This window comes from Alkalitalea saponilacus (assembly GCF_900168165.1).
In the GTDB taxonomy this organism is placed as follows: domain Bacteria; phylum Bacteroidota; class Bacteroidia; order Bacteroidales; family Marinilabiliaceae; genus Natronoflexus; species Natronoflexus saponilacus.
The window spans coordinates 1-115,343 of the sequence record NZ_FUYV01000003.1 but is presented as its reverse complement, the minus strand read 5'-3'; the positions used below and the strand labels follow the sequence as shown (position 1 = coordinate 115,343).

Genomic DNA, 115,343 nt, shown 5'->3' with positions numbered 1-115,343 from the left:
ACCAATCCCAAAAAAGGAGCCTGAACTTCAACGTTTGAAGTTTTAAGTCCTTCACTGGTTTCTACCGGACGTTGAAGAGTGAAACTTAGTAAATTTGGCTTCGAAAAATCTCCCTCCTGAAAACCTATCTCAGTCATATATTTGTACGCAGTTTGAGCCAGTTGAGACTGAGCTTCGCACGCTGCCACCAATGGTGCAGAAATAAGATCATCCATGGATAATCCCTCAAGCTTTTTTGTAATGCTGTTTCCCATAATATATTTGTTTTAAGATTAAAGATATTTTTGAATGTGAATCAGTTAGTAACATTAGCTATCCGTAAGAATTTCATCGCTTTCAGGCTCATCTGGCAAGTCTTCAACCGGTAAAATAGTCTTATCAAATTCATCCACTATTCTCGATACGCCTTCAGGTTTTTGGCAGGATTTAAACTTGATTTTAACAGACACGGCGTTATCACTTCGATCACTAGGGGTGAAATCAATGGCAAAACTTGCACGATCCAGGTCTTCTTTCCCTTCCTTTAAGTTTTTTAAAGCCACTCCATTAATCTGTGCCTTAAAATCAATTTCGAGTTCATCTACGTAAAGCGAATGTTGGTTCATTAATGAGATAACAGGAACATCAATACTTCTGTTATCTGGCAAATAAACCGTGCGTGTAACAGGCTTGCCTTCATCATCAAAAAACTTCTCCATTAAATTGACGTAGTGTTTTGCCAATATCTCCTGTGCAGTATTAACAGAATGCTGCATCCCCCTCATTATATCTGATAATGTGTGTTTATTTGTGGGCTTACTTTTCCAAAATACCATTACTATTAATTTATTTGATTATCATATTTTTTTTATCTTTCACTTTAACCATAATATTAAAAACCATTTTTATCACAAATTTCAACCAAAACAATATTTATACACAAGTCATATCATAAACATACATAAAAATAATAAAATTACAATATCATACAGTACAATTGATAATCTTTAATATAGTAATCAATTATCCCCAAAAAAGCAGACACCTATAATTCAACAAGATAGAAATCCAGTTACCGTAAGTAAAAAATAACGATAATTACACTCCCTCATTTTAGATCCCAAAAAAAAAGTAAAGTATCCAAATTAGAACAATCATCCATTACCAAAAGGTCATGGATAAGAATGCCCATGTTTGTGAATGGAGTATTTGTAAGGGCATTTTTGTGTAGGAAAAAACAAATGAAACCAGATATGAGAATCGCCAGATCGACGAAGTCAAATAACTCTCATACACGCGAATAGCCATAATGGTGAGTACAACGCGGCAATTTGAATACAAATCTTAAACACAATGGAATGAAATCATGTGTTAAATTCCCAGTTGCTCTCTGAGTTTTTTGTATCCCGATCGGCTGATTCGCAGTTTGTGATCGGGATTAACCACGGCAACATATGAATCCTTATCATATGGCTCAATTCTGGATATCTTGCTGATGTTGACGATATATGACCGATGAATTCGAACAAAAGATGATTCATTCAGATGAGATTCATAGTAACTCATTGTTTGGTTTTTCATAAAGCGGCCTTTTGCTGTATAAATCATCACATAATCTTCCTGTGCTTCAAGGAAAATTATCTCATTTACTGGAATGACTTCCATGCCACTTCCTTTTTTCACTACAATTCGAGATAAAAGTCCGGGAGTGTTTTCTCTGATCTTTTCAACCGGGACCTGTATGGTTTCAGAATTATTCCCTACCCTCTCCATAGCTTTCTTTACAGCAGAATCGAACCTCTCTTTGGAAAATGGCTTTAAAAGGTAGTCTACAGCATTTAATTCAAAAGCTTTGATAGCAAACTCATCGTATGCAGTTGTGAAAATTACCTGTGGTCTTTTTTCAAGCACCTCAAGCAATTCAAGCCCGTTAACTTTCGGCATCTGAATATCCAGAAATATTAAATCAGGGCTAATATCCTTAATCATTTTCATGGCATCAAAACCGTTGGTGCATTCTCCCGCAATCTCAATTTCGTTGAAATCTTTAAGATATAGCCTTACCAATTGACGTGCAGGTTGTTCATCATCAATGATTAAAACTTTAAAACCATCTATTGCCATAACTTAACTGTTTTGTGGGATAATCAAGTGAACCCTAAATTCGTCCCCGACATTTTCTGTTCTCAATAAACCTTCCCGGTTGTACATATTACGAAGAATATTGGCTGTACTTCGAAGTCCCATACCTTCGCCTTTAGGTGAAGGTAAAGTGGCATCGCAATTATTTGAAATTGAAATTTCCAGATTCGGATATTGAAAGTCACATTTAATCTTTACCGTAACAGGATCAAGACTTTCGTATAATCCGTGCTTTATGGAGTTTTCCAGCAATGGTTGTAAAATCATTGCCGGCAACCTGCACTGATTACATTTTTCTGACACTTCCTCCTCATAAATTAATAAGTCGCCAAACCGAACCTTTTCAATATCCATATATCGACGTATATTTTGGAGTTCATCACATACAGGAATTAATTCGGTATGTTTATTACGTAACGAGTAGCGAAGCAGATCCGAAAGTTGGGTTATCATGCGTCGAGCCTTTTCCGGCTCTGTAATGGTAAGCGAACTCACCGAATTAAGGCTGTTGAACAGAAAATGTGGATTCAACTGGGATTTTAACGATTTTAGTTCAGACTCCTTTACCTGTTTTTTTAAAACCTCCTCCTGAAGACGTTTCTCCTCAAGGTCGCGGTAAAACACAAAAAAGTGGTACATCACCATAATCATCATAAAATGTTCGATTCCCCATAAGGCGCGGATTGGTAATATTTGTTTAGCCAACGACACATAATATGAATTGTGGCCAAGAAGCATGTGACTTACAATTCCTGAAACCAACATCCAGGCAATTACACTTAAAACCCCAACCAAAATATTGGTTACCAATCTCCCTGAAATCGAGTTATCTCCGCCGCCATAGCCAATCGGATACCATAAGCTGAACCCCACCACCACCATGACAGCACTATAAACCAGTCCATCAATAAATGCATCCTGCCAGTTAAGGTTGCCGTAATAATACAGAAGAGCTGCGGGTACCAGCGCATGTATTACCAAAAAAGGCAACAGACTGAATACTGAATATTTATGTGATAAAACCGGGTGCAGCATAATACTGATTATTTGGACTCTTTAAGCATGCGAAAAACATCCTTCCATGTTGGTTCGTTTCCATTTATCAAAATGGAAACATGAAATATCCGGGCAGCAAGTTTTCTTATAAAATAAAAAGCTAACGCTAAAAAAATAAACGATCCCATAAGTTCCCACCATGCAACATCAGTTACCACAAAACGCATTGGCATTGCAGAAGCTGAAAAAAGTGGAAACCATGACAGAAAAACAGCTACGTGATTATCGGGATTTAAAAGAAGCAAAAATGAGGCTCCTACAAACAATGAAGGCAAAATCATTAAAGATGATTTGACTGAGTTATTGGGATCAGTTATAATTGAAGCTATTGCGGCTAAAACCGAATTCCAAAGTAATACCCCAACCACAGTAAATGATAAAAAAAGCAGGATGGAAGGCAAATGCAAATATGCCAGTACGCTAGATAACGGAGAGCCGGTTATCTGAAAATAAATAATTCCACCTAAAATACTGATGATTGTATAAATTAGGATAGAAGAGAATCCAGTCAATGTAATGCCCAAAATTTTCCCATCCATCCAGACCTGTGGCCGAATAGCTGAAACAATCTGCTCTGTAATTCGCAGTTGTTTTTCGCCTGTAATAGCTGTGAACTGATATGCGAAACTAATAAAAACAGCCATCACCATCATTCCCGAAAAAAAGATTGCCATGATCCTTCGTTCCCTGCTTCCGGCTGTGAAATAATAAACCTCTTTAACAGTTGCAGGCTTTAAAACATATTGCAAACTCTCTTTTGGCAAATCTATTTCTCGCATGGCAAGTCCGCTGCGGTATTCATCCAGATAACTTTGCAACTCTTTTATCCTTCCGGAATTTCTCCAACTGTGAACTTCAAATGTTGCTCCCTCCTGAGTTAAAAGCGATCCTGATTTTCTTTCAGGCAACTCTGCAATAAAAGTCTCCTGCTCCCGATCATCTAAAATTGTCACATCAAAGTTTTCGCTTAACAATTCAATCAGCTCTCCATCAACGCCTTCCGCAACATGTATTGGAGATTTATCCTGAGATGCCTTAAACGCATAACTGCTTCCAAAAAAACCTATCACGAAAAACACAAGCATTATAACAATACCAATCAATTCATTCTTTATCTTAAAGAAACGATGGTACTCCCACAACATAACTGTCTTTAATTGTAACCAATAATTCATGAACGATGATTTTTAACCAGATTAAGAAAAATATCATGTAATGTATATTTTTGAGTCCTGAATTCTGTAATTCCCGCAAAACCGGATAATTTATTTAAGATGGGCTCCATCTTGGTTCCGGGCATAAAAGTTACTTTTATCTGCTTTTCATCTACAGACTCAATATCCTCAACTTCTTCAATTTCGGAGACTTTGTTTAATGGTGCATGATCTTCAAAAGCCAGATCTATAACCATCCTGTCGCCAAATTTATTATAGATATCGGACAATGAGCCATTATATATTTCACATCCGTCGTTTATCAAAAATACTTTGTTGGCGACTTTCTCAACCAATGGCATTTGATGAGCACTTAACAGAACTGTTGTGCCGTTGTAGTTAATCTCTTTGATGAACTCTATGAATTTCTCCTGATTAATAGGATCAAATCCCGAAAAAGGCTCATCCAGAATTACAAATTCCGGTTCATGCAATATTGAGGCAATAAACTGAATTTTCTGTTGATTTCCTTTGGAAAGCGCCTGTAGCTTTTCATTTGCTCGATCAGCCAACTCTAACTTTTCGAGCCAATGCATGGCAGCAATCTTTGCTTTAGATTTCTGCATCCCTCTGATGCCGGCCAGATAAATCAGAGAATTAATTACCGGTAAATCCAGATAAAGTCCCCGCTCTTCTGGAAGGTAACCCAGCAGGGATGCTATAGAAAAACCATTTCCCTGCCCTTTTAGGTTCCAGCTAATGGCGCCCTCATCGGCATGAATGATATCCATTAAAATTCTTATGGTTGTTGTTTTACCTGCACCATTGGGTCCTAAAAATGCAAACACATCTCCTTCTGCAACAGAAAAGGAAATCTTATTGACCGCGTCTATATCTTTAAAGCGCTTTCGTAATCCCTCTACTTTTAAAATTTCTTGTTTAGCCACCTTTTTGATCCTTTTAATTTACAGTATATCTTAATTCCTTAGCTGCTTCAGAAAAATCATTAAAACTACCAGATCAACATGTTTTGGGATTGAATGACCATCTCAATTGAACAAGTTTCCGATGAGCCATTCAATAAACAAGCTAGTCAGGCCATCTGCTATGGCCAGAACAAATTCAGGAACAATGTCCAGAACTTAATATATTTAAACCATTATTTATTGGAATACACAACAAGATTTATAAGGTCATATCCTTGCATCAATAACTCACCAACTCTCCTCCGCCGAATATTGTTTCTCCTTTAATAACCAATATTTTACTGGTATCAACACCTTCACCTCCGGGTACGCGCTTATCGGTAAAACCTCCCAGAATACTTGTGACCTCAATCTTTATATTCCATTGGCGGGGAACGATCAGTTTCACTCCTCCAAAGATGGCCGTCATCTCAATGGTTGCGCCATCGTCTGATAGTTCTGCATCAATAAGATTAATCTCGCTTCCTCCAAATATTGAAGTTATCTCCCCTCCCTTAAGGTTTTTAGAGTCAATTCGGGTAACATTTCCTCCAAAAATTGTAATCTCTTCAATATAATCGTCGTTGTTGGAGTGATAGTGTAAAGGAGCGTTTTTTTTTCGCTTGCCTCTTAAAATTGCGACACCAATTATAATCAACAAAACAGGCCAATATTTCCATATTTCCCTCATGGAAAAATCATCGACAAGATGCGGCATCATAAAATAGGAACCGATGGTCAGTAAAATTAGGCCGGCAAGCCAATCTCGATTAATAAAGCTGATCAATGATATGGCCACCAGTATCATTGGCCAGCGCATTATTACATTATAAACATGTTCGGGAATCAATCCAAGATTACCTCCCAACAATACCAAACCAGCCAGTAATACTACCAGGCCAAAACCATATTTTCCGGATGCTTTACAACTACCCATAATAATTAATTAAAGAATTATGGTTTAAAAATAGGCTATACAACTGATTAAGCCAACCCAAATTCGACAAATGGAAGAAATAAACAGATGAATACCGAAAATACGATTGCACAAAATCATTTTCAAATGCTAAAAAACAATAAAAGCCGAAACATTCCCCCCTATTTATTAGTTTTGTATATTGAGAATCAAAAAAAGTGATGAAGCGATCTAAATGGTTAACATATGTGGCACCTGTTCCGGCATTGGTAATGCTTTTTACCATGCTGTTTCAGTCGTTCCATAAAATGGAACACTTTGCAGAGTGCCATGAAAGTCATGCCTGTTGTCATATTCCACATCACAATTCAATTTCTGCTGTAGTAAATTATGATGGTGATTTATGGCTGATCGAAGCCGAAGATGTTTCAACATGTTTAGTGTGTCAGTATGAATTTACCTTTTGCTCAGAATTAAAGAGAAGTATTGCTCAAGCAATAGTCAACTTACCACATTCCCCTATTCCGGGATTAAATATTGCCCTACATCATTCTTTTACCGGACTCCACAAGCAACTCAGAGCACCACCCCCTTCTAAAGTATAAATTTCTTATCTCATTAGTTTTAATCAACCATGTTTTGGTTAATTGCCTTCAGCAATTAACATATATCTTGGTTAAATATGAAATTATCCAAAGGTGTCTTACTCTTTACGCCCGAAATGAGTAGGATCTCTCTGAAAGATAAAGTCGGTGAGATTGATTCAGTTCTGAAGTTTAGAAAAAATCTACTTTTTAGGCATATTCACTAATCTGTGTGGTTTTGAACAACCCAAATAATCTCATGGATTAATCCTTTTAATATTTAAACGCATATGCGTATAATCGTAATCATTCTTTTTGCATTACAAACTGTTCACATATTCTCGCAAGACAGGTATCATATTGCAGGCCTTGTTCTTGATGAAAACAACATGCCGGTTCCCGGAAGCTATGTTCAAACAGACAAAGAACAGAGTGTAACAGATGACAACGGACGCTTTGTCTTTAATCAAATTACTGCCGGTCAAATTCAATTGTCTGTATCCTTTATGGGTTATGAAACTTTCGACACGCTGCTGATGGTTAATGAACACAAGCATCTGCGCATCAGGCTGACACCCGACAACATTCATCTCCACGAGGTTAAAGTAAGGGGAAATAACATGCAAACAGCTCCGGGACTTAACAGGGATATTATTTATGCAGACCAATTAGAGCGGCAGTTTAATGGAACATTGGTGCGCAGTCTTGAACGCCAAAGCGGGTTTAACGCGATGGATATCGGTGCTGCTGCTTCAAAACCTGTAATAAGGGGAATGGGATTCAACCGGGTTGTGGTGGTTAATAATGGTCTGAAGCAGGAAGGTCAGCAGTGGGGAGCCGATCATGGTCTTGAAATTGATCCGTTTCTTTCGGAGCAGGTGGAAATAATAAAAGGAGCTGCGTCACTAGAGCATGGAAGTGACGCCATTGGAGGAATTCTTGAAATATCCAACCGTCGACCACCAACAGAAGGAATCAGCGGTTCTTTTCATCTTCTGGGGAAAACTGTAAATGAAACTGTGGGTGGTTCACTCCTATTGCAGGGACGACAAAACCGGCTTTTCTTTAAAAGCAGGATCACTCTCATTGAATATGGCGACTATCGCGTTCCAACGGATTCCATTGTATATCTCACCAGAAATATCCCAATTCACAACCGGAAACTAAAAAACAGTGCCGGACATGATTATAATCTCTTTTTTCAAACCGGGTATCTGGGTGAATTTTGGAGAACCAGTATGACAGCTACACGAGTATGGCAAAAATCAGGTTTTTTCCCCGGAGCACATGGAATCCCGGATTTAAGGAGGGTTGAGGACGATGGCAACTCAAGAAACATAGATATGCCATATCAGAATGTGGAACATTTATCCATTACATCTAACACAACCATTCACACTCCCCACTCCAGTCTAATGCTGGATCTGGGTGTTCAAAACAACCACAGGCAAGAAAGGGCCGAATTTCATACCCATTTTGGAAACCAGCCTCCACCGCAAACCAATCCCGATCTGGAACTGGATTTTAATCTGACCACATATAGTGCAAACGGGAGATGGAATTATAGATTCACACCAATACACGCGATTACCTCCGGTATTCAAACCCAATGGCAAAAAAATAAAACTAATGGATATGCTTTTTTGCTACCGGACTATGAGAGAACATCAGCCGGAGGGTTCATAAAATATGAATACGAGCCGGGCAGAAGGTGGAAATTTAATGGCGGCATCAGATATGATTTAATCTCGTTAAAAACGGAAGGATATTTTGATCCCATATTGCAACAATACATGATTAACCAGGGAAGAGATGCTGAAACAGCGGACTTTTATGCCAGGCGGTCCTTCGAGACCGACAGACAATTCAATAACTACAGTTGGTTGATTGGAGCTACATGGAATGCAACCCAGAGTCTTAATCTGTCCATGAATCTGGGAGAAAGTTTCAGAGCACCAACGGCCATAGAATTAGGAGCCAATGGAGTTCATCACGGATCCTTTCGCCACGAACTGGGCGATCCGCTACTTACGCCGGAAAGAGGATTTTTTACAGACATCACCCTAAATTATAAAACCGATACACGCCAAATCAGTGTATCACCCTATTTTTATCATTTTTCAAACTACATATTCCTGCGGCCCTCAGGTGAGTGGAGCCATCTTCCTCACACAGGACAAATTTTCAGGTTTTCAGAATCTGAAGCAATTATGTCGGGAGTGGAATTCAGTTATTTTGAAGAGTTCCATTCAGAATGGCAAATTGAAATAAACGCCGAATGGCTCTACAATCAACAAATTGCACAAGAGAACAATGCTGCCTACCCCCTGCCTTTTTCGCCGCCAGCCAATGGATTTATAGAGCTAACCAGATTGGTGAGAAGTGCGACCAATGACCTGCCATTGCGAATATCTCTCAACTCTCGTGTGGCATCTTCGCAAAACCGCATCGCGAGAAACGAGAAAACCACACCCGGTTACATCCTGCTTGGTTCAGCAATATCTGTCCCATTTAAAATAAGCGGATTAAATTCAGAACTCAATATTACCGGACATAACCTTTTAAACAAAAGATACTATAACCACATCAGTTTTTATAGAAATCTAGAGATCCCTGAACCGGGCAGAAACATTCAGCTATTATTAAAGATAGAATTTTAAAATGATACAAAAACTGCAAATACCGGCCTTAGTTTTGGCTGCTTCTTTCCTGCTTACTGAAGCAGGAAAGGGTTTGCATTTTGTTGTATATCATCTAGCTCCCGCTCACAATGAACATTGTCATCACCAATGCGATGCATCAAGTACTAATAGCGAAGAAGACATCTGCGTATTTAGTCAGATTCAATTCTTCCCGGCGTCGGTTTCCGAACCGTCTTTGTGTTGCAAACCATTTATACGTGCAAAAAAAATAAGTTCCTTTATTGAAATAAAGATTTATTGCCAAACCATAACCTTCTATCATCAGAGAGGCCCTCCACCTCTTTTTACTTTTTAAAAAACCTAAATTAAAAAGAGCTTATCTCTATCCGGATCAAAAACTAACCCTTAATAATATGGAGCACCAAGCGACATATTATTTATTTTATTTGTGATTGAGGTATAAAGGCTGATTTCGAGAGAGATCAAGCTTTAATTCGAAACATGGATAAATGGCACATTGAACCGTCATATATCTGAGAAGTGCTCATTTAGTCAATCAAACTATTTAAATACATACAAAAATGAAAAAGCTAAAATATATATTACCGGTATTATTTGCATTTACTATTTTTATTGCCTGCAGCGACGATGACGACGTGGATACCACACCTCCGGTCATAGAAATAGTTTCACCTGATGATCATGCACATTTTCATCCGGGTGAGACCATCCATCTGCACGCCATCATAACAGATGACACGGAGCTGGCTACTTGGAAAATTGACATTCATTACAACAGCGACGGTCATACCCATAGCCAGATAATCACCCTGAAACATGGAGATCATGACCATCACCATGGTGAAAAAGAGTGGCATCTTCATAAAGATGGCTTAATTGAAGGGAATGTCAAGGTTTATGAACTTGAATTAGACCTGATTGTTCCCGAAGATGCAAAACATGGTGAATACCACTTAGGAGTATTTGCTGTGGATAAAGCAGGCAACCAGAGTCAGGTTTTCATTGAGATTGAAGTTGAAGATGATGACCATGACCATCATGAGCATGAGCATGAGCATGAGCATTAACATTTGATTTGATTTTGTCCATTGACTTTTTGAGTCAATGGACAATTCAGAAGGATTCAATTGTTTTGATTCTTTTCTTTTTTTAAGATGAATTTTAAAGAGAGCCTGATGAACGGCTCTCTTTTTTTTATGAACAGTATGTAATCTTTGATTAAACAGGAATCCATTCCTGATGAATTGCGTAAACGGAATCATGGTTCAATTGCTCACGGCCAAAAACCAAAACAAAAAACATTTAAATTATATTAAGCTCAATCTACAAATCTTAACATCTAAAAACTTATGAAAAAAGCACTTTTGTTGTTATTCATTCTGGTCTTAATTTGCCCGGCATCGATATCGGCTGGTCAAATTGCAAAATTTAAGGCACTCTTTCTTTTCAATTTTGCACAAAACATTGGATGGCCCAACGATGCAACCTCCGGGGATTTTATTATAACCATAGTGGGCGACAATGAGATAGTCAGAGAACTTACAGAGCTTTCTCAATCCCGAACCATTGGAGGGAACAAATTGGTGGTTCGAAGCGCCGAATCGATCGGCAGTATTGACCGGACTCATATCATTTACTTAGCACCGGATAAGTGCGGGTTGCTTCCAAATTTACTTTCCTTAAAAGAAAATGAACCCATATTAATTGTTGGTGGCGAACAAGGTTTATGTGAGCGGGGTGCAGGAATTTCATTCCTAATGCGTGATGGCAGATTACGCTTCCAAATCAGCCCTCAAAACATTGAACGGCATGGACTAAACACTTCCAGTCGACTAATTGCCCTTGGTGACGAGGTTCGATAATCAAAATGACTAAATTAAACCTAATCGTTCAATACTAACAAATACTTACGATGAAGAAATATATATATCTACTGTTCATACTTTTTATCTCTTTAAACACATACGCTCAGCAACCTGACCGTGCTCCACTCACCAGAGAAGCCGTATTGGAAATGTCTATTGATGATTTGGCCGATTTGGATTTGGAAGAACTAATGGCTGCCATGGACTTGATGGGTGTGTCCAGTTTAGAAGAGTTAATCGATTTACTCATTAATAGAAATGTTTATTCGGCTTCAGGTCGAGATGAGAGCACGATGGTGTCGCCTTTATCCTCCAGTGTACTTACCCGGGAAGAGATTCGTGACTATGGAGCCACAACCATTGAAGAAGCTTTAAGGTTAATACCGGGAATTATTGTCCGCCAAAAAACCAATGGGAACTTTGATGTTCACTTGAGAGGGTTGGATAATCTGCCGGCACACAATATGATGCTTTACTCGGAAAACACCAATACCCTTCTGATGATTGACGGTCGTCCTATGTTCAACTATGCGCATGGTGCCATTGTGTGGGAAACCTTGCCCATTGGTTTTGAAGACATTGAACGAATCGAAGTCGTTCGTGGACCTGCCAGTGCCCTCTATGGCTCAAATGCCGTGAATGGGGTGATCAACATTCTTACCTCAAAAACCACCAGTCAGTCGCCATTGGCCTCTGGTTCAGTGCAAGCAGGAAATATGAATACTTACACCGGTGATTTATCTCTGAGAAAATCTTTTAATGACAGATTCTCAGCGGCAATTACCACTAACTTCCAAATGCGCAACAGAGAAACCGATAAGGTAAATTTCTTTGATCTGGGAGAGATGTATCTGCAAACAGGCGAAAACGAATATGAACCATTTAATGGTGGTTATTTGCCCATAAATCAATATCAAAGCCTTCGTCAACTATTTCAGGGGCATTATTTTACACTTTTAACCGACGATGTTGACAAACTGTTTCCGGATCCGGGATTAGGACGTGAAAATATTGGAGTAAATGCATATATGCATTACGACATCACACAAAATTCCAGCGTTGATGTGAGTGGGGGATATCAAAATTCATATGTTAATTCTTCGCCGGTAGGTGATTTGCCTCGAGCCCTTGCTGGCAGAAAATCATCCACCGGGTATTTTAACCTCAATGCCACCCTCGGAGATTTAAAAGTACAAACAAATTACATGGGAGGAGTTCAAAACTTTTCAACCGGAGAAACCGGTTTTAAAATCGACATGGGTCAGTTCAATGCCAATGCAGAATATGATTTCCACATCAATTCCTTTAACATCCGTCCGGGAGTAAGCTACCAAACCCTTTATTACGATGATACCCCATATCTTGAAACAGGTGAAGCCGGTTATCTGAACGCGAAAAGAGAACTAAATACTCTTGGGTTAAGTCTAAGAATGGATTATATGCTTTTTAACAGGATTAGGCTCATCTCGGCCTTGCGAACTGAGAAGTACAACAATCCCGACAAATGGTACACCTCCTGGCAATTTGCCGGAACACTTCCCATTAACGAAAATCAGACCGTACGTGCAGTTTACTCAAGAGCCAACAGGTCTTCCTTTATTGTTAATGCGCACTCAAATTATACCTGGGACAGAACTGGACGCACACCTCCAAATTTTGTGCATTTTAATGGAAATCCCGAAGCAGACCTACTAACTACAGATATGATAGAATTTGGTTACAGGGTGAGACCTAACAATCGAATCTTGTTGGATTTGGAGATGTTTGCTTCAAAAACCAAAAACTTCGGCGCTCTGATGACTGATTATTCAGGCATATTTAATGTCATGGAACTGGTAACTGGTCAGGCACAAACTCCAGAAACGCATGTTTACATCACATATAACAACATGGATCTGGAAGCCACCCAAATAGGTGCCAGTTTTAACCTCGATTATATCATTTCAGAAAAGATTATCACACGGTTTCATGGTACAGTACAACAGACAAAACTTGACAACTACTCGAGCATAAATAGAAATGAAATAACAGGACAGCAATTAAACACTGCTGGTGAAGAACTAACCAATCTGATTGGAGGAATAATGGCTGGCCAAATCCAGCCAACACCTGAAAACCTGCAACCTGTAACGTCAGACTGGCAACCAACAAATTTTGAAGATGGCGTAAAACACAAAAACACACCTTCATTTTGGGGAATGGCAGGGATTATTTACAGGCCAACTGATAAGTTAACCATTGCTTCAGATGCATATTTTTACAGCAGTCAAACCTATCAAACCATTAATGGTGATGTAGATATTGACAGTAAATTCATATTAAACTCAAAGGTTTCATATAAGGCGACAAAGAATCTGAGTGTTTTTGTGAATGCACGAAACCTAATAAACAATGATACCCCTGAATTTGGCTACATGGATAATATTGGAGCTTTATATCTGGGAGGAATTCAATTTACATTTTAATTGCAAAGAAAGAACAAGGAATTAAGCTGCCCTTCACAGGGCGAATATGAAATACATCGTTTCAGCCCAAGGCATTGCCTTGGGCTGAATTAATTTAGGCTTTCAGCCTGTTGGAAGACACAATCTCAATACGCAGTATTGTTTTAGGTAGGATTAAATAAGGCTTTCAGCATTGGAAATGCTTTTGGCATTGATGTAGCGTACAGATAAAGTATCTTGCTTATAGCAACGCCACGGAGTGGCAGATTATTTCAAACCAACGGCAACGCCGTAGGAGTAAGCGCAATGAGAATTTACGTCCTGAAAGGACAGGTTAATTTATAAAAATAATATTTAGTTCTGAAAAGTGGAAAGAGGAACTCAAAAATATGACCAAAATCAATTGAGCTTATGGAGATAACATTGCAAATTTAACTAGAGCCCAAATTAAATTTAACCACAAAGAACACAGAGGAATGCTCAAAGACTCACAAAGGTAAATATCCAAACATACAATCCTTTGTGAACTTTGCCCAACACTCAGTGACCTTTGTGGTTACTTTTTTATCATTTTTGAGAATCTCTTCGTGTCTAAATTCAACACAAACTACCTCAAATTGGTTATCTTTGTAAATTGTACAAAGATAAAATGGAAACCAACATCATCTCAGAATTAAATAAACATCTGCAAAAGGAATCCTGCATCATTTACCGGCTTCCCCGCGATGGTAAATTAATGTTTTGCTCAATAAAAAGGAGCATTGAAGTTACGCACAAGGACTTCGATCATTATCTTGACCTCCAGGGGTTTTTCCTATTTCCGTTTGACACCACAAGTGAAAAAGCCTGGTGGTTTGAAACAAACGTAAATCAATTTGAACCGGAAAATAAGAGCTTTCCAAAACTGACTGCTGTCCAGAACGAAACCGTAATATGCGGAAACACATTTGAAACCTACACACAGCAGTTCAAAAAAATGGCTAAGGCTCTTGAAGAAGAAACTGTTCAAAAAGTAATTTTATCTCGCAGAATACAAGTTGAACAGAATCTTATACCACACTTGGCTAAAATATATCTTAATTTATGCCGTACAGCCTCCAACGCTTTTGTTTATCTGCTGAATACACCTCAAACAGGCATTTGGATTGGAGCCTCACCCGAAATTTTACTGGACAAAACAGATGATACCGTTACGACGGTATCACTTGCCGGCACACGTCGGGTTTATGATTCCGAAATGGACAAATGGGGAGGAAAAGAACAGGAAGAACAACAGATGGTCAGTAACTACATTGATGAATTATTAACCAGAAGTAAAATCAACAATTATAAGAAGATTGGCCCTTCAGTAGTAAAAGCAGGTAATGTGACCCATCTTAAAACCTTATATTCTTTTCCATATTCCAATATAGAAAACAAAACCGGAGAATTCATAGAGCAACTTCACCCTACACCAGCTCTGTGCGGAGAGCCAAAAGAAAAAGCCATGCAACTGATTCGGGATACCGAATCTCATAAAAGAGAATATTATGGCGGGTTTTTAGGTCCTGTAAATAGAGACGGACTGCATCTTTTCGTAAACATCCGTTGCATGAAAACAAACCAAAAACATAGTACTATATTTGCAGGAGGCGGACTTACGCGACGTTCTGTATTACAGGAAGAGTGGGATGAAACGATTCTCAAAAGCCACATGATGCTTTCAGCAATTGAGCAAAGTCTTCAACAGTCTCAGGCTTGATTTCTTCAAGCATTTATCTATTTTCGTAAATAACCAAAACAATATAATGAGTAAACCAATTTCTGACAAACCAATTGTAAAAGCACTAGTAGAATTATGTCACCTTCATGGTGTTGAGCAAGTGATAATCTCTCCGGGTTCACGAAATGCTCCCTTAATAATCTCTTTTAACGGATGTGAAAGATTTGAATGCCTGAGCATTGTTGACGAACGCAGCGCAGCTTACTTTGCACTGGGTTTGGCCCGTGAAAAAAAGAAGCCGGTGGCTTTGGTCTGCACCAGCGGTACAGCTGCGCTCAACTACGCACCTGCAGTAGCCGAAGCTTACTACCAAAAAATTCCATTGGTGGTAATCACTGCCGACCGTCCCAAAGAATGGATAAACCAGGCTGACGGCCAAGCCATTGACCAACCGGGAATCTACAACAACTTTATTCGCCATCAATGCACTCTACCACTTTCAGGAGGCCACAGCGATGATGAGTGGTACATGAACCGTATGCTTAATGAAGCTTTTCAGAAATGTAACGGAACAGTACCCGGCCCTATTCACATCAACGTTCCCATGCGCGAACCGCTTTATGGAAAAACGGTCTACCCGGAAAAAACAGCCAGAAAAATAGAATTGCTCACCGGCGACAGCCAATTATCGGAAGAAGCCATCGCGCTTCTAACGTCAGAAATAGAACGGTACGAGCGAGTCATGGTTATTACCGGAGCCATGTATCATCAACCCGAACTTAAAAATGCACTGGAATTACTAGCAAAAAAAGGAGTGGTAGTTCTCACCGAAACTTTGTCAAATCTGGAGAGTGATAATTTCACTGGTAATATGGACAGAATTGTATCCACCATTACCGAAGACGAGCATCTTTTTTTCAGCCCCGATATGCTGATTACACTTGATGTTCCGGTACTTTCTAAAATGATAAAGAAGATATTGCGAAAAACTCAGCCAAAGATTCATTGGCATTTTTCAAATCATCATAATATAACAGATACCTATCAGGCTCTTTCGAGAATTATAAAAGGGAATGCAGCCCAAATTCTTCAGCAGGTTGCCAGTAAAATGGATGAAAGGGAAAAACGGTTCAGAGACACATGGAATAAACGAGCAACTTTGTCTGCCGAAAGACATACCCAGTACTTCGACAAACTTGCATGGTGCGACCTGAAACTGTATAATATACTTAGCGAAACCAATCTTCCATCCAGACAAATTCATCTTGGAAACAGCACTCCTGTGCGTTATGCACAACTCTTTAACTGGAACGAAGAACATACATGGTATGCAAATCGGGGAACCAGTGGCATCGATGGTTGTGTAAGCACAGCTGCCGGAGCAGCTTTTGGTTCAGATAAACCGGTGCTGCTTATTACCGGAGACCTGTCGTTTTTATACGACAGCAACGGTCTTTGGCATAAATATCTGCCGGAATCATTCCGAATTATTATCGTAAACAATGGCGGTGGGGGAATTTTCAGGTTCATTCACGGTCCAACAGACACCGAAGAGCTGGAGGAGTTCTTTGAGACAAAACACTCGCACAACTGCGAAGGTATTGCACGAACTTTTGGCCTTGATTACCATTCATGTAAAAACGCCGATGAAGTTACTGAGCAATTAAAAACATTTTTTAATCCTTCAAACAAACCAGCCGTTATGGAAGTATTTACTCCGAACGTAGAAAGTGGTAAATTGCTGAAACAATATTTTAAGTTTTTGAAAAACGAGATTTAATTTGTTTAACACATAAGGCACATAAGAAAATTTTAAGGAAGTCTGTAATAATTATTAGAAACCCTAAGTTTCTTTTGTTGTAAAAATGTAAAGACATGGAACGTAATTGGAAATCTGAAAAAGAATACCAGGATATCAGGCTTGAGACCTGGGAAGGAATTGCAAAAATAACCATTAACCGGCCACGCGTTTACAACGCGTTTCGTCCACAAACCGTGAAAGAACTGATTGAGGCCTTTGATATTTGCAGGGAACGGCAGGATGTTGGCGTGGTTGTGCTTACTGGCGAGGGAGATAAGGCATTTTGTTCGGGTGGCGACCAAAATGTTAAGGGACATGGTGGCTATATTGACGAAGATGGGGTGCCCCGACTCAACGTGCTTGATTTACACAAACGCATTCGTTCACTACCAAAGCCGGTAGTGGCCATGGTAAACGGATACGCCATTGGTGGAGGTCATGTTTTACATGTGGTATGCGACCTCACCATCGCCAGTGAAAACGCAATATTTGGCCAAAGTGGACCCAAAGTGGGTAGCTTCGATGCCGGTTTTGGTTCTTCATACCTGGCGCGACACGTTGGACAAAAGAAAGCCCGTGAAATATGGTTTCTATGCAAGCAATATTCTGCAAATGAAGCCGAAAAAATGGGTCTTGTAAATAAAGTTGTTCCACTTGACATTCTCGAAGAAGAGACCATTGATTGGTGCAAAATCATGCTTCAACGCAGCCCTATGGCGCTGAGAATGATAAAACGCGGACTTAACGCCGAGTTGGACGGACAGGCAGGAATCATGGAGCTGGCCGGAGATGCCACATTAATGTTTTATCTGATGGAAGAAGCGCAGGAAGGTAGAAATGCATTTCTGGAAAAAAGAGAGCCGGATTTCAAAAAGTTCCCGAAATTTCCATAATGGCGTTAAAATACAAACACAATACCCGTTGAAAGTTTAAGAATCGTATCGGAATAATCACGACCATAGTTAAAATTGGCGTCAAGACTCCATGAAACGGTTCCCATATTGATTAAAAAGCCGGCGGTGGTGGACAGGTAATTGAAACTGTTATCACCGCCGCTTGTGGTATAATATTGTTTTCCCAACCCTGTGCTTAATCGCAAAATATTGGCGAGTAACAGCCCTCCCTCAATCTGATAAAATGAGTTAAAACGGCTTTCTATTACATTGTTCATATCAAGACCGGAAAATCCTGCCATTTCATTTAGTGTAAAACGATTTGTATATCCGGCAGCACCAAATGCACCAAATGCATGGCTTGAACCATCCTCTCCGGTATAAAATCCGAAAAAGATATTCATTTGCCAATTCAGCCTGTCTGCATCAAATGAATCAAACTCATCTGAATGCTCTCCGTGAAAATAGGTAACCGAAGGACCAAAAAAAAGTGCAAGTCCCCCGCTGCTTTTCCCTTCAGACGACTGTCCCTCCAGCATAGCCGGAAAGGAGGTCATCATAAAAGAAACCAATATGATTAATATCTTTTTCATCACCTTCCAATTTTAAATACGCCCCCGATTTGCAGCAATGTCAAACCATTTCCAATATCCACATACGCTCCGGCCTTTTCACTTAAACGAACATCAAACCCCGCTCTAATAGGAATACCAAAACTTCCGCTACGCGCGCCTCCTTGCACCAGAACAGAACGTTCATCATCAGTAAATCTTATTCGACCATCGGTTCTGACACTGGAATTTGTATATGATATACCGCTTAATAAATAAGGCCTGAATAAATCCATATCAATGTAATATCTCCCCACTACAGCAAATGTGAAAAGAGTTTCAGTAATGTCTCTTTCCGTCAATAACTGGTCGTATTCACTCAATGTTCTGTCGGAATACTTAAAACTGGCCCAGCTTATAGAACTTCCTAACTCCATGTTTTCACTGAATGGAAACAGGTAGGTTAAAGCCATGGCAGGAAATCCTGTTCTGTCGCGATATTCATCAATCTCTGAAATTTTGGAATATTGCCTGAGTAAACCAAAACCAATCCGCAACTCGCCATTCCTGATTTCAGAAAACCACAAAGTCTCTCCGGTTGTTTCAGTTTTCTCAATTTCACCAATCCCACGAAAACGATGTCCATCGGAACCAACACCGGTATCAGGCTTCCCTTCCACAAAGTATTCAGTTAATTGGTTTCTGTAGCTGATGGCATATATTTCGTTCCAGAATAGTTCATAAACAGGGCCATCAGGAATATCGGTTCGTTTATAACGAACCAATTCCTGTGTTCTGCTAACCTCAATAACTTTACCATAAACTATCTCACCATTGGTTTTAACAATCACATCAAAACCTGCCGGTTGTACATCGGTTGTTTGGGAGCTTAAATGAAAAAAGCCAACTACAAAAGCAATAAAAAATATGGAGTATAATTTCTGCATACAATAATTGTTAGTATTCAATATCTTTAAACTCAGCATCGTAAATAGAAAACAGTGAATCAGTATCATGAATAAAACAGAGTTCAGCCCGGAAACCTCCTGCAATAATCTGTTCATCTGCTTTTTGTCTGTCAATTTCGAAAAAAGCATCTTCTCTGGCGCTTTCGCACAAACCGGCCATATAGTATCGGTTAGGATTTCCCTTTTCAATGACGATGAGCGAAACATCGTGCAGGCCTCCCCGATTTGGATGATAACTACTTGTGTAACGATGCCTCAGGTCGTCTGTATCTTTTACATCTAAAGATATGGACAACTCAAATTCCATCCCATCGGGTGATTTGCCTTCAAAGACAAGATAGTACCGGCGAAAAAGAACCGATGGCAAAGTTTCATCATCGAATTCCACAACAACTGACTGACCAGGATAGAACATCATATCCCGGCTTCTCCAAGTCTCACTTTGCCCTTCAACCCTGAAACTAAGAACACCTTCCCGTTCAATTGAAATGGTCTCAATGTCAGTCCCGCAACCAGTAACGACAATAAATATTAAAATGAAAAACTTCAGTAATTTCATACTTTCCTATTACCTTGATTCATAATTAAAGACAACAAAACCTCAACTCCATTAAATATATGAAAAAAATCAACCCAAAAAAAGTTAATCGCTTCAGGAAATTACAAACAGTTAATATATATATATAAGATTCTGAATGGTATATAAATTAAACAATCCATTGCTAAAGAAGTTTATTTTATATACTTTTCCAATAACATTTACGGGCTAGAAGACCCGTAAACCATTTTTTTTTATAAAAAGCAAAAACTGAATTTATGACCGACATTAAAAACGTTGAACTACGCAATCTTAACATTGATGATTACGAGGAACTGAAAGCTGCCATGCTAAAGGCCTATTCGAACTGGCAAGAGTCGTACTGGCGTGAGCATGAAATCAGAACTCTTCTGAACATTTTCCCGATGGGACAGCTTGCGGTTTTGGTTGATGGCGTCATTGTGGGTTGTGCTCTTTCAATATGCGTTAAATACGAGCTTTTTGGCGATGAACATTCTTACAAAGAGATAACGGGGAACTACACCTTTACCACGCACAACCCTCGTGGCGATGTTCTTTATGGTATTGACATGTTTATTCATCCCGAATTCAGGGGATTAAGATTGGGACGTCGGTTATACGACGCCCGCAAGGAGTTATGTGAACAATTGAATCTGAAAGCGGTTGTTTTTGGCGGACGTATTCCCGAATACCACATTCATGCGTCAAAGATGACTCCACGCGAGTATATACAAAAAGTGAAAGACAAAGAGTTGTTTGACCCAACGCTGACATTTCAACTGTCAAACGATTTTCACGTTAAAAAGGTGCTGACCGATTATCTGCCGGGGGATAAAGAATCGAAAGAGTATGCTGTTTTGATGCAGTGGGACAATATTTACTATACAAAAAAAACGAAAGAACTTAAACAGCAAAAATCTGTCATCAGACTCGGATTGGTACAGTGGCAAATGCGCCATTACGCTACTTCCGAGGATATGTACGAACAGATAGAGTATTTCGTAGACGCTGTTTCAGCCTATAAAAGTGATTTTATTTTGTTTCCTGAGTTTTTCAACGCGCCACTTATGGCAAAGTACAATCACCTTTCGGAGCCCGATGCCATCAGAAAAATGGCTGAATACACCGAAGATATACGAGACCGCTTTATACAGCTGGCCATCAGCTATAACGTCAACATTATAACCGGCAGTATGCCGCTTATTCGGGATGATAAACTTTTCAATGTAGGATACCTCTGTAGGCGAAACGGAACTTTCGACTCCTATGAAAAAATTCATGTTACTCCCGATGAAATCAAGGCATGGGGACTATCTGGAAGCAATAAACTACAGGTATATGAAACCGACTGCGGTAAAATAGGCATCCTGATTTGTTACGATGTGGAATTTCCGGAATTACCAAGAATCTTAGCCGACCAGGGAATGAAGATTCTTTTTGTCCCATTCCTTACTGATACGCAAAACGGATACAGTCGTGTTCGTTACTGTGCGAGAGCGAGAGCCATTGAAAACGAATGCTTTGTAGCCATAGCCGGTTCGGTTGGAAACCTTCCGAAAGTTCACAATATGAACATCCAGTATGCACAGTCGGCAGTGTTTACACCTTGCGATTTCCCCTTTCCCACCAACGGGGTAAAAACCGAAGCCACACCTAATACCGAAATGATTCTGGTTTCGGATGTGGATTTGGACTTGCTATCGGAACTGCACACCTACGGAAGCGTGCGTAATCTCAAAGACAGGCGTACTGATGTGTTTGACCTGAAACTGAAGAATGGATAAATAGAATTATTTTATTATCCATTTAACCACTTCGTGGTTATGAGAAAACACCACCATACAAATAGCACCGCATAAATATGCGGTGCTATTTGTATTTATCCCTTCGGGATATTACCTGTATTTATCCCAAAACATACTGGTAAACAATATTATAACGGTGGTTAGTTCCAGACGGCCAATTATCATTAAAAATGAGAGTACAATTTTCCCTGCATCGTGAATGTGATGATAATTGGCTGCGGGACCAACTGTTCCTATCCCCGGCCCCACTCCACCTAAATTGGCCGCAACCGCACCTACAGCTGTAAAGGTATCCAATCCCAAAAACACCATAATAATTGAACCGGAAATAAATGTAAACAGATAAAGAACCAAAAAAGTAATCAGGCTGCTGACCTTTTCATCATCAATCACTTCTCCGTTTATCTTTAGAAGACTTACACTATTGGGGTGCAACATGCGTTTAAAGTGTAACACAACACTCCGGAACGAAACCACATGCCGGATAACTTTTATCCCACCACCGGTACTTCCAACGCAAGCACCCACAAACATCAACAGAAAAAGCAATGTCCATGCAGGTGTTGGCCACAGTAAATAATCATAAGTAGCAAAACCCGAAGTTGTTAAAATAGAAGTAACCTGAAAAAATGACTTTCGGATTACATATTCAAGATTGTAAGTTCCTTCTAAATAAACAGCAATTGTTATGGCGATTGTCACAATACCAACAATTGACAAATAAGTTTTTAACTCTATATTACTAAATACTCTTTTAAAACGACCTTTTATAAAATGGTAGTGTAGGTAAAAATTCATTCCGGCCAAAAGCATGAAAAGAATGACCACATATTGAACAAATGGAGAGAAAGCACCGATGCTTGCATCTTTGGTAGAAAAACCGCCGGCAGCCATTACAGTAAATGCGTGGTTCAATGAATCAAAGAAAGACATTCCTCCAATTAAAAGAAGAGGTATAAGAATAATGGTTAATGCAACATATATACCCCATAATCTTTTCGCAGTACTTGCTGTTTTCGGTGTTAGTTTTTCGTATGATATCCCCGAAGCTTCACTTTTAAAAAGGTTATACCCTCCAATTCTTAAAAGCGGCAGAATGGCCACAACCAGAACAATAATACCCATGCCTCCTATCCATTGAGACAAACTCCTCCAGAACAAAATGCTTTTGGGTAGTGATTCTATATCAGTCAAAATTGTGGAGCCGGTGGTGGTAAACCCGGATACCGTTTCAAAATAGACATTGGGTAACCCTTCTATTGAACCTGTAAAAATATATGGCAACATGCCGAAAAGAGATATTACCACCCATGTAAATGTTACGGTAAAATAGCTGTCGCGAAGCCCCAACTCTTTCCTGAGATTAATAAGAGACCCAAAGTACATAAAAGTTCCGGCTGCCAGAGTTATCAACGAAGAGGCAAGAATGCCCCCAACAGTATCTTCACCATACACAAACGCCCATATAATGGGTGTTAACATAAACAACCCCAGCAAAATCAGGACTCGCCCAAAAATATTGATAATAAAACGTATGTTCATTTATCCCGAATAAGAATAATAAAGCTACAAAACCCTTTTAAGCGGCGCAAATGTATGAATTAAAAGTGTAACCAACCGTTTAGATTATCATATTTTCGGATACGAAGTTTGAAACAGAATCAGACCCAACTCTTATTCCGGCAAAGCCATGCGAATTCTAAGAGATGTGGGGTACAAGTTATTCATGCGGGTGCCAATATTCTTTGCAAAACCAAGAGGTGAGCCATGATACGAAATCAGAACATAACCCTTCTCCATTTCGGAAGGAGGCTGCAATATTTCTCCTTTTAGATATTTCAGAGCTTCTCCATGCGATAGATTACAAATATTAAATGCTTCAGGGTTTATATCTACACTCAGTGCCAGCTCATGAGCTGGCTGAAACCTACCTTTTATAATCTGGCCTACCTCAACCCCATAGCGAACTACAGATAAGTTCCTCAGGTAAAAAAGGAGGTCATTTACAAATTGATTTGGAAAAGCTCTCCAACCGTTTGAGTCTTCCGCAAAATAAAAGTTCTTAGAATCCTTTATGCAGTTGGCCACAACCGCTGGTGTTTTGGATTTTTCTTTGCTTTTTGTTTTTTTGAGATTGACTTCTTTTGCTGATTCTTCTCCTCTTTTTCTTAATAAGGCCACAAACAGTCCCTCTCCTTTGGATTTATGAGGATAAAATGCCAGTGCGTTGCCGTTACCTATCCCTAAAGAAGAAATGCACCAATTGTTTGGTGCATTTAAGGGGATTATTTCAGCTTTGTTACCTTCCAAAAGCCACTGAATATTCTCCTCATTCTCGGCAGGATTGAAAGTACATGTGCTATATATTAAGTAACCACCGGGTTTGAGAGTCGCCCATGCATCAGTGAGAATCCTCCTTTGTCGCGATGCACACATCGCGGCATTGCTTTCACTCCACTCTTCAATGGCGCGTTCATCTTTTCTGAACATGCCTTCGCCGGAACATGGCGCATCCACCACCATCACATCAAAATGTGATGGTAAACGGCCAAAATCAGAAGGGTCGTTTCGGGTTACCACACAATTGGAGTATCCCCATTTCATCAGATTCTCAGCCAGAATGTTTGCTCTGCTTTTAATGACCTCGTTGGCCACCAAAACTCCTTTTCCCGCAAGGAAATTTGCTATAAGCGTGCTTTTACCACCCGGCGCACCGCATAAATCAAGAATAATTGGATTCTCAGGCAATTCGGTATGGCTCCTCAATATCCAATCGAGAATCATGCTTGAGGCCTCCTGGGGATAGTAACATCCTGCATGGAACAAGGGGTCGAGTGTGAAAATTGGTTTTTGGGAGAGATAAACACCATCCTTACACCATGAAACAGGCTCTGCTGCGACATCAGAAAGGGACTGCAATTTGGAAGGGTTGTAACGTACCGACGTTACAACATCATTTGAGAGAGCTTTCAGAAAATCTGTAGAAGCATCTCCAAATTGTTGCTGAATTCTTTGTATAAAATCTGTCGGAAATCGGGAATTCATCACAACTCCTGTTCAAAAAAGAGTTTGTAATAATTCATTCCCTTTTGAGAGTCGAATCCCTTTTCAATGTAGTCGCGCTTTCCATGTACGTAAACATGGAAATTCTTATCTAGTTTAAGTACCGATTTAAAGTGCTTCTTTTCACTCTTTACGGCACTTCTGGAGATATCAAAACTGTCGTTAAGCGGAATTCCTCTGTCTTGCTCAAATTGTTGGCGATAATCAGCAAATGCTTCCGAAACCTCAGGAAAACGAACCACTTCGCGTTCAAAATCTTCCTGATTAAAATTAGGTTTTTTATCGAAAAAGTCCAGCGAACGATTTAGAAAGTCAAACTGTTCGGGACGAGGAACCTGGTTTTCGTTATTGTAAACATCCTTAACAAACCCTTTACAGGCATCCATATAGTTTTGTGTAAAGTAGTAGCTGTCCTCGCGAGGTTGCAACCCCAGAAAATCTTCTTTCCAAAAACGAGCTTCGTTTCCTTTATTGATGTTATCAACCATTACGCATTTGAATCCCTGTTCGCGTTCGGTGTTGAAAATAATACACCCTTTATCCAGTTTGCGAATATTGATGCCATCCTGTGTCCCCAACTCAAAATTCTGTTCTTTGAGATATACTTTTAGAAAAGTTTCCTTGTTCTCCGATTTAAACAGTCCTAAACCATCTACAACTTCTCCATCCACCACGCAATTCCGAAAAAGAGCCAGGTAAAACTCGCCTCCTTTTATTTTAGGATGATTGCTTTGTTCGTGCAAAAACTCAGCCATTTGAAGTGACGCGTTATAAAACAAAGAGGCATCATCAAAAATCTCACAGGCCAACTGATAAACCTTTCCCGCAGCATCTTCCTCCGCTCCTATAAAATTAAAATAAGCTTCGGTTTTAAACGCGTTAAAGAAATAACTTTTTAGCACATTACCAACCAACTCCTCATCCTGAAGTTTGAGAGTATTTTTTGAATATCGAACCGGCTGACCTTCTGCTTTAGCTCCGATGTGGTGAACAACCACATCTTCAATTACTACTTGGGAACTTTCTACCATATCCTGATTTTATTATATATCAAATAATAATACAATATCAGTTCAAAAGGATTTTATAAAATCCTTTTGAACTGACACCATACAAAAATATAAAATATCAGGAACTTACTGAGCAAAAAACAGATTAATCAAACACATACTACTTTGCAATTTCGTGCATACCAGCTAACCGGATGGTCGGCTCCATTGATTAATTCGGTGAGGATTTTTTTATCGTCCCAGTTGTTTTCAAAACTGCAAGTTTGGTCTAAGGCTTTTGATAAAAGAAGGTACTCCTCCACAATTTTCATGGTCAATTGTCCTTCAAACTCTTTAAGCGTAGAAAGAAATTTCTCACAAATCAGTTGAACCTTTGGTTCCTCCCTCCTCAGTGTTTCCCTGGTGGTAAAAATATAGTCGTCAACCCTCACAAATTCCTGCTCATCCAGGGCAATGTTAAAAGTGAAATTAATTTTCCCCATTTTTTGTGTGTTTAGAAGTTTAGTAAATGATAACTTCTATAATATACAAACAAAATGGGTGAATGTAAATAGTTTCTAGTCAGAATCGAAATGTAAAAATTAATCCAATACATGTCCTTTTAATTCGTAAATCGAGGCAGTATAAGGCTCCAAACGGCCTCCTAACCCTCCATTTGAAGCAACAGCGGCAGGGAATTGAAGTGGGCGGTTAAATCCAAGCAAGTCAATGCCATTATAGAACAGTTCATTCTTCATACCACAAGTGTCCATGGCATCCAAAGGAATTTTCAGTTTAAAGGATTGCTGTTTATCTGAGAAATTGGCCAATATGAGGAAACAATGGCCTCCTTCATATCGCATAAAAGCATAAATTTTGTCGTGGCAGAAGAATTCGTGCCTGTTTACCCACATCAAATCATAAAAACGACCTTTGTAAAAAGCAGGTTTCTGATGGATAATGGTAAGCAGCTTTTGATAAAAGCTGCGTAAGTCAGCGGCCGCTTTTGGCAATTCCGTACCAGTCCAATCGCCATTTGAACGCCATTTTTGAATCAAATCTATGCTCCAATAATCGAAAATGGTGGTGCGTCCATCACGGCCACTGAAACCTTCTTCATCCATTCCTCTTTCGCCAAGCTCCTGACCAAAATAGATGAGCAACGGGTTGTTAAACATGGTGGCGGCCACTACCATTCCGGGAATGGCCTTGTGGCCATTGGCCATAAAAAAATCGCTGGACAACCGTTGTTCGTCATGGTTTTCCAAAAAATAGAGCAGGAAATGATGCAGACCATCGGTTTTTTGCCAGCAATCTGTTAATTCGGATGCCGGAGCCTTTCCCTCCATGACGTTGCGCAATGTATCATAAAGCACCACTTTATCGTACAGAAAATCAAAACCGGCTTTAAAAATGTAGTCTTCATATCTTTCGGCCTCATAAATCTCAGCAATGAAGAGCTTCTCCGGAAATTTAGCGCGAACCTCCCCAATCATCCAGCGCCAAAACTCAACCGGAACCATCCCGGCCATGTCACACCTGAACCCATCTACCCCTTTTTGAGACCAATAAAGCACGATGTCGAGCATTTTTCTCCAGGTATCCGGTTCGGGCTCAAAATCAGCATGAGTACCTCCCTGATAATCCATTCCGTAATTCAGTTTCACCGTCTCGTACCAGTCGTTTACCGACGGAGCCGGCGAAAAGCAATCATTTCCGGTAGCTCTGGCAGGAGACTCTTTCCATGGTTTTATGTTGGTAATTTGCAAAGGAGATTTGAACGTAGTGCCGGGCAAATAGTAGTAGTTGTTGTCTTTTGCAAAGGAGACCTTTTTATTATCCTTTTTTCCAAAAGGCTCAATGCCTTTTGGGGCTGCATCGGAGGTGTAATTTCTTGCCACATGATTAGGCACAAAATCAATAATCACCTTTAAATCTGCAGCATGTGTTCTTGCGATGAGATTTTCAAACTCAGCCATTCTGTTGTTAACTTCAACAGCCAAATCGGGAGCTACATCGTAATAATCCTTTATGGCATAAGGCGACCCGGCCTGTCCTTTGACCACGTCCGGAGAATCGGATGCAATTCCATACTTTGAAAAATCGCTACACGTGGCATGCTCAATCACTCCGGTGTACCAAACATGCGTGGCACCCAATCCGGCAATAGAAGTCAACGCTTCTTTGCTGACATCACTAAATTTTCCGCACCCATTTTGGTCAATATTTCCATTGGAAACATTGATATTATTTGAGTTACCAAACAACCGTGGCAACAACTGGTATATTACAAACCTGTGTTTATCCATCCTGAATTTCTTCCCTTCAAAACCACTTAAAAAATATCGAGGTAAAAGTATGATATTTTTGAGATTAATTTTCCATTGTTCAACAAAACAGATGGAATCAAACTAACATTTATATCTTAAACAATCGGCAAAACCCGATTGTTTTCAATATAGAGAAAAAGAGAATTTTATATAAGATGATTAACATCCAACTTCATCTACACTCAAAATATAATCATCTATTGTTATATTTGACACAATATAAACTGAATAAGAAACCACTCCAATGAGATATACTGCCTTTTTTGTCCTTCTGTTATTGAGTTTTTCGGCATCGTCGCAGTATTACTCATCAGGTTCAGACCCCGCAAGACTCAGATGGAACCAGGTAAAAACACCGGCGGTTCGCATTGTTTTTGAGGAGAGTCTCGAAAAAGAAGCCTTACGACTGGCTGCTTTCATCGACAGCATGGCTCCGCATATATCAGGAACTTTGAAACATCAACCCCACAGGGTTGATTTACTCATTCATAACCATACCGTATATTCAAATGGTTTTGTTTCGTGGGCTCCCCGGCGAACAGAGTTCTTTTCAACTCCACATCAGAACATTGGTTCCACCGATTGGCTTGAACATTTGGCCATTCACGAATACAGGCATGTTGTGCAGATTGACAAACTCAATCAGGGTTTTACTCGGATTTTAAACTATTTTACCGGGCAACAGGCGGTGGGCGGAGTGTTGGGAATGTATTTACCCATGTGGTTTTTGGAGGGAGATGCCATCATTGCTGAAACAGCTCTTACAAACAGCGGACGTGGCCGCTCATTTGAATTTAATCGTGAACTAAAAGCTCAATTGGTTGAAAAGGGAAAATTCAGCTACGATAAGGCATATATGGGTTCATTCAGAGACTATGTGCCTGATTATTACAAAATGGGCTATCCACTCACCGCCATGGCAAGGAAAGTTTATGGTCCCGAACTTTGGGAAAAAACCATTAGAAACAGTGGAAGAAACAGCTGGATGTTGACCCCGTTTAATCGTTCCATACGCCGACACACCGGTTTGAATCAGAAACGACTTTACAACAGCATGTTTGAGCAATTAACCCGCGAATGGGAAAATGAAATGGCCGGACAAAATTTTACACGGTATGACTCTGTATCTGCCTCGCATGCCGATTACCTTCGATACACACATCCACAATTCATTTCAGATTCACTGGTGGTTGCGGAGCTGCGTGGACCTGCGTTGCGTTCGCAAATAGTTTCAGTGAATCTGCATACCGGACAAACTGAAACGCTTGTTTACACCGGGATACGTGAAGCTGAACCCATATCGGCCAACAGCAACCTTGTGGCATGGAGTGAACTGGTGTACCATCCGCGATGGGAAAATGAATCGTGGTCGGTCATCAGAACCCATCACCTTAAAACCGGTAAAACCTATACCATTACTCAAAAGTCCAACTTTTTTGCACCTGCCTTGCATCCCCGGGAAAATATGATTGCCGCAGTTGAAACAACACCCGATTACAGGTTTTTCATCACCATCATAGATGGTAAAACAGGTGAGAAATTAAAAGAAATTTCAACTCCGGAAAACCATTTCCCGCTCACGCCATCATGGAATCTGAATGGAGAAAACATTGTTTGCGTATTGCTTTCACCGGAGGGGAAAGCAATTTATACTCTAAATCCTGAATCAGAAACATGGCAACAGATTACCTCGCCAGGATTTGATGAAATCAGGCATCCGGCACAAAGCGGAGATACCATCTGGTACAATGCCAAAGGTGCTATTAGTGATGAAATATTCTCCATCAACACCAAAACAGGGCAAAAAAAGCAATTGACTTCATCCAGATTTGGAGCGATGTTCCCTGCCGTTTCAAAAAACAATCAAATAGTTTACAGCAATTATAACAGTCGCGGGTTTTCTTTGGCGCGTTACAATGACAACCCATCGGAAAAAACGACAACAAAGAGCAACTCACTCCTCGACGCCCTCATTGACAGCATCATAGTTCAGAAAGAGACCGCTCCCCCCCCTATCCCAAAAACCGAATATGAAGTAAAGAGATACAGCAAATGGAATCTGTTTAACGTCCACAGCTGGGCTCCGGTTTATGCAGATTTCGACCGAAGTGAGATTTACACCGGCGTTTCTGTGATGTCACAAAATCTGTTAGGCACAGCAATCTTTTCGGCAGGCTATAATGCCGACCCATCTAAATCGCACGAAAAATACCACCTTCATATGATTTACCGCGGATGGTTTCCGGTGCTGAAACTGGGAATCAGAGCAGGTGATTCCCAATTTGAGCGCAGTGGATTTTATCAATCAGGTGATGAAATATATTTTATTGATACTGACCAACAAATAAACCATACCAGACTTGAGTTTGGAATGCAGGTGCCGCTGAACCTGAGCAGAGGAAATTTTAACAGGTTTTTATCACCTGAGGTTACCCTCTCCTGGCAGAAACAGACCGGCATCAGTTTCCCTATGACACAATATATTTTGCAAGCCAATCAGCTTATTCCGACAGGAGTTACCAGAGAAGAGACACTTCGCGGTTATGATTTTTACAGCATGGAGTACAGTCTTTACTTTCAAAATCTCAGACGTGGTGCATCCCGGGATGTTGCACCTCGTATGGGACAGGTCTTTCAGGGTGTGTACCGACATTCAATCCATGGTGACCTGGACAGGGGAAATATTTTTGGTCTATTCTCCAGGCTTTATTTTCCGGGAATTATGCAACACCATACCATAGCCATCGATAATAATTATCAGATAAAAAACAACGGCGAAGTAGCCGGAAATGGTGATGATTACATCCGGTTTTTCAGGTACAACGATTTACTGGGGTATCCGCGCGGCTACTCATCCATATATAACGATGAAATGTATGTAATGCGCAACACCTATATGCTGCCACTCTGGAATCCTGATACTTCAATCGGGGCATTTGCCTACATTAAACGGTTGAGGTTAAACCTGTTTTACGATGCAGCAATTGCAAATTATTCATTGACCGATGCGACATCCGGTGATGTCAATAAATATCAACGTAATTTTTATTCCTATGGAACCGAAATACATGCCGACACTCATTTTTTCAGGTTCGTGCTTCCATTCAGTTTAGGATACCGGTTTGGAATAAGAAGTTTCGACAATCAGCCTTTTCATGAATTCATTATGAGAACAGGCTTTAATAGTTTTTTGGTGAACTGATTAGAATTAATTAGCAGATACTATTTCTGCCTGTGGCAGAAATAGTATATCCATTAAATCAGCTTCATTAAAAAACTCTATAACAAACTGATGTATATCCTCCAAAGTCATGTTACGGGCAATCTCTTCAAAGTTTTCTTCATCTGCATGATTTACCCCTTCTCTATAGAAGTTATATAGCGAATTAAGCCAAAACGAATTGTGCCGGCGCGCCTGCTCTCTGTCCTTCAAAATGTTTTCAATGGTTTTTTGGAAGTCATCCTGCGTGGGACCCTCTGCAATGATTTTCTCAATCTCTCTGTAAAGAATTGGTTTCAGATGGTCAACTCTTTCGGGGTCTGTTTCGAACCTCATCTGTATCCCTCCCGTTTGAACCGGTTTACGGTTCATCGTCCAGCCAACAGAAACCCCGTAAGTACCTCCCTCGTCTTCGCGAATGGTTTCAATATACCTCAGATTCAGAATCCCTCTCAACACACGCATAAACATTAAATTCTCAGGGGCATAGTCCATTTCCCGTGAATAGAACACATTTACGTTGGCTTTGGGTATTTCCAAAGGTATTTCAATTTGCTTTTTTTGTTGGCCTTGAGGAAACCTTACACCATGGTCAACCCATGTCTCTTCACGTCCGGTGCCGGTTAAAGAACCCAGATATTGTTTAGACATTAACCTGACAACTTCTTCATCCATGTTACCTACAATAAAGAAAACAAAATCAGAAGCATCATGAATCCTATCCTGATAAATTGCTCTAATCTGCTCAAAACAGACTTCATTAATCAACGACACATCCAAGTTTCTGACTCTGGGATGAAAATCGGATAATAACAATGTGATAGAATCACTCATTATCTTACGAGGTTCATTCTGCATATTGGCCACAAAAGAGACATAGCGTGACATTAATGCATTGTGTGCCTCCTCATCGAATCTTGGCTGCTCAAAATAGAGATAAACCAGTTGCATCATGGTTTCAAAATCCCGTGGCGCGGCATTACCACTTATGGTTTCCGAAAAATCATAAACCATAGGGCGCACCGAAACCCGTTTCCCGGACAGCATCTGTTGCAATGAAACGGCATCAAAATCTCCCACGCCATAGCTGGTTATCAACTCGTTAAAAAGCGTGATTGAAGGCACAAAATCATTTCCCTTAACAGAAGAACCTCCCGGGCTATAGGCGGATAACAACACGTTGTCTTTTTCATAATCTGCATGTCTGAACACAACGCGCACACCATTTGAAAGCGTCCATTCCACAGCATCAAAATCTTCAAGAATTACAGTTTGCTCAATTGAGGAACCGGGTAACTCCTTTTCAATAAGGCTTTCAGCAAGCAAACGATCCTCATATGGTGAAATTTCGGCAAGTTTAACACCATCCATGATAGAAAAGGCACTTGTCTCTGCAATGTGTTCTATATTATCAGGACCGGTCACAACAATGGTTCGGTTATCTTCGCGTATCCACTCCCGCGCTATTGCAGAAACTTCTTCGACTGTGATTCCGGGAATTACCTGATTGGCAAATTCATACTCAAACTCAATGCCTGGAACAACAGCATTTATCAGGTAATGATTCTGCAATTGTCGTGCAAATACATCATTTCGGATTTTTCCTCTGTCATTATACCTACTCTCCAGGTTTGTGAGAATATTGGATTTGGCTCTTGCCAATTCATTTTCTGTAAATCCATACCTTAAAACCCTCTCTGTCTCAACCATTATGGCTTCAACAGCCTTTTCTGCTTCACCGGGATTCGCAGTAACCCCAATAACATAAGAATCGTAACCTCTCATAAATCCACCGGCCTGTGTGTAACCATTAATAAAAGGTGGTGTTCCCTGTTGCAATAGCTCCTGAATTCGAGCACTTGTCATGGAATTATACAGAGAGCGTATGTATCCGGATCTCAAATCTTCAAGAGTTTTCTTTTGCATATCCCGGTTTCTTCGAGGGATATATATGGTGATGCTCGTTTGGGTGGCTTCCCTGTCGGTAGCCACAACAAACGCGGTACCTTCCCGCTTTGGAATTTCAAAAAATGGACGCTCCAGAGCATTTTCTACTGCTGGGATTTCTGAAAAAAGTTCTATCACTTTTTCCTCCATTTCATCCACATCAAATTGGCCAACCATAATAATGGCCTGTAAATCTGTTCGGTACCAATCGTGATAAAACTGCCTGAGTACTTCAGGGTCATGATATTTAATAACAGTCGTGTCACCAATTATATCACGAACTGCATACATTGAACCTTCAAATAAAACCGGGAACCATTGATCTCTCATCCTGATATTGGAGTTTCTTCTGGTACGCCACTCTTCCAGAATTACGCCTCGCTCAAGTTCAATTTCTTCATCGGTAAGCAACAGTCCGTTGCTCCAATCATAAAGAATCAACAGACAGGTATCAAGAATCCCGGGACGATTAACCGGAACATCACTGATGTTGTATACTGTTTCGTTAAAGGAGGTGTAAGCATTAATATTTCTGCCAAAGGCTACTCCATGCCGTTCAAGCGTATTGAGAATGCCCTTCCCTTCAAAATTTTCTGTGCCATTAAAAGCCATGTGCTCCAGAAAGTGAGCCAACCCATTTTGATGATCCTCTTCCAGCAAGGCTCCGACGTTCTGAACAATATAGAAACTGGCTCTGTCTTTTGGCTCTTCATTATAACGAATGTAATAAGTTAATCCGTTTTGAAGCGTACCGGTTCGTACCATTGGATCTAACGGAACTGGAATTTCTGCCAGATTTTGTGCAGAAATAGAAGAAAAGGCAAAGAAAAAGCCTAAAACAAATAGTAAGTTTTTCGAAATGCGTCTCATTATAGCAAGGATTAGAGTAAAACAAAAACACCATTAAAATGGTGTTTTACTAAAAATTAATATGATCAAAATAAGTAAATTTTATTAAATATTGCAAGTTAAATCAATAGATCGTTAGTCCCGATGCATCGGGATTAGAAATTTAGATATTAGACAAAGGCAAATGTTTAATTACGCATATAGCAAATAATTTTACATGTGCTTGAATTTCTACTAAATATAAAAATTTAACGAACTATTAAAAATGAAAGTCTTGAATATTCGAAGCCTGTTACATCGGCTCAGTACCAGATGTTCCCCGGCTTAATTCAATAATAGTAATTTCAGGCGGCATACCAACACGTGCAGGCAATCCGTGATAGCCTAATCCGCGATTCACATACAAAAACTTATCACCTTCCTGATAGAGCCCGGCCCATCTTTTTTGAACATATTGCGCAGGACTCCAACGGAAATCTCCCTTTTCAATGCCAAATTGCATTCCATGTGTATGGCCTGATAAGGTCAAATCAAACCGACCATGTTCCAGAACTTTCTGATCCCAATGATCAGGATCGTGTGACATCAGCACGCTAAAAGATTGTCCGGCAATACTCTCTGAGGTTTGATCCAAATCTCCATTTCTGGGATACGAGGCAGTTCCCCAGTTTTCTACTCCGCCTAATCCGATTGAATCACCGTTTCTTGTGAGAATGACCGATTCATTTTTGAGTACCTTAAATCCCATTCTTTCCTGACCAGAAATGATACCATCAAAATTTGCAGCCTTCTCAGCTTTCGATTCCCACCGACTGTAATTGCCATAATCGTGATTTCCTAAAACTGAAAACTTTCCCAAAGGAGCTTTCAGTTTTGAAAAAATGCCCTCCCAGCCATCCATTTCTCCGGCAAAATTATTCACCATATCTCCGGTAAACAGAATTAAATCGGGATGCTCTGCATTAATCAAATGAACAGCTTCGCGAAGTGGTTCGCGATTGTTACCAAAACTTCCCAAATGCAGATCGGAAATATGAGCAATACGTAAGCCATCGAAACCTTCCGGCAGATTTGGAAATGAGAGTCTGACATGACGGGTGTAAAATGCAAATCGCCCTCTGAAAGCGCCAAACATCAGTGAAACAAATGGCGCTGTAGCCATAATAATACCAACCTGACTTAAAAACTTACGACGGGTAATTCGCGGGTAATGATGTTTCTTAGCTGTATCTCTGGTTGATTTTTTAAAAATCAACAATCCTCCACCATGAAAAGCAGAGTATATAAGCTTAAAAGAGTATATGCTTAAAAAAGTAAACAGAATCCATCCAAAATTCCGATAAATTAAAGAATTATCTGCAAGTGGCAGGCGATAACCGATGTAAATGAAACCTGCAATTGAAACCAGCGGTAGAACCGCGAAGAGTAAAATGGCCAAAGTACGGCCAGGAATATGCCTGTAATATCCTCCTTTTTTCCATCGCCAAAACAAAAAAACATCAATGGCAATTACTAAAAAAATCATCAGATAAATCAGGCCACTTTGATAATGCATCTCTTTCCCTTCTTAATTCTGCATAATATTATGAGATAATATCATACTGAAAATATTATGTTGCAAAATTACAACATCATTCATTTCTACAAGAAAATAACGGTTAAGGTTATATAATAGTTGTGAAAAAAGCATTATGGTATTTTCGTACTTATTCGCCTTATATTCAGTTATCAAATGAAACGAGCCATTCATCAGGCAAAAGTCCCACTTAATCAAATCATAAAATTATTTAGTTGACAACAGAACAATTTAGTTCGAAATTTAAATTTAAAACCAGACTATTTCTTTTAAATCATTTGATAAGATACTATTCAAATGATTCTCTAAATTTTTCCCGATTTAAATCGGGAAACAGGAATCCTACGTTAAAAAAAACAGATCGTTAGAATTTCAGATATTAGACAAGAGGAAACTCACGATTTTAAGCATATTTTTTTCAGTATAAGCAAATTGTTATACACCTAATATAGCTAGTTCATAGGAAATATTAACAAACTATTAAAAATCAACATCACCGTCACTATTAAATCTAATAGAATTTTGATATAGAGATTATTCACTGTTATCAAACCAAAAGCGTATGTTACTGAAATGTGTTGCCATTGATGATGATCCCCTTTGTTTATCAATTTTAAAGAAGTATTGCCAAAAAGTTCCAAGTTTACGGTTAAGAGGAGCTTATGAGAACCCTACAGATGCACTGCCCCATCTGGACAGAATAAATCCGGATATTGTTTTTCTGGACATCAATATGCCTGAGATATCAGGCATAAGGATTGCTGAAATTTATAACCATAAAACCACCATTATCTTTACCACTTCCCATAAAGATTTTGCTCTTGAAGGTTTTGAGCTGAATGCGGCCGACTATCTTTTAAAGCCTCTTAATTTTGAAAGGTTTTTTCAGGCTGTTTGTAAGGCAAAGGATCGGATTGAATTCAAAGCTTTAAAAAAGCTATCCTTTGAAGACAATGACCATGTTATTATTAAATCAGATTACAAGAACATAAAATTAAAGTTTTCGCAAATACTTTTTATTGAAGCACTCGACAATTATGTAAAAATTCACACTGCAAAACGAAATTACCTGACACTTCAGAACCTTAAACACTTCAGCAAAAGATTAAATGGAGATTTTGTAAGGGTACATAAATCATACATCGTGGCAGTTTCAAAAATCGAGTATTTTTCACGTGATCAGCTCCGTATTAATGGACGGGAAATTCCAATAGGCCGATCATACGCTCAAAATTTTCATGAAAAAGTAAAATAGCAAAAATAAATTACGAACAAAACAATTGAATGAGGACATCTTTGTCCTCATTCGTACTTTCTTCACCCCTCATTGATGCGATATTTCGCACTCGTTCTGCGAATAAACAAACAGACAAAATCAACCATGGACTTCAAATCCAGACATTCTAAATCTGGGAAAACCGGAACCATTCTCAATTAAAAGTACGCCAAAGCATCTATCCCATCGAACCATTTCAGAAAATGTTATTCACCTTCAATTTCCGGTAGTTAACAACTATTTCTCCAACGCTGGTCAAATTTCGCCATAACTTATGATTGATTTCAAAATCGTCATAAATCATCCGTTGACGAAAAACAATCTAGAGACTAATTATTACAGGTCAAAACTCAATAAAGTTAAAGAGAAATGAATTTGATTTGCATCGCCATAGACGACGATAACCTTTCATTATCTATTCTGGAAAAATTCTGCAAAAGAATCTCCTTTATTGAGCTCACAGAAGCATTTAACAATCCATGGGATGCGTTGGTTCATTTAAAAAACAACAAACCGGATATTATTTTTCTTGACATTGGAATGCCGGAAATTTCAGGATTGGCAATAGCAAGGGAGTTTTCCAATGAAAGCATGATCATTTTCACAACATCTTATAAACACTATGCTTTTGATGGATTCGAACTCAACATAACAGACTATCTCTTAAAACCATACGGTTTTAAGAGATTTCAACAAGCAGTTTGCAAAGCGAGGGAAATCATTGAATATAAAAAGCTAAAGCAACAAACAATCAATGGCAGTCAGGAGTACATTGTTGTAAAATCTGAGTACAAAAACATAAAAATAGAAACTTCCGAAATACTCTATATTGAAGCGTTAGATAATTATGCCAAAATACACACCAAAGAGAAAAGTCACATCACGCATCAAAATCTAAAGTATCTGGAAAAAAAACTCGACAGTCATGAATTCGTCAGGGTTCACAAATCATTCATCGTGGCGGTATCAAAAATCGATTTTTTCTCCCGGGAAAGTATAAATATCAATTCAACGAACATTCCCATTGGCAGAACCTATCTGAACAAATTCAAAGAGCACATAAAACAAAGAGATATAATGGTTTAAAAGATAAAGAAAAAATTGAGGATAACGGGAATTAAATAATGAACATCAACTTCCACAGTTTAAAATTCATGCTCAACATCTTCCAAAAAATTAAAAAATGCAATTCACACACAGATTCCGGTTGTTAACAAATTAAAGATGCAATCGCTATAAAGTCGCCCTAAATTTCATTTAAATAAATTCATGATTGTTCACCAAAATTACATGATTATGGAAAAACAAAAACATTTCAACAGGAGACTGGAACCGGGCTAGAAAATCCATTAGCAGAGCCTATAAACCAATAAAAACCTAAGAAAAACAATTATTTCTTTCGTTGCCAAGAGGCAACTCATCTACTAAACTTTAAACTCAAGTATCATGAAAAAATTATTTTTATTTACAGCAGCAATATCCCTTTGTTCAGGAATGCTATTTGCTCAGGGATATAACAATGAAGCAACGCATAATCAATCAGGAACATCCAATGTAGCTACAACGACTCAAGATGGCTCTTATAACAATGCCACTGTAGATCAAAATGGGACTAAGAATGTAGCAGATCAAAAGCAAACCAATCTGAGTGGAGACGCCGTGAATAATGCTGCCATTACACAAGTTGGGGTTAAGAATGTGATTGCTACCCAAGAACAGATTGGACAAGGAAACAGTGCAGTTATAGATCAACTGGGATGGCTTAACAGTGCAACACAATATCAGGCAGGAGATTATAATGAGGCTTCAATAATTCAAAAGGGAGCAACCGAAGAAACTGAAGGCGATGCTACTATACTAAACAGGGCAACTCAGACTCAAATAGGTGATGAGAATGAAGCATTCATCAATCAGGATATCCATGGTAAAAACACGGCTGTTCAATACCAGGAAGGAGATGAGAATAAAGCTGTCATTAACCAACAATCAAGTCCAAGTTATTGGTATGTAAATGATGCTAAACAAACCCAACATGGCGAAGAGAATGATGCATTGATTACACAGACCGGTGACTACAATGTAGCAGAACAATATCAAGATGGGAAAGAAAACACAGCGGTTATTTTGCAATCAGGAGATGTTAACGTAGCAACACAAACCCAATATGCAGAAGGAAATTCCGCTGATATTGAACAAAGTGGACTTTGGAACTCTGCCCTTCAGGAACAAAACGTAGTTGATCAATTATATGGAAGTAATGCTGCATTTATTAATCAAACAGGTAACAAAAACGTAGCCGAGCAATATCAGGAGAGACTAGGTAATGAAGCCACAATTGATCAATCAGGCAACAGGAATTCAGCCATTCAAAAGCAAGATCTAAGAGTTGCTGAGAATTATGAAAACAGCTTCAATACTGCATTTATCATGCAGGCAGGGGATAAAAACTCAGCGCTTCAAGTTCAGGATGGTTCCGGTAATTTAGCCACCATTAATCAAAACCTTGGAGCAACTGGTAACGAAGCAATACAAAACCAGCAGATGCGAAGCACATACAGTGTTGCATTAATTAATCAAAGCGGAGCTAATGATTATGCCTTACAAAGTCAGATTGGCGCAAAAAACAATGCCACCATTAACCAATTGGCTTCATCATCCAACAACGAAGCTATTCAAACACAAACATCAGGACAAGGTTTTATTATTGGACAGTACAGAAATGTAGCAACCATTACCCAAGAGGGTGGCTCTGAGAATTTTGCTGAACAAACACAAAAACATTCTGGTGCATGGGGTATGGGTAACGAAGCAACAATTCTTCAGGATGGAGATTGTAACCAAGCTTTCCAAACTCAAACAGGAGCAGGTAATACGGCACTAATTGACCAATTTGGAACAGCTAACATTGCTACACAAACACAAACCGGTGTTGCTAACTTTGCATCTTCCACTCAAAATGGATTTGGAAACAGCTCAACAATTACACAATCTCAAAGTTTTTAGAGCATTAATATATAATTGTTACAACAGTTATTAATTTAGAGAAATTCCCGCAAGCAAAATTGCTTGCGGGAATTCATTCAACAACTCCTTAAAAATTCAATAATGCAAAAGCGACTTCTGTTTTTCTTAACACTCCTTATGAACCTGTTCGCAATAAATACGCTATCTGCCCAACAAACCGAGCAAGATGAACAGCTGGAAGAGGTTGTTGAATTGCGACAACTCGGCTTGCTCAATGGAATCATTCAGTCCGAAGGAGAAGGAACCACTGTAAACATCAATGAGCTGATTCAAAACAAGGAGTATCAATTGATATTTCCGGGAACGGTTCCTGCAACCAGTAATCACAGCATAGTCATTCAAGAAGGACATAACAATACTGCCACATGGGAACAATCCGGTGATCGCAACAGTTTTGGACTTCTGCAGTATGGTGATGAAAATTTCTACCGGGGAGTTCTGGTTGGAGAGGAGAATCTGATCAGGATTTTACAATTGGGGAATGACAACCGAGTCATACAGGACTTAGAAGGCAACGGCATGAAACTGGACATTATTCAGGAAGGAAACAACCATGAAGTAATCCAGATCGAAAAAGATGGAACATTTCCTGCCTACCAGATTCACCAACAAGGCAGCAGTGGCATGAAAATAATTATTGAGCATCAAAAAGCCTATCCCTGATTGATTTAAAACCTAAAACAAAATGTTTCTTAAAATCATATGCAATCCACCACTAATGATGGGTTCTCTGTTTCTCATGGCTTTTTCCGGATCGCTGTTTTCAATCTCTGCACAAAAAACACCTGAAGCACCTATCCGTGTCAAATCATGGATAGAAATCAGGGAAGTTTCAGATCAATACACCTTCACCGGAAAACTCATCAATTACGAAGAGTTAGAACTATCCTTTGATTATCGCCTAAAAGTCGTAAAGCAAAGTCCTTCAGGAAGCAGTCATACAAACCAGACTGGAAGTGTAATTGCTTTACCCGGAATGGTTACACAATTATCATACAACTCCATCAACTGCAACAAAGACGAAAAGTGGGAAGCCATATTATTGATTTACTACAAGCATCAAATGGTGGCAGGCGACACCATTCGCAACAAGGAAATGCGATAATCACTTTTTACCGTTTACCCTTAATTAATTGCTGTTTACCAATATTCATCATTTGGTTTGAAATAAATTTGGAAATTTATCTCAGATCAGACAAACGGATATTAATTTAAACAGATGACCAAAGCTCTTTACTGTACATTCTTTTTTTTAACAACAATGTGCTTTAAAGCCAACGGTCATAATCCGGAGGCACAGGAAAGTAATGACACCATTCAAAACAATGCAACCCTTAAGCTTCTAAAGCAATTGTTTTCATCAGAGGCAGGCAACAACAATGGTATTAATACTGAAAATAATGTAGAGGCTGTTGAGTTCATGAATTTTGTTTTTGATGAGACCATTACAAAAATCGGTGGAGATTTTTTCAGGATGTTTGATTCGGAGTGGGAAAACCCATCAAATGTAAGAGGAGTAAATATGTTTATAGGAGAGCAACCCATGCCCGGCATGGGAACTCAAATATGGATAAGAGTCGAAGATCGGTATATTTTCAGATCTTTTGTACGGCCAAACCAGGAACAGTTGAGACAAAGCGTAGAAAAAGCTTTACAACAGGCAGAGTCATATTTCCTAAATTATGAACTCATTCAAAAAGAGCTTGAAAGCGATGATTTCAGCGGAACCGGACTATTTTAAAACAGAAATCTGCAAAACCTAAATAAGATACAATTATGCCACAACCAACATCTCCATCCAGGAAGTTGATTCGCGCATTTGCCATTTTCGCAATAATTCTGGCTTCAACCGGACTATCATCAGCGCAGAACTTCGTATATCAGCCGGTAAACCCGGCATTTGGCGGAAACTACCTGAACTATCAATGGCTTTTGAGTTCTGCTCAGGTGCAGAACACCCATGAAGCAAAGCCGGCAGACAGAGCGACCCGGGATCCACTAAAGGACTTTGAAGAAAACCTGAACAGACAAATTCTCAGTCAATTGAGCCGCAACCTCATGCGCAACTATTTTAGTGAAGGTTTTAACGAAGGGCATTACAATGTAGGTAGTTATGAAATAGAAATAACACCAGGATTAGGTGGTCTGGAAATAGAAATACTAGACACCGCAACAGGTGATAAAACCACCGTTACGGTTCCATATTTTTAGACAAAGCGACAACCGGAATACACAACCCAAAAACAATACGAATTAACTTATGTTCCTACACCACAAATACAAAAGGAGTGCACTATTCGCAACGCTTTACCTAATCACCATCTATATTCTAACGGGTTGTGCCGGTACATTCAAACACCCACTTAAAACAATGCCGGCAAGGTTTGGAGAATTCTCCAGGGTTCATCACAAAGAGATCAGTGAACTGCCTCCTCCCCGCGAAAAGGTATATGCGGCTGTTTACAGTTTTAGGGATCAAACGGGTCAGTACAAATTGACAGAACATTCCTCGAGTTGGTCAACTGTAGTTACTCAGGGTGCTACTTCTATTCTCATACAATCACTGGAAGAGTCCAACTGGTTCATAACAATAGAGCGTGAGGGGTTATCGAACTTATTGAATGAACGTCGCATCATTCGTCAAACGCAGGAACAGTTTCAGGGCAGCGGAAATCTCCCACCCCTGCTCTACGCAGGTGTCATCATTGAAGGCGGAATCATAGCGTATGAAACCAACATCCGAACCGGAGGAGTTGGCGCCAGATATTTTGGAACCGGCGCATCCGGACAATATCGAGAAGATCAGGTAACAGTATATTTAAGGGCGGTTTCAACCAGCACTGGTAGAATTCTTAAAACGGTTCATGCTTCCAAAACAATTCTGTCACAGAAAATGGACATGGGAGTTTTCAGGTTTGTTTCGCTTAAAAAACTTCTGGAGGCTGAAACCGGTTACACCTATAATGAGCCATCATTTGTCGCGGTTCAGGAAGCCATAGACAAAGCCGTTCTGGCATTAATTGTTGAAGGCATCGAGGACAATCTGTGGGAGCTTCAAAATCCGGATCATATTAACATGTCTGTTTTTGAGAGTTACAGACAAGAAAAGGAGATGAGCTACGCTACCGACCATCTTGGAAATCTCTCCATGCAAAACGACAAGATGTTTAGCGTTGGTTTAAATATGGGAGGATTGATTCTTGACAGCGACGTAGCCTCCGGAGTTGTTAAGCCGGGCTCGGAGTTGAGTCTGGGTTTCTTTAAAAACAAACCCATTAATTTCTCTTTAAATATTGGAAGTGGTAAGGTGGCTGCAAAAAGAAATTTTAATACAAATGTAAGCTGGTCGAGTTTAACGCTGAACCTCCCCATTTTCCCTCAATATAGAAACTCGCCATTTCTGAAAGCCGGATATGGAATCAACTACCAACATGGAGAAAAATGGTTCTATAATGATCCTTCCTTTAACAACAACATATTTCAGTTTATTCATTTTGGTGCAGGGTATCAGTGGAAGTTGCAGGAACTACCTCTGCTAATAAGAGTTTCGGCAGATTGTCACTATTTTTTGAGTGATGAATTTGATGGAATGGTTCATGGAAAATACAACGATCGAATATGGGGTTTTAGCCTTGGCATAGCTTACAGATTCAATCTTTTTAAAAACGATTAATTAACAAAAGGCTCTGAAACGAGCCTTGAGAATCCCGGAATCAACGGAGTCTATCCAATGTTCAATCATAAACCTGGCTTTCGGCACTACGGGATTAGCCAACAAGAATAATTAGAAGTTATACCTGGCGAATTCAATCTGGCAACTAAAAAAAAGAAACAATGAAAATAGAATCCACTCATAACTGGTACGTTATAATTCTCCTGATAATGATTATATGTTCAGGGTGTGAAGAACGATTGGAAACACCACTCACCGGAAAGTTAAAAGGATATGTCATAGATAATGTCAATTTTGATCCCATTCCGGATGTCAGAGTCACAACCCATCCATATAGCGAAAGTGTAAGAACAGATGAAACAGGGATGTTTTATATTGAAAACATCCATGAAGGTGAATACAATGTCATTGCCGGGAAAAGCGGATTTAAATCCCAAAGCGTAGCCATTAGTGTGCTTCATAACCAAACAACAGATGTAGAGATTATGATTGAAAAAAATCTCACGGCAGAACATGCACCTGCTTTCACGTCAAAACACTGGCCTCTGAACAACAGTAATCAAAACAGTACAAAAACAACCATTTCATGGCAAACAGAGAACGCAGATTCTACATACTACGACCTTCTTATTTATGAATCAGGCCATTTTGGCAATCCAATGATTTACACAAATTTGGAAGACACGTTCTATCACATCAACAACCTCAAGTTTGAGACCTGGTACTACTGGCAAGTACAGGCCTATAACGAAGCAGGGCGAGTGTTTTCAGAAATTCGTCAGTTCAGAACTCAATCATTTCCTAAAAATCAGATTTTATTTTCAAGAGTTGAGAATGAATTATCACAACTGTTTGTAACAGATACACTAGGAACCAATATGATTCAAATAACAAACAGCAAGCACCATATCTGGAATGCCAAAATTAACAGTCAGCGAACAAGAATTGCATTTGAATCTACTCAAAACATCGCTCCACAACTCTATACAATGAACCTGGACGGTTCTGATGTAAAAAGGTTAACAACAGTCCCAATCGGAAGCTACTTTCACCAGAAAATAGAATATGATTGGGCTCCAAACGGTTCCCACCTGGTATTTACTAGTTTTGACAAATTATACAGAATCAATCCGGACGGTACCGGCATGCAAGTTCTGGCCGTTGCTCCCGAAGGTTCTCATTTCAGAGAAGTCATATATAAACCTGATGGTTCGGGATTGTTTGTCATGATCATTGGTAACACCATTAAAAACCGGCAAATATCCTCCATCAACGCCAACGGCAGTAACATGCAACAGGTTTATAAAAACAGTGATTATGCCATCCAAGGATTAGCAGTCCATCCTGACAATGTCCACATATTGTTCTCAATGGACATGAGCGGAACAGACTCCCACGTGGGAAGAATGCTGGATGCCAAAATCTACCGGATGAACACAAATTCGGGGCAACTGACCAACCTTTCTCAAGGAAAATCCAGTGGAACCAATGACTTAAATGCAATGTATTCACCCAATGGAGGCCATATTGTTTTCACAAACAGATCCAATTCCACTACAGCAATTGGCTCCATTAAAATGATGAATCCTGATGGTTCACGGAGAAAAAAGTTCATTGGAGAGGCAGATTATCCATATTGGTTTGATTAACTCTTTAATCCGCTCTCGGTTACAAACGGTTTAATCTGTGATTAAACCGTTACGGTTATTCTTAGCAATGGTTTTCTTTGCGAAAGAGCTACATTTGCAATAAATATCTGAATAACCACAATCAATGAATAAAGCAGAAAAATTCAACACAAACGAATTCAAAAAGCTTCAGGATCAAATCATGAATCCCGGTCTGATGGCCACCTTCAGAAGAATGGCTTATGTATCGGCTCTGGGAATTGTTTCAATGCTTTTTCTTGGAGCTGTTCTGGATGTGGATGACATCTACAGTAAACCACTCTCCATCATTATGGCGGTCATTGGCATCAACATGCTGAGCGAAGGCAACATCATCATCAACAGAATTTTAAACCAAAGAGTTCCTTGGTTTTCTCAAATCACCAAACGCATAAGAATTCAGGTTTTTATCAGTGTACTGTGGCTCATCGCAGTCACCATTATTTTTTCTCTTGTGGCACCCCGTTCTCTATCAAAAGATGCCATCATTACATTTATTTTCGGAACTATTTTTATTCTCGGATTCAACAGTGTATTGATTATGCGCAGCTTTGCCTACAATTGGCGACAGTCGCTCATTGAAAATGAAGAACTGAAACAAGCGAAACTCAAATCGGATTATATGGCTCTGCAAAACCAGCTGAATCCACACTTTCTGTTCAACAGTTTCAGCGTTTTAATTTCTGAAATTCAATACAATCCGCCAGGTGCTGTTGAGTTTGCTCAAAAAATGTCCGATGTTTATCGTTACGTGCTTCAGCAACGTAACAATCTCACCACCACACTCAAAGAGGAACTGGACTTTCTCGATGATTTCAGGTATCTTCATAACATCAGAATGGGGAATGCACTGCAAATGCAAACCAATATAGAAACTGGTCATCTCTCCATGTACGTGCCGCCAATGACCCTGCAAATACTGATTGAAAACGCCATAAAGCACAATCGTGCGAGCGAAAAAGACCCTTTAATGATTGAAATCAACAGCAATAACAACCATACTTTAAGCGTAACCAATAACATCAACCCTAAAACCACAACATATTCCACCGGAACAGGCCTGGAAAACATCATAAAAAGATACAAATTCCTGTCCGACAAAGAGATGGACATCATTCATAACGACGAGCAGTTCATCGTAACATTGCCGTTATTGGAAAACGAGAAATAACAAAGCATCATGCAAACAGCAAAAACAACCGTTTTAATTGCAGAAGACGAAATCCCTACGCAAAGGCTTTTAAAAGGAATGATTGAAAAAATCAGACCCGATTGGGAGATTGTTATCGCCACCACCGGGGTAGAAGAGACAGTGGAATGGCTGCAAAGTCATCCACATCCGGATTTGATGTTTTTGGATATTCAGTTATCGGATGGCATCAGCTTTGAGGTTTTTGACCAAACGGAGGTGCATTCAATGATTATTTTCACAACCGCTTATGATGAATATGCCATTCAGGCTTTTAAAGTAAACAGCATTGACTATTTGTTAAAACCTGTAAGACCTGAAAACTTAAAAACAGCCATTGAAAAATTTGAGAAGCTGAGAGCTTCTCAAATCCACACCACCAGCATCACCGACATCAAAGACCTTGCATACGCCTTAACAGAAGGAAAAAAATCCTTCAGGTCGAGAATCCTGGTTCCTGCCATCGATGGATATACCAAACTCAAAATTGCTGATGTGGCGTGGTTTCACAGCTCTCAAAAGGTTACCACAGCGGTAACCTTTGACGGAACACACAACATCATTGACTTGCCTTTGGAAAAACTTGAAGACGAACTAAATCCTTCCTATTTTTACCGTGCCAACCGGCAATACATCATCAACATTGAAATCATCCACAAAATTGAAAACTGGTTCAATGGAAAGCTGATTGTCAAAACCAGACCCGAAACCCCGGAGAAAATTGTGGTTAGCCGCGAAAGAGCCAGAAGTTTTAAGGAATGGATAAATCAATAAGAGTAGAGGAGTAGACTTTAAGATATTAGATAAGTAACTGTTTAAATTTAGTTTGTAATTATCTTTTATAGATAAAAAGGATGTTAGTCCCGATAAATCGGGACTAAAAATCTTTAAACAGATTTAATATAAATTTACATTGGTGTCCGGTTTTTTATTTAAAAATTATGAATTATGCCTTGTTTATTGCGCTGTGCGGCTTTCTTGAAATATTGGGCTTGCTTTCCGCCTCAGGAAAAAGACGTTAAGAAAATCAATGTTTTTTTCGTTAAGAAAACCGTGTTGTTTGAGCGTAGCGAGTTCATGGTTTTTAGAAAAACACATTGATTTTTAGTCTTTTTCATGCAGCGGCGGCATTTTTTGTTTACTTTTTTTTGCTGTAGAAAAAAAGTAAAAGCCTGTGCGGCTTGAGCACTTTAATAATATGATATTATTTCCCCGAACAAAAGTGATAAATTTAAATAGTCTCTAAGAGTTTACACATAAACAGAAAACATTATAACGTGAACCATCAGTTGTTTCAACAAGAACTTCAAAAACTTCCTATTCACCAGATAATTCCGCAGGTAAAACAGGAGCTGAACAACCACAATACCCTTATTTTACATGCGCCTCCCGGCGCAGGTAAAAGCACCATGATACCCCTTACTTTACTGGAAGAGAAATGGCTGGATGGTAAAAAAATCATCATGCTTGAGCCCCGCCGACTTGCTGCACGTTCCATTGCTGCACGAATGGCAGCATTGCTTGGCGAGAAAGTGGGTGAAACTGTGGGATACCGCATCCGTTTCGAAAACAAAACCAGTGCAGCAACACGCATTGAAGTAGTCACAGAGGGAATTCTTACCCGCATGTTGCAGGCCGACAACAGCCTTGAAAATGCCGGCCTCATCATTTTCGATGAATTTCATGAAAGAAGCCTCTTTGCCGATGTGGCGCTGGCCATTTGCCGCGAAGCACAACAATTAATCCGACCCGACCTTCGTTTAGTTGTCATGTCTGCCACTCTAAACACCGAAGCACTCACAAAAATGCTTAACGCACCGCTCATTTCGGCTGATGGTCGCCAATATCCGGTTGAGACAATCTACACCGGAGTAAGAGATTTGACAATCTTACCACAGCGAACAGCAAGAGTGGTGATTGATGCAATAAAAAAAGAAACGGGAGACATTCTTGTATTTCTACCCGGAGAGGCAGAAATCAGACAATGCGAAGAGATTTTAAAAAAATCATTGCCGAAAATCAGCATCCATCCTCTCTATGGTCAATTGCCTTTCTCAGCTCAAATTGCAGCCATCATGCCCAATAAACAGGGAAAACGGAAGGTTGTGATGGCCACCTCCATTGCCGAAACCAGCTTAACCATCGAAGGCATTTCAGTGGTGGTGGACAGCGGCTATGGTCGAACCCTGCAATTCAACCCGGGAAACGGATTATCCAGACTTACAACGGTTGAAATAACAAAGGACACAGCTGATCAAAGAGCCGGTCGAGCCGGACGTTTAGGCCCCGGAAAGTGCTACAGAATGTGGAGCAAAGCCGACCACTCCCGAATGAAAGCACACAGAATACCGGAAATTGAAGAGTCTGACCTAAGTTCCCTTGTTTTAGACTTGGCTCAGTGGGGAAATCTCAACATCAATGAATTAACATGGCTCACTCCTCCTCCCCGCTCGCACCTGCAACAGGCAATTGATACCCTGACCCAACTTGGTGCTTTGGAGGATGAAAAAATTACATCCCATGGAAAAAAGATGGGCTCCCTTCCATGTCATCCCAGGATTGCACACATGTTGATAAAAGCGGAAGAAGCAAATCAGTTGCCACTGGCAACTGATTTGGCAGCTGTACTTGAAGAACGGGACCCTTTAGGAAAAGAAGCTGGAATAGACGTCAACCTTAGGATTGAAGCACTTCGCAGGTACAGAGGCCAGAAAACGAACAACAAAATATGGGATCGCATCGAAAAGGTGGCTGCTTCCTATCGAAAAATGTTTAACTCAACTCCGTCAAACGTGCCATTCGATCCATACGACACCGGACTCCTTTTGGTACACGCCTATCCTGAGCGCATCGCTTCAGCTCGCCCGGGAACAAATGCGCGGTTTCAACTCTCCAACGGTACGTACGCCATCGCTTCCCACACCGACGATATGGCTCACGAACCCTGGCTGGTGGTTGCCAATATGGACGCACGCCAAGGTGACGGGAAAATTTTTCTGGCGGCACCGGTTAACCCAAGGGATTTGGCACCAATGGTAAAAACTACAGAAGCCGTTATTTGGGACATTCGAAAAGGCGGCCTGATAGCTTCCAAAGATCTTAAAATCGGAAGCATAACTCTTCAATCGACAGCTTTGGATAAACCCGATTCTGAACTGGTTACAAAAGCGATTCTTGAAATCATAAAAAAGGAAGGCGAACGCCTTCTGGACTTTAATATTGATGTGCAACAATGGCAAAACCGAGTTTTAAGTCTGAAAATATGGAATCCTGAAAATAATTGGCCGGATGTTTCAACCTCAACTTTGCTTGAAAATTGTGAAAACTGGCTTACACCATGGTTAATCAATATAAAACGCAACGATGACTTAGCTAAAATTGATTTGCTTAATGCATTGCACTATCATCTGAAACCGGAGCAACAAAAGGAGCTTGAAAAACTGGCACCACGCAGCATAAAAGTGCCATCCGGGTCGGATATAAAGCTGAAATATAATTCTGACGGATCGCCTCCCGTGTTGTCAGTCAGGCTTCAGGAGATGTTTGGACTGGCTGAAACTCCAAAGGTAAACAATGGCAATACCAACGTATTGCTTCACCTTTTATCGCCCGGATTTAAGCCCGTGCAGGTTACATCCGACTTAAAAAGCTTTTGGAATAACGCCTATTTTGAGGTAAAAAAAGAGTTGAAAAGCCGCTATCCAAAACATGTTTGGCCCGATGACCCATGGAATGAAAAAGCCACCAGGGGTGTAAAAAGAAGAAAATAACAGGCTAACGTTTTATTCCATCGCCGACATTAAATAATTCACCCACCGAAACCGGAAGCCTTCCGCTGAAATTAACATGCCCGGACAGCATATTAATCACTGCCAACTGGGCCTGCTCATTGTTCTGATATGCCACAATCAACCCTGAGGCATTGGTTAAAACCTCATAGTTTTCAAGATGATAGGGGTTACCTAAAAAGAAAACGACACTGTTTTCATCGGCCAAAGCACCAATCTCAGCCAACTGTGTTGCATTACCCGCTCTGCTCCCCCACCGGGTGTCGGTTATCACAAAGACCTTTTGCCGGTACTTTTCTAATTGGCGAACTCTTTGGATAAACAAAGAAGGGTTATTCAGTGGGAGCTGATAAACGGGACAATCAAACCGGTTGCTGATTTTATTCAGCATAGCAGGCGCTTCTCCCAATAAAATAAATGCCCCTTCATACTGCTGGTTTTCAAACCAGCTTACAACATCGTTCTCATTCCTAAGCAGAGTAAGAGCTGCCTCATACAACTCTCTGTTTAATTCATTAACCTTCTCATTATTGAGTAGTTCCAGAATATTTTCTGTAGATGTCATCTTCATTAAAGAATCGGTATCATCATCAATGGCATCCTTTTCCATTGATTTTCTTGCAATCAGCCAATATTTAAATGCCAGCGAACGCCGGCATTTATCTTCAATCTCCTCAAGGGATAATGTTTCATTTTCAATGGCTTCTTTAACAGCTATAATGGCCGCAGGCAGGTCTTCTGTAAATTCAACGATATCGTTTCCGGCAGCAAGCGCAAGCACATCGCGCTCTCCGGGTTTCCCCATCACTCTGGCACCTTCCATGTTCATAGCATCAGTAATTACCAACCCCCTGAACTCCAATTCATCTCTCAACAAATCTTTCAGAACTTTTTGAGAAAAACTTACTGGCAATCCCGCCTCACTCTCTAGTTCGGGGATTTCAATGTGTGCAGACATAACAGCCCACAGTCCCTCATCAATCATTCTTTTGAAGGGATAAATCTCCATGGAATCAAGCCTCTGGCGTGAATGTGCGACAAGAGGAAGTGTTTTATGCGAATCGGTTGAAGTATCACCATGTCCTGGAAAGTGCTTTCCAACCGCCATAACTCCCCCATCCTGAAGCCCCTGCATATAGGCAATAGATTTCCGTGCCACATTATCCGGGTCTTCGCCGAATGAACGAAATCCGATGACCGGATTTGCAGGATTGCTGTTTACATCGGCAACGGGAGCCATATTTATATGAATTCCGCACAACCGAAATTGATGAGCCATTTTTCTTCCCATCCTGTAAATGAGCGAGTCATTTTGAATGGCTCCAAGCGTCATAGCGTAAGGATAAGGTTCAACATCGGGGAAACGCATGGCCAAACCCCACTCCCCATCAATGGAAACAAACAAAGGAGTATTGGAAACTTTTTGAAATTCATCAATCACCTCCAGAGCTGTCTCTGGAGACATCCTGAAAAGCAAAATTCCACCGGGTTGATATGTTTGGGTTTCGGAAATTGCCCTTCGAAAGGCTGCTGCATTGGTTGGATTTTCCACTGCAATCCAAAACAGCTGAGCGATACGCTCTTCAAGTGTAAGAGAATTGTACACCGAATCAACCCAGATTCGGCTCTCGTTTTCAAGTTGTTCCCAGAAACAAACAACAGAGGTATTGCTCTTTTCTGTATAGGCTTCTCCACAATTAAGAGATAGCAGAGTCCAAAAAAACAGAAAAAAAATGAACCCGAATATTTTATATCTATGCAATTTCACAAGAACCATTTGACTTTAAATTAATCATAATCAAGGTGTAATCAAAGAAAGAGCTTGGTTTACCAACCAAACTCTTTCAAAATTACGATCATTTAAGATTTAAAAAAAAGATTCTTAAATAATTCAACCTTATAGAACAAACTTTGCATGTTGAATCAATGTTGAAGAACGCATTCTGACGACATACAATCCACGTTGATATTTACCTCTAATGATATCATAGCTATAACTACCGGAGTTTTTCCAGCCAGCATGAAGCAAATCCACCACTCTGCCTTTTGAATCAAATATTTCCACAATGAAATCTCCCGGAGTATGAACATTTATTTCAACTTTCACACCTGAACCTGTCTGGAGGATATGCAAACAATTAATTGATTCAAGGGGTGAAGTTAAAGAAGATGAAACCTCTCCATCCACTATTACAAAATACATCAAAGTGCTTGTAGTCCCATCATTTGAGTTTATGCCTAAATCCACTTCAACACCTGCACTCACATTCTTTTTAAATACCGTCAAAATTCTGGTAACAGTGGCCGATTCTTTTACAGCTACTTCCAGCCCGGTATTTTCATAGCCTGATAACCATTCCGGCTTTTCCGTCACTCTGTTGGGATGCACGACATAAACAACTCCGTCGCTTAACAATGAGATGGCAGCATATTTATCAAGCGTGTTATTAGTTCTTGAGTTCATGGCTGTACTCACCCACTCCTTCCCCTCCAACTCTTCAGGAACAGATAGTATTGTAAAGTCTCTATCGCCATAAACAGTTTTACCAAAAGTAAAATTGTTTTGTACACTCCAATTCTCTGCATTAGAGAATTCGAACAACATCAACTGATCAATAAGATCACCAGAGCCCCGATATATTCCATCGCCTAAATCCTGATTCATTCGACCTGCTCCAGCATTTAACATGACATAACTTTTGACATCGGCAGCCGGGATGGTTTCAAAATGATATTTATCAACCGGAACCCAAGATGTTCCTGTTGTTTGTTCTGTAAATGATCCGCTGTTGACAAATACACTACCTACATCAATGATGTATGCAGGCCGAGAACTGTTATCAAATCGGTCAGTTGGTCTATCCACATTTTCAAAATAATTCAGTTGAGACACAATTTTAGCATCTACGCCAAAGCCAATGGCATATCCCGTCCAGGTGGTAAATCCCATCTGACGTCCATATTGCCCCATATCAGAATAATAGTTATTAAAAACATGAACTTTGCCAAACCTTACACGTGGGTGTCGTTGAGTAGTTCCTTTAAACCAATTACGGTACAATGTGACTGAATGAGGATTTTCTACTGAAAAAGTCTCTCCATCGCTGCCACCAATCAACATGGTTTTATTGTGAGCTTCGAACACACAATAAGAGACGGTAACATATCTGGAGCCATTAACAATATCGATAGCACCATCACCATGCCTGCGAATGGTACAATGATGAACCCAAACATGGTGCGACCGCCTGATTCTGATCCCATCATAATCATTGTCCTTCCCATCCCAATCATCGGTTACAGTATCAGCAATTATAAGATTCTTAATAATTACATTTGAAGTACTCTCTACAGCTAAAACGCCTCCATTAATTTCGGCATCAACTCCCAGTCCAATGATGGTTTTATTTGCTCCAACCCGGATATCCTTGCCCATAGGACTGATGTTAATTCTTCCTGAAATCTGAATAATATAACTTCCTGATTTGTTTGCATAGAATTCAAGATCAGATTGATTTGACACAGTCACGACAGTTCCTCCAGCACCACCAGTGGTTCCGTTAACTCCTTCTGCGTTAACCGATGCCCATCCCCAAGGATGGTCGTTGGAGTAGATTAGGTCGCTAAAAATCCAAAATGACAACAATAGTAGTAAAACCTTTATCATGCTGATTATTTGTTTTAATCCTGAAGTTTATCTGACAGTAAGAATAAACACTAAGTCAGGAATTGGCTTCAGAACTCGTTTATATTTCAAACGAAAGATATCTATCGTTCAGTTAATTACAGCAACAACTCAAACGCATTATTTAATGCATTTTAGAAAAGGTTTCATAGCAATATCCTGACTTTTGAAGTAAATCAGGACGTTAAAATGGAGGTTAATAGGGAAAATACAGTCATAATTGGTAATGACTTGACCCACAAACCAATACTCAAGAACAGATCAATTTATGTGCATTCAAATATTGGTATACGTGAAGTAATAAGAAAAGTTCTATCATTATGCCTGACCAACAGGCCCGCCAAATCCCATGGGATTAACACCTCCCTGTGGTTCAATATTCTTTATTGGGCCATGCTGCTGCTCAAATCTATTGATGTTATCTTTCAAAGCATGTAACAAACGCTTAGCGTGTTCTGGAGTGAGAACAATTCTGGACTTTACCTGGGCTTTAGGGACCCCGGGCATTACACGTACAAAATCCAAAACGAATTCAGAAGGTGAATGACTGATAATGGCTAAATTGGAATAGATTCCTTGTCCAATTTCCTCATTCAACTCAATTTTCAATTGTGGTTTCTTTTTTGTATCTTCCATTATAATATTTTTTCAGGCGTTTACCGGTATTTATGTTGCATTATCTGGTATAAATATATTCATTTTTTCATAGTTCACAGCTATTTCCGTTCTGTTTATGAAATGCCCCCCCTTTTAATAGGCTTAGTAATTCTCTAATCAAAAATCCATTAACCCATGGGCTACTATTTTAGCAGAATATTTGCCACTTCATTTGATCATGCAAAAGAAAGGATCAGAAGCTCTTTAAAAGATGAAGGATTTGAGTTCCTTTTTGAGATCAAATTTCATGAAGTGCTAAAAAAGAAATTGGATATTACTTTTAAAAAGTACATTGTATTTGGAGCGTGTAACGCCAAATACACATTTGAAGCTCTCAAAGCTGATAACAAAATAGGCACCATACTGCCATGTAATGTCATCGTTCAGCAATTGGATGAAGGCACCATTGAAGTCGCCATCATCAATGCCAATGCGGCGATGCTACCCATCAAAAACAAACAAGTACAACAAATAGCTGAAGAGGTAACAGAAAAATTAAAATCAGCACTGGATAATGCATAAAAACAAAGGCTGCCTTTAGCGGGCAGCCTTTGTTATATATCAAAGTTTATCGTTTTACTGATATACCTTCTCAGAATCCTTTTTGCCTCCAACAAGCTTGTCGTACTCTTCTTTTGATCCTACAACAAGTTTATCGTACTCACGCAAACCGGTTCCGGCTGGTATGAGGTGTCCGCAAATAACATTCTCTTTAAGACCTTCCAAACGATCGATCTTTCCTTGGATTGCGGCCTCATTAAGAACTTTTGTTGTTTCCTGGAACGAAGCTGCCGACATAAAACTCTTGGTTTGCAGTGCTGCTCTGGTAATTCCTTGCAACACCTGACTTGAGGTCGCTGCAACAGCTTCACGAGCCTGAACCAATTTTAAATCCCTTCTCTTCAATTGAGAGTTTTCGTCTCTCAATCGTCTGGCAGTTATGATTTGTCCCGGACGCAATGATTGTGAATCCCCTCTGTCTTCCACAACCATTTTTCCAAAGATCTCATCATTCTCTTCCATGAATTCAATCTTATCCACAATTTGCTTTTCAAGGAACTTCGTATCACCTGGATCGTCAATATCAACTTTACGCATCATCTGGCGTACGATGATCTCAAAATGCTTATCGTTAATCTTCACTCCCTGCAGGCGATAAACATCCTGAACTTCATTTACGATATACTCCTGAACGGCTGTGGGTCCTTTAATTGCAAGAATGTCAGCCGGGGTAATTGCTCCATCTGATAGCGGAGTACCTGCACGCACATAATCATTCTCCTGTACAAGGATTTGCTTCGAAAGCGGTACCAGATACTTTTTAACTTCTCCACTTTTAGAGGTTACAATGATCTCACGGTTACCTCTTTTGATTTTCCCAAAAGTAACTTCTCCGTCAATTTCGGCAACAACCGATGGGTTTGATGGGTTTCTGGCCTCGAACAACTCTGTGATTCGGGGCAAACCTCCGGTGATATCACCGGAACGTCCCATAGCCCTTGGAATTTTGGAAAGAATCTGTCCCTGACTTACCGACTCTCCTTCGTCAACCGATACGTGAGCGCCTACTGGTAAATTATAAACCCTCAGCACCTCTCCTTTTCCATCAACAATTCGAACACTTGGGTTTTTGGTCTTATCCCTGGTTTCAATAATAACTTTTTCACGGAAACCGGTTTGTTCATCCGACTCTTCCTTATAAGTTACTCCCTCTATCAGGTTCTCAAATGATATGGTACCAGATTTCTCTGTAATAATTAATGCATTCCATGGATCCCACTCACATACCAAATCACCTTTAGCTATGGTAGCACCGTTTTTGATGTGAAGCTTTGCTCCATATGGAATAGGCTGCGTTGTTAATGCAATGCCTGTGTTTTTATCCACAATTCTCATTTCAGCCAAACGACCAATTACAACATCAACTTCGACACCATCTTCCGTGGTAAATGGAACTGTTCGCAATTCATCTATTTCAGCAACACCATCGTAACGTGCTAACATACTGCTCTCAGATGTAATGTTGGAAGCAGTACCCCCAACGTGGAATGTACGAAGTGTTAACTGAGTACCTGGCTCACCAATGGATTGTGCTGCTATAACACCCACAGCTTCTCCATTATGAACCAAACGTCCATTTGCCAGGTTACGCCCGTAACATTTGGAACATACTCCTTTTTTTGATTCACAAGTCAATACTGAACGTATTTCAACACGCTCAATAGGAGATGAGTCAATTAATTTAGCCTCTGACTCGGTAATTTCTTCACCAGATTTTACAATAATTTCTCCTGTTGAAGGATTATACACATCATGCACAGAAACGCGTCCCAAAATACGTTCGTAAAGCGAAGCTACGATCTCTTCATTGTTCTTAAGGGCAGTTGCAGTTAATCCTCGTAAAGTACCACAGTCTTCCTCTGTAATGATGACATCTTGAGACACATCAACCAGACGACGAGTAAGGTAACCGGCATCAGCTGTTTTAAGAGCAGTATCGGCCAAACCTTTACGAGCACCGTGAGTTGAAATAAAGTACTCAAGAACCGAAAGGCCCTCTTTAAAGTTTGATAAAATCGGGTTTTCAATAATCTGACCTCCTTCTGCTCCACTCTTCTGAGGTTTCGCCATCAATCCCCTCATACCTGATAACTGACGAATCTGCTCTTTTGATCCCCTCGCTCCAGAGTCAAGCATCATATAAACTGAGTTGAATCCTTGCTGGTCGGAACTAAGCTGTTCCATCAGAATATGCGTTAAACGCGCATTGATGTGCGTCCAGATATCAATAATGGCGTTATAGCGCTCATTATTGGTAATGAAACCCATATTATAGTTATTCAAAACCTCTTCTACCTCCTGATATCCTGACTCTACCAAAGTAGCTTTCTCTTCAGGAATAATAACATCTTCAAGGTTAAAGGAGAGACCACCTTCAAAGGCCATTTTATAACCAAGGTTCTTGATGTTATCAAGAAAATCCGCTGTTACTGGCGTGCCACAACGCTTATGTACAACACCAATAATATCACGTAAAGCCTTCTTGGTTAAAAGTTCATTGATAAATCCAACCTCTTCAGGAACAACCTCATTAAAGAGTATCCGGCCAATGGTTGTTTCAACAAACATCAACTCAAGTTCACCTTTATCGTTCAGGTCAACGGTTTTAACCTTTACTTTGGCATGAAGTTCTACTTTCTTCTCGTTATATGCAATTTTTGCCTCTTCGGGAGAGTAGAACACGAGGTTCTCACCTCTTGCTCCAGGTCGCATTTTGGTCATGTAATAAAGACCAAGAACCATATCCTGTGAAGGCACTGTAATAGGAGCACCGTTTGCAGGGTTCAGAATATTCTGTGAGCCAAGCATTAACATTTGAGCCTCAAGAATTGCAGCATTACCCAATGGTAGGTGAACAGCCATCTGGTCACCGTCGAAGTCGGCGTTGAAAGCCGCACATGCCAATGGATGTAACTGGATTGCCTTACCCTCTATTAATTTAGGCTGAAATGATTGAATACCTAAACGGTGAAGAGTCGGAGCACGGTTCAGCAAAACGGGATGTCCTTTCAATACATTCTCAAGAATATCCCAAACCACAGGATCTTTACGATCTACAATTTTCTTAGCTGATTTAACCGTTTTAACGATGCCTCTTTCAATCAATTTACGAATGATAAATGGCTTATACAGTTCAGCAGCCATGTCTTTTGGCAGACCGCATTCGTGCATTCTCAATTCTGGTCCGATAACAATGACCGAACGTGCTGAGTAATCCACCCTTTTACCGAGAAGGTTTTGACGGAAACGTCCCTGCTTTCCTTTCAAACTGTCGGAAAGAGATTTTAACGGACGGTTGGCATCAGTTTTAACCGCGTTTGACTTACGTGAGTTGTCAAACAGAGAATCAACTGATTCCTGCAACATCCTCTTCTCATTACGAAGAATTACCTCTGGAGCTTTGATTTCAATCAATCGCTTAAGACGATTGTTACGTATAATCACGCGACGATAAAGGTCGTTCAAGTCAGATGTGGCAAAACGACCACCATCCAACGGCACCAACGGACGCAACTCAGGCGGAGTAACAGGTACAACCTTTACAACCATCCACTCAGGACGATTTACGCCTTTTGACTCCCTGAAAGACTCTACAACCTGAAGCCTCTTAAGTGCCTCATTCTTCCTCTGTTGTGAAGTTTCAGTATTGGCCTTATGACGTAAGTCATAAGAAAGATCATCCAAATCAAGGCGCGAAAGAATCATGTGTAATGCTTCTGCACCCATCTTTGCAATAAACTTATTTGGATCTTCATCATCCAATTGCTGATTTCCTTTTGGAAGTGAATCCAAAATATCGAGATACTCTTCTTCAGTAAGGAAATCCATGTATTTTACACCATCTGCCTCCTTCACTCCTGCGTTGATAACAACATAGCGCTCGTAGTAGATGATTGAATCAAGCTTTTTTGTTGGCAACCCTAAAAGGTAACCAATTTTATTGGGTAATGAACGGAAATACCAAATATGAGCAACGGGAACCACAAGGGAAATATGCCCCATTCGTTCACGTCTAACTTTCTTTTCGGTTACTTCCACACCACATCGGTCACAAACAATACCTCTGTAACGAATGCGCTTGTATTTTCCACAGTGACACTCATAATCCTTTACCGGTCCGAATATTCTTTCGCAGAATAATCCGTCCCTTTCGGGCTTATAAGTTCTATAGTTGATGGTCTCCGGTTTAAGTACTTCGCCGCTTGAGCGTTCGAGTATCTCTTCGGGAGATGCCAAACCTATTGAGATTTGGGTAAAATTACTCTTGACTTTCTGTTCTCTCCTGAATGCCATATATAGTAGAGTATTAAGTAATTAAAATTAATAGCCGAATTGGTTAGCCGTTACCGGCTAACCATCCGGTGATATACTACTCAAGATTTACGCTCAATCCTAAACCACGCATTTCATGCAGAAGTACGTTGAGCGATTCAGGAATACCAGGTGTTGGTAATGGATCACCCTTAACAATGCACTCGTATGCCTTAGCACGTCCCAGTACATCATCCGATTTAACTGTAAGAATCTCCTGAAGAATATTGGCTGCACCAAATGCTTCAAGCGCCCAAACTTCCATCTCTCCAAAACGCTGACCTCCAAACTGAGCTTTACCACCCAGTGGTTGTTGCGTAATCAGCGAATAAGGTCCAATTGAACGGGCGTGCATCTTATCCTCAATCATGTGACCAAGTTTAAGCATATATATAACACCTACAGTTGCAGGTTGGTGAAAACGCTCACCAGTGCCTCCATCGTACAAATAGGTTTTACCGAATTTTGGAACTCCGGCTTTGGTTGTATAATGCTCAAGATCTTCCTCTGATGCTCCATCAAAAATTGGAGTGGCAAATTTAATTCCCAATACATCTCCAGCCCAACCCAAAACAGTTTCATATATCTGTCCAAGGTTCATCCTTGATGGCACACCAAGTGGGTTAAGAACGATATCTACAGGCGAACCATCTGCAAGGAAAGGCATATCTTCCTGACGTACAATACGAGAAACAATACCTTTATTTCCATGTCGACCTGCCATTTTATCACCTACAGTAATTTTTCGCTTTTTAGCAATATATACTTTCGCTAACTGTACAATTCCTGCGGGCAGTTCATCACCTATTGTAACATTGTATTTCTTACGTTTCTCTGCTGCTTCAGACTCCTTGTATTTCAAACGATAGTTGTGAATTACACGTTGAACCAGTTCATTTTTATCCTTGTCGGTTGTCCACTTATTAGGATTTACGTTCAGATAATCGAGATCCTGAAGTACTTTCTGAGTAAACTTAGTACCTTTGGCAATAACATCAACTCCCAGATAATCTTTAACTCCCTGGCTTGTTTTTCCGTTTATCAGCGAGAAAAGCTTGTCAACCAATCGATTTGTAAGATCTGCTACAGATCTGTTAAACTCCTCGTCAATTTTGGCCAATAAAGGTTTATCTGAAGTTCTGGACTTCTTATCCTTCATTACCCTTGAGAAAAGTTTCTTATTCACAACAATCCCTGACAGTGAAGGAGTCGCTTTTAGAGAAGCATCTTTTACATCTCCTGCTTTTTCGCCAAAGATCGCACGTAAAAGTTTCTCTTCGGGAGTTGGATCACTTTCACCTTTCGGAGTGATTTTTCCAATAAGGATATCTCCAGGTTTAACATGAGCTCCAATGCGGATCAGACCATTCTCATCAAGATCTCTGGTAGCTTCCTCACTTACGTTCGGAATATCAGAAGTTAGTTCCTCCAAACCACGTTTGGTATCCCTTACCTCAAGAGAGTATTCATCTATATGTACCGAAGTAAACACATCATCTTTTACAAGACGCTCATTCAATACAATTGCATCCTCAAAATTATATCCCTTCCAAGGCATAAATGCAACACGCAAATTCCGACCTAGTGCCAATTCACCTTTTTCGGTAGCATAACCTTCGGTAAGAATTTGTCCCTTAGTAACCCTCTGCCCTTTTTCAACCATTGGCTTTAGGTTTACGCTGGTATTCTGGTTGGTTTTGAGGAATTTGGTCAGTTTATATCTTTTGGTCTCAGTTTCAAAGCTTACAAATCGCTCATCTTCTGTCAGGTCATAACGGATGATGATTTCATCAGCATCTACATACTCTACAACTCCCTGTCCCTCAGAAACAATCTGGGTTCTTGAGTCACGAGTTAGAACACTCTCCAATCCTGTTCCCACAACAGGCGATTCAGGACGTAAAAGAGGCACTGCCTGACGCATCATGTTAGACCCCATCAAAGCACGGTTTGCATCATCGTGTTCAAGGAATGGAATCAAAGACGCTGCAACTGAAGCAATTTGGTTCGGTGCCACATCCATCAGACCAACTTCCTCAGGCTCAACAACAGGGAAGTCACCTTCCAGACGTGCTTTTACCCTTGGATTGACAAAAAATCCCTCCTCATTGAGCGGTGCATTAGCCTGAGCAATGGTTCGTGCTTCCTCTTCTTCTGCACTCAGGTAAACCACCCCTTCATTAGTTAAATCCACCTTCTTTTCAGTAACCTTACGGTAAGGGGTTTCAATAAATCCAAGATCATTAATCTTGGCAAACACACAAAGAGAAGAGATCAAACCAATGTTTGGTCCTTCTGGTGTTTCAATCGGACACAGTCTGCCGTAATGGGTGTAGTGAACGTCACGCACTTCAAAACCGGCACGCTCACGTGATAAACCGCCTGGTCCCAACGCCGACATTCTGCGCTTATGGGTGATTTCTGCCAATGGATTGGTTTGATCCATAAACTGCGACAGCGCATTGGTTCCAAAGAAACTGTTAATAACAGACGATAACGTTTTGCTGTTAATCAGATCAATTGGGGTGAAAACCTCATTGTCACGTACATTCATTCTCTCGCGAATGGTTCTGGCCATCCGTGCCAACCCGACTCCAAACTGATTGGCAAGCTGTTCTCCTACAGTACGAACACGACGGTTGCTCAAGTGGTCAATATCATCCACATCAGTTTTTGAATTTACCAATTCAATCAAATAACCGATAATGGCAATAATATCATCCCTAGTTAATACTTTGGTATCAAGATCAGTTTCAAGATTAAGTTTTTTATTAATCCTGTAACGACCTACATCACCAAGGTCATATCTTTTATCTGAGAAAAACAATTTGTCTATAACATCTCTTGCAGTAGCTTCATCAGGCGGCTCAGCATTTCTAAGCTGACGGTAAATATGAACAACTGCCTCTTTCTCAGAGTTACATGGGTCTTTTTGTAAAGTATTGTAGATGATTGCAAAATCACTTGCATTGGTCATTTCCTTATGCAACAAAATTGTTTTTGCACCCGAATCTACAATTTCATCGATGTGGTCATTTTCAAGAATCGTCTCTCTGTCAATGATCACCTCGTTACGTTCTATGGATACAACTTCTCCGGTATCTTCATCCACAAAGTCTTCTATCCATGATTTCAGCACACGTGCAGCTAACCTTCGGCCCACAACCTTTTTAAGTGTTGCTTTTGAAACTTTAATCTCGTCGGCCAGGTTGAAGATTTCAAGTATATCCTTGTCACTCTCGTAACCAATTGCACGCAGCAAAGTAGTAACCGGAAGTTTCTTTTTCCGGTCAATATACGCAAACATGACATTGTTGATGTCTGTTGCAAATTCAATCCATGATCCTTTTAGAGGAATAATTCGTGCCGAATACAATTTTGTTCCGTTGGCATGAATGCTTTGCCCGAAAAAGACACCAGGTGAACGATGCAGCTGTGATACCACAACCCGCTCTGCACCATTTATAATGAAACTGCCTTTATCAGTCATGTATGGCACTGTACCCAGGTAAACATCCTGAACCACGGTATCAAAATCCTCATGTTCTGGATCGGTGCAATATAATTTTAGTTTAGCCTTTAGCGGAACACTATATGACAATCCTCTCTCGATACATTCCTGGATGGAGTATCGGGGTGGATCAATGCTGTAATCGAGAAACTCGAGTACAAAATTATTACGGGTATCAGTAATAGGGAAATTCTCCCAAAACACCTTGTTTAACCCTTCCATTTTCCTTTCTTCCGGCGTAGATGCCAACTGGAAAAATTCACGGAAAGATTTTAATTGAACCTCAAGAAAATCAGGGTATGGCAACTGATTCTTGATGGTTGCGAAGTTAATTCTTTCGGCAGTATTTGGAGTCATTTATCAACTAATTAATTGAACTTAAAACATATAAGCATAAAAAGGTTTAGGATCCCAAATCAATGAGTTCCTAAACCGTTCCCTAAATCGGGAGTATCTGATTACTTAAGTTCAACTTCTGCTCCAGCTTCTTCTAATTGAGATTTTAGTGCTTCAGCTTCTTCTTTAGTAATTTTCTCTTTGATCGGAGCTGGTGCCTTGTCAACTAATTCCTTAGCTTCTTTAAGACCTACACCAGTCATTTCTTTAACCAGTTTAACGATGGCTAATTTTGAGCCACCTGCAGACTTAAGAATTACGTCAAATTCAGTTTGAGCAACAGCTTCTTCGCCACCAGCGGCAGCAGCAGGACCAGCAACTGCAACAGCAGCAGCAGCAGGTTCAATACCATATTCTTCTTTTAATACGTCAGCCAGTTCAGTAACTTCTTTTACAGTTAAATTAACTAATTCTTCTGCAAGCTTTTTAATATCTGCCATTTTTGTAAGTGTTAATAAATTTCTGTTAGTAATTTTCTATTTTCTCTCTTCTAGTGTCTTGAGGATTCCTGAAATAGTTGATCCACCAGATTGAAGTGCAGAAACAACATTTTTCATTGGTGATTGTAACAGGCCAATAACATCGCCCAACAACTCCTCTTTAGACTTAATATTGGATAATGCATCCAATTGATTCTCTCCAATGTAAACTGATTCTTCTACAAAAGCACCTTTAAAAATTGGAATGGTTGCTTTTTTGCGGAATTCTTTAATCAATTTAGCAGGTAAATTTCCTGTATTGGAGAAAAGTACAGCCGATGTGCCTTTTAAAGCCTCATCAAGGCCTTCTATATTTTTCTCACTCTGCTCGATGGCTTTTTGAAAAAGTGTATTTTTCACAACCATCATTTTAACTTCTTTGTTAAAACAGAGACGACGAAGATCACTTGTAGAACCTGCATTTAGTCCTTGAGTATCTGCAATATAAAAATGGCTATACTCACCGATGATGTTTACAAGTTCGTTAATTATCGTAGCTTTTTCTGTCTTTTTCATGTTTCCAGATTTCTAAAATTAAAAATTAAACCTCCAAAGATTTGGTTTCAATCCGAATTCCGGGACTCATGGTACTTGACAGATAAATGCTCTTGATATAAGTACCTTTAGCTGAAGAAGGCTTCAACTTTTGAACCATTCCTACAAACTCCTTAACGTTTTCTACTAGTTTTTCAGGAGTAAAAGAGACTTTACCGACTGTGGTATGAATAATTCCATAACGATCTACTTTGAAATCAATCTTACCAGCTTTCACCTCGGCAACAGCTTTTCCAATATCCATGGTAACGGTACCGCTTTTAGGGTTTGGCATTAAGCCACGAGGTCCAAGGATACGTCCAAGAGCCCCAACTTTACCCATAACGCTAGGCATTGTGATGATAACATCCACATCGGTCCAACCACCTTTGATTTTCTCAATATAGTCATCAAGCCCAACAAAATCAGCACCAGCATTTTTTGCTTCATCTTCCTTATCCGGCGTACAAAGCACCAATACCTTGGTCTCCTTTCCGGTTCCGTTAGGAAGCGTAACAACACCACGAACCATCTGATTAGCTTTCCGGGGATCAACGCCTAAACGGATGTCGATATCCACAGATGCATCAAACTTAGTAAAGGTGATGTCTTTAACAAGATTGGCTGCCTCCTGAATGGTATACGACTTGTCGGAATCGATCTTTTCTAAAGCTAACTTCTTATTCTTTGTTAGTTTTGTCATTTTTGCAAACAAGTTTTAATTGTTACCTGGAAACTCACCATCAACGGTGATTCCCATACTTCTGGCAGTCCCGGCGACCATCTTCATCGCAGATTCCACTGTAAAACAATTCAAATCAGCCATTTTATCTTCAGCAATTCCTTTTACCTGATCCCAGGTAACAGATGCCACCTTAACCCTGTTGGGTTCGGCAGAACCTTTTTTTGCTTTAGATACATCTAACAGCTGTACCGCTGCAGGAGGAGTTTTAATAACAAAATCAAAAGATTTGTCCTTATAAACTGAAATAACAACCGGAAGTACTTTACCGGCTTTCTCCTGAGTTCTGGCATTGAATTGCTTGCAGAACTCCATGATGTTCACCCCTTTGGCTCCCAATGCGGGACCTACCGGAGGTGACGGATTAGCTGCACCGCCCTTGATTTGAAGCTTAATAAAAGTTTCTACTTCTTTAGCCATTGTAGCAATTCGTGTTAGTTATAAAAATTCAGATCTAATTAGGTAGTTCATCTCATCTGTAGAGGCCGTTACCGGCCCTGGAAGCCCCGCTACTAAATGAAAATACTACTCCTTTTCAACCTGTAAAAAACTTAATTCAAGTGGAGTTTTACGGCCAAAAATTTTGACCATAACCTTTAATTTTCTTTTTTCTTCGTTGATTTCTTCAATGATACCAGAGAAGCCGTTAAACGGACCATCGGTAACTTTTACTGTTTCACCAACTACATAAGGAATGTTTAATTCTTCAGCAGTTTCAGAAAGTTCATCCACCTTACCCAATATGCGATTGACCTCGCTCATTCTTAAGGGTGTTGGCACATCATTTCGATCAGCTAAAAATCCAATAACGTTTGGAATATTACGAAGTATGTGCGGAACTTCTCCAATTAATGCTGCTTCAACCAAAACATACCCCGGAAAGTAGTTTCTTTCCTTGCTGATTTTTTTCCCGTTTCTGATCTGGTAAACCTTTTCGGTAGGAATTAATACCTGCGAGACATAATCCTGCATTTTCAGCCCGGAAATTTCACTTTCGATATACTCCTTAACCTTCTTTTCTTTACCACCAATCGCACGGAGTACGTACCATTTTTTTTCTATATCACCCATTACAAATTGTTTCTCAGGTAATTAGTACAACTTTTCGTAGAACCACTCCAGTAAAGTATCAAAAGACATATCCATGGCAAATACAATTGCTGCAATAATTACAGAAGCTACCATAACAACAATTGCACTATTCTGCAATTCAGCCCAGGTAGGCCATGAAGTTTTGTTGATCAATTCGTTATGAACTTCTTTAAAATACGCCTTTACCTTGTTCATTTTCAGATAATTTAATAATATCAATCAATCAGGCATCCTTATGGAAATCTGATATTTTCTTTGCAATAAGCACGGGAGGAGAGACTCGAACTCCCGACACCTGGTTTTGGAGACCAGTGCTCTACCAACTGAGCTACACCCGTGTAAATGGTTGAAAACAACAATTATGCCGCTTTCAACCATTGTGTTCTATATACAAACGTATTATTCAAGAATCTCAGTAACCTGACCTGCTCCAACAGTACGTCCACCTTCGCGGATTGCGAAACGAAGACCTACGTTAACAGCAACAGGGTAGATAAGATCTACTGTAATTGTTACGTTGTCACCTGGCATTACCATTTCGGTTCCTTCTGGAAGTGTAATCTCTCCAGTTACGTCAAGTGTACGCAGGTAGAACTGAGGACGATATTTGTTGTGGAAAGGAGTGTGACGACCACCTTCTTCTTTCTTCAATACGTAAATCTCAGCCTTGATTTTGGTATGAGGATTGATTGATCCTGGTTTCGCCAAAACCATACCACGCTTGATTTCATTCTTATCAATACCACGCATCAACAAACCTACGTTGTCACCAGCTTGTCCTTCATCAAGAATTTTACGGAACATCTCAACTCCTGTACAAACAGTTTTCTTACCTGCAGCTCCAAGACCAATGATCTGCATCTCTTCTCCGGTTTTGATGATACCAGTTTCGATACGACCAGTAGCAACAGTACCACGACCTGTAATAGAGAATACATCTTCAACAGGCATAAGGAATGGCTTTTCAACGTCACGTGGAGGAAGTGGAATCCACTCATCAACAGCGGTCATCAACTCCATAATTTTTTCTTCCCACTCAGCTTCTCCGTTAAGACCACCAAGAGCAGAACCTTTAATGATAGGAGTGTTGTCACCGTCAAAGTCATAGAAACTCAATAGGTCACGTACTTCCATTTCAACAAGCTCCAAAAGCTCTTCGTCGTCAACCATATCAACTTTGTTAAGGAAAACAACGATTTTTGGAACGTTTACCTGACGCGCCAACAGGATGTGCTCACGAGTCTGAGGCATTGGACCGTCGGTAGCAGCACAAACAAGAATAGCACCGTCCATCTGAGCAGCACCAGTAACCATGTTCTTAACATAGTCGGCGTGACCAGGACAGTCTACGTGTGCATAGTGACGGTTTTCTGTCTGATATTCTACGTGTGCGGTATTAATGGTAATACCACGCTCTTTCTCTTCAGGAGCGTTGTCAATAGAATCGAAGCTTTTTACTTCACAAAAACCTTTTTTTGCCAATACAGTTGTAATAGCAGCAGTAAGGGTAGTTTTACCATGGTCTACGTGACCGATGGTACCTACGTTAACGTGAGGCTTCGTCCTTTGAAATGTTTCTTTAGCCATAGTACGAAATTATTTAAGACAATTAGAACAATATTTAAACCGTATAAATATAAACTATTTAAATGAGCCAATGATGGGAATTGAACCCATGACCTCTTCCTTACCAAGGAAGCGCTCTACCCCTGAGCTACATCGGCGAAATTTTGAGCGGGAAACGGGACTCAAACCCGCGACCCTTAGCTTGGAAGGCTAATGCTCTATCAACTGAGCTATTCCCGCAATAATTTCAAAGCCTACAAAGTTAATGCATTTATAGGAAAAAATCTCTAAAAGAGCATTATAAATTATTTAACAGGCTCTGCTCATTTTCGTTGATTTATTATGGATTCTTATTATTTCATTGGTTAACTGAATGTTATCCTCTGATCATTTTTCATAAAAACCAACCGTTATTTCATTCCAATAGGCTGATCACCTTTGATAACCAGCCTATTGTATAACTTACATTTCAGATTACACACTAAAAATGGTGTGCAAATGTAAAATATTTTTCAAACAACACAAAATATTGTCTTCTTTTTTAATTTTCTTTTAGTGCTTATTTGGCCTTAATTTTTTCTTTTCTTTTTACCAATTGCTTACGAAGCGCCTCGCAAGCAGAATCAACAGATTCTTCGAAAGTTTTACTTTGCTTTTTGGCAAACAGGTTGTTTCCCGGAATGTCGAGGGTTATCTCCGCCAATTTGTTTTCAAGCGTTTCTGATTTATCCAGACGCAATACTACTTCTGCCCCCAGAATCCCGTCAAAAAACTGTTCCAGTTTACCTACTTTTTGTTGAATGAACTGCTCTAAATGATCAGCAGTATCAAAATGTACGGATTGAATCGTAATGTTCATAATTACTCCTCCTTAGTTTTAAGCTCGCGGATGAGCTTGTTTATAAATAGCATTCAATTTCTCAAAGGTATTATGTGCATAAATCTGGGTTGCATTCAGGTTGGCATGACCCAGAAGTTCTTTTATGGCATTTAAATCGGCACCACGATTTAATAAAATCGTGGCAAATGTATGTCGCAATACATGCGGACTTTTCTTGTCTATGGTTGTAACCAACTTCAGCGAACTATTTACTATTCGATAAACAAGTTTGCCATAGATTTTTTCTCCTTTGGCAGTCAGAAACAACCATGGAGAATAATTCTCTCCAAAAGTTTCATTCCTTATATTATAATACGTATTAAACAGCGATATGGATTCATTTGTAAGAGGGATTAATCGTTCTTTACTACGCTTTCCAAACACCTTTACCAAACCGGTTTTCAGATTAATGTCACGCACTTTCAATTCGGTTAATTCCGTTAGACGCATCCCTGTACCGTAAAACAATTCTAAAACCAACTTGTTTCGGATTCCTTCATAATCCTCTCCGAAATCAACCATATCAAGTAGGGTTGTCATTTCGTTTTCCTTAACAAAAACAGGAAGTTTTTTGGGAATCTTTGGAAGATTAATGGTTATCGCGGGATTGTTCTCAACCAACCCTTCTATTTGCAAATGTTTATAAAAAGATTTTATGGATGAAATTTTACGATGTATGGTTCTTGAAGACATTCCGGATTCATGCATTTCCACTATCCATTTTCGGATGTCGGAACGCCCGGCATTTGAGAGCAAGTTAATATCTGAACCGCCCATAAATCTAAAGAATTGCTCAAGATCGCCACGGTAAGCGGTTAATGTATGTCTTGAACAACGCTTCTCAAACTCCAGATAATGTAGAAAACTCTCTATATGTTGCATTTACAAAAAATGTCTTATTTATCCCCTCTCCTTACGAATGTAAGGAAAAAAAAGGAGAAAAATAAGACATCCCTGCAAAAAAATATATTGCAATCTCTATTCTTCCTCGCGCTGCAATTGCTGGATGTAAATTGCTTTCTTTTTTTGTTCTCTTTTTACAATAGAAGGTTTGGTGAAAGCCTGACGTGAACGCAGTTCACGCATGGTGCCGGTTTTTTCAAACTTTCTTTTGAATTTCTTCAAAGCTCTTTCAATGTTTTCACCTTCTTTAATAGGTACTACTATCATAGCAATTTGTTTTTAATTTTTTTTGGCTTGCAAAGATACGATTAATATGTAATAGTTCAATCTGTTATTTGAAAAAAAATGCATCTACGTGCATTTTTTCAGAATGCAAAGAAAAGGAAGTTTCCGCATTGCGGCAAATATTTCTGCATATTTTTTTTATAATCACTCATTATCAATACCTAAACATAAATAAAAACGCATCCTATCCCAGGACAAATTACTCAACTCTTCCAATGTCTCAATTTCGTTTAAATTTCGGATGCTTCCGTTTTTCTGTCTGTAATCGACAATCTCTTTGGCATGAAAAAAACTGAGATAGGGATGCTCCCTGAGTTGCCGAACCGATGCTGTGTTAATGTTTATTGGGTCAACAACAATGGTATCCAGGACGAGGAAGGGTTTGATATCATTAAATAAAACAGGTGAAATGCCGTACACCTCAGATATCTGATTGATGTCAACAAATCCACCCAATGCACGACGATAAGCTACAATGCGGCGGCTCAAAACTGGCCCAACTCCTCGCAGCAACTGCCAATGAGCTGTATCGGCGAGATTGATGCTGATTTGTAAATCATCCATTCCGGAAGTGTGTCGTTTTTGTTTCGCAATTAATGTGGGCTGTATTTGTTTAATTAAAGAATCGATGGTCCAGTATTCCAGACTTGGAAGGTCATATCTCACCGGAAACCAATGGCTGGATTGCCAATTGGTAAAAGAGTCAATCATGGATTGGCTCCATCCTATTTCTTCCAATAATTCGGGTGTAGTTCGATTCAGATCCAATGTGCGAAAAGAAATAACATTCTCACTTAATGACTGTTGTTGATGCATCAAAGGAGCAGGGATTTCGATATAAGGCAATAGAGAGTTCAGAAGCTCTTCGTTCATTCCAAACACCCGCGCAACATCGGTAGGTTCATTAAACCTGCCTCCACTTTCCAGAAATCTCACCCAATTGTTTGCAGCCCGGCGATCCACTCCCAGTCGCAATAAGTCGTCAATGCCAATTTCATTGGGGTTAAAAACAAAGTAAGCTTGCTCAATTTGCTCGTCAAGGTCATGAGGTGTATTCCAAGTAATTTTCAGCGGGATTGAATCAGACACCACCAACAAACTGACATTTGGCTTATATAACAAAGGCATTGAAATCCTGAATACCAAAAGTATAAGGATTATTGCTACAAGTATAATAAATCCACGTTGTTCATTCCGAGTTAGGGACAAGTAATCTTTCCACATCTTTTTTAGATGCAAAATAGAAAGTGCCCTGCAAAAAGTCAATTTTTTAAAATTTTATTATTCCCAAAGCATTCAAAAACACCATGGCTATTGCAATGGGAGCTAAGAAACGAATGGCAGGTACAAATAGCCTGAAATAAAATGCTACTCTTCCATCAGCTTCAAGCTCCTCCCGTACAACCTTTTTCCCAAGGAACCACCCTACAAAAATCACTATTAGTAATCCACCCAAAGGTAATAGGATGTTAGAGGAAGTATTTTCAAAGAAATTAAATATGCGGCCATCAACAGCTGATAATGCAGACAGAAAAGACATGCTGCCAGCGGCAATCCACGTGGCTTTTACCCTTTTAATTTTAAGTTCCTCCACAAAGTAAGCCACAACCACTTCCATTAATGATATGGAAGATGTTAGTGCTGCTATTACCAGTAAGAAGAAAAACAAAACAGAGAAAAAATAACCTCCGGCCATTTGATTAAAAATTCCGGGAAGAATCATAAAAACCAGACCGGGACCTTCCAGCGACTCTTGTCCCGGTTGCAAACCGAAAGCAAAAACAGCGGGAAATATGGCAATTCCGGCAAGAATTGCAATGAATACATCGGTAATGGTTACGAAAACAGCAGTTTTTCCAAGACTCTCCCTTTTTTTTATGTAAGAACCATATGTTGCCATAACCCCCATTCCCAGACTCAGAGAAAAAAATGCTTGACCCAGTGCCATCATGACCGTATTTGTGGTTATAGCGCTAAAATCAGGCTTAAACAAGAACTCCAATCCGGCAGAGGCTCCATCCAAAGTTAGTGACCTGACACACAACACCAAGATAATGACGAGTAGAACCGGCATTAAAATTTTGGTGTATCGCTCTATTCCTTTCTTTATCCCAGATTGGACAATAATGGCAGTTATAAACATAAATATGAGCATAAAAACAACCGGCCGCCAAGTAGATCCTGTGAGATAATCAAAAGTATGTTTAAGTTCGGCAGGAGTCATTCCTGCAAAATGGTTTTTAAGTGCAAAAAAAGCATACTCCAGAGTCCACCCTGCCACAACCGCATAGAAAGAAAGAATCATAAAGGAAGCAGCAACCCCCATTAAACCAAATAATCCACCACAAAGATCCGGGAGCAAGTTTTCGAAATGCTCCAAAAATACTCAATTGAGCCTTTCGGCCAATGAGCAACTCAGACAACATAACAGGAACACATATGGTAATAATAAATCCCAGATAGAGTAATAGAAAAGCACCTCCGCCATTGTCGCCTAAGACATATGGAAACCTCCAAATGTTTCCTAATCCGATTGCAGATCCTGCTGCAGCAGCGATGACTCCAAATAGCCCCGTAAAATTATCCCGTTTGTTAGTCTGATCAAACTTTGTCATAATATGATTTATATGGTACGATAATATTTTAGATTTGACTTTGTGAGCCAAATTTAGTTTCAAAATAAGAAAATTGTATGGTGTTACAGGTTAAAAATTCTCGTGCAAAGTTAAATTTTAGTTATAAAATCTCAAGAAACTTTCAGTTTTAGAAGAAAAATTGTAAAAGTGAGAAGGTTTCACTACTTTTGCGATAGAATTATTATTAGGGGTAAAACCACTGATATCACACGTAAAACCAATAATTAAACAATAGAAAAATGTCAATAAGTTACAAAGAATTAGGTCTTGTAAATAGCAAGGAGCTATTTGCAAAAGCCGTTGCCGGAGGTTATGCCATCCCGGCATATAACTTCAATAACCTCGAGCAGCTTCAGTCAATTTTAATGGCTTGTGTAGAGACCAAATCACCGGTTATTCTTCAGGTATCGTCAGGTGCCCGTAAATACGCCAATGCAACGTTACTCAGAAACATGGCTAAAGGAGCGGTTGAATATGTAAAAGAGCTTGGATGTGAAATTCCTATCGTTTTGCACCTTGACCACGGCGATACTTTTGAGCTATGCAAAGAGTGTATCGACAGCGGATTCTCTTCTGTTATGATTGATGGTTCGCACCACTCATACGAAGAGAACATAGCGTTAACCAAAAAAGTAGTTGAGTACGCTCATTCTAAAGGTGTAACCGTTGAGGGAGAGCTAGGAATTCTTGCCGGCGTTGAAGACGACGTTGTTGCAGAAGAGTCTACTTATACACGTCCCGAAGAGGTTGAAGATTTCGTTAAACGTACCGGTGTTGACTCACTGGCGATTTCTATCGGAACTTCTCACGGAGCTCACAAATTTACACCAGAGCAGTGTACCAAAAACGAGGATGGAGTTTTGGTACCTCCTCCATTGAAATTCGAAATCCTTGAAGAGATTGAAAAAAGAATCCCCGGATTCCCGATTGTACTTCATGGAGCATCTTCAGTTCCAGTGGAGCATGTGAATACCATTAATGAAAACGGTGGAGCCATTAAAGCTGCAGTTGGAATTCCTGAGGAGCAATTGCGTAAGGCGGCAAAATCAGCCGTTTGCAAGATCAACATCGACTCAGACGGCCGTTTAGCAATGACTGCAGCCGTTCGCAAAGTAATGGCAGAAAATCCAGGTGAGTTTGACCCCAGAAAATACCTTGGACCTGCTCGTGATGCATTAAAGGAATTATATATGCACAAAAACAAAAATGTATTAGGTTCAGCCGGAAAAGCTTAATCAAATCACTTTAGAAAATATAAAAAGGAGTTTCCGTTATGGAAACTCCTTTTTTGTTTCTTATATCAGGTAATGGAGAATTGAAACTGTTTAGTAAAGGCACGTGGCTCCCCCCTCACTATTTCTCAAAATTAAAGTCAACTGACTAAACCAATGGCAGAAAATCGTCCCATAATCAGAAAGGATAACCAATGGCAAAATTAAATGCAACATCATTCCAATTGTAGCTTCTGGAAAAAGGAATCCATCTGTCACCAGAGAGTTCTGCTGGATCCCGAAGTTTCAGACCCGTATCAATCCTGAAAATAAAGTAGTTAAAATCAAAACGTGTACCAAACCCTGTGCCGACAGCAAGCTGACGATAAAAACGGTCAAACTCAAAAAGGCCATCCTCCATACTTCCTTCAGGACGAATGCCCCAGATGTTTCCCACATCAACAAACAATGCTCCTTCAAGAAGCCAAAATAATGGGAAACGATATTCCACATTAGCCTCTAGTTTAATATCAGCGGTCTGGTTGTACCATGTTAATCTGTCATCGGACGAAGAACCAGGCCCAAGACCCCTTACGGGCCAAGCCCTGATGCTGTTGGCTCCTCCCGAAAAGTATCTTTTTTCGAATGGAAGTACATTAAGGTTTCTGTAAGGAATTCCTACTCCTCCAAAAAACCTGTAGGTAAGAGATGTGTATCTGTCAATGGGACTATGGTAACGGACATCTATGTCCGCTTTCAAATATTGTGCATACCTTATCCCGAGAATTGTATTATACCCATCCTGCATATTTTCAGACCAAATAGGAGCCATCAGATCAAGGATATTCCCTGCAGATTCAAGTGACAATCTCAAATACCAGAAATCGCGCCATCGTTGACCAATTTCCTGCTGATTATAGATATAGGTATAGTTGAGGTTGGCAATGAGGTGATCCTCATATGCATAACGTAGAAACGACTCATTAATGATGGCTTTAAAAGCATCGCTGACACTGGGAATATTAACAAGATTGAAATCCAATGGGAAAAATGAATGTGTACTATATCTGGAAGCACGCCACGTGTAACCCATACGAGCATTTACAATGGTGCGTGTATAATCAGGTCGTCGCTGATAGTTATAAGCGGCAGCTATGGTTGTTTTCGGATTGTATCTTTGTCTGAACCTTTCAATCCTAACAGGAAGCAAAAATTGCGGGAATACGACCGAACTCTCTGCTCCAAACTCCATGGTATTAAATTGCTCTTTGCTACCGCTGCGCATTATGAACTGATTTTGTCTGGCTACCCTGGTATTGAGCGTAAACAGTTCGGCTCCATTAAAAATATTTTTATGTTGGTACTTTATATTACCCGCAGCACCTAGATTTCCTGATGAATTGGTTCCTTCAACCTCAAGTGCGTATGACTGATATTTACCAGGTACCACATGTATTACACAATCCAGAATTTTATTCCCATGCTCGTCAAACTCCCCTTCAAGCTCCCTAAAACGGATATTGATATATCTGAATATGCGCAAATCGCTCAGCAATATTTGAGTTCTTTCAACCTGACTGCTGCGAAATAACCCTCCCGGCATAATGCTGTTACTGTTTAGGAGAACTTCCGGCTTAAAATCCAGTTCATCTTCAAACACGAAATAGAACCCTTGGTAAAACAAAGTGTCAGCCTGAAAATCAGGACGAATTCCGTCAATTGATCTCTCCTGAGGATCTATCCCAACTTGAAAAAACACATTTCTGATGGAATATCGGGCATGGTTTCCCGACTCTGTTCTACCTGACATATTTTGAGGAGGAGGCATAATAACCAGAGTGTCATTCACTCTGTGATTCCCAACTGAACTGTCCGCTAAAAAATAGATGAATTCTCGGGAAAAATTGAAGAACCCGTTATTCCTGAGGTTTTCAGTTATTCGGTCTCTTTCCTGATTATGCATCTGAACTGTAAAACCGCGACCCCGACGCAAAACGGTGTTTGTAGTATCGCTTAAAACATATGAACGGATGCTGTCATCATCAATTCGGTAGTAAACATTGTTTAACCGATAGCGCGGACCAGATTCAACCGTGTACTTTACTCTGGCACGTCTACGGGTTGGAAAAGTTACGGTATCAGAAACCTCTGCAAGATAGTACCCTCTGTTTCTCAGAAACAATTGCATTTGATCAACTGAACGATCAACCAATGTTGAGTCGTAAATAACCGGGGCTTCTCCGATGCGGCGTAACCATCTGTTAAACCCCTTTGAATCATCGCGCCCTGACAAATTATAAATACCAAGGTGCAATTTCCAAAATCCGAGAATTCGCAGATTTTCCTGTTGCCTGATGTATCCCCGCAGATCATCACGGGAAATATCTCTGGCATCATTTTTAATTTGTACACGTGTAAGCAAACGTTCCCCCTCGGGAACGTACTTCGTGCTGCGACATCCTGGCAGAAGCACAATCAAAATAAAAATAAAAAAAACAAGCAGGTTTGCTTTATCTGTTCTGAATATCATTTACAGTTTATTACTTTTGCAAACAAAGGTAAAAAAATTGATGATGCTAAGTAAATCCCAAAAGAAACTGATTGCCTCAATGGGGCAAAAAAAATACCGTGACCTCCATGGACTTTTTTTGGCTGAAGGAAACAAAACCGTGAACGAATTCATATCAGCGGGTATAGTTCCTCATTTACTTATTGTGTCAGACGATTGGTTACCGGATAATCCTGAATTGGTACCGGATAATTTAATTCAAGTTTCTCGCAATGAACTATCATCTGTTTCGTTTCAAAAAACGCCCAAAGGCGTTTTAGCTCTGTTTCCCCAGTTTAAGTATCATCTCAATAATAGTGCCATTCAAAACAAAACAGTTTTAATACTCGATGGGATACAGGATCCCGGAAACCTTGGCACCATCATACGAATTGCAGACTGGTTTGGGATAGACCAGATTGTTTGCAGTACAGATACTGCCGACGTTTACAATCCCAAAGTGGTGCAAGCCACTATGGGTGCTGCCGTCAGGGTTCCCGTTCATTACACTGACTTGCCGGAGTTTATTGTCAGATATAAAAATGAGACGCAAAACCCCGTTTACGGTACATACCCGGGTTTCGACAATCTTTATCACTCGGAATTATCCGAGGGATGTCTGATCATCATTGGCAATGAAGGAAATGGAATTCGTCCGGAGGTTGATCAACTGGTGACCGAACGTGTAACAATTCCATCGTACCCCGGGGGGGGGAAAACTTCCGAATCCTTAAATGCGGGAGTTGCCACAGCAATCATCTGCTCCGAATTCAGAAGGCGACTTTTTATGTCTAATCCTTAATAAGGCCCAAAGAACGGGCAACCATATCGGCACAGCGCTCGCCATCAAGTGCAGAAGAAGCAATACCTCCGGCATAACCGGCACCTTCTCCGCATGGATAAAGTTTCTTGATCTGTATGTGTTCAAGAGTTGATGAGTCTCTTGGAATTCTGACAGGCGAAGACGTGCGGCTTTCTGTCCCCAAAACAATGGCTTCGTCGGTGAGAAAACCTTTGGCCCATTTTCCAAACATTTTGAATCCTTCACGCAACCTTGCTGAGATTATTTCGGGAAGAATGAAGTGCAGCGGAGCACTAATCACACCCGGGATGTATGATGTTTCAGGAAGATCAAATGATAGTTTTCCATTCACAAAGTCCACCAATCCTTGTGCCGGAGCAACATTATTCTTTCCTCCGTTCACAAAGCAAAGTTGTTCAACTTCTTTTTGAAAAACCAGTCCGGCCAAATCACCGTGCTTTTTATATCCGTCCAGATCCTGGGGATGAATCTCCACAACCATTCCACTGTTGGCAAAAGGTGAATTTCGTCCCGATGCCGACATCCCGTTAACGACCATCTCCTGTTCTCCTGTCATTGCAGGAACAATAATTCCACCTGGACACATGCAAAACGAATAAACACCACGACTTTCAACCTGACAGGAAAAGCTGTATGATGCAGCTGGCAGGAAATCTCCTCTTCCCTCGGGTGAATGGTACTGTATCTGATCAATCAGATGCTGAGGATGCTCCACCCTGACACCCATTGCCCAGGTTTTTGCTTCCAACTTAATTGCTCTGTAATGCAGCATCTCATACACGTCGCGAGCTGAATGCCCGGTGGCCAAAACAACAGCCTCCCCAAAAATTTTCTCATCGTTGGAAGTAACTACTCCACACACCGTATCACCATCAATGATGAGGTCTTTTACTTTGGTTTCGAAACGAACTTCGCCACCTGCATTAATAATTGTTTCCCTGATGTTTTTAATAACTCCGGGCAATTTATCTGTACCTATGTGAGGATGAGCGTCTATTAAAATATCCTGATGAGCCCCATGAAAACATAGTATTTCCAAAAAACGCTTAAAGTCTCCTCGCTTAGTGCTACGGGTATAGAGTTTGCCATCAGAAAACGTTCCTGCACCACCTTCACCGAAAGCATAGTTGGAATCAGGATTAACCGGTTGGTTTCGATTGAGCAAGGCGACATCCCTTTTCCGATCGCTTACGGACTTTCCCCTTTCAAGTATGATTGGTTTTAAACCGTGTTCAATCAACCTCAACGCAGCAAAAAGCCCTCCCGGACCTGCTCCAGCAATAATCACCTCAGGTGAACAGCTAACATCGGGGTAATCAAAAGAGGCCTTTTCTGGTTGTATCATTGGCGCATTGGCCCAGGCCATGATATGAAGTTGTATCATGACTGGCGAACGTCGTGCGTCAATTGAACGTTTACGAATGTAATATCCTGTTACTTTTGAAGGCTTCACCTTCAAAGCCGATGCGATAAGTGATAACACCTTAGCATCATCATAAGCCTCCTTGGGAGTAATTCTGAGTACAACCTCTTTTTTCATTAACAACAGAGCGTTAGATCATCGCGTCAATCCTCTCAGGGATTGATGCTGATCTTCAAATTATGAAGAATTAGAAGTGATAAACTAAAAAACGACTTTTTTGCAAATATATCATATCGGATTGATTTATCTTTATAAATATATCAGCGCCTTTACTAAATAACCTTTCAAACATCAAAAAAACAGATGATTTACTCAAAATAAAAGGTGAGAACAAAAATCCGGGATGTAAGCCTATCCAAAACACCTGTGTAAAGAACATCTTCAGGCTCTCCGGTTCCTTCCGGACTTAATACATTTAACATGCCCACAGAAATTTTCAATTCGGTAGAAAATCTGAAGTAGCTCATATAAGAATCGATTCCGGCTCCTAGTTCCCAGTAGAGGTCAAAAGGGCGCATTAATATCCCATCCTTTCTACTTTTGGCAAGGTCGAAGCGGGGATTAACGCCGCCCACCAGATATGGCTTCGCATTGGTCATTCTGGCGCCATTGAACTTAATCAGAATAGGGCATTCAATGAAAGTTGATTTAACCTCAAGAGGCCATCTGTCTTCTTCTCCATCATTGCTGATAAAGTGTAAATCTCGTTGACCAAAACTGATTCCCGGTAACAATCGCAAATTCAGGTACTGATTGAGTCTGAAGCTTGTAACCATACCGATATTAATTCCCGGGTTGAGATTTACTACATCGGCATATCTCATCTCCGTTCCTGTAACATCAGATGGGTTTGCGTGCACAACTCTAAAATCCATGGTGTTTAACCCTATCAGAAATCCAAAGTTCAGATGACGATCATCAAAAGAAGGCAAGTTTGGAACCCTTCTTTTCGATGGTTGTGCAATCAACGCAGAACACACCAGGACAAACAGGAATATTGAAACAACTTTCTTCATCTGAAGCCGGATAACAAAATAATATTTGGTTTTGCGAATAAAACGAATAATCACTGATATTATTGCAAAGACTTGGTTGCAATATAAATTGAAGCGATACCTAAACTCAGTCGATGGGTCTTTATGTCATCAAAACCAGCCATCATCAATTCCTGTTCAAACTCTTTACCCTCGGGGAAGGCCATAACAGAGGCCGACAAGTATGAATAAGCCTCTCTGTCTTTGGAAAAAAGAGCTCCGCAAAACGGAATCAGCCGATTGAAATAACAACGGTAAAATTGCTTCATGGGAAAAACATTTGGCCTGGAGAACTCCAATACGATGATTTTTCCACCGCGTTTTAGAACCCGGTTAATCTCAATCAGTCCAAGGTTCAAGTCACCAAAATTTCTGACACCAAAAGCCACTGTGGCCACATCAAATTTACCATTCGGGAAGGGGATCGCTTCAGAATCGGCTTCGGTGAGCATAATGGTGTTTTGTAAACCTCGGCTTAACACCTTTTTTTTGGCAATATTAAGCATCCCCGGAGAAATATCAATGGCATGGATGGCTGTAGGATGACTGGCAGCAAGAGCTAAAGCCAAATCACCGGTGCCAGTTGCCACATCAAGGATAACTGGATTCTTAGTTTTTTTTACCTCGTCAACAACCTTTCGACGCCAGTCTTTATCAATTCCAAATGAGAATAGGTGGTTCAACAAATCGTATTGAGGGGCTATTTTATTGAACATGTATGTCACCTGTTCTTTTTTAGTGCCCCTTTGTTGAGTATACGGAACTATATCCATTTCTTTTCTATTTCCCTTCTACCCAGCTTTTCAACTGGCTTTCAAACACTTTTTTTAACTCATCTACATATCCGTATGACTCATCATCAATACGAACCTCTCCCTTGGTTACATGCCCGAGAATTGAAAACGGAAACTCCTGCTCAACCATGTAATCCACAAACATATCCTGCTTTTCGGCAGAAACAGAAACAATCACCCTGCTTTGAGATTCTCCAAAAAGAAACGCATCCTTTCTTATTTCTGCATCAGTAGTTATATCAAACCCAAACTCCAACGGAGTAGCGCACTCCAAAAGGGTAAAGAAAAGTCCGCCATTTGAAACATCATGTACAGACCGAACCAGATCGGCCTCTATCATCCCTGAAACAACCTGATGCAACTCGCGCTCCTCTTCGGGATCGTAATAAGGAGGTAGCGAAACATTAACCCGGTGAACTTTCCTGATGTATTCCGATCCGTTTACATCATTTCGTGACCGCCCTACCAAAAAGATCATGTCTCCTTTATGTCTGAACGCTAATGTGGTATGCTTTGCAGAATCCTTTAAAAGCCCTACCATTCCGATAATTGGCGATGGTGTGATGGGAACAATCTGCCCATCGATGGATCTTTGATTGTAAAAACTCACATTTCCACTTATTACCGGAACATTGAACAGTTTGCAAGCTTCAGCTATTCCTTTCACAGAAGCAACAAAGGCTCCATAAGCCTTTGGCTCGTTCGGATTACCAAAGTTCAAACAATCAGATATGGCCAATGGTTTTCCTCCGGCACAAACTATGTTTCTGGCAGCTTCTGCAACAGCAATCTGTGCACCCTTGTATGCATCAGTTGTCATGTAACCAGGATTACAATCCATCGTGGCTACCAATGCCTTACCATTATGCTCCACCTCAATAATGGATGCATCAGAAGGATATTTGCTACTCATTGCCTGTGGACGAAGAGATTTCGAGAATTTCTTACTCAACCATTTTTTTGACACCAGGTTTAACGAACTCATCATTTGTTTTACAACAGCTGGATAATGATCTGGTTCAGGAAGTTCTTCCAAAATACAATTAACGACCTCTTTCCCATCAAGCTCATATTCGGGCTCATATACTGGAGCCTTTCCTCCAAGACCTAAATAATCAACGGGAATATTTATTAGAGATTCGTTATTTTCAACAAGATTAAATATTCCGTCATCCGTTACTTCACCAATTATTCCAAATTCAACACCGGCCTTTCTGGCAATTGATTCAATCTTTTCTTTATGCTCCGGCTCAAAACACACCAACATTCTGCCCCATGTTTCTGAGATCAGGATATCACGAGAAGATAACCCTGTATTCTGCAAAGGAATGTTGGCGGTAGTCACCTTAACTCCTGACTTTCCGCGAGCAGCCATCTCTGTTACAGCCCCAGCGATACCCTGAGCTCCAATTGGTTGAACTCCAATGGCCAGCTTCTTTTCAATCAGTTTTCGAATGATTTTATAAAGCGATTTTTCAACTTCAACATTCTTCAATCTGTCCAGTGATAACCCTTTAACTCCATTGTCTGTAATAAAATCAGCGGCAAATGCATCTCCATCAATGCCATCGTCTCCTGTTGAAACGCCCACTACAGCGATCAAATTTCCTTTTCCTTTAGCAACAGCAGAAATTAGATCTTCCTTATTGGCAACACCAACCACCATGTTATTGACAATGGGGCTTGAATTAAAGGCATCGCAGAAGAACACCTCACCACCAACTACAGGCACACCAAACCCTTTTTCAAAATCAGCCAGTCCGGTAATCACCTCTTCAAACAACCATCGGGCGGTGTCTCTCACGCCATTTCCAAATCGTAAAGAATCAAGAAAAGCCAATGGCTTTGCTCCCATGGTAAAAATATCCCGGGTAACCACTCTTAATCCGGTGGAAGCGCCAAGTCTTGGTTGCACAGCACATGGATGGTTATGAGACTCTACTTTAAAGACACATACCTGTCCATCTCCTATATCAATTGCTCCTGCACTCTCTTTTCCTGCCTCAACAACAACCCCGTCACCATTTACAGGAAGAATCTCAAGCCACTTCAAGGAGTTTTTATAACTGGCATGCTCAGACCAGAGAATTGAAAAAATCTCCAATTCGATTATGTTCGGAGTTCGACCCAATATTGATCTTATTCTTGCGAATTCCTCAGACGTTAAATTAAAGGATTCGGCATCATGAATTGTTGTTTCCTGAATGGACATAGCTGATGTTTTAAAAATAGTATTCCAGTCACAAATGTAATCAATGTTGTTTTGACAATAATACAAATGCAACTAAATTCGTAGTTGAAAATAATAAAATTCGGTCACAATACAAATGCATTCATCAAATATACGTTTATGAGAAAAAGAGCACTTGTTACCGGAGCGACCTCCGGAATTGGCGAAGCCACCACTATAAAACTGGCCGATTTGGGCTATAACCTGATCATTACAGGACGAAGGAAGGAGCGACTGACAGCTTTACAAAAGAAATTAGAACCTAAAGGCGTATCCATTACCATTCTTGCTTTTGACATACGTCAAAAGCAAGAGGTTGATGATGCATGGAACCATTTATCTGCTGAGGAGTTAAAGATAGATATTCTGGTTAACAACGCAGGACTTGCTTCCGGCCTTGACCCAATTCATAATGGAAGTCTGGATGATTGGGAAGCGATGATTGATACCAATCTTAAAGGGCTTCTCTATATTAGCCGGCTTGTATCTCCCGGAATGGTTGATAGAAAATCAGGACACATCATCAATGTGAGTTCCATAGCAGGCGTCGAAGTGTATGCCAACGGGAATGTATATTGCGCATCAAAACATGCTGTGCAAGCTCTGACCAAAGGGATGAGAATAGACTTGCTTCCATATAACATTAAAGTTTCCAGCATTTCACCGGGAATGGTTGATACTGAGTTCTCAATTGTAAGATTTCATGGAGACAAAAAGAAAGCCGATGATGTATATAAAGGCTTAACTCCTCTTTATGCAAATGATGTGGCCGATGCCATTGAATTTATAGTAACCCGTCCGCCACATGTAAATGTAAATGATATGTTGCTGATGCCTACAAACCAAGCCAGTGCAGCTTATGTACATAGAAATAATGAGGAAAGAGATTAATGTTACGTCCCTGCATATTAAAACGCTCAGGAGCAGCAGACCCCAGTTGTGGATTTGGGAAACCGTTAGAATCTCATTAAATAAAAATAAGAAACTACAATCAATTGACAAACTGATCATTAAGCAGCCACACCAAAACCACTCAAACACCTAATGCTCTGATTATTTACCTATTCTCAAAATCAAACAAATTGAATTCTAAATATTTTCCAATACTTTTATAACATTATTCTAATTTCGTATATTCCACAACTGTTATACATTTGTAAAAAACAATTCCTAAAAACAAGCAAAAACTAAATGCCATATAAATGCATAAAGTAACATCAGCAAAAAAAGAAACATGCAATTAAAATCGTTCCATATTCTCCCCTTCTTTACATCCTCAATCATCATGCTTTTTTGCTCTGATTTGAATTCTCAGAATTCTATAACCAAACCGGATATTGATTTGGAGATTGGAGGTGAGATTTTTGCAAAACAGACCACTGAATCGGGAAACTACATGCTTGGATTGGCAGCCATAATGGTTGATGTCGATGTGATTTTTAACGACAAAATATCACTTTTTGGAGCGTTTCACTTTGACTCCTCTCCTTGGCACGATTTGCTGAACGAAACGCGTCAAACCCGCATGGGAACTCCTTCACCATACGATATAGAGCTGGAAGTGGAGGAGTTCTACCTGACATGGAACACCACCGGATTTCTAACAATTACTGCCGGGCGGTGGTTTTCACGCATCTCACCTGTAAATCAGTTGCATCTGGCAGATTTTCAGTTTAATATGAAACCCCGGATTTTCACATCCTATTGGGGAAATAATCACGGCATGGCCATTGACGGAATAGGAACCAAGCTATATTACAATAATTCAAATTCGGAGATGGCCTTAAAAACCGAACTAGCTAAAAATGGCATAGAAAAAGAGAACACGCTTCTTACCAACACCCTTAGCTACACATATCACAACGAAACCACTACCATCAATCCACGCATTTTTGGTTATTGGGAACACCAAAGCAATCTTCACCCATTTTTCGCGCTGGAAGAAGAAGAAAACTTCAACAATCAAGAGTTGCAAACAGGTCATAAAATAAATGGATGGGGTGGGAACCTCACTATTGAACAAACCATGCGAAATGACCAATCGCTGCTATTTACGGCAGAGTGGATGAACCGTAAATTTGGAAATCGCAGTTATCCGGGAGGTTATGCTTTTTTGGTGTATTCACCAACAGATAAATGGAACGCCAGCATCATGTATCAGCAATTAAAACTCCCGCTATTGGAACCAGGCATTGGCTCCATGAGCGAAAAATCCATAACAACAGGAGTTTCCTGGTTTCCATACCAAAACCACAGGTTAAGATTGGAATACCAGCATTATGGTGAAAAAATTTATCACGAAAACATGCTCTTGCTGAAATACACATTTATCTTTGATGTTTGATTAGAGAAGAGTCAACATGCATAAAATTCTGATTATAGAGGATGAGCAACGCATTGCCACGCTTATTAAGCGTGGCCTTGAGGAAAACAATTGTCTGGCAGATGTTGCCTACGATGGGGAAACCGGGAAAAAATTGGCATTACGGAGCTCCTACGACCTCATCATCACTGACATCATTCTTCCAAAAATAAATGGCATTGACCTGTGCCGGGAACTCCGGGAACATCTTCCCAACACACCCATCATTATGCTTACTGCGCTTGGGACTACTGATGATAAAGTGGAAGGATTTGATGCCGGTGCCGACGACTATCTGGTTAAACCATTCGATTTCAGAGAACTTTTTGCAAGAATCCGCACTTTATTGAAAAGGTACAATCAGCTGGAAAACAATAATTCTGAAGTTCTAAACTATGCAGATTTGGAGTTAAACATTCACACCAAACTGGTAAAACGGGACAATCAGGAAATACATCTCACTCCGAAGGAGTTCAAGTTGTTGGAGTACATGCTTAGAAATAAAGAGCGGGTATTATCGCGAACTGAGATTGCGCAAAATGTGTGGGAAACACATTTTGACACCGGCACTAATTTTATTGACGTCTATATCAACTACCTGAGGAATAAAATTGATAAAAAATTTCCCACAAAACTGATTCATACCAAATCCGGCATGGGGTTTATTTTAAAGGATAAGTTATAATGAAGATACGGACAAAACTTACACTCATATACACGGTTATCAGCACGGCTATTTTACTGGCCTTTTCCATTGTGATATATTATTCGGCACATAAAAGCCGGGAAAGTGAGTTTTTCACCGCATTAGAACAGGAAGCCATTACCAAAGCCAACCTCTTTTTTATTGCCAAAGTGGATACCACCACGCTTCAAACCATATACCGCAGCAACATTGAGGTGATAAACGAAGTTGAAGTGGCCATATACGACGCAGGATTTAATCTTCTCTACCATGATGCCGAAGACATTGACCACGTGCAGGAAACCCCTGAAATGATTGATGAAATTATTGATAACGGAGAAATTCGTTTTTATCAGGACGACTGGCAGGCAATTGGACTTCGATACAAATATAATGGAATTGCCTACGCCATAACGGCTACGGCATACGACCGCTACGGTTACAGTAAATTATTTGATTTGCGCAACACCATGTTAACGGTATTAATCATGGCAATGGCTGTGATATATCTGGCTGGGCTCTATTTTTCCAAAAAAGCTTTTGACCCGGTTAAAGCCATGATTAGAAAAGCTGAATCCATAACCGCATCGAACCTGGATTTAAGGCTCCCATCCACCGGGAACCATGATGAACTTTCGCAAATGGCCGATACTTTTAATAAAATGCTCAACAGGTTAGAGGACTCTTTTAACTCGCAAAAGGAGTTTGTGAGCAATATCTCTCATGAACTGAGAACACCTCTGGCAGCCATGACCACTGAACTCGATCTGGCCATTCAGAAAGAACGAACCACTGCCGAATATCAAAAAATAATCAAAAATGTTTTATTCGATTCCCGTCGATTGGCTGCACTCTCCAACAACCTGCTCGATTTGGCAAAGGCCGGATACGACCCTCAGGAAATAAGTTTTAAAGTTATCCGCATGGATGAAGTGTTACTGGATGCGATGCAAACTGTGATGAAACATCGTCCCGGATATGCTGTTAATCTTCATTTTGAGGATTCGGAAGAGAACGATGAAGCTGCCGGGGTATTCGGAAACGAATACCTGCTTAAAACAGCATTCATTAAAATTATGGAGAACGGTTGCAAATTCAGTCCCGATAACAGATGCGAAACATTCATACATCAATCACCCGAAACCATCACCATCACCATTAAAGATAACGGAATAGGTATTCCGGATGATGAGTTGCCGGAGATTTTCAAACCCTTTTTCCGGGGAAGTAACCGTTCCTACACCGAAGGCAATGGAATAGGACTTCCATTGGCTCAAAAGATTGTTTCTCTTCACAAAGGCAGCATCAGTGTATCCAGCCAAACCGGAAAAGGAACCACTTTTGTGGTTAGCATTCCTGTTATATAAATCAAATCAGGAATAAATCGGCGGAAACTTACCCGGGTTGGCATCATTCATCAATGCATAAATAGCTTCATACACATCTTCGGCGTTGGGTTTGCTGAAATAGTCGCCATCGGTTCCGTATGCCGGTCGGTGGTCTTTGGCCGAAACCGTAACAGGAGGTGCATCGAGATGGAAAAAACCACCCTGCTCTTCCACCACTTTCTGCATCATATAAGCTGTGGCGCCACCGGGAACATCCTCATCGAAAAAGACCACCCGATTGGTCTTTTTGACCGATTCCAGTATAACGTGATGAATATCGAAAGGCAACAGCGTCTGAACATCAATCAATTCAACAGAAATACCGATTTCTTCGAGTTGACGGGAAGCTTCCATTCCTATGCGGACGCATGAACCATAAGTAACCAGAGTGACGTCACGTCCCTCTTTCAACACCTCCGGAATTCCGAGCGGTATTCTGAATTCTCCGGGATTCTCAGGTCTCAACTCCCGCAGCCGATAACCGTTAAGCGGCTCTATGACCAATGCAGGATCGTCTCCCTGGAGCAGAGTATTGTAAAAACCGGCAGCGCGGGTCATATCACGGGGAACACAGACATAAATCCCGCGTATGGAATTGATGACCATGCTCATTGGCGATCCGGCATGCCATGGGCCTTCGAGACGATGCCCGCGTGTACTGATGATTAAAGGCACTTTTTGTCCGCCTTTTGTGCGGTAATGCAGCGTTGCTGCATCATCGCTCAATGTTTGAAGTGCATATAAAAGATAATCGAAATACTGGATTTCGGCAATTGGCCGTAGTCCCCTCAATGCCAACCCAATTCCTTTTCCAATTATGGTAGTTTCACGAATACCGGTATCGAAAACACGGTTTTCGCTATACTTCTCCTGCATCCCTTCCAGAGTCTGGTTAACCCCGCCTAATTTCCCAGTATCCTCTCCAAAAATCATCAGCCGGGGGTCGCGGGAAAGCATGGCATCAAAATTTTGCAAAAGCACTTCACGACCATGTATCTTTTCGGGCTCAGCGGAATAAAATGGAGCAACCGGTTCTACTTTCAAAGCAGAATGAGAAGACTCATCATATAGGTAGGCATTGTATTTTTCATGTCCCATTTTCCGGTAATCCACAACCCACAATTTGAGTTCATTTTTAAGACCACCGGGAATATCACAATTGGAACAGACATTACGCAACACCTTACGGGCTGCACTCAAAATCTCTTTGCGGTTTAGTGTATGTGCAGTTTGCAACTGATGCATGGCATCATCAATTTGGCTCTGACGGGCCAGATTACAAACACAGTGTTTGGAAGTTACCAGGTGAACAAGCTCGTCGCGTTCGCGCACGAGCGGCTGCATATACTTATTGAAAACCTCGTTCCGAATCTCCTTTATCTCTTTTAAAGCCTCTACTTCAATCTTATCCAGTTCGGCATCGATTGCCAGACCGGTTTCCACAATCCACTCCCTCATGCGAATCAGGCAGTCATTCTCCCTCTCCCATTTCATTCTCTCTTCGGATTTATATCTTTCGTGCGAACCAGAAGTGGAATGTCCCATGGGCTGGGTAAGTTCTTCAACATGAAACAACACGGGAACATGCTCTGCACGACAACGGGCAATGCCTTCTTCGTACATTTGGCATAAACCGGGATAATCCCAACCTTTAGCACGGTATATTAAAATTCCGCTGCTGTCGCGTGCTCCTTTTTCAAAGCCTTGCAGGGCTTTAGAGATATTTCCTTTAATGGTTTGTTTTTCCGTTGGAACAGAAATGGCATATCCATCATCCCAAACAGAAACTGCCATTGGAACCTGCAAAACCCCGGCGGCGTTCATGGTTTCAAAAAAATGTCCTTCGGAGGTGCTCCCATCTCCTATGGTTACAAAAACAACTTCGTTGCCTTTGTCGCTGAACTGCGTAAATTGATGCAACTGCTCATTGTTTCGATAAACCTTTGAAGCCAAAGCCAACCCTACCGAACGAGGCATTTGTCCGGCTGTTGGACTGATATCGGAGGCGGTATTTCCGCCTTCCATCTGGTTACGCCAGTTGCCATCCTCGTCGATGAAACGGGTGGCGTAATGATTGTTGAAGGAGCGTCCGCCGTTATCGGGATTCAGTTCTGTGTTAGTTTCTCCGTAAAGAAGCGCAAAAAACTGCTGGGGAGTGGTCATTCCCGCAGCAAGCATAAAAGTTTGGTCTCGATAGTAGCCGGAACGCCAGTCACCGTTTCTGAATTGTTTGGCCATGGCAATTTGAGCGACCTCTTTACCATCACCAAATATTCCAAATTTAGCTTTACCGGTTAACACTTCTTTTCGGGCAATCAGGCTCATCTGTCTGCTCAGATGCGCCGTTTTATAATCGTTTAATACCTCATTTTTAAAATCTTCGAAACTTAGATCGATATCGGATGTTTCTGCCATCTCCATATTGTTTTCTCTTGTAAGCATACAAATTTATTAAAATATCAGTACTAACCCGCCAGTCTGTACCGGTAAAATAGAATATGCAGCCACAATTCAAACAGATAAAAGTACGGAATGTTTAATAAGTCTTACAACTATACTGATAACCAGTATCAAATTTTGTTTTAATGTATACTGACAAAAAATTGCGATTCATCTTCGCACTATGATTACCCATCGGAATTCTGACTTATTGCTAACTTTACCAGACAATTTTAAATAATTAATCATGACTCAATCAACTTCAGAAAACGGATACATACAAGTATATACCGGCAACGGCAAGGGTAAAAGCACTGCTGCTTTCGGACTATCTCTCAGAGCAGTTGGTGCCGGCAAAAAAGTGTTTTTTTGCCAGTTTGTTAAGGGCAAAATCTATTCAGAAATCGAGGCCATTCGTCAATATCTTCCCAACATCACTTTAAAACAATACGGCCGTGGTTGTTTTATCTATAAAAAACCTGACCAGGCTGACATTGATGCGGCAAAGGAAGGCTTACAAGAGATTTCAGAAATTGTGAAATCAAGCGAATACGATCTGATTGTGCTTGATGAAGCCAACATTGCGCTATATTATAATCTCTTTCAGGTCGATGATTTGATTGAAATTCTCAAACAAAAACACTCAACCACCGAAGTGGTAATAACCGGACGATATGCACCGCAGGAGTTGATGGATTTTGCCGATTTGGTGACCGAAATGAAGGAGATAAAACATTACTACACCAAAGGTGTAGAAGCAAGAAAAGGGATTGAGTTTTAAGGAAACAGAGACTTCCAGAAGAAGATTTAAGGTTCCACCTTTTAAGAAAGTTGAAATGCTGTTTTTAGGAGGAAATAAAACAAACAGGGTCTGCTGAAAAACTCAGCAGACCCTGTAACTGGAAAGTAATTTAATTTTAAAACTGATAAATTCTTACATAAACGACTAATAGTAACCGAATTACTCTTTAGATATAACTAACTTGTCTTCAGCTCGATAAGAGTCGTTAGAAACAACAACATTGTATATTCCAGCAGGTAGATGATCTAACGATACTTGATTGTTGCCTTCATATATTTCTGACAAATAAACTAATTGTCCCGAAACATTAAATACCCGAAGACTGCTTTTTTCGCCAACATCAACAGTGAAGACTCCATTAGATGGATTAGGATAAATTTTAAATATATTGCTTCTTTCTAAACTATTAGCTCTGGTTTGAACGACTCCGATTACCTCAAATATATAAGGTAATGAAATGTTTGTTTCTGTGTGGATCACCATGTTGTATAACCCATTATTCATTGGGAACGAATGATTTTTTGGTGTACCTTCAGAGTCAAATAAATCATCTTGATGTATAGTTATGGGGGTGGAAAAAGCTGCTCTATCATCTCTGGATCCACTTACTTGATAGAATTGTATGACTTGTATATCATCTCCTGGCCACCAAGAAATTCCAGTATTGTTCTCAGATAAGGGGAATTTATTGAACATGCTCTCCATCCAATCAAAAACATCACCATAGTCCGAGTCACCACCTACATTCGGAGGTGGTATATAATCAATTGCCTTTTTATACATGGACATCCAGCTCCCTGTGCTTCCAACATCCCAGTCTGTTGGAGGGTCGTCGTATCCCGTTCCATTGCAGGTCATAGCCGGATCCAAATATAAACGAGAGTTCGCATAATGACTAAAGAGACCTATTTCAATATCGGGATTTTGGCTAATCAATTCCCCACAAACACTTTCGGCAGCAGTCTCAACAATTACAACCATTTCCTGGTAGTCTCTATAATGACCTAATGATTTTTGAATTGCATAAACATCATCAACAATCCATAGATTGTTCATGTCTTTATAATTTCCGGTGGTACTGTTGGGTATCTTCATCAGCTTTATTCCATCCATTTGCTGGCTGTTTTGATTAAATACAGACCAACTTACATCGTAATGAGCAAATGTATTCCAGTTAAGATAAGCATTGGCATCATGTTGGGTATTTTGACTGTTTGATTTAAGAGACTCCCATTCGGTAAAATTCATGTAGCGGTACAACGGACTATAAACATCATCCTCTTCATCATAAGCATAAGTTCCATAACTTCCGTTTATCCTCACGGCAGAAAAACCATTACCAAGCGGTTCTCCGGTATTCATGTTATACTCTTCCAAAATTTCAATTTTGTAAGCGTAAGTTTGTCCATTACATATAGAAGCACAAACGGGCAACCACTCTGTGGCCGGATAAATCGCTTTTTCAATCCACTGATCCTCTGCAAGGGTTTCACCTGAAGAGTTTAACCCATATACTTTAAACAACTTTTGAGTGGAAGGATCTTCAAATGTTCGTGGATCCATTCTGAGATAATTTTCTCCGTTTCTACTGAAATGGCTGCTTGCATACTCGTAATTTTCAGAATCGCCTTCTCTGATTATTTTATAAACATCAACCTTCCAATTTGAGATTTCGGGGTGGTCGCCGGAATTAAAAACAAAGTAATTTTGATAGGCATCAGGAGTTCCATAAATGACAGGTTCCTGAATTCGATCTTCAGCAAAAAGGTTCGTAAAAACCCCAATAAAGAGTAGTATTAAAATAGACTTCATAACAGATAAATTTAGGGAAGAGCCTGAAAGTATTGCTATTATCTATTAATAAAATCCTAAAAAGAAGCAGGCTCTGTTAACAGATTTCAGGAATTTTATTAACTAAAACAACCATTTAGGGACTAATGAAATTTACATAGTTAACCCAAAAGTTGTGTAGATACATTTATAAAATCAACAGAGTAGTTAACCAAAATGTTTAATCACTTTTATCAAAAAAGGGATTGAGTTAAAACTCAATCCCTATTCGTTATTTTTTTTATTGCCAATAGGAGACGCAAAAAAACATAATAATCAGCCATTTACGCACTGAAAATGATGCAACAAAAAAATGATTATTATCTCTTCACCATTATTTTCAACGTTTCCATCCTGACATTGTCGCTGACCTTTAGATAATACAAACCGGATTCCAGTCCCTTGAAATCACAATCGACACTTTTTATTCCCCCAGACAAATCCGTTTTCTTATGCAAAATGAACCGTCCTTTGATATCATAAACTGAAATATTTATTTCACCTGGATTAAAGTCTGTTAATTCTAAAGTAAATTTACCAGACGATGGGTTCGGGTAAATAGCAACATCATGATTTCCTGAATACAAATTTGATATACTCGTTCCGTTTCCTTCAGAAGCTTCGGCTATTAGTGCATTGATTTCCTCTGAACTTAACGCATAGTTATATATTCTAAAATCATCTAATTGTCCATTAAGATAAGGGTCCGGGAATTGAGATCTCCCGATTAAATTATTCTGTGTAACACCTAAATAATTTGGTAATAAAGTCATCTCGGTATTCTCAGCAACCATAAAACCATCAACATATAATCTGGCAGTTTCTCCTTCCATCGTTACGGCAACATGCTTCCATTCGCCTACTGGAAGTGACGGTCCGTTTAAAATTTGTTCGTCTACATCCTCCGTGCGTATAGCAAAACGCAAGAAGTTTCCGGTTTTTGGTGTCAAGAACATATATTTACTGGTGTTGTCTCCAAAATCAAAAATTCTCTGCCAATCACCTCCTCCATTCCAATAAACCCAAGTCGCAATTGTTAGTTGCGAATAGGTAACTATTCCATTTGGCAACTTTGCATAATCGTTAACCCCACTAAAATTAATTCCTCTCCCGATTACGCCATCTGAATATGTTGGAGAACCGAAAGCCGTTCCATGCTTAGTTCCTTTACTATCCCTAAGGTTTCCTTCAAATTCGTAATGATTCATTAAAGAAGGTGGCTCATTGCTAACAATCAAAGAAGCTCTTCCTGATTCGTTCCCCGCTGCATCGACTGCACTTACACCAAATGTAAAAGATGTTAAATCCTTAAATTCACTAAGGTCATACGATGTAATTGTTATTGTTTCCACAAGAGTGTTGTTAACATATATCCTATAACCAACAACCCCAACATTGTCAGTTGAAGCGGCCCATGACATCAAAATTGTTGTTTCAGAAAATTCTGCTATAAGGTCTGTGGGAGTTGTAGGTGCTTCAATGTCGACAGTCATCACTGTAAACAACTCACTTTCTGATGAATTACCGGACGGATCTACGGCTACAACAATAATTGAATACTCAGTTCCCTGCACAAGACTTGAAATTGTAGCTGAATTACTGTTTGTTATAATTTCAAGTCTATCATCAACATAAACTTCATAAACTTCCACATATATATTATCAGTTGATTCATCCCAGGTTAAAGATATAGATGTATCCGTTTTTTCAACAACTGTAAGGCCTGTTGGTGAGGTTGGAGGTTCTTCATCATCAATTCCCGGGTCGGGTAGTGTTGTTATTTCAAGAGCCTCGCTATCCTCAGAAACATTACCTGCAACATCCAATGCTCTAACAGTTATTAGGTAAGTTGTATTAAAGATGAGACCGTCAATTACAGCAGTCGTTTCAGTTGTACTATAACCCAATTCGCCATCAATATAAACTCCATAACCACCATTGGTCTCCAGTCCAATCCAGCTTAAAGAAACGCCGTTGTGCTTAATGTAGTTCATGCTAAGTCCGGTTGGTGGAGCAGGCGGTACACCAATCAATTCCCACTTTGCACTTTCCCGGCTATCATCTTCCCACATTCCTACATTATCGCCATTGTTGGTTCTACCCATTCCATCTAAAAAAAAACCTGTACCAATATTTCGCAAACTAATGATTTGATCATTAATCCTTATCGTATCCCATTGTTGATTCACATGGCCACTGCCACTCCACTGACCACAATTGGATCCATTGCCAAAACCATCTCCACCCATAGCATCCAGGAACAGCCCGGTTACACGATTCCGAAACCCAAAAGCACCTCCGGCAATTCGCTCCATCTCCCATTGCGCATTAAGTCCTGTACCATAAACGGTTTGCCCACATAGTGAACCATTAGCGGTACGTCCCATTCCGTTAAGGTACATGCCGGTTTCGGCGTTTTTTATTTTATAAGTAACCGGTTTGTCGGCATCACTACAGTATTTGCTGAGGTTCGCATAGGTGCCGGCACCGCTGACATTCCATCCTGTGTTGCTGCATCCTGATTCTACACGAACATTTGTTACATTCTGCAACCATACTCCACGACCAGCACCCCATTGATCTAAACAATCAATGGCTTCAACATACTTTACTGTTATATTGTAACTATCAGACAGCACAAAAAGCCCCCTTCCACACTCTCGTGCAAACAATGTATCTGCGACCATATCGTGAGAGCCATTTGCAAAACGCATGCCGGCATAACCACCCAAGTAGCTGCATCGATAGGCGTCTACAGTGCCAACTGTTCCATTTGACGTTGCATTAAATTGAACTCCGGAACCTCCCGTGTTTCTTGCAATAATGTTATCAACATGAATACCTACCACTCCATATGTTTCAAGACCATGAGATCCAGTGTTCTCAAAACGGCAATTGGTAACTGTTACGTTGTGGATACGAGCCTCCCATGGATTGCTGGCACGGCTATCAATCCTAATCCCGATGTGTGCATTGGAAACAGCAACATTGTTTACAACAATGTTGTTACTTGCTGTTAGCCGAATTCCGTAGGTTCCTCCCCCATTAACTATCAAGTCATGAATCTCTATATTATTTACATTCCTGGCATTAATCATTTGAGTATCATTGTTACTCCGTGTTAGTGTATTGCCATGGAAAAACCATTTCTGTCCATTAGCCATTGATATTGAACTGGTCAATGCACCGGAGCACAGGACATGAATTTCACGTCCCTCTACAGGAGCTACATTACTCCAGATTACATTGTTTAGAGCCTCAGTAAAACTCGAAGTTGTACCCCTGTCTACTCCATCAATTCTCCATATATAACTATCGCCTTCCTGGCGCACCTCATTAGGATAAGATGCTTGCAAATCATTATTGGAGAAGGCTCCCAACAACAACACTGAAATAAAGCAATAATAAAAATGTACAAGATTCCTTTTCATAGATTTATAGTTTTGTAATTTTTGACTTCCCATATAGGAAGACATTATTCTCTTATACACTCAAATATTGTAGTTCTTTTTACTTTTATTGATTTTCTCAAAAAAAACATAGTTTTCTTTGGCTGAAAAACATTGTAGAACTCGCAATTATTGAGGGTGGCAATTCGTAATTAGGGGCTCTGACTTGTTTCAAACCAGAATCCAGATATGTTTCTGAAACATCCCCAAAAAAGAATATGAATACAATAAAAAAGTTTGATCACACTATACAATAAAACGTATTATACAAAAAGCCAACATCTCATCAAACACTAATTGTTAAATAATGGCAAAAATAAGCAAAAGTATACAATATACTATTATTAATTCGTATACAATTGAATCTGAATATGACTAATAACAGCCAGACTCCGTATTGTTCAGGATTTTATTGATATTTTCATAACGTACGATTAAGCTAGAACGAACCCTCAGTTCGAAGAACGACCACTCCATTACCATCAAAACCAACTGTCAAACCCTCGTCATTTTGATTCCAAACAGGCTTTTTAGATCAGCCTATTATCATCCTAACCTTCACTGTGCAGATGATTTTGAAGATATAACCCATGGATCTAAACCGCCACACCATTTACCAATACCATCCTTAATCGTAACTTCTGCATTATGGAACACCTGCTTTTTCGCCTTCCCTATTCGCTCCGTGCGATAACTCATATAATCAATGTATGAGCCGAGTGAATGCGTAGGCCTGTTGAAAGCCCAACCTATAAACTTTAATTAGAAGAATAGGGTTTTACTATTAAAAATCTGTTTAATTGGCATTTAATAGTAAAACCCTTAATACTTTCTGAATTAAACTAAACACATTTAACCTCAAAAAAAGGGATATGAATTATAGCCACAGCAAAATTAACTATGGATTAACAACTATCGTAAAAACTTTAACATTTTCAGCCGTCACCACTTTTAAGAGGTATAAACCGGGTGAAAAATCTCCAACGTTGACTTCCGCTCTGGATCCTACATCCTGCTTAATCAGAACAGTCTCACCCGAAAGCGCGATTAGGCGCACCTCTGCCATAAAACATTCAGAATCAACCACCAATAAATCATCTACAGGATTAGGATATGCATGAATGCCATCTAAAGCAAAATCAACCAAATTGTTAACTATTGAAAAATTGGCAAATATCTGTATATCCCGAGCAGGCATTGTGAACTGCAATACCTCATCATTCCCAAGAACATTACCCTCATCATCTGTCCAGTTCATCAGACTGTATCCCGCCTCAGGTGTTACACTTAAATTTAGCATGTCACCTTCCTGATAATTCACTTTTTCAGGTGATACAACTATTGCCCCGGCGTTGTATGGAACTGAATTTACCGTAAGTTCATACCCCTTGAGTGCAAACTCAGCGTAAACTATTGTGTTACCTGGGGGCATGGTGTAGTTTAACTCCTGATCAGAGCCTATTACATTGTCTTCAGCATCTTTCCAGCCAACAAAAACATAATCCGCTTCCGGGGTGGCATTTAGGGTGATTTGATCGCCCATGTTATACAAAGGTTTTTCAGGATCAATGGTCACGGTTCCGGTATTGGACGGAGTTACATCCGCCTGGAAAGTGTACTCAGCAAGTTCGAAAAGGGCAGTAACAGAATAATCAACTGCAGGCATATAAAACTGATATGATTCATTACTTCCAAGGTTCTGTCCATACATGTTTGTCCAACTTGCAAACCTGTAGCCATCTGCAGCTACCGCTGTTAAAACAATCAGATCATTGTAATGATAATAATCCTTTTCAGGATCCACGTTCACGCCCCCTGTTCCCTGGGGAGAGACATCAACGGTTAACATATTCTCTTTAAGCACAAACTCAGCGGTAAGAACGACATCTGATGAGGGCATTTGGAATAAGAATTCTGAATCCTCACTGATTATCACATCGTCCTCATCTCTCCATCCGGCAAACTCATAATAGAAAACCGGATCTGCCAACAGGCGTACCAAAGCCCCTGCCGGATATTCTCCGTCACCTGACACCGATCCTCCCTCCTCCGGCGAAGCCAACAAATCTAACTGATAAACACCCGGCGGATAATGATAAGCCGAAGGCGCTGATTGCCAGCTCAGATACGGATATGTTTCGCCTTCTACAATGCTCCACACCTGATCAAAATCCCAATTTTCAAAAGTAGATTGTGTTAACATCTCCGCTGTCGTTTTTCCTTCCGATCCTTCTCCTTGCGCATCGCAAGTTCCTATCCCCGATATCTCTGCATCCCAATAATTGTTATAAACATTATCGGTATTAGATAATAAAGATGCCACAATGCCACCAAGCGTACTTCCATTGGCCGATAGCGTAACGGCATAGGAGTTTTCCAGCGTGATGTTTCGTCCGGCACCTACCAGTCCACCGGCAGCCTGAGCTGCAAGAACATTACAGATGGCATAGCAGTTGGCTATTACACTGTTATTATTATTTTCACCCAGCAAACCACCTATGTGCTGCTGACCTATGACATTTGCGATTGCATAAGAATTGTATATTTCTCCCTGTCTGGAATGTCCAACCAATCCTCCTATACTGACATTCCCGGATATATGACCATCTTCAACGGCACAATTTTCTATCACACTTTCAATGTTTGTTCCAACAAGGCCTCCAACGCTGTTTGATCCGGACATATAAACATCAATAATGCGTAAATTCCGAATGGCTGTTTTATGGGCTGTGGCAAACAGTCCCAAAGGGCTATAAAAACTGCTCTGAGTTACGTGAATACCCGAAAGGGTATGACCGTCACCATCAAATTCAGAAAGGTTGCTGTATGAAATGTTGTAACCGGGAAGCTCAGAGAGATCTATATTATCCGATAAACGAAACTTCAGATTTTCATCGCCGGAAAAACCTAATAAATCCTTCATGCCCTGAACGGTTGCTATCTCATAATATTCTCCGACAGGAACCAAAGACTCGCTAAACCGGGTAATATCCAAAACCTTCTCATTGTCCATCCAGTCCTCAAATTGGTCATTGTATATACCGCCTCTGGTTACTTGATTTTCATCGTTAATTTTTACTTTATCAATATTATAAAACGAGTTAGTTAGAGCAACATTACCCTCCAAATTACCAGCAAATCCACCTAACCAGGATTCTCCGGAAACATCTCCTGTAGAATAGCAGTTAATGATTTGCACAAGCCGACCCAGGCCTGCTGATAAATGCCCTGCAAATCCACCACAATAGGAATTACCCGTAACACTGCCTTTTGAATAACAATCCTCAATAATTGTGCGATCAAGAGCAGTTCCAACAAAACCACCTAAATTACTGCTACTTCCGATAACATCACCGTAAGAAGCAGACCGGGAAATCCTCGTAAAGTTGGATGCATAACCAACAAAACCACCCATCCACGCTTCGCCCGAAACCATAACATCAGCCATGCAATCAGAAATAACACTTAAATGTAAACTTTCTCCAACCAAACCACCAACCCTGCCATTACCTTGTACCATACCGGTAACAGAGGAGTTTTCAATAAACAAATGACTGTTTACACTTCGGTTACTTCCAACTAAACCGCCAACCGAATTGTTTCCTGTAACATCAACATCCTTTAAATGTACATTTTTGATTTCACAATAGGCTAGCATCCCGAACAATCCAATAATGTTCTCATCAGGTCTGTTGATATATAAATTTATAATACTATGATCATTCCCATCAAAGGCACCCGAGAAAGCATCAGCATAAAGAGGTCCTCCAATCGGCTTCCAGCCTGCGCCTTCATTCCAGGGAATAACACCTAAATCGATGTCACTTACTTGTGAAAAATGTTTATCAACATGCTCTTTCCCGGTAAACCTACCAACATTTTCCAGTTGCTCAGCAGTCTCAATCAACCATGGATTCTCCTCAGAACCAAACCCAACATCGAAATACCGCTCAAACGTGGCGGTAATAACCGCATCTGATTCCGGCATTATATAGGTAAGTACACCACTCACTCCTAATTCATTTTCATGATTATCATTCCACTGGCCAATAAAACATCCTTCGGCAGGGATCGAAGTGATTGTGATCTCTTCCCCGGGATTATAGAATGGCTTATGTGGGAATATTTCTACCCCCCCCTTGGTCTCATCCACCACATTGACCTGCAAAGTATGCACTCCAAAATTAGCGATAACAGTGGCATTCTTAGCAGGCATGGTATATACAAACCCTGCATCTTCACTTAAAGCATTCCCATCCTCATCAGTCCAGTTTGCGAATAAAAGATCCCCGTGAGATGTGGCAGTAAGCGTTATCTGATCACCTACATGATAATGATTCTTCTCCGGACTGATGGAAATCTCTCCGGCTTCCTCAGGATAAACCTCTACAGACAGATTATAATCCAAAGGGGTAAAATAAGCAGTTAATGTTATATCTTCGTAAGGCATCGGATATGCAAAGCTATCTGTCTTGTTTGCCAACTGATGGTCAGCACCCATCCAGTTTGAAAATTCATACCCCGGCTTGGGGACTGCCTTTATAAAGGCAATGGTACCACCATCATACTCTCCCTCCCCGGTAAAAACAGCTGAATTATCCGGATTGCTCTCCAATGTCAAATTATATTTCCCGGGATAATTATGAGGCCACGGTTCTCCTTGCCATGCCAGATAACCATAAGCTTCTCCATTTGGCAATACCATACCATGGACAAGAATGGGGCTCATAACATCAGCATCCAGCATTTCTTCTGTTGTTTTAGGGGAGCCTGCCCCCACAGGGTCAATCCAATCAAGTCCGGCAGTCTCTTTGTTCCAAGCATTTTGAGAAATTGAGCCTTCATTCAAACCAACCAATCCACCACACCACGTATCGCAAATAATCATACCTACGCTGTAAGAGTTAGCAATGTAGCCATTATTGCTATGTCCTATAAGGCCTCCAACATAGGAATCTCCTATAACAGAGGCATTGCTGTAGGAAGCCAATACCCCCTGAGAGCCACTTGTGAAAGAGTTAAAGCCAACAAGCCCTCCAACACTTCGTTCCCCCTGAACCAACCCCAGGCTAAACGAGGTTAGAACATAGGCTCCAGTATTTCTACCTACCAATCCTCCCACGTACTCACTTCCCTTAACAAAGCCATCAAAATAGGAATCTTCAATGGTAGATTCATTGGAGTTATACCCCAAAACACCTCCGGCATGATCTCTTCCGGTTACATATCCATTTACAATTCTTACATTTCTGATTTTTGCACTTCGGGTTGTGTAGCCAAATAGGCCGACATAGTCTTCATTGGGTCTGTTGATATAGAGTCCTTTAATTTGATAACCATTCCCGTTATAATTTGCCTGAAAACCTTGATCAACATAATCACCCTCCACTGGCCGGCCAATAGGTTCCCATCCAAGCCCTGAATTATAGGGTGCGACATCCAGATCGATATCGTTTGTTTGTTCATAAAACATATCATCCCATTCGGAATTGGCAAATAACCGGAGATTGTTTAAATCCTCCAGATTCTGGATCAAAAACGGATCGTCCTGCCTACCCATTCCTTCAAAATAATCGTGAGGATTTTCATAGATCTGGGCATTTGAACAAAACAACAACAAAAAGAAGAAAAAAAACAACTTAGATTTGAGCATGACATTGAGTTTTGGTTTAAATATAGATGAGTTTATTTTGGCAAAATCAAAAAATGAGAAGTATATATAACCCCTATCTTTTTACGCAAAAAACACGCTTTTGTTACAAATGACATCATTTTTTAACACCCAAAAAGATCAAAAAAATAAAAGAGACTATAAGTCTCTTTTATTACTAAACTCAAACTTAAACCCTAGGTCGGTTGATACATCTCAAATCAACTATTATTCATTATGCAATCGCAATTCTCCTGATGTTACTTTCAGACCCCTTCTTCTTTCCTACGGATATGGAAAGAATGCCGTTCTTCATATGTGCGTCAATCTTGTCCTGATCGGCACTTTCGGGTAAACGGAACGAGCGTGAAAAAGAGCTGTATCCATACTCCCTGCGAATCCAGCTTTCATTCTTCTCTTCTTTTGAATAATCCTTTTGGGATGATATCACCAGATGATTGTTCTTCACCTCTATTCTAACATCTTTTTTATCCAAACCGGGAAGTGCTACCTGAACATTGAATGCACTTTTACGGTCGGCTACATTCACAGGCAGACTTTCGTCATTATTTCCAAACATTTTGCCAAAAAAACCTGTGATTTTTGGTTTTAATTGGGTTGTCCATTTTGCTATTTTCATATTCTCAGGATTTAAATGGTTATGATATGCCGTAAATCGAGAAATGAAGAGGGGCTATCCCGGGTATTGGTATTAAAGGAAGTCAATTACAAAAGCTACCGAAGACAGCCCCTGTTTCTGTGAATTTTTACTTAATCTCGATCATTTTAGCCGGTTTTGGCTTTGCTTCCTCTTTTTTTGGAATACTGAGCAAAAGAACTCCGCTTTCATACCGAGCCTCAATTTTATCAGCATCCACAATATCGGGCAAAGTAAAACTACGGCTAAATGACTGGTAACTGAACTCTCTTCGAGTGAATTGTTCACCCTCTTTTTTCTCTTCTTCGGATTTCTTCTCGGAAGAGATGGTCAGGATGTTTTGGTTAAGTTCAACTTTAAAATCCTCCTTAGAGAGTCCGGGCGCAGCCATCTCAACTTTGTATGCTTCTTCTGTGTCTTTAATATTAACAGAAGGCAGCGTAGTATTTGTGGTTGAGAAATTTCGGTTCGACCAATCAAACAGCTCATTATCAAAAAAATGGTCGAACAACGAGGGAAGATGACCGGAAAATCTTGCAAGTGTCATAGCTTTGTCCTCCATTTTTAAGTAAAACTTTAATTAACTCTATTCATAATTGGAAGTAACAAACGACATACCAACAGATAACTTCAGACAATTTTACACAAAACGACATCCATAAATGCCAATTTGTCATTTATGGATATTTATTATTAATAATCGCTCGTTTAAGTTTTTTATTTACTTGATTATCTAAGTTTACGAACCCTCTGCGCTACCACACACCTAACTAATACTAAGGCATTTCCTTTAATCTAAAATCTAAAAATCTAATCCCGATATTAACGGGATTAGATCTATTGATTAAAAAAGCTTTCTTTTATTGCATATAAAAATTCCTATAACAAACTCTTATTCAGTTAAAATTAACCGGTTTAATATCTCATAAAAACTCAGCTTTATCTATAAGAACTTCTCTGGTCAATTTTTCTTTAAGGTTATCTTGCTCCTTCCTATTGATCGAAAACAATGGTCTCCTCCAAAACTGAATATGTTGAAATCAATCCACCACAATCAATGGTAATTCTATCAATGATTACTCCCGGATCCAAAGCAAATATTTTCAGTGTATGATGCCCGGCAGAAGAAATTTCATGACGAGTTTTCACAACGGCGCTGTTCCGAAGCACATTAATTTTCCACTCCTCACTTCTTCCATAGGTTTGATGATCCACAATCTGCGGAACCTCATCATTAATAGCCACACCCAAACGCGCCCCGTAATTCTGATTTATCGGATGAATCGGAATGGCATATATGGTCACTTCTACCTCCCGACCTCTTGTGGTATAAATATCATACTCCAAAACCGAAGGGTTATTCAATTCAGGATCAAACTGTTTTTCTTTAATCAACAAAGGATTTACCCAAACAGACTGACCTGTATAACTCAGTCCATCGATGATTCCCCATTCAAAACTCTCAGTAGCATGCTTTCTGTTGAAATTCTCGGCATGGATGGATATATACCCATTTGCCTCAACAAAAATATGTTTATCAGGGATAGAAGGATTATGGCGATTTGTGTAGATCTGAATGGTGTAATTTCGCTCAGCACCGGAAAATCGTATGTATCCATTCGCTCTGACATCAGTTGGAACACGATCCCAATCAACCGAGACCCAAATACGTTGCTGCCGGCTCTCTTTTTCGCCTGTAAGCACTCCGGAGGAGTGGCTTAAAACAATCCAATCATTTGAAACTTCAGCTTTCCACTCAAGGAGTTTATCCTCTTTCAGAAAAACATCTATAAAAAACTCCTGGTGCAACAAATTATTAAAAGATGGAAGATACAGCGGCCCTTTAATCTCGTTCACACGTCTTACATCTTTAGCACCTTCCGTGGCAATTCCCCAATGGCTATCGGTTACAAACGTCCACTGAGGAATGGCTGGCATATCAAACACAGGCAAACTCCGGGGACTCATATACATCATGTTCTTCCATTTACCACCGGCCATTTCATTGTTATAATAATCTGTAAGAAATTGAATACTATCATAAACTGCTTTTGATTTTAACGCATAATCATTGGCAACAATCCTGTTTTGCGCGGCGTAATAATAAGCCTTTTCCATATACAGAAACTTCTTATTGATATATGCGGCACCCAATAATGGATATTCTACCAGCTGATAATAAGCATCCATTAAACGTTCCGGGATCATTTCAGTTATTTCTGCACTTTTTTGAGTTAAAGAATTGAACGCATCAATTCGCTTTTGAGCCTCATCTCCTGCCTGAAAATGATTAAATTCTGTGGGGTGAACTTTCCGAGTTGGTTCCGTCTGGCTCCACCCCATAAACTCAGGTCTGCGTTGAAAATTCAAATCGTAATAATTCCATTTAACATCTGCGATTTTTTGTCCTGCCTCGTCACCGAAGATGTTTTTGTGCCATCGGTCAAAATGTTTTCTGACCGATGCACCATCCGGGAAGCAACTGGTATCCCATGCCATATCAAGAAAAAGGGATGTATTGTATTCCAATGGTTTAATATCCCCTACATTTACCACCCAAATTTCATTGCTGTTAAAATAAGAGGCCTTGATCATCTCTTCCCAAATCAAAGCGGGATGTGTAGAACTGATCCATAAATAGTCGTGTGGCCTTCCCCAATAAGATATATGATAGTACACACCACTGCCTCCAATTCGTTTCTCCTGTTCGGCATCGGAATACCGATGCATGTATCCATAATTGTCGTCGGGCCATACCAGAGTAATGTCTTCCGGCAGTTCCATTCCGGCATCATAAATATCCAGAACCTCCTTGTAAGTAGTAAATGCTTGGGGCACCTTGGCCGGATCAGTATTTACATGCTTGCTCAACAACTCCCGTTGCTGACTGATAATATCATGCAGAGCATCCACCCGTTCCTGCATGGTTTCTGCACCAACCATTCCAGAGTCATGAATTCCACGCATTCCAAGGGTATAAATACTCTCAAAACCACTGCTCTCCTTTACTCTTTCCTCCCAGTAATTTAAAACAGTTTCGCGATTGGTAAAAAAATTATACTGACCGTACTTTTCATGATCCCATTCATCAACATTATTTCGCAACATGGGTTCGGCATGGGAACTTCCCACAACGATGCCATATGCATCGGCTGTTTTGGGGTTCTCAGGATTCTTATAGAAGGCATTTGTACATGGGTGCATGGCAGGCCATATAAAATTTCCCCGCAAACGAAGCAGCAATTCAAAAATTGCTGCATAAGTGCGTGGCCCAATATTACCCTCTTCAGGTTCCCATGTATTGGTTGCCCAAGGATTCAACCCCCAACATTCATCATTTAGAAATATCCCCCGATACTTTACAGATGGTGATTTTGAAACGAAATTCATCTGATCAATCTCAACCGCTTTGCGCTTTTCAGGAATAACATCGGCCCACCAGTGCCAGGGAGAAACTCCTATCCTTTCTGACAATTCAAACACACCGTATGCTGTTCCCCGTTTATCGGATCCAAAAATGACCAAAGCCTTTTCAATCTGATCCAGTGGATTGACGATCGACTGAATGCTATAAACCTCCCATAGATCCATTACATTTTCGGCAGTAATCTTATTTAGATCAATCAACTGCTGAATATATCTGCCCTTTGCTAAACTACCAATAATGATTGCTTCTCCAGAAACCTCCTCTACGGAAGTTTTTATAAGTGGCCGGATCCCAGTTAACAACTCCAGATCATCAGCCAGCGCCATGACAGCAATCTGCACTGGTTGATCATCAGCCTCATCATATAAAATAGTGAGAGGATAATTAGTACCATGTTTAATGAAGTGATCTGAAATAGCAGGCACAAAAAAAATCATCCAACAAAAAACCGAGAATAATACTTTTCGAAAACTAATCATATCAAGAATATTTATTTTTCTTTTAATAACTTCAAATTTACGCTCATAAATAACTTGCACAAAAAACCAAATAAAAACATGATCATGTGACGATTACAACACCAATTAAAAGCATTTAGCGAATGATATTTAATTCAGTCAACACTAAAAAATCACCAAGCATCGGTATTGTATTCAATAATTAATAAATAAAAACAAAAAGGGCTGTTTTTTAACAAAAATACGTTTTATAAACATACCATAAATGCACGTTATGGCATTTAAGTTACAGAATTTGACACCATTGAAACACATTAGACCAAATTTGAGGATAAATACATAACCGAGAGCATGGGCTAAATAAACGTTTCGCTGAACTTTAAAACACACTGCTTATAAATATTGGTAATCTTAAAACAACAATTTAAGGTCTGGGAATAACGAATTTCCAATATAGATGGATTTCAGACATAATAGATTGCCAAGCGACAATATAATTCGTTCAAAACATAGAATAGCGGTAGAGACACAAACTTTTGTGTCTCTACCGCTATTCTATAATCTATAACAAAAAAGTGGTCTAATATTCAATTCCCTGAATAATTTTCCCAATCACTGCTCAGGGATTAGATCCATTGGACTTCCGGCTGTATGGACATCATATATATCATAATCACCTTCGGTAAAAAGTTCTGCAACAAGATCAGGATCAACAGTGATTGCCGGGTTAAAATCATCACTCAACATATAATTCATCAGAGAATGACGCATTTGCCTGGCCACTATTCGGTTATCCAAGTCGCTATCAAGATCAGCACTGCAAACCAATAAACGACCTTCTCCTACCCGGACTTCAAAAACCAATCCAAGTTTTCGATTAATAAACCACGTATCAATGGGTTGCACGATTGGCTTGAATTCAGCCGGAAAATTATCCAGATTCATCACCTGTTGATTATGTAGCAATTCCCACCATTGTAAATTACTGTGGAAATCTGTAGGAAAATCAGCCATAGCCAGATGGTTCGGGTTGGTTAAAATGCCTAGCGTATGAGGAGGGCGCATCTGGAACCACGAAGTGTTCCAGAATACCGGGCGAAAATACTGAACCACGTCCTTTCCTTTCTCCACGTTCCCGGCAGCCAACAACAACACATCGCCTCCGTTGTTTAGTATTTCAACAGCTGCATCGTTAAAATCATCTGTTATAAATATCTCATCACCTGTAAGCTCAGGCAATTCAGCGGGGTAAACCCAGAAATCCCAATCATTTACAAATCCCTTGAACGATAACTCCAGATTATATTTGCCCGCTTCCATGCTAAAATCCAGAGGGAAACGAATGGCTCCTAATTCAGAATTTCCAAAGGGAATGTTGGTAGGTGGGAGTGTTCCTTCATCTATCACCTGACCATTTTCATCAGTGATTTTCCAAACAGGCGTTACATTTTGTAAAGGGAACTCTCCAAAATGAGCAACTTCAGCTTCTACAAGCAACTCCTCGTCGTTGGTATAAACAAATTTTGGAAAGCGCGTGAGAGGTACAGTCGTTCCAAAAAAACGTCTGAAATCCTCAGGTTTCACATAATCTTTGGCGTCCCAGAACACATCGGTCACCCCTACAATGGCACTCCCCTGTCCCGGAAAATCATTAAGAGCCAGCAATTGAGTCCCGGCATTCCCTGGAGTTCTGAGAGAAGCTTCTATTTCGCTCTTATAGCAAATCACCTGAAAATGTCCCGAAGCCATAAAAAATTCACGAGCTTGATCACCCATTCGTTTCCGTTCCAGTTCGGCCTTGAACATCACAAAATTCTTTGGTTGATAAACCCCGGTATATTTTGGTATCTCGTTAAAATCAGGAAAAACACAATATTGACCCATCTCATGAGCTACGTATGGTACATCATAAGGAGCAATGCGTTCGGCATAATCGAATAAACTCTGGGGGCGTTGATCCCATGGAAGCCCCCGGGATTCGGCTCTTATTATGAATTCATTGGATGGAGCCAACGGCCAACTGCGACCAATGGCAGCATGGGTATACAATCTTCGATTGTCCTTTTCCATCCAGTATTCAACCAGTTCGTTGAGGAACGGAATCTGGTTTCTGCCTGCAGGTTCATTTCCATAAGCAAACATAACGAAAGATGGATGATTGCCATACTCCTCGAGAATGCGATCGCATTCATCGATGATATATTGATCAACTGGAAGCCCATCACCAACCCATGTTCCGTGGTTGGTCCAAAAAGGTCCTTCAGGTTGCAAATATACACCTAGTTCGTCAGCGGCCTCAAAAGCTGCACGAGGGGGACACCAGGAATGGAAACGAAAATGATTGATTCCAAAAGCCATGGCCTTTTGATAGATCTCCTTCCAGTATTCCTTATCCATGGGCGCATAACCGGTAAGCGGGTGCGCAGCGCATTCTACTGTACCCCGAAGCCACACCGGACGTCCATTAATGGCAAATCTCGTACCTTCAGCTGTAAATGTGCGCATGCCAAATTGCGTTCTAAATACATCAGTGGCACCTGCATCAGTCTTAAGACTTACTTCGAGACGGTAGAAGGCCGGATGAAACTCATCCCACAATTGTACATTCTCACCCATATCAAACTCCAACTCAACCAACTGTTCTCCCGCCTCTAATGTTACAGGAAAAGAAGCTAAAACAGGAGATGCTGAAACGTTCACATTGGTAAGAGTGGCAAGGACTTCAATCTCTCCGCTAAATTTTTTAGGCGATTTATTAACCATCTTTCCAACCAACCTTACCTTGTTGGAGGCCACATCGGGATAAACCTGTACATTTTGGATATAACTATTTGGACGAGCTATAAGTTTAATATCACCCACAATTCCATTCCAGTTTCCTTGGGTATGATCGGTTACACTGTGAGAATCGGGTCCTACATTGATATCCTTAATACGATTATCAACCCGTATGGTAATCACATTTTCGCCTTTTGACATCAAATCTGTAATATCATATACATGAGGCACTGAGAGAGAGTTCTGCATGCCGGCTTTTGATTCATTCACCCAAACCGTGGTTTCCCAATGTGGTCGTTCCAGATGCAAAAACACCCTTTGTCCATCCCAATTCGAGGGCTTCTTTACAACCCTCTGGTACCAGGCTGCACCAGCATAATACTTTTCCGGTGTGAGCCAAAAAGGGAACATCAAATTGCCAGGTTGACGATAAGGCTCTGTGTGTGGGTTAAAAAACCAGGAGCTGTCGTAAATACTCCCTGTCCACTGTGTTTCTAAAGTTATCTCCAACCCAAGACGCTGCTCCATCATAGAACCAGGTAAAACCATCAGATCCGGCAATCGGGATTCAAACCAACGTCCTTCTACACCTTCATCATGTATATCCATTTTGAATTTCCAATTTCCGGACAGATCAATTTCCATTGCATCCCTGCTTGAACAGGAAGCAACAAGTAACACAAGAAATAGGTTAAATAATAAGTTTTTCATATTGATATGATTTAGATTTTGTTCTAATTCACTTTTAAAGCAAACACTTTACTCACCGAGTGACGAATTATGATAATTTATACATTGATTCTATCATTTTCTGATGTATTTTAACACCTTCATGTGTGCACTCCATCGAGCTCACTTCTTTAAATAACGTTTCCGCTTCATCTACCCGGCCATGTCCCAACAAGCCCAATCCTTTAATATATAAGCAATGAATTCGGTTTCTGATATCCAGGTCATCGTCCCATATGAGTAAATCTGGCAGAGAAACTGCAAAATAATCGATTCTCACCTCATCATTTAGATGTTTATTACCATATTCAATCAAGCGGGAGAAACGATCATCAGCTTCACGCCTCCTTTGAAGCTTCAGTAATGCCAATCCCTGGTAAAAAATTTTGTCGGGCGACTGGTCGTTATAAAAAATCGCAGCAGCTGGTTTACTGATCCCTTTTGTTGCTTTCTCCCAACATTCATAAGCTTCTGAGACTTGGTTCATTTCGTCAAAAACACACCCCATCCAATACCAGATATCGTTTTCCTGAGCACCAGCAAGTTTACCTTCTCCCAGATTTTCGGGATAATCCAATGAACGTTTTAGATAATCCAATGCCAAGTCAAAATTCTTTTGCATCATGGCTTTTTTTGCCATTTCAACCAAACAACTCACATATTGATTGGTCACTTTTCCTTCACCCCCCTCCCACGGATGGAATTTCCGTTTCATAAGCATATCAAGTGCCTGTTCATGATTACCCTGGAGATTCAATAAAGTGACAACTTCAAGATAAAGGTCATCACGCTGCTCAATAAGTTCAGGAAAATTGAATAGCCTCCTTAAACGATTCTCTACCGGATGATTTAAGCGTCTGGTTAATTGATCCAATTCCATCAACACTCGTGCATCGCCGGGATCAAGCTGAAAAGCTTTTTCCATGCAGTCTAATGCGTATTCTGCATTTTTCTGTTTATTAAAATAATTTAATGCAAGGTTTCTGAAAACCGTCGGAAAAGTTACGTCCAATTGCGCGGATTTCTCCCAGCAATTTGCAGCAATTTCGTATTGTCGTGCATTATACCAGTAATTCCCCAGATAGTAATATGCTTTTGAACCTCCCGGATTGATTTCAATTGCCTTATTTAAAGCAATCAGAGACTCCAACTGATTGGGAAAGCAATAGTCAGGCAATGCATTTTCAGCATTTTGAAATGCTGAAAATGCCTCTTCGAGATCTCCCGTATTACAGAGAAACCATCCCATATAATACCATCCCATTGGATATGTACCTGCTTCTTCAAGACCAAACCCCAATAAATCAATAGCATCTTTCCACAAACCGGCAGCAGCATAATCCAATGCATATTCAATATAGTTATGTATGTTTTTGCGGATGAGTTGACTAAACTCTTGCTGCGCCTTATTGTCACCGAAAACCAGCGTTTTCTCATAAAGAACGCCAAAATTGAACCGATCAATGGTGAGTGCCTTTTCAGCCAACTGAAGCGCTTCATTAATCTTACCTGCATGTCTAAGAATTGCACATTTAAGATGTAACGCCTTATGGTCGTTACTGTTTCGAGAAATGGATTTATTAATATGTTCCAAAGCACTGCTATATTCACCTTTCAATGTATCCAGACGTGCCAGTTGAAAATAGCCACAATTTTGCCAGGCTGCCATCCACGTGGATTTGTAAAAAGCAGAATAAGCGTCCTCGTTTTTTCCCTGAAATCTTAAAGCAAGGCCGAGATTGTAGTATGGTTCCCCATCGTAAGGATTGGGATTGCGATCTGTTAAAGTTTTAATCGCTCTCCTAAAGAATTCTTCAGCATCAGAGAACCTGCCTTTTCGCAAAAGCCACAATCCCATGGCATTGTTGCAACGTACATCTCCCGGTTCCCTTTTCAAAGCTTCTTCGTAATAATCCGTTGGCTGATATGTTGCATGTCGGTACTGCTCGAGATGATGTCCGGTTAAAAACAACTGTTCAATGCTGTCAATTTCTTCCGGTAATTTGGCAGGTTTGGCAGGATCAGGAATTTCATTCTGCCGGCAACCTTCGGGTTGCCAGCTCACCAATACCGTCCCATCGTTTTGGGTAACTTTCAGAAACAAGTCTTCCTCAACGGTGTCTTCAGGTAGTTCGATGCTCTTTTCGTATGAATTTAAAGGTGATGCACTGTAGGTATCTACAAAAATACTTTCCCCTTTCGCAAGTACTTCTATTGTTGCATTCGGATAAACCCCAGTCGTATAAACCTTTAAAACAAGTCGATCGTTAACGATCTCCATATTAAGCATTGCATCTTTTGTTGCATTTTTAACTACCCCCAAATCACGATAAGGCATAAAGTATTGAACAAAAGACTTTTCTTCATGGGGAGCCAACCATGTAAAATCGGGCTGATTATCGGTAAAGACCCCACACATCAGCTCAATATATGGGCCGTCTTCATCCGTAAGATGTCGATCCCAGGCCTTTCCGAACTCACCATTCCCCCATGTCCACTGCTTTTTTCCTGGCGAAACATGATGATTAGCTACGTGAAGCAGTCCTCCTTTTGAATCATTTTCATAACCTCCCACAAAGTCATATTTTGATACAATGGCCATGTAAGAAGTAGGAACAGGTATATTCTTATATCTGGAAATATCAGTGCCGGGAGAATAATCTATTTTATAATAAGTTCCAGTGGCCACAGGGAAAGAAGAAACATCCCGTTTGCCATGATCAAATACAGCATTAACATCTGGAGGGAACACCGATTGGTAATGATCATTTACTTTTACGGCAGGGTTGGCCCACCAAAGAAATGTCTGTGGTAAGGGGGTGGGGTTATATATTTGAACTCTGATTTGAAGATATGATTTATCGGGGTAGAGTGTAAAACCAGCCATCCCTTTGGTTCGAAACATTCGTTCCAGTTCGCTGCACCATACCGTAACACTCCCATCTTGATTCTCTTCAATGGAAAAGTCAACAGGGTCGAAAGTTGTTGGGCGATGATGTTGAGGCCAGTTGAACTCAATACCACCTGATATCCAAGGACCTGTTAATCCGACTAAAGCAGGCTTTATCACTTGGTTGTAATAAACAAAATGGCGCTCCTTCGTTTTGTCATAAGCCATTTGTATTCTACCTCCCAACTCTGGTAAAATCATAATCTTCACAAAATCATTCTCAAGAAAAAGAGCTTGCCAAACTTTGTCCTTTTTTTCATCAAAAATCTTTTCGATTACCGGATAAGGATACACCACACCAGAACTCCCCTGATAAACACGTTTTTCAAGGAACATCGGATTTTTTTCGGGAAGCCCCGTTTCGTAAGTGGGGATAACCACACTCTCTTTCCAGGCTTTAGCTTTGTTGGTTGACATATTTAATTCTTCAAATTCTTATCCATATTCAAGTCCTTTTCAATTTCCTCCAGAGTTTTACCTTTTGTTTCTGGTAAAACGCGATAGATGTAAATAAACCCCGCAACACAAATCACCCCATAGATCCAGAATGTTCCGGATGCTCCAAAAGCACTATTCAGAAACGGAAAAGTTAACACCAGCAGAGCCGACGCAGTCCATAAGGACAAGGTGGCTACAGCCATGGCTACACCTCTGATTCTGTTTGGAAAGATCTCGGATAAAACCACCCATGTGATTGGAGCCAAAGACATGGCATACACAGCAATGGCCATAACCACTATGAGCAAAACCGCCCATCCCGTAACACCAAAGAAATAAAAAGCTCCCAAAACCATATATATCAGTGCAAGAACTCCAGATCCCAGCAACATCAGTTTTCGTCTTCCCCATCTATCCACCGTACCCATGGCAACAATGGTGAAAACCAAATTAACACTTCCGGTTATCACGATGTTGAGAAACATATCGTTAACAGAATAACCAGCAGAGGTAAAAACCTCCTCAGCGTAATTGAATATCACATTAATACCACACCATTGTTGGAAAGCAGCCAAAACCACTCCAATCAACACCAACGGAGCAACTCTTTTATCCAACAGGGGTTTCAATGATACTTTTGAACGGCTCTCCTTTAATGTTTCCTTGATTTGCTCCAACGCTACATTTGCATATGTTGATCCACCAATTTTATTTAGTATTTTCTGAGCCTTATCATAGCGATTAATCTTTGCAAGGAAACGAGGTGTTTCAGGCACCAGAAACATTAAAGCAAAGAATAATCCCGCCGGGATCAGTTCTGCCCAAAACATCATTCGCCAGCCCCATTGAACATTCCATGAAGCATGCACATCCTCAGCTGATAGTAACTCAGGGACAGGTTGAGCAATGAGCATATTCACAATTTGAGCAGCCAGTATGCCAATTACAATAGTCATTTGATTGATTGAAACAAACAATCCACGTTTTCCAGCCGGAGCTATTTCAGCGATATAGATGGGAGAAATGGTGGAAGCGATTCCGATTCCCACTCCACCTATGAGGCGATATATAATGAAAAGAGAAAAAGAATTAGAGGCTCCGGTACCTAAAGCCGAAACAACAAACAATCCTGCTGCAAACAGAAGCAACTTTTTTCTACCCAGTCGATCGCTGGTGCGACCGGCCACCAGCGCCCCCAAGATACACCCCACCAAAGCACTGCTCATTGCCCATCCCTGCAAACCCGGAGAATGCGCTATACCGAAAAAACTCTCATAAAAAGGCTTCGCTCCACCTATCACTACCCAATCGTATCCAAAAAGCAATCCTCCCATGGCAGAAACCAGTGACAGGCTCAATACATATTTTGTATTAATCTTATTGGTATAGGCGTTTAAGCCGCCCAAGTTAATTAACTGATTGTAAACGAATAGGATTATTGAAAACCATTCTTTTTATGAGTGAATCGAATATTGTATCCATATTAGACCGCCTATTGTATCTGAAATGGTACTCATCAAGGTATCCTTGAAGACGGTCTTTGCTGCAATGGTGATGAATCCCTCGTAACCATCCTTTGAGGTTCATTATGTGGATATGGATATCCTGAAAACTTTTCCCGTTTTCTGATTTTAGTTGCTCCAGATTGGGATAAGTCTTTTTTAGAGGAATATACCCTTTCCACTCATCGGTTATGACTTTTGTGTCCTTGCTGATGTATGTTTTAAAGAATGGCTGAAAGGAAGCAGCAGAAGCATTGTCGATGCATTGAGCATAGGCACGTCCAACACCGCCCTCAACAATCTCGAGGGCGACAACTACAAGCTTTTTGTCTCCTTTGCTTCGACCTCGTTTGCCTTCTTCCTCCCCGCCGATATAGAACTCATCAACATGAGCTATACCGTTGATTGTATGCTGTTTGCTGCTTTGCATGGCTTGTTGAATTTTCCATTTAAACTCCCAACAGGTCTTTTGGCGCAATTCAAATTCCTGAGATAACTCTAAGGAAGACATTCCTTTCTTCTTGGTGCTTATCTTAAAAGCAATGTGAAAAGCTAAGTGCAAAGAAAATTTACATTTGTCGAACATGGTTCCTGCAGTTGGACTTTCATCATATTTGCATTTCATGCATCGTCTTGAAAATGGTTTTACGCCTTTGTAATACTTTGTATGATTACATTTTTTGCATTGATAACCGTTCTCGAACCATTTGACATCAGCCAGATAACGGTAGCAATCATTTTCAGAAGGAAACGCATTATAGAACTTAATTGAGTTCACGCCTTTAAATTTATTTCGTTCATTCATGCTACTAAAGTAGCATTAAAAAAAATATTGGGCGGTCTAAGCGCCTATACCAAT

Annotated in this window: 83 protein-coding genes and 3 tRNA genes (1 of these 86 running past the window's edge); 31 read left to right on the top strand and 55 right to left on the bottom strand. The window is 40.2% G+C overall.

Annotated features, from left to right (window positions below; translation table 11 throughout):
- From B5X70_RS03925 to B5X70_RS03895, 7 genes are all read right to left on the bottom strand, one after another.
- A protein-coding gene (locus tag B5X70_RS03925) for a DUF2589 domain-containing protein (protein ID WP_079556578.1) crosses the window boundary here: on the bottom strand, positions 1-254 show its start. The gene continues 316 nt to the left of window position 1, outside the view; the window shows 254 of its 570 coding nt (coding positions 1-254); the start codon lies at positions 252-254; its stop codon lies off the left edge, out of view.
- A 54-nt stretch (positions 255-308) separates the two neighbouring features.
- Positions 309-764, bottom strand: coding sequence for a DUF2589 domain-containing protein (locus B5X70_RS03920; RefSeq protein WP_262481299.1), 456 nt, complete (start codon positions 762-764; stop codon positions 309-311).
- Between the two features lie 586 nt (positions 765-1,350).
- The gene (locus tag B5X70_RS03915; protein WP_079556576.1) at positions 1,351-2,103 is read right to left on the bottom strand and encodes a LytR/AlgR family response regulator transcription factor; all 753 of its coding nucleotides are present in this window, start codon (positions 2,101-2,103) and stop codon (positions 1,351-1,353) included.
- A gap of 3 nt (positions 2,104-2,106) precedes the next feature.
- Positions 2,107-3,156: a sensor histidine kinase gene (locus tag B5X70_RS03910; protein ID WP_079556575.1), complete on the bottom strand. Its 1,050-nt coding sequence runs from the start codon at positions 3,154-3,156 to the stop codon at positions 2,107-2,109.
- Positions 3,157-3,164: 8 nt separating this feature from the next.
- Entirely contained in the window at positions 3,165-4,352 is a 1,188-nt protein-coding gene (locus B5X70_RS03905) for an ABC transporter permease (protein WP_079556574.1), read from the bottom strand.
- Entirely contained in the window at positions 4,349-5,278 is a 930-nt protein-coding gene (locus tag B5X70_RS03900; protein ID WP_079556573.1) for an ABC transporter ATP-binding protein, read from the bottom strand. Before B5X70_RS03900 ends, B5X70_RS03905 begins: the two co-directional genes overlap by 4 nt.
- Positions 5,279-5,537: 259 nt before the next feature.
- Positions 5,538-6,233: a LiaI-LiaF-like domain-containing protein gene (locus B5X70_RS03895; RefSeq protein WP_079556572.1), complete on the bottom strand. Its 696-nt coding sequence runs from the start codon at positions 6,231-6,233 to the stop codon at positions 5,538-5,540.
- Positions 6,234-6,433: 200 nt separating this feature from the next.
- On the opposite strand from B5X70_RS03895, the gene B5X70_RS03890 reads away from it, so the two are divergent.
- From B5X70_RS03890 to menB, 9 genes are all read left to right on the top strand, one after another.
- Positions 6,434-6,817 carry a hypothetical protein gene (locus B5X70_RS03890; RefSeq protein ID WP_079556571.1) on the top strand — a complete coding sequence of 128 codons (384 nt, stop codon included), beginning with the start codon at positions 6,434-6,436 and terminating at the stop codon, positions 6,815-6,817.
- Positions 6,818-7,086: 269 nt separating this feature from the next.
- On the top strand, positions 7,087-9,456 hold the full coding sequence (locus tag B5X70_RS03885) for a TonB-dependent receptor (RefSeq protein ID WP_079556570.1): 2,370 nt from the start codon (positions 7,087-7,089) through the stop codon (positions 9,454-9,456).
- A gap of 1 nt (position 9,457) precedes the next feature.
- Positions 9,458-9,793, top strand: coding sequence for a hypothetical protein (locus B5X70_RS03880; protein ID WP_079556569.1), 336 nt, complete (start codon positions 9,458-9,460; stop codon positions 9,791-9,793).
- Positions 9,794-10,019: 226 nt separating this feature from the next.
- On the top strand, positions 10,020-10,526 hold the full coding sequence (locus B5X70_RS03875; RefSeq protein ID WP_079556568.1) for a DUF4625 domain-containing protein: 507 nt from the start codon (positions 10,020-10,022) through the stop codon (positions 10,524-10,526).
- A gap of 282 nt (positions 10,527-10,808) precedes the next feature.
- Complete coding sequence (locus B5X70_RS03870) at positions 10,809-11,321, top strand: YfiR family protein (RefSeq protein WP_079556567.1); 513 nt, start codon at positions 10,809-10,811, stop codon at positions 11,319-11,321.
- A 50-nt stretch (positions 11,322-11,371) separates the two neighbouring features.
- The gene (locus B5X70_RS03865; RefSeq protein ID WP_079556566.1) at positions 11,372-13,789 is read left to right on the top strand and encodes a TonB-dependent receptor plug domain-containing protein; all 2,418 of its coding nucleotides are present in this window, start codon (positions 11,372-11,374) and stop codon (positions 13,787-13,789) included.
- A gap of 628 nt (positions 13,790-14,417) precedes the next feature.
- Positions 14,418-15,509 (top strand): chorismate-binding protein, encoded by a 1,092-nt coding sequence (locus B5X70_RS03860; RefSeq protein ID WP_079556565.1) that lies wholly within the window; start codon positions 14,418-14,420, stop codon positions 15,507-15,509.
- A gap of 46 nt (positions 15,510-15,555) precedes the next feature.
- Positions 15,556-17,250 carry a 2-succinyl-5-enolpyruvyl-6-hydroxy-3-cyclohexene-1-carboxylic-acid synthase gene (menD, locus tag B5X70_RS03855; RefSeq protein WP_079556564.1) on the top strand — a complete coding sequence of 565 codons (1,695 nt, stop codon included), beginning with the start codon at positions 15,556-15,558 and terminating at the stop codon, positions 17,248-17,250.
- Between the two features lie 95 nt (positions 17,251-17,345).
- Complete coding sequence (gene menB, locus B5X70_RS03850; RefSeq protein ID WP_079556563.1) at positions 17,346-18,164, top strand: 1,4-dihydroxy-2-naphthoyl-CoA synthase; 819 nt, start codon at positions 17,346-17,348, stop codon at positions 18,162-18,164.
- A gap of 5 nt (positions 18,165-18,169) precedes the next feature.
- Here menB and B5X70_RS03845 read toward each other — a convergent pair whose 3' ends face one another.
- The 3 genes from B5X70_RS03845 to B5X70_RS03835 are packed head-to-tail and all read right to left on the bottom strand — an operon-like array spanning position 18,170 to position 20,242.
- Positions 18,170-18,757: a hypothetical protein gene (locus B5X70_RS03845; RefSeq protein WP_079556562.1), complete on the bottom strand. Its 588-nt coding sequence runs from the start codon at positions 18,755-18,757 to the stop codon at positions 18,170-18,172.
- The gene (locus tag B5X70_RS03840) at positions 18,757-19,662 is read right to left on the bottom strand and encodes a hypothetical protein (RefSeq protein ID WP_079556561.1); all 906 of its coding nucleotides are present in this window, start codon (positions 19,660-19,662) and stop codon (positions 18,757-18,759) included. The genes B5X70_RS03845 and B5X70_RS03840 overlap by 1 nt, the downstream gene beginning before the upstream one ends.
- A gap of 10 nt (positions 19,663-19,672) precedes the next feature.
- Positions 19,673-20,242: a hypothetical protein gene (locus tag B5X70_RS03835; RefSeq protein ID WP_079556560.1), complete on the bottom strand. Its 570-nt coding sequence runs from the start codon at positions 20,240-20,242 to the stop codon at positions 19,673-19,675.
- A 257-nt stretch (positions 20,243-20,499) separates the two neighbouring features.
- On the opposite strand from B5X70_RS03835, the gene B5X70_RS03830 reads away from it, so the two are divergent.
- Positions 20,500-22,026: a bifunctional GNAT family N-acetyltransferase/carbon-nitrogen hydrolase family protein gene (locus tag B5X70_RS03830; RefSeq protein ID WP_079556559.1), complete on the top strand. Its 1,527-nt coding sequence runs from the start codon at positions 20,500-20,502 to the stop codon at positions 22,024-22,026.
- Positions 22,027-22,137: 111 nt separating this feature from the next.
- On the opposite strand, the gene B5X70_RS03825 is transcribed toward B5X70_RS03830, so the two are convergent.
- The 5 genes from B5X70_RS03825 to B5X70_RS03805 form a co-directional block, all read right to left on the bottom strand.
- Positions 22,138-23,589 carry a TrkH family potassium uptake protein gene (locus B5X70_RS03825; protein ID WP_079556558.1) on the bottom strand — a complete coding sequence of 484 codons (1,452 nt, stop codon included), beginning with the start codon at positions 23,587-23,589 and terminating at the stop codon, positions 22,138-22,140.
- 132 nt (positions 23,590-23,721) lie between these two features.
- Positions 23,722-25,092, bottom strand: coding sequence for an RsmF rRNA methyltransferase first C-terminal domain-containing protein (locus B5X70_RS03820; RefSeq protein ID WP_079556557.1), 1,371 nt, complete (start codon positions 25,090-25,092; stop codon positions 23,722-23,724).
- Entirely contained in the window at positions 25,092-26,141 is a 1,050-nt protein-coding gene (locus B5X70_RS03815; RefSeq protein ID WP_079556556.1) for a nucleoid-associated protein, read from the bottom strand. Before B5X70_RS03815 ends, B5X70_RS03820 begins: the two co-directional genes overlap by 1 nt.
- A gap of 128 nt (positions 26,142-26,269) precedes the next feature.
- Positions 26,270-26,602 carry a hypothetical protein gene (locus tag B5X70_RS03810; protein ID WP_079556555.1) on the bottom strand — a complete coding sequence of 111 codons (333 nt, stop codon included), beginning with the start codon at positions 26,600-26,602 and terminating at the stop codon, positions 26,270-26,272.
- Between the two features lie 99 nt (positions 26,603-26,701).
- Complete coding sequence (locus B5X70_RS03805; protein WP_079556554.1) at positions 26,702-28,408, bottom strand: alpha-amylase family protein; 1,707 nt, start codon at positions 28,406-28,408, stop codon at positions 26,702-26,704.
- Between the two features lie 265 nt (positions 28,409-28,673).
- On the opposite strand from B5X70_RS03805, the gene B5X70_RS03800 reads away from it, so the two are divergent.
- Positions 28,674-31,631: a TolB family protein gene (locus tag B5X70_RS03800; RefSeq protein ID WP_079556553.1), complete on the top strand. Its 2,958-nt coding sequence runs from the start codon at positions 28,674-28,676 to the stop codon at positions 31,629-31,631.
- Positions 31,632-31,637: 6 nt separating this feature from the next.
- Here the strand turns inward: B5X70_RS03800 and B5X70_RS03795 are convergent, their stop codons facing one another.
- Positions 31,638-34,466: a M16 family metallopeptidase gene (locus B5X70_RS03795; protein WP_079556552.1), complete on the bottom strand. Its 2,829-nt coding sequence runs from the start codon at positions 34,464-34,466 to the stop codon at positions 31,638-31,640.
- 271 nt (positions 34,467-34,737) lie between these two features.
- Positions 34,738-36,000 carry a metallophosphoesterase gene (locus B5X70_RS03790; protein WP_079556551.1) on the bottom strand — a complete coding sequence of 421 codons (1,263 nt, stop codon included), beginning with the start codon at positions 35,998-36,000 and terminating at the stop codon, positions 34,738-34,740.
- A 583-nt stretch (positions 36,001-36,583) separates the two neighbouring features.
- Between B5X70_RS03790 and B5X70_RS03785 the strand changes: the two genes are divergently transcribed.
- The 12 genes from B5X70_RS03785 (at position 36,584) to hrpB (ending at position 50,620) form a co-directional block, all read left to right on the top strand.
- Entirely contained in the window at positions 36,584-37,276 is a 693-nt protein-coding gene (locus B5X70_RS03785) for a LytR/AlgR family response regulator transcription factor (protein ID WP_079556550.1), read from the top strand.
- A gap of 390 nt (positions 37,277-37,666) precedes the next feature.
- Complete coding sequence (locus B5X70_RS03780) at positions 37,667-38,383, top strand: LytR/AlgR family response regulator transcription factor (RefSeq protein ID WP_079556549.1); 717 nt, start codon at positions 37,667-37,669, stop codon at positions 38,381-38,383.
- A 360-nt stretch (positions 38,384-38,743) separates the two neighbouring features.
- Positions 38,744-40,300: a hypothetical protein gene (locus tag B5X70_RS03775; protein WP_079556548.1), complete on the top strand. Its 1,557-nt coding sequence runs from the start codon at positions 38,744-38,746 to the stop codon at positions 40,298-40,300.
- A 102-nt stretch (positions 40,301-40,402) separates the two neighbouring features.
- Positions 40,403-40,984, top strand: a complete 582-nt coding sequence (locus B5X70_RS03770) for a hypothetical protein (RefSeq protein ID WP_079556547.1) — start codon at positions 40,403-40,405, stop codon at positions 40,982-40,984.
- 22 nt (positions 40,985-41,006) lie between these two features.
- On the top strand, positions 41,007-41,426 hold the full coding sequence (locus B5X70_RS03765; RefSeq protein WP_143255022.1) for a hypothetical protein: 420 nt from the start codon (positions 41,007-41,009) through the stop codon (positions 41,424-41,426).
- 114 nt (positions 41,427-41,540) lie between these two features.
- Positions 41,541-42,062, top strand: a complete 522-nt coding sequence (locus B5X70_RS03760) for a CsgE family curli-type amyloid fiber assembly protein (protein WP_079556545.1) — start codon at positions 41,541-41,543, stop codon at positions 42,060-42,062.
- 35 nt (positions 42,063-42,097) lie between these two features.
- Positions 42,098-42,532: a curli production assembly/transport component CsgF gene (locus B5X70_RS03755; protein WP_079556544.1), complete on the top strand. Its 435-nt coding sequence runs from the start codon at positions 42,098-42,100 to the stop codon at positions 42,530-42,532.
- A gap of 160 nt (positions 42,533-42,692) precedes the next feature.
- Positions 42,693-43,994 carry a CsgG/HfaB family protein gene (locus B5X70_RS03750; RefSeq protein WP_157666505.1) on the top strand — a complete coding sequence of 434 codons (1,302 nt, stop codon included), beginning with the start codon at positions 42,693-42,695 and terminating at the stop codon, positions 43,992-43,994.
- A gap of 161 nt (positions 43,995-44,155) precedes the next feature.
- Positions 44,156-45,643: a carboxypeptidase-like regulatory domain-containing protein gene (locus tag B5X70_RS03745; RefSeq protein WP_079556542.1), complete on the top strand. Its 1,488-nt coding sequence runs from the start codon at positions 44,156-44,158 to the stop codon at positions 45,641-45,643.
- 124 nt (positions 45,644-45,767) lie between these two features.
- The gene (locus tag B5X70_RS03740; RefSeq protein WP_079556541.1) at positions 45,768-46,832 is read left to right on the top strand and encodes a sensor histidine kinase; all 1,065 of its coding nucleotides are present in this window, start codon (positions 45,768-45,770) and stop codon (positions 46,830-46,832) included.
- 9 nt (positions 46,833-46,841) lie between these two features.
- Positions 46,842-47,624: a LytR/AlgR family response regulator transcription factor gene (locus tag B5X70_RS03735; protein WP_079556540.1), complete on the top strand. Its 783-nt coding sequence runs from the start codon at positions 46,842-46,844 to the stop codon at positions 47,622-47,624.
- 503 nt (positions 47,625-48,127) lie between these two features.
- The gene (gene hrpB / locus B5X70_RS03730) at positions 48,128-50,620 is read left to right on the top strand and encodes an ATP-dependent helicase HrpB (RefSeq protein WP_198314165.1); all 2,493 of its coding nucleotides are present in this window, start codon (positions 48,128-48,130) and stop codon (positions 50,618-50,620) included.
- A 4-nt stretch (positions 50,621-50,624) separates the two neighbouring features.
- Here hrpB and B5X70_RS03725 read toward each other — a convergent pair whose 3' ends face one another.
- The 3 genes from B5X70_RS03725 to B5X70_RS03715 all read right to left on the bottom strand — a co-directional run bounded on the left by B5X70_RS03725 (position 50,625) and on the right by B5X70_RS03715 (position 54,959).
- On the bottom strand, positions 50,625-52,406 hold the full coding sequence (locus B5X70_RS03725; RefSeq protein ID WP_159449979.1) for a glycoside hydrolase family 3 protein: 1,782 nt from the start codon (positions 52,404-52,406) through the stop codon (positions 50,625-50,627).
- A gap of 129 nt (positions 52,407-52,535) precedes the next feature.
- A complete protein-coding gene (locus tag B5X70_RS03720) occupies positions 52,536-54,305 on the bottom strand; it encodes a pectate lyase family protein (protein ID WP_079556538.1) in 1,770 nt (589 codons plus the stop codon).
- A gap of 336 nt (positions 54,306-54,641) precedes the next feature.
- Positions 54,642-54,959, bottom strand: a complete 318-nt coding sequence (locus B5X70_RS03715) for a DUF3467 domain-containing protein (protein WP_079556537.1) — start codon at positions 54,957-54,959, stop codon at positions 54,642-54,644.
- A gap of 156 nt (positions 54,960-55,115) precedes the next feature.
- Here B5X70_RS03715 and B5X70_RS03710 point away from each other — a divergent pair, with 156 nt between their 5' ends.
- Positions 55,116-55,502, top strand: a complete 387-nt coding sequence (locus B5X70_RS03710) for a DUF302 domain-containing protein (protein ID WP_079556536.1) — start codon at positions 55,116-55,118, stop codon at positions 55,500-55,502.
- Positions 55,503-55,556: 54 nt separating this feature from the next.
- On the opposite strand, the gene rpoC is transcribed toward B5X70_RS03710, so the two are convergent.
- The 18 genes from rpoC to B5X70_RS18270 form a co-directional block, all read right to left on the bottom strand.
- Entirely contained in the window at positions 55,557-59,834 is a 4,278-nt protein-coding gene (gene rpoC / locus B5X70_RS03705) for a DNA-directed RNA polymerase subunit beta' (protein ID WP_079556535.1), read from the bottom strand.
- Between the two features lie 76 nt (positions 59,835-59,910).
- Positions 59,911-63,720: a DNA-directed RNA polymerase subunit beta gene (gene rpoB / locus B5X70_RS03700; protein ID WP_079556534.1), complete on the bottom strand. Its 3,810-nt coding sequence runs from the start codon at positions 63,718-63,720 to the stop codon at positions 59,911-59,913.
- Positions 63,721-63,821: 101 nt separating this feature from the next.
- Positions 63,822-64,199: a 50S ribosomal protein L7/L12 gene (gene rplL, locus B5X70_RS03695; RefSeq protein WP_079556533.1), complete on the bottom strand. Its 378-nt coding sequence runs from the start codon at positions 64,197-64,199 to the stop codon at positions 63,822-63,824.
- 36 nt (positions 64,200-64,235) lie between these two features.
- Positions 64,236-64,754: a 50S ribosomal protein L10 gene (gene rplJ / locus B5X70_RS03690; RefSeq protein WP_079556532.1), complete on the bottom strand. Its 519-nt coding sequence runs from the start codon at positions 64,752-64,754 to the stop codon at positions 64,236-64,238.
- Between the two features lie 25 nt (positions 64,755-64,779).
- Positions 64,780-65,475, bottom strand: coding sequence for a 50S ribosomal protein L1 (rplA, locus tag B5X70_RS03685; RefSeq protein ID WP_079556531.1), 696 nt, complete (start codon positions 65,473-65,475; stop codon positions 64,780-64,782).
- Positions 65,476-65,490: 15 nt separating this feature from the next.
- Complete coding sequence (gene rplK / locus B5X70_RS03680) at positions 65,491-65,934, bottom strand: 50S ribosomal protein L11 (protein WP_079556530.1); 444 nt, start codon at positions 65,932-65,934, stop codon at positions 65,491-65,493.
- Between the two features lie 105 nt (positions 65,935-66,039).
- The gene (gene nusG, locus B5X70_RS03675; RefSeq protein ID WP_079556529.1) at positions 66,040-66,585 is read right to left on the bottom strand and encodes a transcription termination/antitermination protein NusG; all 546 of its coding nucleotides are present in this window, start codon (positions 66,583-66,585) and stop codon (positions 66,040-66,042) included.
- 21 nt (positions 66,586-66,606) lie between these two features.
- Positions 66,607-66,801: a preprotein translocase subunit SecE gene (gene secE / locus B5X70_RS03670; RefSeq protein WP_079556528.1), complete on the bottom strand. Its 195-nt coding sequence runs from the start codon at positions 66,799-66,801 to the stop codon at positions 66,607-66,609.
- Between the two features lie 70 nt (positions 66,802-66,871).
- A tRNA-Trp gene (locus tag B5X70_RS03665) sits at positions 66,872-66,944 on the bottom strand.
- A 61-nt stretch (positions 66,945-67,005) separates the two neighbouring features.
- Positions 67,006-68,193 (bottom strand): elongation factor Tu, encoded by a 1,188-nt coding sequence (gene tuf, locus B5X70_RS03660; RefSeq protein ID WP_079556527.1) that lies wholly within the window; start codon positions 68,191-68,193, stop codon positions 67,006-67,008.
- Positions 68,194-68,258: 65 nt separating this feature from the next.
- Positions 68,259-68,330 (bottom strand) — tRNA-Thr (locus B5X70_RS03655).
- Between the two features lie 9 nt (positions 68,331-68,339).
- Positions 68,340-68,412 (bottom strand) — tRNA-Gly (locus B5X70_RS03650).
- Positions 68,413-68,731: 319 nt separating this feature from the next.
- Positions 68,732-69,031: a ribosome hibernation-promoting factor, HPF/YfiA family gene (gene hpf, locus B5X70_RS03645; protein ID WP_079556526.1), complete on the bottom strand. Its 300-nt coding sequence runs from the start codon at positions 69,029-69,031 to the stop codon at positions 68,732-68,734.
- A gap of 18 nt (positions 69,032-69,049) precedes the next feature.
- The gene (locus B5X70_RS03640) at positions 69,050-69,934 is read right to left on the bottom strand and encodes a tyrosine-type recombinase/integrase (RefSeq protein ID WP_079556525.1); all 885 of its coding nucleotides are present in this window, start codon (positions 69,932-69,934) and stop codon (positions 69,050-69,052) included.
- A 96-nt stretch (positions 69,935-70,030) separates the two neighbouring features.
- Positions 70,031-70,222 carry a 30S ribosomal protein S21 gene (gene rpsU, locus B5X70_RS03635; protein WP_079556524.1) on the bottom strand — a complete coding sequence of 64 codons (192 nt, stop codon included), beginning with the start codon at positions 70,220-70,222 and terminating at the stop codon, positions 70,031-70,033.
- A 162-nt stretch (positions 70,223-70,384) separates the two neighbouring features.
- Positions 70,385-71,464, bottom strand: coding sequence for a helix-hairpin-helix domain-containing protein (locus tag B5X70_RS03630; protein ID WP_079556523.1), 1,080 nt, complete (start codon positions 71,462-71,464; stop codon positions 70,385-70,387).
- Between the two features lie 46 nt (positions 71,465-71,510).
- Positions 71,511-72,566 carry a sodium-dependent transporter gene (locus B5X70_RS03625; RefSeq protein ID WP_317045057.1) on the bottom strand — a complete coding sequence of 352 codons (1,056 nt, stop codon included), beginning with the start codon at positions 72,564-72,566 and terminating at the stop codon, positions 71,511-71,513.
- Positions 72,481-72,855, bottom strand: a complete 375-nt coding sequence (locus B5X70_RS18270) for a hypothetical protein (RefSeq protein ID WP_232468300.1) — start codon at positions 72,853-72,855, stop codon at positions 72,481-72,483. Before B5X70_RS18270 ends, B5X70_RS03625 begins: the two co-directional genes overlap by 86 nt.
- Positions 72,856-73,115: 260 nt before the next feature.
- Between B5X70_RS18270 and B5X70_RS03620 the strand changes: the two genes are divergently transcribed.
- Entirely contained in the window at positions 73,116-74,111 is a 996-nt protein-coding gene (locus B5X70_RS03620; protein WP_079556522.1) for a class II fructose-bisphosphate aldolase, read from the top strand.
- 175 nt (positions 74,112-74,286) lie between these two features.
- Here B5X70_RS03620 and tamL read toward each other — a convergent pair whose 3' ends face one another.
- Positions 74,287-76,617 (bottom strand): translocation and assembly module lipoprotein TamL, encoded by a 2,331-nt coding sequence (tamL, locus tag B5X70_RS03615; RefSeq protein WP_079556521.1) that lies wholly within the window; start codon positions 76,615-76,617, stop codon positions 74,287-74,289.
- Positions 76,618-76,660: 43 nt separating this feature from the next.
- Between tamL and B5X70_RS03610 the strand changes: the two genes are divergently transcribed.
- Entirely contained in the window at positions 76,661-77,437 is a 777-nt protein-coding gene (locus B5X70_RS03610) for a TrmH family RNA methyltransferase (RefSeq protein WP_079556520.1), read from the top strand.
- Here B5X70_RS03610 and B5X70_RS03605 read toward each other — a convergent pair.
- From B5X70_RS03605 to purL, 4 genes are all read right to left on the bottom strand, one after another.
- Entirely contained in the window at positions 77,427-78,998 is a 1,572-nt protein-coding gene (locus B5X70_RS03605; protein ID WP_079556519.1) for an NAD(P)/FAD-dependent oxidoreductase, read from the bottom strand. The genes B5X70_RS03610 and B5X70_RS03605 overlap by 11 nt on opposite strands.
- Positions 78,999-79,189: 191 nt before the next feature.
- On the bottom strand, positions 79,190-79,897 hold the full coding sequence (gene porT, locus B5X70_RS03600; protein ID WP_079556518.1) for a type IX secretion/gliding motility protein PorT/SprT: 708 nt from the start codon (positions 79,895-79,897) through the stop codon (positions 79,190-79,192).
- A 59-nt stretch (positions 79,898-79,956) separates the two neighbouring features.
- Complete coding sequence (gene ubiE, locus B5X70_RS03595) at positions 79,957-80,688, bottom strand: bifunctional demethylmenaquinone methyltransferase/2-methoxy-6-polyprenyl-1,4-benzoquinol methylase UbiE (protein WP_079556517.1); 732 nt, start codon at positions 80,686-80,688, stop codon at positions 79,957-79,959.
- Positions 80,689-80,695: 7 nt separating this feature from the next.
- Complete coding sequence (gene purL / locus B5X70_RS03590) at positions 80,696-82,921, bottom strand: phosphoribosylformylglycinamidine synthase subunit PurL (protein ID WP_079556516.1); 2,226 nt, start codon at positions 82,919-82,921, stop codon at positions 80,696-80,698.
- Between the two features lie 138 nt (positions 82,922-83,059).
- On the opposite strand from purL, the gene B5X70_RS03585 reads away from it, so the two are divergent.
- From B5X70_RS03585 to B5X70_RS03570, 4 genes are all read left to right on the top strand, one after another.
- Entirely contained in the window at positions 83,060-83,830 is a 771-nt protein-coding gene (locus B5X70_RS03585; protein WP_079556515.1) for an SDR family NAD(P)-dependent oxidoreductase, read from the top strand.
- 343 nt (positions 83,831-84,173) lie between these two features.
- Positions 84,174-85,283 (top strand): hypothetical protein, encoded by a 1,110-nt coding sequence (locus tag B5X70_RS03580; RefSeq protein ID WP_143255021.1) that lies wholly within the window; start codon positions 84,174-84,176, stop codon positions 85,281-85,283.
- Between the two features lie 16 nt (positions 85,284-85,299).
- Positions 85,300-85,986 (top strand): response regulator transcription factor, encoded by a 687-nt coding sequence (locus tag B5X70_RS03575; protein ID WP_079556513.1) that lies wholly within the window; start codon positions 85,300-85,302, stop codon positions 85,984-85,986.
- Positions 85,986-87,353, top strand: a complete 1,368-nt coding sequence (locus tag B5X70_RS03570) for a HAMP domain-containing sensor histidine kinase (RefSeq protein WP_079556512.1) — start codon at positions 85,986-85,988, stop codon at positions 87,351-87,353. Before B5X70_RS03575 ends, B5X70_RS03570 begins: the two co-directional genes overlap by 1 nt.
- Positions 87,354-87,359: 6 nt before the next feature.
- Here B5X70_RS03570 and B5X70_RS03565 read toward each other — a convergent pair whose 3' ends face one another.
- Positions 87,360-89,816, bottom strand: a complete 2,457-nt coding sequence (locus B5X70_RS03565; RefSeq protein WP_079556511.1) for an alpha-ketoacid dehydrogenase subunit alpha/beta — start codon at positions 89,814-89,816, stop codon at positions 87,360-87,362.
- Positions 89,817-90,060: 244 nt separating this feature from the next.
- Between B5X70_RS03565 and cobO the strand changes: the two genes are divergently transcribed.
- Complete coding sequence (cobO, locus tag B5X70_RS03560) at positions 90,061-90,594, top strand: cob(I)yrinic acid a,c-diamide adenosyltransferase (protein ID WP_079556510.1); 534 nt, start codon at positions 90,061-90,063, stop codon at positions 90,592-90,594.
- A 180-nt stretch (positions 90,595-90,774) separates the two neighbouring features.
- On the opposite strand, the gene B5X70_RS03555 is transcribed toward cobO, so the two are convergent.
- The 11 genes from B5X70_RS03555 to B5X70_RS03510 all read right to left on the bottom strand — a co-directional run bounded on the left by B5X70_RS03555 (position 90,775) and on the right by B5X70_RS03510 (position 115,289).
- On the bottom strand, positions 90,775-92,427 hold the full coding sequence (locus B5X70_RS03555; RefSeq protein ID WP_079556509.1) for a T9SS type A sorting domain-containing protein: 1,653 nt from the start codon (positions 92,425-92,427) through the stop codon (positions 90,775-90,777).
- Between the two features lie 338 nt (positions 92,428-92,765).
- Positions 92,766-95,876 carry a LamG-like jellyroll fold domain-containing protein gene (locus tag B5X70_RS03550; RefSeq protein ID WP_159449978.1) on the bottom strand — a complete coding sequence of 1,037 codons (3,111 nt, stop codon included), beginning with the start codon at positions 95,874-95,876 and terminating at the stop codon, positions 92,766-92,768.
- Between the two features lie 576 nt (positions 95,877-96,452).
- On the bottom strand, positions 96,453-96,593 hold the full coding sequence (locus B5X70_RS18010) for a hypothetical protein (RefSeq protein ID WP_157666504.1): 141 nt from the start codon (positions 96,591-96,593) through the stop codon (positions 96,453-96,455).
- Between the two features lie 199 nt (positions 96,594-96,792).
- Positions 96,793-101,547 (bottom strand): InlB B-repeat-containing protein, encoded by a 4,755-nt coding sequence (locus B5X70_RS03545; RefSeq protein ID WP_079556507.1) that lies wholly within the window; start codon positions 101,545-101,547, stop codon positions 96,793-96,795.
- A 232-nt stretch (positions 101,548-101,779) separates the two neighbouring features.
- Positions 101,780-102,184 carry an Hsp20/alpha crystallin family protein gene (locus tag B5X70_RS03540; RefSeq protein ID WP_079556506.1) on the bottom strand — a complete coding sequence of 135 codons (405 nt, stop codon included), beginning with the start codon at positions 102,182-102,184 and terminating at the stop codon, positions 101,780-101,782.
- A 127-nt stretch (positions 102,185-102,311) separates the two neighbouring features.
- Positions 102,312-102,764 carry an Hsp20/alpha crystallin family protein gene (locus tag B5X70_RS03535; RefSeq protein ID WP_232468298.1) on the bottom strand — a complete coding sequence of 151 codons (453 nt, stop codon included), beginning with the start codon at positions 102,762-102,764 and terminating at the stop codon, positions 102,312-102,314.
- 431 nt (positions 102,765-103,195) lie between these two features.
- Positions 103,196-106,108, bottom strand: a complete 2,913-nt coding sequence (locus tag B5X70_RS03530) for a glycosyl hydrolase 115 family protein (protein WP_079556505.1) — start codon at positions 106,106-106,108, stop codon at positions 103,196-103,198.
- Between the two features lie 591 nt (positions 106,109-106,699).
- Positions 106,700-109,576 carry a sugar-binding domain-containing protein gene (locus B5X70_RS03525; RefSeq protein ID WP_079556504.1) on the bottom strand — a complete coding sequence of 959 codons (2,877 nt, stop codon included), beginning with the start codon at positions 109,574-109,576 and terminating at the stop codon, positions 106,700-106,702.
- 67 nt (positions 109,577-109,643) lie between these two features.
- Entirely contained in the window at positions 109,644-112,961 is a 3,318-nt protein-coding gene (locus B5X70_RS03520) for a DUF5107 domain-containing protein (RefSeq protein ID WP_079556503.1), read from the bottom strand.
- A gap of 2 nt (positions 112,962-112,963) precedes the next feature.
- Entirely contained in the window at positions 112,964-114,388 is a 1,425-nt protein-coding gene (locus B5X70_RS03515) for a sugar porter family MFS transporter (protein WP_200812610.1), read from the bottom strand.
- Between the two features lies 1 nt (position 114,389).
- A complete protein-coding gene (locus B5X70_RS03510) occupies positions 114,390-115,289 on the bottom strand; it encodes an IS1595 family transposase (protein ID WP_079556234.1) in 900 nt (299 codons plus the stop codon).
- Positions 115,290-115,343 lie beyond the last annotated feature (54 nt).

Excerpts from the sequence above, each read along its gene's own strand:
- B5X70_RS03920 (WP_262481299.1), bottom strand. The coding sequence starts at position 764 with ATGAGGGGGATGCAGCATTCTGTTAATACTGCACAGGAGATATTGGCA.
- B5X70_RS03915 (WP_079556576.1), bottom strand. The coding sequence starts at position 2,103 with ATGGCAATAGATGGTTTTAAAGTTTTAATCATTGATGATGAACAACCT.
- B5X70_RS03910 (WP_079556575.1), bottom strand. The coding sequence starts at position 3,156 with ATGCTGCACCCGGTTTTATCACATAAATATTCAGTATTCAGTCTGTTG.
- B5X70_RS03905 (WP_079556574.1), bottom strand. The coding sequence starts at position 4,352 with ATGAATTATTGGTTACAATTAAAGACAGTTATGTTGTGGGAGTACCAT.
- B5X70_RS03895 (WP_079556572.1), bottom strand. The coding sequence starts at position 6,233 with ATGGGTAGTTGTAAAGCATCCGGAAAATATGGTTTTGGCCTGGTAGTA.
- B5X70_RS03890 (WP_079556571.1), top strand. The coding sequence starts at position 6,434 with ATGAAGCGATCTAAATGGTTAACATATGTGGCACCTGTTCCGGCATTG.
- B5X70_RS03885 (WP_079556570.1), top strand. The coding sequence starts at position 7,087 with ATGCGTATAATCGTAATCATTCTTTTTGCATTACAAACTGTTCACATA.
- B5X70_RS03880 (WP_079556569.1), top strand. The coding sequence starts at position 9,458 with ATGATACAAAAACTGCAAATACCGGCCTTAGTTTTGGCTGCTTCTTTC.
- B5X70_RS03875 (WP_079556568.1), top strand. The coding sequence starts at position 10,020 with ATGAAAAAGCTAAAATATATATTACCGGTATTATTTGCATTTACTATT.
- B5X70_RS03870 (WP_079556567.1), top strand. The coding sequence starts at position 10,809 with ATGAAAAAAGCACTTTTGTTGTTATTCATTCTGGTCTTAATTTGCCCG.
- B5X70_RS03865 (WP_079556566.1), top strand. The coding sequence starts at position 11,372 with ATGAAGAAATATATATATCTACTGTTCATACTTTTTATCTCTTTAAAC.
- B5X70_RS03860 (WP_079556565.1), top strand. The coding sequence starts at position 14,418 with ATGGAAACCAACATCATCTCAGAATTAAATAAACATCTGCAAAAGGAA.
- menD (WP_079556564.1), top strand. The coding sequence starts at position 15,556 with ATGAGTAAACCAATTTCTGACAAACCAATTGTAAAAGCACTAGTAGAA.
- menB (WP_079556563.1), top strand. The coding sequence starts at position 17,346 with ATGGAACGTAATTGGAAATCTGAAAAAGAATACCAGGATATCAGGCTT.
- B5X70_RS03845 (WP_079556562.1), bottom strand. The coding sequence starts at position 18,757 with ATGAAAAAGATATTAATCATATTGGTTTCTTTTATGATGACCTCCTTT.
- B5X70_RS03840 (WP_079556561.1), bottom strand. The coding sequence starts at position 19,662 with ATGCAGAAATTATACTCCATATTTTTTATTGCTTTTGTAGTTGGCTTT.
- B5X70_RS03835 (WP_079556560.1), bottom strand. The coding sequence starts at position 20,242 with ATGAAATTACTGAAGTTTTTCATTTTAATATTTATTGTCGTTACTGGT.
- B5X70_RS03830 (WP_079556559.1), top strand. The coding sequence starts at position 20,500 with ATGACCGACATTAAAAACGTTGAACTACGCAATCTTAACATTGATGAT.
- B5X70_RS03825 (WP_079556558.1), bottom strand. The coding sequence starts at position 23,589 with ATGAACATACGTTTTATTATCAATATTTTTGGGCGAGTCCTGATTTTG.
- B5X70_RS03820 (WP_079556557.1), bottom strand. The coding sequence starts at position 25,092 with ATGAATTCCCGATTTCCGACAGATTTTATACAAAGAATTCAGCAACAA.
- B5X70_RS03815 (WP_079556556.1), bottom strand. The coding sequence starts at position 26,141 with ATGGTAGAAAGTTCCCAAGTAGTAATTGAAGATGTGGTTGTTCACCAC.
- B5X70_RS03810 (WP_079556555.1), bottom strand. The coding sequence starts at position 26,602 with ATGGGGAAAATTAATTTCACTTTTAACATTGCCCTGGATGAGCAGGAA.
- B5X70_RS03805 (WP_079556554.1), bottom strand. The coding sequence starts at position 28,408 with ATGGATAAACACAGGTTTGTAATATACCAGTTGTTGCCACGGTTGTTT.
- B5X70_RS03800 (WP_079556553.1), top strand. The coding sequence starts at position 28,674 with ATGAGATATACTGCCTTTTTTGTCCTTCTGTTATTGAGTTTTTCGGCA.
- B5X70_RS03795 (WP_079556552.1), bottom strand. The coding sequence starts at position 34,466 with ATGAGACGCATTTCGAAAAACTTACTATTTGTTTTAGGCTTTTTCTTT.
- B5X70_RS03790 (WP_079556551.1), bottom strand. The coding sequence starts at position 36,000 with ATGCATTATCAAAGTGGCCTGATTTATCTGATGATTTTTTTAGTAATT.
- B5X70_RS03785 (WP_079556550.1), top strand. The coding sequence starts at position 36,584 with ATGTTACTGAAATGTGTTGCCATTGATGATGATCCCCTTTGTTTATCA.
- B5X70_RS03780 (WP_079556549.1), top strand. The coding sequence starts at position 37,667 with ATGAATTTGATTTGCATCGCCATAGACGACGATAACCTTTCATTATCT.
- B5X70_RS03775 (WP_079556548.1), top strand. The coding sequence starts at position 38,744 with ATGAAAAAATTATTTTTATTTACAGCAGCAATATCCCTTTGTTCAGGA.
- B5X70_RS03770 (WP_079556547.1), top strand. The coding sequence starts at position 40,403 with ATGCAAAAGCGACTTCTGTTTTTCTTAACACTCCTTATGAACCTGTTC.
- B5X70_RS03765 (WP_143255022.1), top strand. The coding sequence starts at position 41,007 with ATGTTTCTTAAAATCATATGCAATCCACCACTAATGATGGGTTCTCTG.
- B5X70_RS03760 (WP_079556545.1), top strand. The coding sequence starts at position 41,541 with ATGACCAAAGCTCTTTACTGTACATTCTTTTTTTTAACAACAATGTGC.
- B5X70_RS03755 (WP_079556544.1), top strand. The coding sequence starts at position 42,098 with ATGCCACAACCAACATCTCCATCCAGGAAGTTGATTCGCGCATTTGCC.
- B5X70_RS03750 (WP_157666505.1), top strand. The coding sequence starts at position 42,693 with ATGCCGGCAAGGTTTGGAGAATTCTCCAGGGTTCATCACAAAGAGATC.
- B5X70_RS03745 (WP_079556542.1), top strand. The coding sequence starts at position 44,156 with ATGAAAATAGAATCCACTCATAACTGGTACGTTATAATTCTCCTGATA.
- B5X70_RS03740 (WP_079556541.1), top strand. The coding sequence starts at position 45,768 with ATGAATAAAGCAGAAAAATTCAACACAAACGAATTCAAAAAGCTTCAG.
- B5X70_RS03735 (WP_079556540.1), top strand. The coding sequence starts at position 46,842 with ATGCAAACAGCAAAAACAACCGTTTTAATTGCAGAAGACGAAATCCCT.
- B5X70_RS03720 (WP_079556538.1), bottom strand. The coding sequence starts at position 54,305 with ATGATAAAGGTTTTACTACTATTGTTGTCATTTTGGATTTTTAGCGAC.
- B5X70_RS03715 (WP_079556537.1), bottom strand. The coding sequence starts at position 54,959 with ATGGAAGATACAAAAAAGAAACCACAATTGAAAATTGAGTTGAATGAG.
- B5X70_RS03710 (WP_079556536.1), top strand. The coding sequence starts at position 55,116 with ATGGGCTACTATTTTAGCAGAATATTTGCCACTTCATTTGATCATGCA.
- rpoC (WP_079556535.1), bottom strand. The coding sequence starts at position 59,834 with ATGGCATTCAGGAGAGAACAGAAAGTCAAGAGTAATTTTACCCAAATC.
- rpoB (WP_079556534.1), bottom strand. The coding sequence starts at position 63,720 with ATGACTCCAAATACTGCCGAAAGAATTAACTTCGCAACCATCAAGAAT.
- rplL (WP_079556533.1), bottom strand. The coding sequence starts at position 64,199 with ATGGCAGATATTAAAAAGCTTGCAGAAGAATTAGTTAATTTAACTGTA.
- rplJ (WP_079556532.1), bottom strand. The coding sequence starts at position 64,754 with ATGAAAAAGACAGAAAAAGCTACGATAATTAACGAACTTGTAAACATC.
- rplA (WP_079556531.1), bottom strand. The coding sequence starts at position 65,475 with ATGACAAAACTAACAAAGAATAAGAAGTTAGCTTTAGAAAAGATCGAT.
- rplK (WP_079556530.1), bottom strand. The coding sequence starts at position 65,934 with ATGGCTAAAGAAGTAGAAACTTTTATTAAGCTTCAAATCAAGGGCGGT.
- nusG (WP_079556529.1), bottom strand. The coding sequence starts at position 66,585 with ATGGGTGATATAGAAAAAAAATGGTACGTACTCCGTGCGATTGGTGGT.
- secE (WP_079556528.1), bottom strand. The coding sequence starts at position 66,801 with ATGAACAAGGTAAAGGCGTATTTTAAAGAAGTTCATAACGAATTGATC.
- tuf (WP_079556527.1), bottom strand. The coding sequence starts at position 68,193 with ATGGCTAAAGAAACATTTCAAAGGACGAAGCCTCACGTTAACGTAGGT.
- hpf (WP_079556526.1), bottom strand. The coding sequence starts at position 69,031 with ATGAACATTACGATTCAATCCGTACATTTTGATACTGCTGATCATTTA.
- B5X70_RS03640 (WP_079556525.1), bottom strand. The coding sequence starts at position 69,934 with ATGCAACATATAGAGAGTTTTCTACATTATCTGGAGTTTGAGAAGCGT.
- rpsU (WP_079556524.1), bottom strand. The coding sequence starts at position 70,222 with ATGATAGTAGTACCTATTAAAGAAGGTGAAAACATTGAAAGAGCTTTG.
- B5X70_RS03630 (WP_079556523.1), bottom strand. The coding sequence starts at position 71,464 with ATGTGGAAAGATTACTTGTCCCTAACTCGGAATGAACAACGTGGATTT.
- B5X70_RS03625 (WP_317045057.1), bottom strand. The coding sequence starts at position 72,566 with ATGGGGGTTGCTGCTTCCTTTATGATTCTTTCTTTCTATGCGGTTGTG.
- B5X70_RS18270 (WP_232468300.1), bottom strand. The coding sequence starts at position 72,855 with ATGACAAAGTTTGATCAGACTAACAAACGGGATAATTTTACGGGGCTA.
- B5X70_RS03620 (WP_079556522.1), top strand. The coding sequence starts at position 73,116 with ATGTCAATAAGTTACAAAGAATTAGGTCTTGTAAATAGCAAGGAGCTA.
- tamL (WP_079556521.1), bottom strand. The coding sequence starts at position 76,617 with ATGATATTCAGAACAGATAAAGCAAACCTGCTTGTTTTTTTTATTTTT.
- B5X70_RS03610 (WP_079556520.1), top strand. The coding sequence starts at position 76,661 with ATGCTAAGTAAATCCCAAAAGAAACTGATTGCCTCAATGGGGCAAAAA.
- B5X70_RS03605 (WP_079556519.1), bottom strand. The coding sequence starts at position 78,998 with ATGAAAAAAGAGGTTGTACTCAGAATTACTCCCAAGGAGGCTTATGAT.
- porT (WP_079556518.1), bottom strand. The coding sequence starts at position 79,897 with ATGAAGAAAGTTGTTTCAATATTCCTGTTTGTCCTGGTGTGTTCTGCG.
- ubiE (WP_079556517.1), bottom strand. The coding sequence starts at position 80,688 with ATGGATATAGTTCCGTATACTCAACAAAGGGGCACTAAAAAAGAACAG.
- purL (WP_079556516.1), bottom strand. The coding sequence starts at position 82,921 with ATGTCCATTCAGGAAACAACAATTCATGATGCCGAATCCTTTAATTTA.
- B5X70_RS03585 (WP_079556515.1), top strand. The coding sequence starts at position 83,060 with ATGAGAAAAAGAGCACTTGTTACCGGAGCGACCTCCGGAATTGGCGAA.
- B5X70_RS03580 (WP_143255021.1), top strand. The coding sequence starts at position 84,174 with ATGCAATTAAAATCGTTCCATATTCTCCCCTTCTTTACATCCTCAATC.
- B5X70_RS03575 (WP_079556513.1), top strand. The coding sequence starts at position 85,300 with ATGCATAAAATTCTGATTATAGAGGATGAGCAACGCATTGCCACGCTT.
- B5X70_RS03570 (WP_079556512.1), top strand. The coding sequence starts at position 85,986 with ATGAAGATACGGACAAAACTTACACTCATATACACGGTTATCAGCACG.
- B5X70_RS03565 (WP_079556511.1), bottom strand. The coding sequence starts at position 89,816 with ATGCTTACAAGAGAAAACAATATGGAGATGGCAGAAACATCCGATATC.
- cobO (WP_079556510.1), top strand. The coding sequence starts at position 90,061 with ATGACTCAATCAACTTCAGAAAACGGATACATACAAGTATATACCGGC.
- B5X70_RS03555 (WP_079556509.1), bottom strand. The coding sequence starts at position 92,427 with ATGAAGTCTATTTTAATACTACTCTTTATTGGGGTTTTTACGAACCTT.
- B5X70_RS03550 (WP_159449978.1), bottom strand. The coding sequence starts at position 95,876 with ATGAAAAGGAATCTTGTACATTTTTATTATTGCTTTATTTCAGTGTTG.
- B5X70_RS18010 (WP_157666504.1), bottom strand. The coding sequence starts at position 96,593 with ATGAGTTATCGCACGGAGCGAATAGGGAAGGCGAAAAAGCAGGTGTTC.
- B5X70_RS03545 (WP_079556507.1), bottom strand. The coding sequence starts at position 101,547 with ATGCTCAAATCTAAGTTGTTTTTTTTCTTCTTTTTGTTGTTGTTTTGT.
- B5X70_RS03540 (WP_079556506.1), bottom strand. The coding sequence starts at position 102,184 with ATGAAAATAGCAAAATGGACAACCCAATTAAAACCAAAAATCACAGGT.
- B5X70_RS03535 (WP_232468298.1), bottom strand. The coding sequence starts at position 102,764 with ATGGAGGACAAAGCTATGACACTTGCAAGATTTTCCGGTCATCTTCCC.
- B5X70_RS03530 (WP_079556505.1), bottom strand. The coding sequence starts at position 106,108 with ATGATTAGTTTTCGAAAAGTATTATTCTCGGTTTTTTGTTGGATGATT.
- B5X70_RS03525 (WP_079556504.1), bottom strand. The coding sequence starts at position 109,576 with ATGAAAAACTTATTATTTAACCTATTTCTTGTGTTACTTGTTGCTTCC.
- B5X70_RS03520 (WP_079556503.1), bottom strand. The coding sequence starts at position 112,961 with ATGTCAACCAACAAAGCTAAAGCCTGGAAAGAGAGTGTGGTTATCCCC.
- B5X70_RS03510 (WP_079556234.1), bottom strand. The coding sequence starts at position 115,289 with ATGAATGAACGAAATAAATTTAAAGGCGTGAACTCAATTAAGTTCTAT.